This window comes from Barnesiella sp. An22, assembly GCF_963931395.1.
Taxonomy (GTDB): Bacteria; Bacteroidota; Bacteroidia; order Bacteroidales; family Barnesiellaceae; genus Barnesiella; species Barnesiella merdigallinarum.
Genome location: NZ_OZ007014.1, coordinates 2,191,008 through 2,306,350, shown reverse-complemented (window position 1 = coordinate 2,306,350; position 115,343 = coordinate 2,191,008). Strand labels below are relative to the sequence as shown.

General features: G+C 49.5%; 102 protein-coding genes, 1 tRNA gene, 2 pseudogenes and 1 CRISPR repeat array (2 of these 106 cut by a window edge). Of the genes and pseudogenes, 40 read left to right on the top strand and 65 right to left on the bottom strand.

Annotated features, from left to right (window positions below; translation table 11 throughout):
* From ABGT88_RS09515 to cas2, 7 genes are all read left to right on the top strand, one after another.
* Window positions 1–766: the 3' portion of a glycogen/starch synthase gene (locus ABGT88_RS09515; protein ID WP_087409614.1), read on the top strand. The gene continues 50 nt to the left of window position 1, outside the view; the window shows 766 of its 816 coding nt (coding positions 51–816); its start codon lies off the left edge, out of view; its stop codon occupies window positions 764–766.
* A gap of 19 nt (window positions 767–785) precedes the next feature.
* Window positions 786–2,216: a DUF4270 domain-containing protein gene (locus ABGT88_RS09510; RefSeq protein WP_258327750.1), complete on the top strand. Its 1,431-nt coding sequence runs from the start codon at window positions 786–788 to the stop codon at window positions 2,214–2,216.
* A 249-nt stretch (window positions 2,217–2,465) separates the two neighbouring features.
* A tRNA-Thr gene (locus ABGT88_RS09505) sits at window positions 2,466–2,538 on the top strand.
* A 303-nt stretch (window positions 2,539–2,841) separates the two neighbouring features.
* Window positions 2,842–3,870 (top strand): winged helix DNA-binding domain-containing protein, encoded by a 1,029-nt coding sequence (locus tag ABGT88_RS09500; protein WP_346701756.1) that lies wholly within the window; start codon window positions 2,842–2,844, stop codon window positions 3,868–3,870.
* A 220-nt stretch (window positions 3,871–4,090) separates the two neighbouring features.
* The gene (gene cas9, locus ABGT88_RS09495) at window positions 4,091–7,573 is read left to right on the top strand and encodes a type II CRISPR RNA-guided endonuclease Cas9 (protein WP_346701754.1); all 3,483 of its coding nucleotides are present in this window, start codon (window positions 4,091–4,093) and stop codon (window positions 7,571–7,573) included.
* Window positions 7,570–8,499: a type II CRISPR-associated endonuclease Cas1 gene (gene cas1 / locus ABGT88_RS09490; RefSeq protein ID WP_346701752.1), complete on the top strand. Its 930-nt coding sequence runs from the start codon at window positions 7,570–7,572 to the stop codon at window positions 8,497–8,499. The genes cas9 and cas1 overlap by 4 nt, the downstream gene beginning before the upstream one ends.
* Window positions 8,499–8,837, top strand: coding sequence for a CRISPR-associated endonuclease Cas2 (cas2, locus tag ABGT88_RS09485; RefSeq protein WP_346702859.1), 339 nt, complete (start codon window positions 8,499–8,501; stop codon window positions 8,835–8,837). Before cas1 ends, cas2 begins: the two co-directional genes overlap by 1 nt.
* Window positions 8,838–8,946: 109 nt before the next feature.
* Window positions 8,947–9,684: direct repeats of the CRISPR family, unit length 47 nt; unit sequence GCTGTATTTAATAAGTCAAAGATACAAATTTGAAAGCGAATCACAAC.
* Between the two features lie 464 nt (window positions 9,685–10,148).
* Here the strand turns inward: cas2 and ABGT88_RS09480 are convergent.
* The 5 genes from ABGT88_RS09480 to ABGT88_RS09460 all read right to left on the bottom strand — a co-directional run bounded on the left by ABGT88_RS09480 (window position 10,149) and on the right by ABGT88_RS09460 (window position 15,586).
* Window positions 10,149–10,583, bottom strand: a complete 435-nt coding sequence (locus tag ABGT88_RS09480; RefSeq protein ID WP_346701750.1) for a PH domain-containing protein — start codon at window positions 10,581–10,583, stop codon at window positions 10,149–10,151.
* Between the two features lie 15 nt (window positions 10,584–10,598).
* Entirely contained in the window at window positions 10,599–10,808 is a 210-nt protein-coding gene (locus ABGT88_RS09475) for a hypothetical protein (RefSeq protein ID WP_087409709.1), read from the bottom strand.
* Between the two features lie 61 nt (window positions 10,809–10,869).
* Window positions 10,870–12,003, bottom strand: coding sequence for a carboxynorspermidine decarboxylase (gene nspC, locus ABGT88_RS09470; protein ID WP_346702857.1), 1,134 nt, complete (start codon window positions 12,001–12,003; stop codon window positions 10,870–10,872).
* 42 nt (window positions 12,004–12,045) lie between these two features.
* Complete coding sequence (locus tag ABGT88_RS09465; protein WP_346701748.1) at window positions 12,046–14,400, bottom strand: UvrD-helicase domain-containing protein; 2,355 nt, start codon at window positions 14,398–14,400, stop codon at window positions 12,046–12,048.
* 244 nt (window positions 14,401–14,644) lie between these two features.
* Window positions 14,645–15,586, bottom strand: coding sequence for an IS982 family transposase (locus tag ABGT88_RS09460; RefSeq protein WP_258327747.1), 942 nt, complete (start codon window positions 15,584–15,586; stop codon window positions 14,645–14,647).
* A gap of 32 nt (window positions 15,587–15,618) precedes the next feature.
* Between ABGT88_RS09460 and ABGT88_RS09455 the strand changes: the two genes are divergently transcribed.
* On the top strand, window positions 15,619–16,035 hold the full coding sequence (locus tag ABGT88_RS09455; protein ID WP_087423062.1) for a hypothetical protein: 417 nt from the start codon (window positions 15,619–15,621) through the stop codon (window positions 16,033–16,035).
* Window positions 16,036–16,471: 436 nt separating this feature from the next.
* On the top strand, window positions 16,472–16,843 hold the full coding sequence (locus ABGT88_RS09450; RefSeq protein WP_346701745.1) for a hypothetical protein: 372 nt from the start codon (window positions 16,472–16,474) through the stop codon (window positions 16,841–16,843).
* A 244-nt stretch (window positions 16,844–17,087) separates the two neighbouring features.
* Here the strand turns inward: ABGT88_RS09450 and ABGT88_RS09445 are convergent, their stop codons facing one another.
* The 6 genes from ABGT88_RS09445 to purL all read right to left on the bottom strand — a co-directional run bounded on the left by ABGT88_RS09445 (window position 17,088) and on the right by purL (window position 27,800).
* Window positions 17,088–18,464: an aldehyde dehydrogenase gene (locus tag ABGT88_RS09445; RefSeq protein WP_346701743.1), complete on the bottom strand. Its 1,377-nt coding sequence runs from the start codon at window positions 18,462–18,464 to the stop codon at window positions 17,088–17,090.
* Between the two features lie 228 nt (window positions 18,465–18,692).
* On the bottom strand, window positions 18,693–20,396 hold the full coding sequence (locus tag ABGT88_RS09440) for an acyl-CoA dehydrogenase family protein (RefSeq protein ID WP_087409534.1): 1,704 nt from the start codon (window positions 20,394–20,396) through the stop codon (window positions 18,693–18,695).
* Window positions 20,397–20,499: 103 nt separating this feature from the next.
* Window positions 20,500–21,519, bottom strand: coding sequence for an electron transfer flavoprotein subunit alpha/FixB family protein (locus tag ABGT88_RS09435; RefSeq protein WP_087409535.1), 1,020 nt, complete (start codon window positions 21,517–21,519; stop codon window positions 20,500–20,502).
* Window positions 21,520–21,553: 34 nt separating this feature from the next.
* Window positions 21,554–22,426 carry an electron transfer flavoprotein subunit beta/FixA family protein gene (locus tag ABGT88_RS09430; protein WP_087409536.1) on the bottom strand — a complete coding sequence of 291 codons (873 nt, stop codon included), beginning with the start codon at window positions 22,424–22,426 and terminating at the stop codon, window positions 21,554–21,556.
* Window positions 22,427–22,618: 192 nt separating this feature from the next.
* Complete coding sequence (locus tag ABGT88_RS09425) at window positions 22,619–24,022, bottom strand: amidophosphoribosyltransferase (RefSeq protein WP_087409537.1); 1,404 nt, start codon at window positions 24,020–24,022, stop codon at window positions 22,619–22,621.
* Between the two features lie 85 nt (window positions 24,023–24,107).
* Entirely contained in the window at window positions 24,108–27,800 is a 3,693-nt protein-coding gene (gene purL, locus ABGT88_RS09420; RefSeq protein WP_087409538.1) for a phosphoribosylformylglycinamidine synthase, read from the bottom strand.
* A 358-nt stretch (window positions 27,801–28,158) separates the two neighbouring features.
* Here purL and ABGT88_RS09415 point away from each other — a divergent pair, with 358 nt between their 5' ends.
* Window positions 28,159–29,388 carry a tyrosine-type recombinase/integrase gene (locus tag ABGT88_RS09415; protein WP_346701739.1) on the top strand — a complete coding sequence of 410 codons (1,230 nt, stop codon included), beginning with the start codon at window positions 28,159–28,161 and terminating at the stop codon, window positions 29,386–29,388.
* Window positions 29,389–29,578: 190 nt separating this feature from the next.
* On the opposite strand, the gene ABGT88_RS09410 is transcribed toward ABGT88_RS09415, so the two are convergent.
* The 3 genes from ABGT88_RS09410 to ABGT88_RS09400 form a co-directional block, all read right to left on the bottom strand.
* Window positions 29,579–31,315: a DUF262 domain-containing protein gene (locus ABGT88_RS09410; protein WP_204395807.1), complete on the bottom strand. Its 1,737-nt coding sequence runs from the start codon at window positions 31,313–31,315 to the stop codon at window positions 29,579–29,581.
* Window positions 31,316–31,432: 117 nt separating this feature from the next.
* Window positions 31,433–32,338, bottom strand: coding sequence for a WYL domain-containing protein (locus ABGT88_RS09405; protein WP_346701737.1), 906 nt, complete (start codon window positions 32,336–32,338; stop codon window positions 31,433–31,435).
* Between the two features lie 195 nt (window positions 32,339–32,533).
* Window positions 32,534–33,148 (bottom strand): YqiA/YcfP family alpha/beta fold hydrolase, encoded by a 615-nt coding sequence (locus tag ABGT88_RS09400; protein ID WP_346701735.1) that lies wholly within the window; start codon window positions 33,146–33,148, stop codon window positions 32,534–32,536.
* Between the two features lie 141 nt (window positions 33,149–33,289).
* On the opposite strand from ABGT88_RS09400, the gene ABGT88_RS09395 reads away from it, so the two are divergent.
* Both ABGT88_RS09395 and ABGT88_RS09390 read left to right on the top strand, forming a co-directional pair.
* Entirely contained in the window at window positions 33,290–33,892 is a 603-nt protein-coding gene (locus ABGT88_RS09395) for a metallophosphatase domain-containing protein (protein ID WP_346701733.1), read from the top strand.
* An 81-nt stretch (window positions 33,893–33,973) separates the two neighbouring features.
* A complete protein-coding gene (locus ABGT88_RS09390) occupies window positions 33,974–35,722 on the top strand; it encodes a GNAT family N-acetyltransferase (protein WP_346701731.1) in 1,749 nt (582 codons plus the stop codon).
* 77 nt (window positions 35,723–35,799) lie between these two features.
* On the opposite strand, the gene ABGT88_RS09385 is transcribed toward ABGT88_RS09390, so the two are convergent.
* Entirely contained in the window at window positions 35,800–36,369 is a 570-nt protein-coding gene (locus tag ABGT88_RS09385) for a cyclic nucleotide-binding domain-containing protein (protein WP_346701729.1), read from the bottom strand.
* A gap of 157 nt (window positions 36,370–36,526) precedes the next feature.
* Here ABGT88_RS09385 and ABGT88_RS09380 point away from each other — a divergent pair, with 157 nt between their 5' ends.
* Both ABGT88_RS09380 and ABGT88_RS09375 read left to right on the top strand, forming a co-directional pair.
* Complete coding sequence (locus ABGT88_RS09380) at window positions 36,527–36,853, top strand: multidrug efflux SMR transporter (RefSeq protein ID WP_346701727.1); 327 nt, start codon at window positions 36,527–36,529, stop codon at window positions 36,851–36,853.
* A 15-nt stretch (window positions 36,854–36,868) separates the two neighbouring features.
* Entirely contained in the window at window positions 36,869–38,071 is a 1,203-nt protein-coding gene (locus ABGT88_RS09375; RefSeq protein ID WP_346702855.1) for an MFS transporter, read from the top strand.
* Window positions 38,072–38,304: 233 nt separating this feature from the next.
* On the opposite strand, the gene ABGT88_RS09370 is transcribed toward ABGT88_RS09375, so the two are convergent.
* The gene (locus tag ABGT88_RS09370; RefSeq protein ID WP_346701725.1) at window positions 38,305–38,511 is read right to left on the bottom strand and encodes a hypothetical protein; all 207 of its coding nucleotides are present in this window, start codon (window positions 38,509–38,511) and stop codon (window positions 38,305–38,307) included.
* 371 nt (window positions 38,512–38,882) lie between these two features.
* Here ABGT88_RS09370 and ABGT88_RS09365 point away from each other — a divergent pair, with 371 nt between their 5' ends.
* The 3 genes from ABGT88_RS09365 to ABGT88_RS09355 all read left to right on the top strand — a co-directional run bounded on the left by ABGT88_RS09365 (window position 38,883) and on the right by ABGT88_RS09355 (window position 41,296).
* On the top strand, window positions 38,883–39,848 hold the full coding sequence (locus ABGT88_RS09365; RefSeq protein WP_346699950.1) for an IS30 family transposase: 966 nt from the start codon (window positions 38,883–38,885) through the stop codon (window positions 39,846–39,848).
* 142 nt (window positions 39,849–39,990) lie between these two features.
* On the top strand, window positions 39,991–40,635 hold the full coding sequence (locus tag ABGT88_RS09360) for a LysE family translocator (RefSeq protein WP_258328032.1): 645 nt from the start codon (window positions 39,991–39,993) through the stop codon (window positions 40,633–40,635).
* A 10-nt stretch (window positions 40,636–40,645) separates the two neighbouring features.
* Complete coding sequence (locus tag ABGT88_RS09355) at window positions 40,646–41,296, top strand: carbohydrate-binding family 9-like protein (protein ID WP_087409544.1); 651 nt, start codon at window positions 40,646–40,648, stop codon at window positions 41,294–41,296.
* A gap of 923 nt (window positions 41,297–42,219) precedes the next feature.
* Here ABGT88_RS09355 and ABGT88_RS09350 read toward each other — a convergent pair.
* From ABGT88_RS09350 to ABGT88_RS09270, 17 genes are all read right to left on the bottom strand, one after another.
* The gene (locus ABGT88_RS09350; protein ID WP_346701722.1) at window positions 42,220–44,025 is read right to left on the bottom strand and encodes a fimbrillin family protein; all 1,806 of its coding nucleotides are present in this window, start codon (window positions 44,023–44,025) and stop codon (window positions 42,220–42,222) included.
* Between the two features lie 22 nt (window positions 44,026–44,047).
* The gene (locus ABGT88_RS09345; protein WP_346701720.1) at window positions 44,048–45,649 is read right to left on the bottom strand and encodes a fimbrillin family protein; all 1,602 of its coding nucleotides are present in this window, start codon (window positions 45,647–45,649) and stop codon (window positions 44,048–44,050) included.
* Between the two features lie 28 nt (window positions 45,650–45,677).
* On the bottom strand, window positions 45,678–46,568 hold the full coding sequence (locus ABGT88_RS09340; RefSeq protein ID WP_346701718.1) for a fimbrillin family protein: 891 nt from the start codon (window positions 46,566–46,568) through the stop codon (window positions 45,678–45,680).
* Window positions 46,569–46,666: 98 nt separating this feature from the next.
* A complete protein-coding gene (locus tag ABGT88_RS09335) occupies window positions 46,667–47,554 on the bottom strand; it encodes a FimB/Mfa2 family fimbrial subunit (RefSeq protein WP_346701716.1) in 888 nt (295 codons plus the stop codon).
* A 16-nt stretch (window positions 47,555–47,570) separates the two neighbouring features.
* A complete protein-coding gene (locus tag ABGT88_RS09330; RefSeq protein WP_346701714.1) occupies window positions 47,571–48,695 on the bottom strand; it encodes a DUF3575 domain-containing protein in 1,125 nt (374 codons plus the stop codon).
* Window positions 48,696–48,810: 115 nt separating this feature from the next.
* Window positions 48,811–49,155, bottom strand: a complete 345-nt coding sequence (locus tag ABGT88_RS09325) for a hypothetical protein (protein ID WP_346701712.1) — start codon at window positions 49,153–49,155, stop codon at window positions 48,811–48,813.
* A 627-nt stretch (window positions 49,156–49,782) separates the two neighbouring features.
* Complete coding sequence (locus tag ABGT88_RS09320) at window positions 49,783–52,623, bottom strand: insulinase family protein (protein ID WP_346701710.1); 2,841 nt, start codon at window positions 52,621–52,623, stop codon at window positions 49,783–49,785.
* A 36-nt stretch (window positions 52,624–52,659) separates the two neighbouring features.
* Entirely contained in the window at window positions 52,660–52,884 is a 225-nt protein-coding gene (locus tag ABGT88_RS09315) for a helix-turn-helix transcriptional regulator (protein ID WP_087407271.1), read from the bottom strand.
* Window positions 52,885–52,894: 10 nt separating this feature from the next.
* Window positions 52,895–53,524: a DUF2975 domain-containing protein gene (locus ABGT88_RS09310; protein ID WP_143240863.1), complete on the bottom strand. Its 630-nt coding sequence runs from the start codon at window positions 53,522–53,524 to the stop codon at window positions 52,895–52,897.
* A 122-nt stretch (window positions 53,525–53,646) separates the two neighbouring features.
* Window positions 53,647–54,201 carry a response regulator transcription factor gene (locus ABGT88_RS09305; RefSeq protein WP_298663303.1) on the bottom strand — a complete coding sequence of 185 codons (555 nt, stop codon included), beginning with the start codon at window positions 54,199–54,201 and terminating at the stop codon, window positions 53,647–53,649.
* A 15-nt stretch (window positions 54,202–54,216) separates the two neighbouring features.
* Window positions 54,217–54,921, bottom strand: a complete 705-nt coding sequence (locus ABGT88_RS09300; protein ID WP_298663302.1) for a helix-turn-helix transcriptional regulator — start codon at window positions 54,919–54,921, stop codon at window positions 54,217–54,219.
* Complete coding sequence (locus tag ABGT88_RS09295) at window positions 54,912–55,475, bottom strand: 5-formyltetrahydrofolate cyclo-ligase (protein ID WP_346701706.1); 564 nt, start codon at window positions 55,473–55,475, stop codon at window positions 54,912–54,914. The genes ABGT88_RS09300 and ABGT88_RS09295 overlap by 10 nt, the downstream gene beginning before the upstream one ends.
* A gap of 12 nt (window positions 55,476–55,487) precedes the next feature.
* On the bottom strand, window positions 55,488–57,137 hold the full coding sequence (locus tag ABGT88_RS09290) for a S41 family peptidase (RefSeq protein ID WP_087407276.1): 1,650 nt from the start codon (window positions 57,135–57,137) through the stop codon (window positions 55,488–55,490).
* A gap of 197 nt (window positions 57,138–57,334) precedes the next feature.
* Window positions 57,335–57,808, bottom strand: coding sequence for a dCMP deaminase family protein (locus tag ABGT88_RS09285; RefSeq protein ID WP_087407277.1), 474 nt, complete (start codon window positions 57,806–57,808; stop codon window positions 57,335–57,337).
* A gap of 155 nt (window positions 57,809–57,963) precedes the next feature.
* Window positions 57,964–58,854: a carbon-nitrogen hydrolase gene (locus tag ABGT88_RS09280; protein ID WP_258328216.1), complete on the bottom strand. Its 891-nt coding sequence runs from the start codon at window positions 58,852–58,854 to the stop codon at window positions 57,964–57,966.
* A 13-nt stretch (window positions 58,855–58,867) separates the two neighbouring features.
* Window positions 58,868–59,899, bottom strand: a complete 1,032-nt coding sequence (locus tag ABGT88_RS09275; RefSeq protein ID WP_346701703.1) for an agmatine deiminase family protein — start codon at window positions 59,897–59,899, stop codon at window positions 58,868–58,870.
* Window positions 59,896–60,435, bottom strand: coding sequence for a DUF2148 domain-containing protein (locus tag ABGT88_RS09270; protein ID WP_346701701.1), 540 nt, complete (start codon window positions 60,433–60,435; stop codon window positions 59,896–59,898). Before ABGT88_RS09270 ends, ABGT88_RS09275 begins: the two co-directional genes overlap by 4 nt.
* Window positions 60,436–60,804: 369 nt before the next feature.
* Here ABGT88_RS09270 and ABGT88_RS09265 point away from each other — a divergent pair, with 369 nt between their 5' ends.
* Together ABGT88_RS09265 and ABGT88_RS09260 are read left to right on the top strand one after the other, a co-directional pair.
* Window positions 60,805–61,044 (top strand): hypothetical protein, encoded by a 240-nt coding sequence (locus ABGT88_RS09265; RefSeq protein WP_087407280.1) that lies wholly within the window; start codon window positions 60,805–60,807, stop codon window positions 61,042–61,044.
* A 156-nt stretch (window positions 61,045–61,200) separates the two neighbouring features.
* Complete coding sequence (locus ABGT88_RS09260; RefSeq protein ID WP_346701699.1) at window positions 61,201–62,367, top strand: TlpA disulfide reductase family protein; 1,167 nt, start codon at window positions 61,201–61,203, stop codon at window positions 62,365–62,367.
* Between the two features lie 90 nt (window positions 62,368–62,457).
* On the opposite strand, the gene ABGT88_RS09255 is transcribed toward ABGT88_RS09260, so the two are convergent.
* Window positions 62,458–62,943: a hypothetical protein gene (locus ABGT88_RS09255; RefSeq protein WP_346701697.1), complete on the bottom strand. Its 486-nt coding sequence runs from the start codon at window positions 62,941–62,943 to the stop codon at window positions 62,458–62,460.
* A 72-nt stretch (window positions 62,944–63,015) separates the two neighbouring features.
* Entirely contained in the window at window positions 63,016–63,810 is a 795-nt protein-coding gene (locus ABGT88_RS09250; protein WP_346701695.1) for a hypothetical protein, read from the bottom strand.
* A gap of 281 nt (window positions 63,811–64,091) precedes the next feature.
* Between ABGT88_RS09250 and ABGT88_RS09245 the strand changes: the two genes are divergently transcribed.
* The 14 genes from ABGT88_RS09245 to ABGT88_RS09180 all read left to right on the top strand — a co-directional run bounded on the left by ABGT88_RS09245 (window position 64,092) and on the right by ABGT88_RS09180 (window position 76,261).
* Window positions 64,092–65,390: a site-specific integrase gene (locus ABGT88_RS09245; RefSeq protein ID WP_346701693.1), complete on the top strand. Its 1,299-nt coding sequence runs from the start codon at window positions 64,092–64,094 to the stop codon at window positions 65,388–65,390.
* A 20-nt stretch (window positions 65,391–65,410) separates the two neighbouring features.
* Window positions 65,411–66,742 carry a site-specific integrase gene (locus ABGT88_RS09240; RefSeq protein ID WP_333847489.1) on the top strand — a complete coding sequence of 444 codons (1,332 nt, stop codon included), beginning with the start codon at window positions 65,411–65,413 and terminating at the stop codon, window positions 66,740–66,742.
* A 56-nt stretch (window positions 66,743–66,798) separates the two neighbouring features.
* On the top strand, window positions 66,799–67,104 hold the full coding sequence (locus tag ABGT88_RS09235; RefSeq protein ID WP_346701691.1) for a DUF6043 family protein: 306 nt from the start codon (window positions 66,799–66,801) through the stop codon (window positions 67,102–67,104).
* A 207-nt stretch (window positions 67,105–67,311) separates the two neighbouring features.
* Window positions 67,312–68,445 (top strand): site-specific integrase, encoded by a 1,134-nt coding sequence (locus tag ABGT88_RS09230; protein ID WP_346701689.1) that lies wholly within the window; start codon window positions 67,312–67,314, stop codon window positions 68,443–68,445.
* 2 nt (window positions 68,446–68,447) lie between these two features.
* The gene (locus ABGT88_RS09225; protein WP_007850091.1) at window positions 68,448–69,614 is read left to right on the top strand and encodes a site-specific integrase; all 1,167 of its coding nucleotides are present in this window, start codon (window positions 68,448–68,450) and stop codon (window positions 69,612–69,614) included.
* Window positions 69,615–69,787: 173 nt separating this feature from the next.
* Complete coding sequence (locus ABGT88_RS09220) at window positions 69,788–71,119, top strand: AAA family ATPase (RefSeq protein WP_346701686.1); 1,332 nt, start codon at window positions 69,788–69,790, stop codon at window positions 71,117–71,119.
* Complete coding sequence (locus ABGT88_RS09215; RefSeq protein ID WP_008862562.1) at window positions 71,116–71,748, top strand: hypothetical protein; 633 nt, start codon at window positions 71,116–71,118, stop codon at window positions 71,746–71,748. Before ABGT88_RS09220 ends, ABGT88_RS09215 begins: the two co-directional genes overlap by 4 nt.
* Window positions 71,745–72,158: a hypothetical protein gene (locus ABGT88_RS09210; protein ID WP_008862563.1), complete on the top strand. Its 414-nt coding sequence runs from the start codon at window positions 71,745–71,747 to the stop codon at window positions 72,156–72,158. Before ABGT88_RS09215 ends, ABGT88_RS09210 begins: the two co-directional genes overlap by 4 nt.
* A gap of 234 nt (window positions 72,159–72,392) precedes the next feature.
* Window positions 72,393–72,635, top strand: coding sequence for a helix-turn-helix domain-containing protein (locus ABGT88_RS09205; RefSeq protein WP_007850099.1), 243 nt, complete (start codon window positions 72,393–72,395; stop codon window positions 72,633–72,635).
* Window positions 72,636–72,663: 28 nt separating this feature from the next.
* A complete protein-coding gene (locus ABGT88_RS09200) occupies window positions 72,664–73,137 on the top strand; it encodes a hypothetical protein (protein ID WP_007850104.1) in 474 nt (157 codons plus the stop codon).
* 122 nt (window positions 73,138–73,259) lie between these two features.
* The gene (locus tag ABGT88_RS09195) at window positions 73,260–73,721 is read left to right on the top strand and encodes a hypothetical protein (RefSeq protein ID WP_346701683.1); all 462 of its coding nucleotides are present in this window, start codon (window positions 73,260–73,262) and stop codon (window positions 73,719–73,721) included.
* 281 nt (window positions 73,722–74,002) lie between these two features.
* Complete coding sequence (locus ABGT88_RS09190) at window positions 74,003–74,452, top strand: plasmid mobilization protein (protein ID WP_007850111.1); 450 nt, start codon at window positions 74,003–74,005, stop codon at window positions 74,450–74,452.
* Window positions 74,449–75,705 carry a relaxase gene (locus tag ABGT88_RS09185; RefSeq protein WP_346701681.1) on the top strand — a complete coding sequence of 419 codons (1,257 nt, stop codon included), beginning with the start codon at window positions 74,449–74,451 and terminating at the stop codon, window positions 75,703–75,705. The genes ABGT88_RS09190 and ABGT88_RS09185 overlap by 4 nt, the downstream gene beginning before the upstream one ends.
* Before the next feature lie 22 nt (window positions 75,706–75,727).
* Complete coding sequence (locus ABGT88_RS09180) at window positions 75,728–76,261, top strand: hypothetical protein (RefSeq protein ID WP_300105097.1); 534 nt, start codon at window positions 75,728–75,730, stop codon at window positions 76,259–76,261.
* A 55-nt stretch (window positions 76,262–76,316) separates the two neighbouring features.
* On the opposite strand, the gene ABGT88_RS09175 is transcribed toward ABGT88_RS09180, so the two are convergent.
* The 6 genes from ABGT88_RS09175 to ABGT88_RS09150 are packed head-to-tail and all read right to left on the bottom strand — an operon-like array spanning window position 76,317 to window position 83,339.
* Window positions 76,317–77,054, bottom strand: coding sequence for a hypothetical protein (locus ABGT88_RS09175; protein WP_289091847.1), 738 nt, complete (start codon window positions 77,052–77,054; stop codon window positions 76,317–76,319).
* Between the two features lie 3 nt (window positions 77,055–77,057).
* Window positions 77,058–78,050, bottom strand: coding sequence for a PD-(D/E)XK motif protein (locus ABGT88_RS09170; protein WP_300105096.1), 993 nt, complete (start codon window positions 78,048–78,050; stop codon window positions 77,058–77,060).
* Window positions 78,051–80,246, bottom strand: a complete 2,196-nt coding sequence (locus ABGT88_RS09165) for a Z1 domain-containing protein (RefSeq protein ID WP_007850121.1) — start codon at window positions 80,244–80,246, stop codon at window positions 78,051–78,053. It lies immediately after the preceding gene.
* Window positions 80,246–81,787, bottom strand: a complete 1,542-nt coding sequence (locus ABGT88_RS09160; protein WP_007850123.1) for an ATP-binding protein — start codon at window positions 81,785–81,787, stop codon at window positions 80,246–80,248. Before ABGT88_RS09160 ends, ABGT88_RS09165 begins: the two co-directional genes overlap by 1 nt.
* Window positions 81,784–83,112, bottom strand: coding sequence for a DNA cytosine methyltransferase (gene dcm, locus ABGT88_RS09155; protein ID WP_195657685.1), 1,329 nt, complete (start codon window positions 83,110–83,112; stop codon window positions 81,784–81,786). The genes ABGT88_RS09160 and dcm overlap by 4 nt, the downstream gene beginning before the upstream one ends.
* Window positions 83,112–83,339 carry a helix-turn-helix transcriptional regulator gene (locus tag ABGT88_RS09150; protein WP_007850130.1) on the bottom strand — a complete coding sequence of 76 codons (228 nt, stop codon included), beginning with the start codon at window positions 83,337–83,339 and terminating at the stop codon, window positions 83,112–83,114. The genes dcm and ABGT88_RS09150 overlap by 1 nt, the downstream gene beginning before the upstream one ends.
* A gap of 248 nt (window positions 83,340–83,587) precedes the next feature.
* Here ABGT88_RS09150 and ABGT88_RS09145 point away from each other — a divergent pair, with 248 nt between their 5' ends.
* The 5 genes from ABGT88_RS09145 to ABGT88_RS09125 all read left to right on the top strand — a co-directional run bounded on the left by ABGT88_RS09145 (window position 83,588) and on the right by ABGT88_RS09125 (window position 89,392).
* Window positions 83,588–84,388 (top strand): DUF6043 family protein, encoded by an 801-nt coding sequence (locus ABGT88_RS09145; protein ID WP_346701674.1) that lies wholly within the window; start codon window positions 83,588–83,590, stop codon window positions 84,386–84,388.
* Window positions 84,389–84,604: 216 nt separating this feature from the next.
* Window positions 84,605–84,958 carry a helix-turn-helix domain-containing protein gene (locus ABGT88_RS09140; protein WP_346701672.1) on the top strand — a complete coding sequence of 118 codons (354 nt, stop codon included), beginning with the start codon at window positions 84,605–84,607 and terminating at the stop codon, window positions 84,956–84,958.
* Window positions 84,951–86,369 carry a DUF3987 domain-containing protein gene (locus ABGT88_RS09135; RefSeq protein WP_346701670.1) on the top strand — a complete coding sequence of 473 codons (1,419 nt, stop codon included), beginning with the start codon at window positions 84,951–84,953 and terminating at the stop codon, window positions 86,367–86,369. The genes ABGT88_RS09140 and ABGT88_RS09135 overlap by 8 nt, the downstream gene beginning before the upstream one ends.
* 135 nt (window positions 86,370–86,504) lie before the next feature.
* Window positions 86,505–87,572 carry a DUF6371 domain-containing protein gene (locus ABGT88_RS09130; RefSeq protein WP_346701668.1) on the top strand — a complete coding sequence of 356 codons (1,068 nt, stop codon included), beginning with the start codon at window positions 86,505–86,507 and terminating at the stop codon, window positions 87,570–87,572.
* Window positions 87,573–87,958: 386 nt separating this feature from the next.
* Window positions 87,959–89,392 carry an ATP-binding protein gene (locus tag ABGT88_RS09125; protein WP_346701666.1) on the top strand — a complete coding sequence of 478 codons (1,434 nt, stop codon included), beginning with the start codon at window positions 87,959–87,961 and terminating at the stop codon, window positions 89,390–89,392.
* A gap of 11 nt (window positions 89,393–89,403) precedes the next feature.
* Here ABGT88_RS09125 and ABGT88_RS09120 read toward each other — a convergent pair whose 3' ends face one another.
* The 18 genes and pseudogenes from ABGT88_RS09120 to istA form a co-directional block, all read right to left on the bottom strand.
* The gene (locus tag ABGT88_RS09120) at window positions 89,404–90,111 is read right to left on the bottom strand and encodes a hypothetical protein (RefSeq protein ID WP_206422472.1); all 708 of its coding nucleotides are present in this window, start codon (window positions 90,109–90,111) and stop codon (window positions 89,404–89,406) included.
* Between the two features lie 229 nt (window positions 90,112–90,340).
* Window positions 90,341–92,071 (bottom strand): ABC transporter ATP-binding protein, encoded by a 1,731-nt coding sequence (locus ABGT88_RS09115; protein WP_346701664.1) that lies wholly within the window; start codon window positions 92,069–92,071, stop codon window positions 90,341–90,343.
* A gap of 8 nt (window positions 92,072–92,079) precedes the next feature.
* Window positions 92,080–92,700: a class I SAM-dependent methyltransferase gene (locus ABGT88_RS09110; RefSeq protein ID WP_346701662.1), complete on the bottom strand. Its 621-nt coding sequence runs from the start codon at window positions 92,698–92,700 to the stop codon at window positions 92,080–92,082.
* A gap of 7 nt (window positions 92,701–92,707) precedes the next feature.
* Complete coding sequence (locus tag ABGT88_RS09105) at window positions 92,708–94,510, bottom strand: ABC transporter ATP-binding protein (protein WP_346701660.1); 1,803 nt, start codon at window positions 94,508–94,510, stop codon at window positions 92,708–92,710.
* 10 nt (window positions 94,511–94,520) lie between these two features.
* A complete protein-coding gene (locus tag ABGT88_RS09100; protein ID WP_346701658.1) occupies window positions 94,521–95,342 on the bottom strand; it encodes a class I SAM-dependent methyltransferase in 822 nt (273 codons plus the stop codon).
* 130 nt (window positions 95,343–95,472) lie between these two features.
* Entirely contained in the window at window positions 95,473–96,084 is a 612-nt protein-coding gene (locus tag ABGT88_RS09095) for a helix-turn-helix domain-containing protein (RefSeq protein WP_346701656.1), read from the bottom strand.
* A gap of 83 nt (window positions 96,085–96,167) precedes the next feature.
* Entirely contained in the window at window positions 96,168–97,667 is a 1,500-nt protein-coding gene (locus tag ABGT88_RS09090; protein ID WP_346701654.1) for a PepSY domain-containing protein, read from the bottom strand.
* Window positions 97,664–98,548: a hypothetical protein gene (locus tag ABGT88_RS09085; RefSeq protein WP_346701652.1), complete on the bottom strand. Its 885-nt coding sequence runs from the start codon at window positions 98,546–98,548 to the stop codon at window positions 97,664–97,666. Before ABGT88_RS09085 ends, ABGT88_RS09090 begins: the two co-directional genes overlap by 4 nt.
* On the bottom strand, window positions 98,545–99,462 hold the full coding sequence (locus ABGT88_RS09080; RefSeq protein WP_346701650.1) for a hypothetical protein: 918 nt from the start codon (window positions 99,460–99,462) through the stop codon (window positions 98,545–98,547). Before ABGT88_RS09080 ends, ABGT88_RS09085 begins: the two co-directional genes overlap by 4 nt.
* Window positions 99,446–99,706, bottom strand: a complete 261-nt coding sequence (locus ABGT88_RS09075; RefSeq protein ID WP_346701648.1) for a hypothetical protein — start codon at window positions 99,704–99,706, stop codon at window positions 99,446–99,448. Before ABGT88_RS09075 ends, ABGT88_RS09080 begins: the two co-directional genes overlap by 17 nt.
* A gap of 10 nt (window positions 99,707–99,716) precedes the next feature.
* Window positions 99,717–100,442: an HmuY family protein gene (locus ABGT88_RS09070; protein WP_346701646.1), complete on the bottom strand. Its 726-nt coding sequence runs from the start codon at window positions 100,440–100,442 to the stop codon at window positions 99,717–99,719.
* A 2-nt stretch (window positions 100,443–100,444) separates the two neighbouring features.
* Entirely contained in the window at window positions 100,445–102,811 is a 2,367-nt protein-coding gene (locus ABGT88_RS09065; RefSeq protein ID WP_346701644.1) for a TonB-dependent receptor, read from the bottom strand.
* A gap of 90 nt (window positions 102,812–102,901) precedes the next feature.
* The gene (locus tag ABGT88_RS09060; protein WP_346701642.1) at window positions 102,902–103,546 is read right to left on the bottom strand and encodes a DUF4903 family protein; all 645 of its coding nucleotides are present in this window, start codon (window positions 103,544–103,546) and stop codon (window positions 102,902–102,904) included.
* A gap of 45 nt (window positions 103,547–103,591) precedes the next feature.
* Window positions 103,592–104,986, bottom strand: coding sequence for a hypothetical protein (locus ABGT88_RS09055; RefSeq protein WP_346701640.1), 1,395 nt, complete (start codon window positions 104,984–104,986; stop codon window positions 103,592–103,594).
* Between the two features lie 157 nt (window positions 104,987–105,143).
* Window positions 105,144–106,607: an outer membrane beta-barrel protein gene (locus ABGT88_RS09050; protein ID WP_346701638.1), complete on the bottom strand. Its 1,464-nt coding sequence runs from the start codon at window positions 106,605–106,607 to the stop codon at window positions 105,144–105,146.
* Window positions 106,608–106,629: 22 nt separating this feature from the next.
* Window positions 106,630–107,229, bottom strand: a complete 600-nt coding sequence (locus tag ABGT88_RS09045) for a hypothetical protein (protein ID WP_346701636.1) — start codon at window positions 107,227–107,229, stop codon at window positions 106,630–106,632.
* A 103-nt stretch (window positions 107,230–107,332) separates the two neighbouring features.
* A complete protein-coding gene (istB, locus tag ABGT88_RS09040; protein WP_346701634.1) occupies window positions 107,333–108,121 on the bottom strand; it encodes an IS21-like element helper ATPase IstB in 789 nt (262 codons plus the stop codon).
* Between the two features lie 11 nt (window positions 108,122–108,132).
* Window positions 108,133–109,697 (bottom strand): annotated as a pseudogene (gene istA / locus ABGT88_RS09035) (IS21 family transposase).
* Window positions 109,698–109,880: 183 nt separating this feature from the next.
* Here istA and ABGT88_RS09030 point away from each other — a divergent pair.
* Both ABGT88_RS09030 and ABGT88_RS09025 read left to right on the top strand, forming a co-directional pair.
* A pseudogene (locus ABGT88_RS09030) lies at window positions 109,881–110,819 on the top strand (ATP-binding protein); the annotation flags it as partial.
* 121 nt (window positions 110,820–110,940) lie between these two features.
* Window positions 110,941–111,222: a helix-turn-helix domain-containing protein gene (locus tag ABGT88_RS09025; RefSeq protein WP_015532751.1), complete on the top strand. Its 282-nt coding sequence runs from the start codon at window positions 110,941–110,943 to the stop codon at window positions 111,220–111,222.
* Between the two features lie 381 nt (window positions 111,223–111,603).
* Here the strand turns inward: ABGT88_RS09025 and ABGT88_RS09020 are convergent, their stop codons facing one another.
* The 6 genes from ABGT88_RS09020 to ABGT88_RS08995 all read right to left on the bottom strand — a co-directional run.
* Window positions 111,604–112,548: a WYL domain-containing protein gene (locus ABGT88_RS09020; RefSeq protein ID WP_346701631.1), complete on the bottom strand. Its 945-nt coding sequence runs from the start codon at window positions 112,546–112,548 to the stop codon at window positions 111,604–111,606.
* Window positions 112,549–112,670: 122 nt separating this feature from the next.
* Complete coding sequence (gene rplI / locus ABGT88_RS09015; protein WP_087407283.1) at window positions 112,671–113,114, bottom strand: 50S ribosomal protein L9; 444 nt, start codon at window positions 113,112–113,114, stop codon at window positions 112,671–112,673.
* A 23-nt stretch (window positions 113,115–113,137) separates the two neighbouring features.
* A complete protein-coding gene (gene rpsR, locus ABGT88_RS09010; protein WP_087407284.1) occupies window positions 113,138–113,407 on the bottom strand; it encodes a 30S ribosomal protein S18 in 270 nt (89 codons plus the stop codon).
* A 3-nt stretch (window positions 113,408–113,410) separates the two neighbouring features.
* Window positions 113,411–113,770 carry a 30S ribosomal protein S6 gene (gene rpsF / locus ABGT88_RS09005; protein WP_087407285.1) on the bottom strand — a complete coding sequence of 120 codons (360 nt, stop codon included), beginning with the start codon at window positions 113,768–113,770 and terminating at the stop codon, window positions 113,411–113,413.
* 135 nt (window positions 113,771–113,905) lie between these two features.
* Window positions 113,906–115,057, bottom strand: a complete 1,152-nt coding sequence (gene araJ, locus ABGT88_RS09000) for an MFS transporter AraJ (RefSeq protein WP_346701628.1) — start codon at window positions 115,055–115,057, stop codon at window positions 113,906–113,908.
* 172 nt (window positions 115,058–115,229) lie between these two features.
* A protein-coding gene (locus tag ABGT88_RS08995; protein ID WP_346699950.1) for an IS30 family transposase crosses the window boundary here: on the bottom strand, window positions 115,230–115,343 show its final stretch. Its footprint extends 852 nt past the window's final position; the window shows 114 of its 966 coding nt (coding positions 853–966); its start codon lies beyond the right edge, outside the window; its stop codon occupies window positions 115,230–115,232.

Here is a 115,343-nt window from a genome sequence, read left to right as displayed (position 1 = left end):
GCCGGAATCGGAGATTGCCCATGTATGTCGCCATTTGCCGCAAGGTATTCAGGATAGAGGGCACGAGATTCGTACGTTTATGCCTAAGTACGGGTCTATTAACGAGCGTCGTAATCAGTTGCACGAGGTCATTCGGTTGTCGGGTATGAACTTGATCATCGACGACACCGATCACCCCCTTATCATCAAGGTAGCTTCTATTCAATCGGCTCGTATGCAGGTCTATTTTATCGACAACGACGACTATTTTCAGCGTAGTGCCGACGGGGTGGCCGAAGAGGCCATGCGCCCCGATAACGACGAGCGCAGCATCTTCTTTGTGCGTGGCGTGATGGAGACGGTGAAGAAGTTGCGGTGGACCCCCGACATTATCCACTGTCACGGTTGGATTACGGCCTTGGCTCCGTTGTACATCAAGAAGAGTTATGCCGAGGATCCCTCGTTCCGTGATGCCAAGGTGATTTACTCGTTGTACGACAATGATTTTAAAGTTCCGTTCGATCCTCGATTTGCCGAAAAATTGAAACTCGAGGGTATTCAGGATAGCGATCTCCCCTTCGCCGTAGGCGATTCGGTAGACCCGGTTATGCTCAACAAGCTGGCCGTGCAGTATTGCGATGGTGTCATTCAGGCCAGCCAGCACATCGACTCTCAAGTTACCGATTACGTTCAGCAACTGAATATCCCCTTCTTGGGATATCAGGACCCCGAAAATTATATTGATGCCTATAACGACTTTTACAGTAAAATTGTAGGGAACGAATAACGTCAGTTACTAAATAGAAATGAAAGTTTTTAAATTTTTGCCGGTTGCTCTTGTCTTTGCTTTAGGCATCGGCATCTCTTCCTGTGGCGACGAAAACAGCATGATAGGCTCGTCGATAGTCGATACGGATCTCGAAATCGTGGTGGATTCCTCTTTCCAAAAGATGGTAACAGCCGAGTCTATTCCCAACGATAGTGTGGTGGGGCGCACGATAACCCAGTTGATCGGGCGCATTTCGATACCCGGATACGGAAAGTTGGAGACCGATTTCCTCACGCAGTTTATGTCGGCCTCTACTTTCGATACGGTAGGTGTCGATCGTCTCGACTCGCTGGTTCTTTACTTGAGCTACAACACCGAGTCGTTTACAGGCGATTCGCTGGCGCCCATGCAGTTGAGTGTCTATCCGCTCGAGAAACAGCTCAAATCGCCGGTATACAGCAGTGTCGATCCGGCCGAATATTACAATGCACAGAGCGCTCCCATCGCTTTGAAGAGTTACAACGCTTCGTTCCTGGGCTTGCCCGATTCGCTGGTCGAGTTGGGTTACAAGACCATACGGGTGAAGTTGCCCGATGCCATGGCCGAGCAGCTCTTCGAGAAGTACAAAACCGATCCGCTCGTATTCTCTTCGCCCAGCCGGTTTACCCAATATTTCCCCGGTTTCTATGTGAAGACCTCGTACGGCAGCGGTTGCGTAGTGAATGTGCAAAACTCGGTGATGAACCTGCACTACACCAAAACCACGGTCATTAACGATAAAGACTCTACCTACGCTTCGACCCAGACCCTTATGGCTGTAACGCCCGAAATTAGCACAGGCAACCATATCCGGTTAGAGATAGACCCTACATTGCAGAGCAATATAGATGCCGGTCGGGTCTATTTGCAGGCTCCGGCGGGCTTGAACGTACTGTTGCATTTCCCCACACGCGAGATTGTCCGCTCGTTCGAAGAGTCGGTAGGGGCTGGCGGTTCTACCATACAGGGCCTCATCAACTCGCTCATCTTGGAAGTCCCGTTGAAAGAGTTGCCCAAGAGCAATTACAAACTCGAGCCGCCGCAATTCCTGCTCTTCGTGCGGAAGAGCGAGCTCCAGAGCTTCTTCGAGAAGAAAGAGCTGGCCGACAACGTACGCTCGTTCTATGCCGAATACAACAGCGATACCCGCAAGTATAGCTTTACCGGGCTGCGTACCTTCCTGAACGATGTCATCGAGAAGAAGCGCCAGGGTACCGAAATTACCGATGCCGACGAGGAGATTGTGCTCGTACCCGTATCGGTATACAGCGAGACCGTATCGTCGGGTAGCAGCTATTACTACTACTCGTACAACGAGCAAGAGGTGGTGACCGACATAGTTCCCTACATCTCGGCTCCGGCGTTGGCCGAAATCGACATGGACCATATCCGATTGCAGTTGACTTACAGCCGGCAGAAAACCAAATAGCCGGTCGATGATATACGCACAACAGGAGGCGGGGCGATGCAGTTCGTTCCGCCTCTTTGTTTTCAGCAAGGGGTATTGGCTGTGTAAGTAGCGTAGAGTAAGCCGATTAGCTCTCTTCGATGAGAGGGTGGACCAGCCGATTCGGAAACCGTCGGGCGAGTCGGGCGAAAAAAATATGTGGTTGCAGCGAAAAAAATAGGCCAAAGAGTTTGTCGGTATTCTCAAAAGTATTACCTTTGCACCGCAATCGCCACAATAGCTCAGTCGGTAGAGCATTTCATTCGTAACGAAAAGGTCCCGGGTTCGAGTCCCGGTCGTGGCTCAGCAAAGAGGTTCAAGAAACTTGAACCTCTTTTTTTATGCCTCTTACCCTTCAGGTCCGGCCGGGTCGATTGGCCGGGAATCGCCTGCGAGATTCGGGAAAAGGCTGTTCGCCGGGCTTGCTGCCCCTCTGTGACTTTATCGGCCAGGCCGCTTTACGGTTATCTACCGATACTCGGTCAAATCTCTTTTTACACATCCGGTACCTCTTTCTCTTCGCTTTTAGTTATAGGCCGAGTTTTTTTCAACAAAGATCAGTCGAGTCGCCTATATTTCATCTATCTTTACAGAACAATAGAGTGCTATGGATATTTCGCATATACGACTTCTTAATCAACAATTGGCGAGTTCGCGGTTTTCCTCCGTCCCCGATTTGGTTTCGTGGATGGGTATGGTGCAGGCTCAAGAGTGTAGGATGTTGCGCTGGGCAGTAGGTATGAGGCTGAAGAAGCCTTCGATGAAGGCCTTCCGGGAAGCGTATGATGCGGGCAGCATTGTACGTTCGCATCTGTTTCGGTGTACCTGGCAACTGGTAGCGGCCAAGGACTATCGGTGGATGCTCTCGTTGTGTGCCGATAAGAACCGGACTGCTATTCGGGGATATTTGTTGTATTGCGGACGAAGGATTGAAGAGTGGGAGTATGAACGTGCCAATGACCTTATTCGCCGGTCGCTCGAGGGGAAGGGGTCGGTGCCGAAGGATGCACTCTTGCAAAGCCTCGAGGAGCAGGGCCTGGTCGATAATGCCCACGTGATGTCAATCTATCTGCGTAGAGCCGAGGCCGACGGTATTATTTGCAACGGCTTGTTGGACGATAGGCAGAATACCTATGCGCTGGTCGATGACCGAATACCTCAAGCCCCGGACATGTTGCGGGAAGAGGCTCTCGCTTTGTTGGCCCGGAAGTATTTCCTGAGTCACGCCCCGGCCACTCTCGAGGATTTTGTGTGGTGGTCGAATTTGAACGTGGGCGAGTGTCGGGCAGCCATCGAGTCGATCCGCAGCGAGTTGATTACCGAGCCGTATGCCGGGGAGACTTATTTTATACATCGCGATTGCCGGGTGAGGGGATACCGCCGGCAGGTGATTCTGCTGCCCTCGTACGACGAATATCTCATTGGCTATAAAAGTCGGCACCATGCTTTTGAAGAGGAGTTCCGCCACCGGATACATAATCGTAACGGCTTGTTCTATCCGGTGATTCTTGATGACGGGCAGGTGGTGGGAAATTGGCATCCGGGCAAGGATGCTGCTTTTTTCGAGGAGGCGATACAGCCCGACCTGACCGACGCCTTTCTACGCTATCGGCAATTCTGGAATAGCGATAGATGAGAGTCTCTTTGGGTAAATAGAAAGGGGATTGGGTTATATAAAAAAAGACGAGGAGCAAGATGCTCCCCCTCTCAAATGTTTTCACAACGGAATAATCCTTATTGTGATTTGCTTTCAAATTTGTAGAGCAAATATAGGAATTCTTTTTTAATAATATTGTATATAGATAAAAATTTTTACATTTACAAAAAAATAGAGAATACCATAAACATACGATGATATGAAAAATATATTGGGGCTGGATTTAGGCTCTTCGAGTATAGGATGGGCTGTTGTTCGTGAAGATGAAGATAATCGTGAATTGGTGGCAATGGGAAGCCGTATTGTGCAGCTTTCGGCCGAGGAGTTGTCGTCGTTTACCCAGGGTAACGGGGAGTCGGTGAATGCTCAACGTACCCAGACGCGCGGACAGCGTAGGGGGTATGACCGTTACCAGTTGCGCCGGTCGGCGCTGATAGAGAAGTTGCGGGCTTTGGGTATGCTGCCCGATGCTTCGTTGCGAGGATTGCCCAAATTGCAGTTGTGGGGATTGCGTTCGCGTGCGGTGACCGAACAGATTGCCTTGCCCGAATTGGGGCGGGTGTTGCTGCATCTGAATCAAAAACGGGGATACAAGTCGACCAAGAGCGATTTTTCGGGCGATAAGAAGACGACCGATTATGTGAAGACGATTCTCAACCGATACGACCAGTTGACGGCCGAGGGGTTGACCATTGGCCAGCATCTGTTCAAGTCGTTGAGTGCCGATCCCTTTTATCGCTGTAAAGAGCAGGTCTATCCACGTAAGGCGTATGTCGAGGAGTTCGACCGCGTGATGGCCTGTCAGCGACAGTTCTATCCGCAGGTTCTGACCGATGAGAATATCCGCAGCATACGCGACGAAATCATATACTACCAACGGCCGCTGAAGTCGTGCAAGCATCTGGTTTCACTCTGCGAGTTTGAGAAGCGCGCCTATGTGAATGCGGCCGGCGAAAAGGTGTTTTCCGGTCCCCGGGTTGCACCCCGCACCTCTCCGCTGTTTCAGCTTTGCCGGTTGTGGGAGAGCATAAACCACATTGAAATTAGGGACCGCCGGAACGAGGTGTTAGTGATTTCGCTGGAGCAGAAGCATCGGATTCTGGAGTTTATGAATACGCATGAAAAGCTCAAGATAGGCGATTTGATGAAGCTGTTGGGGTTGCCCAAGTCGGGCGGCTTCCGGTTTGGCGACCAGTTCAAGGCCGGTATCCCGGGCAACAAGACCCGTATCGATATAGCCAGGGCATTGGGCGATTACCCCGACCAGGAGCGTTTGTTGCAGTTCAACGTCCGTGAGACGACCTCTACGCTGGTCGACGAGGAGACGGGCGAGATTCTGCCCATCATCGATACTTTGTTCGAGCAGGAGCCGTTGTACAGGCTTTGGCATGTACTCTATTCGATCGACGACCGCGAGCAGTTGCAGGCCGTGTTGCGCCGGCAGTTCGGTATCGACGACGAAGAGGTGCTTGCCCGCTTGAGCAAGCTCGATTTCGTGAAGGCCGGTTTCGGCAACAAGTCGAGCAAGGCGATGCGCCGCATCTTACCTTTCCTGCAACTGGGGCTGAACTATGCCGATGCGTGTGCCGCTGCCGGATACAATCACAGCCGCATCGAGACCAAGGCCGAGAGCGAGGCGCGCCAACTGCTCGACCGTTTGCCGGCTATTCGCAAAAACGAGTTGCGGCAGCCTGTGGTGGAGAAGATTCTCAACCAGATGGTCAATGTGGTGAATGCGTTGATGGCCCGCTATGGCCGTTTCGACGAGATACGGGTGGAGCTGGCTCGTGAGCTGAAGCAGAGCAAGGAGGAGCGGGAGAAGAGTTACAAGTCTATCCTGCGCACCCAGCGTGAGAACGAGCGGATTGCCGCCCGCATAGCCGAGTATGGCACCGCCACACGTTCGCGTATCCAGAAGTATAAGATGTGGGAGGAGACCGAGCACCGCTGCATCTATTGCGGACAGCCGGTCGACGTGAGCGACTTTTTGCGGGGCTTCGGCGTAGAGGTCGAGCACATCATACCCCGGTCGTTGTATTTCGACAACAGCTTTATGAACAAGGTTTGTTCGTGTCGCCGCTGCAACAGCGAGAAGGGAAACAGAACCGCCTACGATTATATGGCGTCGAAAGATGCGGAGAGTTTCCGGAACTATCTCGGTCGGGTAAACGACCTTCTGGACCGGGGCAAGATATTGAAACCCAAGTGGCGCAATCTGCTTACCCCCGGCAAAGATATTCCCAAGGATTTTATAGACAGACAGTTGCGCGAGAGCCAGTATATTGCCCGCAAGGCTCGCGAACTGCTCTCGATGGTGTGTCGCCAGATAACGGCAACCAGCGGTACGGTGACCGATTTTCTGAGGCATACGTGGGGATGGGATACTGTGTTGCACGACCTGAATCTGCCCCGTTACCAATTGGTAGGGCTTACCGAGATGAAAGAGGTGCAACACAACGGCAGTGTGATGAAACAAGAGCAGATAGTCGGGTGGACCAAGCGTCTCGACCATCGTCACCATGCTATCGATGCCCTCACGATAGCCTGCACCAAGCAGGGCTACATACAGCGGTTGAACAGCATGAACGCTCAAAGCAAGGTAGAAGGAGAAGAGGGAGAAGAAGATGTGCGCTCTCAAAATCTGGAACGGTATATCCAGTCGCAGCCCCATTTCACGGTAGCCCAGGTGCGTGAGGCTGCCGACAAGATATTGATTTCGTTCAAGGCCGGCAAGAAGTCGGTAACCCCCGGCAAGCGCTACACTCGCAAGAAGGGCAAGCGGGTGGTGGCTCAGCGTGGGTTGCTGGTGCCTCGCGGAGCCTTGAGCGAAGAGAGTGTATATGGCATTATTCGCCGATGGGAGAAAGACAAGCAGGGCAATCCCGTGCAAGTGCCGTATGCCGTGCTCAAATATCCCGTTGCTTCAATCGATCGCAAGTCTCTCGACAAAGTGGTAGACGAGGGTATCCGCCAGATACTCTCCGACCGTTTGGCCCAGTACGACGATGATCCCAAAAAGGCCTTTGCCACCCCTGTATATAGCGATGCCGAGGGGCGTGTCGCCATTCGCACCGTGCGGTGCCTGGCCCGGCCTGCGGTCGATACGCTGGTCCCGCTCAGGTACGATGCGGAGGGTAATCCCATAGCCTGGGCCAACCCGGGAAACAACCATCATGTGGCCATCTATCGCGACGAGTCGGGCAAATACCAGGAACAGGTGGTGACCTTCTGGAGTGCGGTTGACCGCCGGCGTGCGGGATTACCGGCCATCATCACACAGCCGCGAGCCGTGTGGGACAGTGTGTTGCAGCGAACCGACCTCTCAGAGGCCTTCCTGAAAACCCTCCCCGATGTGAAGTGGCAGTTTGTGCTATCGTTGCAGCAGAACGAGATGTTTATTCTGGGCATGAGCGAGGAGGATTATCGCTATGCCATGGACCATCGCGACTATGCCTTGCTGAACAAGTACCTCTATCGGGTGCAGAATATATCGTCCATGTATTATTGTTTCAGATACCACATTGAAACTACGGTAGACGATAAGTACAACGGGAAGCGGAATGATGCGTTGTCTATCCGTATGGGAAAATTGAAAAGGATTGTTAGCTTTACCTCATTCTTCTCTCAAAATCCCCATAAGGTGCATTTGTCGGTGTTGGGTGAAATAGACGAAGTATTATGATTAAGCGCACGCTATATTTCGGCAATCCTTCATACTTGAGCTTGCGCAACGGTCAGTTGGTTTTGCGCTTGCCCGAGGTATCGAAAAACGATGCGTTGCCCGATACCTTCAAGCGGGAAGCCGAGCGAACAATTCCTATCGAAGATATAGGTGTCGTGGTACTTGATCACTCGCAAATTACAGTTACCCATGGACTGCTTGAGGCTCTACTCGAGAATAATAGTGCTGTAATTACCTGTGATAAGAGCCGGATGCCCGTAGGGCTGATGCTCCCTTTGTGTGGAAATACAACGCAGAACGAACGATTTCGTTATCAACTTGCGGCATCGCAACCTTTGAAAAAACAGTTGTGGCAGCAGACAGTACAGCAGAAAATTGCCAATCAGGCGGCCGTTCTGGAGTCGAGAGGCATTGTAGCAAAAAATATGCGAGCCTGGGTAGGCGAGGTACGCAGTGGCGATGCCGACAATATGGAGGCTCGCGCAGCAGCCTACTATTGGTCGGTTCTCTTTCCCGAACTTGGGTATTTCCGTCGTGATCGCGAAGGCGATCCACCCAACAATCTGCTTAACTATGGCTATGCCATAGTGCGAGCGGTGGTGGCGCGTGCATTGGTTGTTAGTGGCTTGTTGCCAACATGGGGTATCCATCATCACAATCGTTACAATGCCTATTGCCTGGCCGATGATATAATGGAACCCTATCGTCCTTATGTCGACCGTGAGGTATGCAACATCCTGACGAGTGGCCTTGATTATACCATACTGACAACCGAGTTGAAGGCCAAACTCTTGTCTCTACCTACCGTAGAGGTAAGTGTACAAGGGCGTCGTAGCCCTTTGATGGTGGCCGTAGCCCAAACTACGGCATCGCTCTATAAATGTTTTAGTGGAGAGCTGCGTAAAATTGTTTATCCTGAGATGTGATGAATCTCGACCGTTTTAGCGAATATCGTATTATGTGGGTCTTGGTGTTTTTCGATTTGCCGACAGAGACGAAGCGTGAGCGCAAGTTTTATGCCGAATTTCGTAAAAAACTTTTACAAGATGGCTTCACAATGTTCCAATTTTCTATTTATGTGCGCCATTGTCCCAGTCGAGAGAATGCCGAGGTGCATATGCGTCGGGTAAAACTTTCGTTGCCTCCGTTAGGGAAAGTGGGAATTTTGTGCATCACCGATAAACAATTCGGGATGATGGAGATATTTTACCAGGCCAAGGAGACAAAGTCGCAAGTGCCTCCTCAACAACTTGAACTTTTTTAGAAAGCAAAAAGCCGGTAGCTAAGCCGGCTTTTTAACAAAATACAGCTTCAGTTTTTTAATTCTGATTGTTGTTTTAATTGTTTGACTTATAAGGTACTATGCAGATTGTGCTGTATTTAATAAGTCAAAGATACAAATTTGAAAGCGAATCACAACTCAGAAAACTCTGTTTCTCTGTTTTGCTCTGCTGTATTTAATAAGTCAAAGATACAAATTTGAAAGCGAATCACAACATGAGGATAAAACACGGCTGGCCGAGTTCGCTGTATTTAATAAGTCAAAGATACAAATTTGAAAGCGAATCACAACATTTGCATACGCCTCGGCTTTCGGTGATGGGCTGTATTTAATAAGTCAAAGATACAAATTTGAAAGCGAATCACAACCCAGGCAAGGCAACTACTTCACTTATGATTGCTGTATTTAATAAGTCAAAGATACAAATTTGAAAGCGAATCACAACCGGTAGCCGGTAGCGGTTCTACGCTGTTTGGCTGTATTTAATAAGTCAAAGATACAAATTTGAAAGCGAATCACAACTGCTCATATTATACAATCTTTATAATAGTTGCTGTATTTAATAAGTCAAAGATACAAATTTGAAAGCGAATCACAACTGAAAGTCTTTTATTTCTTGGAATATCAATGCTGTATTTAATAAGTCAAAGATACAAATTTGAAAGCGAATCACAACATTTGGATTAAGTTCCATCCGAACCTTTTGCTGTATTTAATAAGTCAAAGATACAAATTTGAAAGCGAATCACAACACCCGACCGCGTTAATTGACGTTAGACTATGCTGTATTTAATAAGTCAAAGATACAAATTTGAAAGCGAATCACAACATTTCATCGCTACGGGTAAGTATGCAGGATGCTGTATTTAATAAGTCAAAGATAGAGCAAGGAGAGCGCAAAACAAGCAAGTTTACTTGTGTTTTTTGCCGAGCCGCAGCCTATCTTCTTGAAAGATACAAATTTGAAAGCGAATCACAACGAATCGAATCACTCTTGAACAAGCACGGCTGCTGTATTTAATAAGTCAAAGATAGAGCAAGGAGAGCGCAAAACAAACAAGTTTACTTGTGTTTTTTGCCGAGCCGCAGCCTATCTTCTTGAAAGATACAAATTTGAAAGCGAATCACAACCTTCGACTGAGTATCCTGCTGGTTCGTATGCTGTATTTAATAAGTCAAAGATAGAGCAAGGAGAGCGCAAAACAAACAAGTTTATCTCTGTTTTTTGCTGAGCCGCATTCTTATCCTTTCCCTTTGCACTTTGGTGTGTTGGGAGTGGGGTAACCTTAGCCTCTATACTTGTTTGACCGATGTCGATAGCGGTGGCTTGACGACGATGCGGGGATTGATGCGCAGCAAGTGGTCGATAAAGGCCTGTTGTTGCCGGGGCGAGAGGATGAGCGTTTGGCGTTTGTCCAGACGCAGGCGGATGCGGTCCATCGAGGCGGCCGGGGCGCTCTCCAGACTGGTGGTGCGGGCGATTTCGGTGATGCGGTCGATGTCGAATTGTCGTTTATCGAAGAGTCCGCTTTGTACCCGCAGGGTTTTGTGGTCGATGGTGTACCGGGTATTGACCAGGGTATCGACGATAAGGGCGGTGAGGATGACCAGCAGGGCGAGCCCTATCCACACCGACAAGTATATCATGAGGGCATAGACGGGTAGCAGGACGAGGGCGATAACGGTGACCAGCCCCCGGCTGATGCCTGAGCGATAGATGGTTGCCATAGGAGACCTCGAGGGTTAGAGGATGCCGCCACCGAAGATGAGCCGTAGCAGGCCTACGATGATGGAGACGATGCAGAGGGTCTTGCCGGTGTCGGACTTGAGGATGGCACAGATAATGAGGAAGATAATGGATACGGGTATGGTGATCCAGTTGAGTATCCCCAGCAGGGGGATGAAGGCGACTAGGGTGATGAGCAGGGCTATGATGCCTAAGAATGTTCCCATTGTAAAAGTTGGTTTTTAAGGTGTAACAAATCGAGGGGCGCAAGGGTTGACCCGTGTGGGGTCAATCCATGCGGCTCTTGTAGTCGTTGTAGTCGTATTCGCGCCACATCTCTACGGTGCCGTCGCTCCTGAGGCAGGCGATAGAGGGGTGGGGTATGCCGTTGAACATGGTGGTTTTGACGGTGGTGTAGTGTATCATGTCTTCGAAGATGATGCGCTCGCCCACGGTGAGCTCGTGGTCGAAGTACCAGTCGCCCATGTAGTCGCCGCTCAGGCACGAGTTGCCGCCCATGCGGTAGGCGTGCAGGCCGGGGGCCGGAGTGGTGACGGCGCCGCGGATGGCGGGCTGGTAGGGCATCTCGAGACAGTCGGGCATGTGGCAGGCAAAGGATACGTCGAGTATGGCGGTGTGTATGCCGTGGTTCTCGACGATGTCGACCACGGTCGATACCAGCGGGCCCGTCTGCCAGCCGAATGCGCTGCCGGGCTCGAGTATGATCTCGAGGTTGGGGTGGCGTTGCTTGAAGTCGCGCAGGAGTCGTACCAGGTGGTCGGTGTCGTAGCCCTGGCGGGTCATCAGGTGGCCGCCGCCCATGTTGAGCCATTTGACTTGCGGCAGCAGGTGGCCGAATCGCTCTTCGACCCGCACGAGGGTCTTCTCGAGGTCGTAGGAGGTCGACTCGCACAGCGTGTGGAAGTGCAGCCCCTCGACGCCTTGCGGCAGGTGCGCCAGCTTGTCGGCCGTGATGCCCAGCCGCGAACCGGGGGCACAGGGGTTGTAGAGGTCGGTCTCGACCTCGGAGTATTCGGGGTTGATGCGCAGTCCGCACGACACGCGGTTGCCGTCGGCCACGACCTGGGGGTAGAAGTGCTCGAATTGGCTCAGCGAGTTGAAGGTGATGTGGCTGCTGTAGCGCAGGATGGCGGGGAAATCGCGCTCGGTATAGGCCGGCGAATAGGTGTGGGCGGGGCTGCCCATCTCTTCGAAGGCGAGCCGGGTCTCGTGTATGGAGCTGGCGGTGGAGCAGGGGATGTATTCCCGGATGATGGGGAACGACTTCCACAGGGCGTAGGCCTTGAATGCCAGTATGATGTTGACCCCGGCGGCCTCCTTGACCGAGCGGATGAGTTGCAGGTTGCGGCGCAGGCGTGCCTCCTCGAGCACGTAGCAGGGCGATGGTATTTGCGATAGCATGTCGTTGTGCATGGCGGGTATCGGTTTGAGTGGTTTATGGTTTTATAAAATGGTGAATTTGGCAAACTTGAGCAGCAGTTGCTTACGGCCTACGTTGTCAAACTCGACGGTAATCTTGCTGTTGTCGCCCGAGCCTTCGATGGCCGACACGGTGCCGTTGCCGAACCGGGCGTGGCAGATGCGGCTGCCTACAGCAACGGTGCCGGCTGCCGTCGTGGTAGAGGCTTGCGATGCCGACGGGGTTGTACCCAAGGGTCGTGACTCGATGCGGGTGAGCCGCTTGGCCGGGGCGGGTGCCGTGAAGGGGCGGGGTGCCGGGGTGCGGTTGTCGTCGCTCTCGTCGCGACGGAAGGGCTTGCGGCCCCATTCGCCACCGAACGAGCTGCGCCACGGGACTTTCTCCTCGCGAGGCTCTTCGAGTCGCTCCTGGGCAGGCAGGTCGACATATCGGGGGTCGAGCTCCTTGATGAACCGGCTGGGAGGCGACGATACCGTCTGGCCGTTGCGGTAGCGGGTGAGGGCGTAGGTGAGGGTGCAGTTCTCTTCGGCCCGGGTAATGGCCACGTAGAGCAACCGGCGCTCCTCCTCGATTTCGCGCTCGCTACCCTGACACATGGACGAGGGGAAGAGGTTTTCTTCGACCCCTACGATGAATACCTGCTTGAACTCCAGTCCCTTCGAGGCGTGTACGGTCATCAGCGTCACCTTGTCCTGCTCGGCTTCGTCGCCGTTGTCCTGGTCGGAAGCCAGCGATATTTCGGCCAGGAAGTCCGAGAGGGTGGTCTCCGTTTCGCCCGCCTCCTGCCGCAGGGTGCAGAACTCCATGACACCGTTGAGCAGCTCTTCGATATTCTCCTGCCGGCTGATGTTTTCGGGGGTACGTTCGGCGGTGATGTCGCGCAGAATGCCCGATTGCTGGACGATGGTCTCGGCCAGCTCGGCCGTGTTTTGGCGGGTAGCCGCCTGGCGGAAGCTCTCGATGAGATCCTTGAAGCCCTTCAGTTTGTTCAGCGTGCCGTTGTTGACCTCGAGGTGGTGGTTCAGCGGGTCGGAAATCACGCTCCACAGGCTGTCGCCGCTCTCGTGTGCCCGGTCTATGAGCTTGGCAAGCGTGGTGTTGCCGATGCCTCGGGCTGGGTAGTTGATGACCCGCTTGAGGGCCTCCTCGTCGTCGGGGTTGATGGTGAGGCGGAAGTAGGCGATGGCATCCTTGATCTCCTTGCGCTGGTAGAACGAGGTGCCCCCGTAGATACGGTAGGGGATGTTGCGCTTGCGCAGCGCCTCCTCCAGCGTACGCGACTGGGCGTTGGTGCGGTAGAGTATGGCAAAGTCGTTGTAGTGGCAGTGGGTGGTGAGGCGCAGCTCGGCAATGCGGTTCGAGACGATGAACCCCTCCTCGAAATCGGAGTAGGCACTGATTACCTTCACCTTGTTGCCCACCTCCTTTTGCGAGAATACTTGCTTGGGTATCTGCTCCTTGTTCTTGGCAATGAGGCTGTTGGCTGTATTCACGATGTTCTGGGTAGAGCGGTAGTTGCGTTCGAGCTTGAATATCTTCAGGCCCGGGTACTCTTTGCTCAGCCCCAGAATGTTGTGGATGTTGGCCCCTCGGAAGGAGTAGATGCTCTGGGCATCGTCGCCCACCACGCAGATGCGGTTGTGCTCTTTGCTCAACTGGCTCACGATGAGGTGCTGGGCAAAGTTGGTATCCTGATACTCGTCGACCAGGATGTAGGCGAAGAGGTCGCGGTAGTGCTGCAGCACGTCGGGGTGGTCGCGGAACAGGATATTGGTGTTGAGCAGCAGGTCGTCGAAGTCCATCGCCCCCGACACAAAGCAGCGGTGGCGGTAGATGCGGTAAATCTCGCAGATGAGCGGCCGCTTCGAGCGGGTGTCCATCTCGATGAGTTCGCGGTTCTTGGCATAGACTTGCGGCTCGATAAGGGCATTCTTGGCATTCGAGATAATCGATTGCACGGTCGACGGTTTATAGACCTTGTCGTCGAGCTGCATTTCGCGGATAATGCTCTTGATGAGCGAGAGCGAATCGGCGGCATCGTATACGGTGAAGTCGTGGCGATAGCCCAGCCGGTCGGCATTGGCCCGCAGGATGCGCGAGAAGATCGAGTGGAACGTGCCGGCCCACAACCGCGAGGCCGTGCCCATACCCACCACCGAAGCGATGCGCTCTTTCATCTCGTTGGCCGCCTTGTTGGTAAAGGTGAGCGCCAGCAGACGATAGGGGGGATACCCCATCTGCAGGAGGTGAGCTATTTTGTAGGTAAGCACCCGAGTCTTTCCCGACCCGGCACCGGCAATCACCAGTTCGGGTCCCTCGGTATAGAGTACGGCTTCGCGTTGCTGCTCGTTGAGTTCGTTCAAAAAATCTTCTTCCACTTGTCCCTTGTTATAAATGCAAATGCAAAGATACAAATTTGGGAGCGAATCGCAATCATTACGGAGCGGTCGTCGCAGTCTCTTTGTCAAGTTATAAAGATGTGCATGGCGGTGGATAGAAATATACTTTTCAAATGAAGATTGTGCCTGGTAGAAGTCATACCGCACTCCGATGCGGTATCCAGTTTTTTACAAGCTGAACTATCGTTCCAAAATATTATTCTGCTTTCACCCGTTGGCGGAATTAAATTAGCGCATATTTAACTCTACCAATGGGTCTCTCATTTTTATAGTTAATATATTGCAGGATTGTAAGTGCGCTAATCTTCCCGACAATCCGGGCAAACAATCCGTCTGTATCTTTCGCATAATTCCTTATAATCATAAACTGGTCACACAATTGCGAGAATAGAGTCTCGATTCTTTTTCTCGCTTTGGCAAAAGCTGGAAATGTAGGTTTCCATTCTTTCTGGTTAGTTCTGTATGGTACTTCCAGTCTGATATTGGCAGTTTCAAACAGATCCAATTGTACCTGAGCACTTATATATCCTCTGTCCCCTATGACAGTACAATTACTATAGTCCACTTTTACATCCTTCAGGTAATGAATGTCATGTACACTTGCCTTTGTGAGGTCAAAGGAATGGATGACTCCACTTAATCCACAGACTGCATGGAGTTTATATCCGTAATAATACACTCTTTGTGATGCACAGTATCCGATTGACGGTGCTTTCTCAAAATTCTTCTTTCCCATACAACAACGCCTGAAACGGGAAAAACGACATACTTCTATCGGTTTAGAGTCAATGCAGAAACAATCTTCTCCTCCATCAATTTCCGCTGCCATTCTTTCCCGGATTGTATTGCATAGGGAGGAAGTGATTTTACGTCTGTCATTGTATTGTCTGCGTGATATAAGATTGGGAATTTCAATCTTATATTCCTGTAGCTTTGCAAACAACAATGGCTTACTGTCAATACCAACAGTTTCTGATGTCATATTCAATGCCATTATTTCAAGGTCTGAGAATCCAGGGACTACTCCTTTTCTAGGCACATTCCCTGATTCATTGACAAAATTTCCAGCTACTTGCTTGCATATGTTCAGAAATTTTGCGAATATTGCATATAGTTTGTGTGTATGATATTTGCCCATTAAAAGTATACATAACTTTTTATACATAAATCTTTTATCAATTTAATTCCACTAACGGTATGAAAACAGGAAATTTATTCAAAATTCTTTTATTAATAATCTTTGCAACGACATTTGTCGCATGTGAAAGCGAGGAAAAAGATGGAGATTGGGAAGCGATGAAATGGGAAACCAATGTATCAAATATCAATAAAAACAAGATAGAAGTACCCAATGAGGGTGGCGTTTATGTCATTAAATGTACGAATTATAAAAGTTTTTGGATTAATGCGTTGTCTGAAAACGGTGAGTCTCTTCCAATAGATAATGAAGATGAAAAAATAGAAAGAGAGTGGTACTCTATAAAAATAAATGATGGAAACACCATGACTGTTTCGATTCTATCGAATAGTAGTGATGACAATAGAACTTTGAAAATAGGAATTCAAGCAGAAAATGCTTTTGATTCATTTTTGTTTGAGCAAAATAAGAACTAAGATAACTTTTGTATTCCTAGGAATAGCTATAATATTTTAACATGATAAAATTTAAGAGGGAGGACCACACGATTCTCCCTCTTAAATTTTACTATTCAAAGAATAGCAGATATTCCATCTTTCTTCTCAACTTAATGCGCGAAATACTCAATCTTTATGGTGCTGTAAAGAAATATTGAATAAATTAAGCAAAATACATTACCTTTGTTATCGTCTTAAACAATAAGCTAAAACTGAAGTGGAATATTGGAAACGAATTGCATAGAAAAATAGAAGATACCGCCTATATTGTTATCCTAATTGAGTTAATAATCAATAAAAGCGTTAAATCTTCACCCTTTAGAATGTACAATTAAAGACAACGACCATATTTCTGACTTATTACCTATAAAATATTGAGTAATAATCGGTTGTAAATACAACATATTGTAATGAATTGAAGGAAGTACATGTTCAAGCTAGTATACCCCCGATAATTGATGCTGAGACATTTAGCGACTATAATAAAACACTGTATGTGCCAATTAACTGCAGTGATGCTTATCGGGTTTCCGAGTATTGGAAGAACTTTGAATATATTGTAGAGTCTGCTGATGAAAGTGCCATTGAATCGATTGTTAATGAAAAACATCGCATCTATGTTGTTGGTCATACTCTGCATGTGGAGAATAGAGAAGATATTTATCGGGTGTATAATCTTATAGGGCAGATCGTTTATACGGGGAGTGATCGGGTTGTACGGTTGTCCGATTCTGGCGTCTATGTGATTTGTACAAAAGAGTCTTCGTTTAAAGTCGTTGTGAGATAAGTGTTTACTTATCCTTGTCATACACAAGAAAGACTGTCTTAAAATGAACTGCATCCCAAAAGTTAGATACGAAACTTTTGGGGTGCAGTTCAAAATGATTGTCTTTTGTCTATGAAATGTTGGGATGAGATATTAGAGAGAAAATAGGCCCCTTGGGCTCCGCATGGGACTGCGGGGTGACGAGGCGTATCATATCGCGCTGCAATGTGGTATCCAAATTCTTAGATAACAAGAGTAACATTTTTTATTTCAAAACCCGTTTAAGCCACTTCAGTTTGTTGCCGTAGGGCGGGAACCGGAATTCGGAGTAGAGCCGCTGGTTCGAGGTGACTACGCCGCGCTGGTGGCTGAAGGTCTCGAAACTGGTGCGGCCATGATAGGCCCCCATGCCGCTGTTGCCGATGCCACCGAAGGGAAGCTGGCTGTTGACAATCTGCATGATGGTTTCGTTGATGCAGGCGCCGCCCGACGAGGTGTGCTGTATCATGTAGCGGGCCCGTTTGCGGCTGCGGGTAAAGTAGTAGAGGGCCAGCGGTTTCTCGCGCAGGTTGATGTGCTCGACACAGTCGTCGATGTCGTCGAACGGAATTACGGGGAGTATGGGTCCGAAAATTTCGTCGGTGAGCAGGGGCGATTGCGGGTCGATGTCGGTAAGCAGCGTAGGGGCTATGTAGCGGTCGGTAGGGTCGCAGGTGCCGCCGCAGAGGGGAGTACCGTGCGAGAGCAGAGCCGCCAGTCGCTCGAAATGCCGCTCGTTGACGATACGCGGATAGTCGGGGTTGTGCTGCGGGTCCTGGCCAAATTGCCGCACGATTTCCCGGCGCATCAGCTCGATGAGATGCGACTCTACCCGGCTGTGTACCAGTAGATAATCGGGCGCTACGCAAGTCTGTCCGCAGTTCAGGAATTTGCCCCACACGATACGGCGGGCAGCCGTGGGCAAGTGAGCGTCGTCGTCGACAATACAGGGGCTCTTGCCACCCAGCTCGAGCGTGACCGGCGTGAGGTATCGGGCAGCCGCCTGCATGATGTGGCGGCCATACTCTACACCGCCGGTGTAGAAGATGTAGTCGAACCGTTCTTGCAGCAGCTCCTCGGTCGTTTCACGCCTACCGTCGGCCACGGCGATATACTCCTCTTCGAAACATTCGCCGATGAGCTCTTGCAGGGCCCGAGCCGTGTGGGGCGCTTCGCCCGAAGGCTTGATGATGGCACAGTTGCCGGCCGCGATGGCACCTACCAGAGGCGACAGCGCCAGTTGCAGCGGGTAGTTCCACGGGGCAACGATGAGCACACACCCGTAAGGCTCGTAATGAATGCGGCTGTGAGAGCCGAAGAGGAAGAGAGGCGTGGGGCGCCGGCGGTCGCGAGCCCAACTCTGCAGGTTGTTTTTGACGATGCGTATCTCGTGCAGCAGGATACCGATTTCGGTTACATAACTTTCGAAAGGCGACTTGCCCAAGTCGGCCCGCAAAGCCTCGGCCAGTTGTTTTTCCCGGTCGGCAATTCCTTCGGCCAGGCGGTCGAGGGCACACAAACGGTAGGGGATTTCGCGGGTAATATGTTCGTTGAAGAATGCTTTTTGCAAATTGACCAAGTGATGATAGTCGTGCGTTGTCATATCGTCGTCGTTTGTAATTGGGTGATAAAGATAACAATTCGCCGGCAGATACAGTTTAAAATTATTCTAAATTCTTTGAGTAGGGAAAATAGCCTTTCTTGGGTTGGTATTTCTGCCCGGTATTCCTGGATTCCTTGGCGTGGCGCGGAATGACGCGGAAGATAATAGAAAACGAGACCTCTCCCGTGTGGGGAGAAGCCTCGTTTTTATGGAGTGATAACACTCGTATTACTTGCGATAGTCGGCCATCATTTCGGGTTTGGAGTGGGCGATGAAGGCAGCGTGTTTGGTTACCTCGGCTTCACCGAAGTTGATGTATACCTCGGCTGAGTGGCGGAACGATTCGTTGCGTGTGGTATCGGCGAGCAGCAGGTGACCCATGATGATGTGTCCGGCCATTTCGACCATGCGGCGAGCCTGGAAGTCGATGTATTCGTTGTCTTTGGTTTCGGTAACCGACTCGACAGCTTTTACATAGGCCTCTTTCATGGCTTTGAGGCGGTCGCGCAGGGGCTCCAGTTCGGGAGCGATGGTGGCAGCCTCGTAGGCTTCGATCTGGTGGAGGTAGGTGCCGGTGGTCACGTGGCGGATTGCGGCTACTACTTGCAACTGGGTAGTACCTTCGTAGATCGAGGTGATGCGGGCATCGCGGTAGATACGCTCGCAGGCGTAGTCTTTCATGAAGCCCGAACCGCCGTGTACCTGCACGCAGTCGTAGGCGTTCTGGTTGCAGAATTCGCTCGACATGCCTTTGGCCAGCGGGGTGAAGGCGTCGGCCAGTTTCTGGTAGGCTTTCATCTCGGCACGTTCTTCGGGCTCGAGCGAGCGCTCTTTGGAAATATCATCGTAGGTTTTGTACATGTCGACGAAGCGGGTCGTTTCGTAGAGGAGCGAACGCGATGCGTCGAGTTTGGCTTTCATCAACGAAATCATTTCGTATACGGCGGGGAACTCGATGATGGGTTTGCCGAATTGTTTGCGGTCGCGGGCGTAGGCGATGGCTTCGCGATAGGCGGCTTCGGATACGCCTACCGATTGGGCGACGATACCCAGACGGGCTCCGTTCATCAGGGCCATTACGTATTTGATAAGACCCAGCTTGCGGCTACCGCAGAGTTCGGCTTTGGCGTTCTTGAACACGAGTTCGCAGGTAGGAGAGCCTTTGATACCCATCTTGTTTTCGATGCGGCGAACCGTTACGCCGCCATCGTTACGGTCGTAGATGAACATCGACAATCCGCGGCCGTCTTTGGTGCCTTCTTCCGAACGGGCCAACACGAGGGCAATGTGGCCGTCGCCGTTGGTGATGAATCGTTTCACTCCGTTCAGATACCAGCAGCCGTCGGCTTCGCTGTAAGTGGCTTTGAGCATCACGGCTTGGAGGTCCGAACCGGCATCGGGCTCGGTCAGGTCCATGGCCATGGTTTCACCGGCGCATACGCGGGGCAGGTATTTCTGTTTCTGCTCTTCGCTGGCAAATTCGTAGATGGTCTCGGCGCAGTCTTGCAACCCCCAGATGTTTACGAACCCGGCATCGGCGCGGCTCACCATATCGGCTGCCATGATGTAGGGCACGAGCGAGAAGTTGAGGCCGTTGTAGCGGCGGGGCATCGAGATACCCATCAGGCCGGCTTTTACCAGGGCGTCGAGGTTCTTCTGCGTACCTTTGGCATATACTACGTGGCCGTCGACTACGTGGGGACCCTCGTGGTCTACGTCTTCGGCGTTGGCAGCTACGATTTCACCGCTGATTTCACCGGCGATTTCGAGCACCTTTTCATAACTGTCCATGGCGTCTTCGAAGTTGAAGGGCGCATAGTCGTATTTTTCGGCATCGGAGTAGTTCCGTTCCCGTAAGGCCACCAGCTTCTCCATGAGCGGGTGGTGCAAGTGATGTTTCAGATCACTGTTGTCTAAAAAGAAATTAGCCATATTTTGTTTTTACTTTTTCATATATGAATGAAACCTCCTTTTCTCGCGGCTTTCTTCGGCCGGAGGTCTTCTCGCGGCACGGCTATGGTGGCAGCGTGTGCGATTATTTGGAGTTCTTCTTGTAGTATTTGATCAGTTTGGGAACTACCTCTTCGACCGTACCGGTGATTACATAGTCGGCAATCGTGTTGATAGGAGCGTTGGGGTCGCTGTTGATCGAGATAATGATCGAGCTGTCCTGCATACCGGCGATGTGCTGGATTTGTCCCGAGATACCGCAAGCGATATAGAGTTTGGGACGTACCGTTACACCCGTTTGGCCGATTTGACGGTCGTGTTCTACAAAGCCGGCATCGACGGCGGCACGCGAAGCACCTACCTCGGCACCCAGCGTAGCAGCCAGGTCGAAGAGCATGTCGAAGTTCTCTTTCGAGCCCATGCCGTAACCACCGGCTACGATAATCGAAGCGCCCTTGATGTTGGCTTTCGATTTCTCCATCTGGCGGTCGATAACCTCGACTACGAAGTCGGTATCGGATACATATTTTTTCGGGTCGAGTTTCACTACCTCACCTTTGTAGTTGGGGTCGTAGATCTCTTTCTTCATCACACCCTCGCGCACGGTTGCCATTTGCGGGCGGCACTCGGGGTTGACGATGGTGGCCACGATGTTACCACCGAAGGCGGGACGAATCTGGTACAACAGGTTTTCGTAGGTCTTGTTGTTTTTCTTGTCCTCGTGCGGGCCGATTTCGAGAGCCGTACAGTCGGCCGTCAGACCGCTATGGAGCGACGACGATACGCGCGGACCCAGGTCGCGGCCGATGCTGGTGGCACCCATCAGGCACACTTGGGGTTTCTGTTCCTTGAAGAGGTGAACCAGTACCGAAGTGTGGGGAATCGAGGTGTAGGGATAGAGGCGGGGATCGTCTACGGTATAAACCGTGTCGGCCCCGTAGGGGAATATCTGTTTCTCCACGCCGTCGAGGTTGCTGCCGATGACGAGCGCTTCGAGTTTACAGTTGAGTTGATTGGCCAACGAACGACCTTTGGTGAGCAGTTCGAGGCTCACATCGGCGATAATGCCGTCTTCTATTTCGCAATATACAATCAGATTGTTCATAATCGTTAGTTTTTTAGTTCATAGTACACGGGCATTAACCAATGGTGTGATTGGCGATCAACTCTTTTACGAGGTCTTCGATTTCGTTGTCGGCTGCCGTGAGCTGCTTGCTTTCTTTGGCTTGGAATACTACGTTTTGTACGGCTTTCACCTTGGTGGGCGAACCGGCGAGACCTACCTGCGTGAGGTCGGCATCGACATCGTTTACACTCCACTCATAGAGGTTTAGGGCCGGACGCTCCTCGTAGAGTTTGAGGCACTCTTCGCTGAGGCCCTGTTTTTCGCTGGGCGTCTTGGCATATTTGTAGCGTTGCACGAGTTTGGCGTTGCGGGGACGGCATTCGTCGGCCGAACCGTTTACGGTGATGACGGCGGGCAGGGGTACCGTTACGGTCTCGACACCACGCTCGAGACGACGTTTAACGGTTGCTTTGCCGTTCTCGATTTTGAGTATTTGCTCGGCATAAGTCACTTGGGGGATACCCAGCTTCTCGGCCACCTGAGGACCTACTTGAGCCGTATCGCCGTCGATGGCCTGACGACCGCCCAGAATGATGTCGTAGTCTTTGATTTTACGCACGGCACATGAGAGGGCGTATGAGGTAGCCAGCGTATCGGCACCGGCAAAAGCGCGGTCGGTAAGCACGATACCACCGTCGGCACCGCGGAAGAGACCTTCGCGGATAATCTCGGCCGCACGGGGAGGACCCATCGTGAGCAGGGTAATCGTTGAACCCGGATTCTGTTCTTTCAGTTGCAGAGCCTGTTCCAAGGCATTCAAATCTTCGGGGTTGAAGATAGCGGGCAGGGCGGCACGGTTGATGGTTCCGTCCTCTTTCATGGCATCTTTCCCCACATTTCTGGTATCGGGCACTTGTTTGGCCAATACTACGATTTTAAGACTCATAATTTAATGTGAGATTTATGATTTATAAATATTCTTATGTTTTGTGTCGTATTATTGCTGACTTGCAAAATTACAAAAATGATTGTTATTATCAATCTTTTAGCGGAAAAAACCTCCATACCTCCACGCGACAGGGCTGTATCGGGCGGTGGTATAGAGGTTTAGGCCTTTATCCCGTAGGGGGGACGGTGCCTATTCGTAGCTGCTGCCGTCGAAACAGTGTGTGCAGATGCACTCCTTGGGCAGACCTATCGATTCGACCAGGGTCTCCAGAGGGTTGAATTTGAGCGATGTAATCTTCAACTTCTTGCAGATGCAGTTGACCATGCAGTTGTATTGAGGCGAATGGGTGCGGGCGTATGCCTCGATGTTCTTGTCGGGGTCGCCTTCGAGCTCGGCGATGGTACGCCGGGTGATGAGCTCCATTTCGCTCTTCGAGGCGGTGAAGTTGAGGAACTTGCAGGGGTAGAGCAGGGGCGGGCAACTGATGCGCATGTGCACCTCCCGGGCGCCGTAGCGGTAGAGGTCCGATACGTTGTCGCGCAACTGGGTGCCCCGCACGATCGAGTCGTCGCAGAATACTACCTTTTTACCGTTGAGCATGGTCTTGTTGGGAATCAGTTTCATCTTGGCCACGAGTTCGCGCATGGCTTGGTTCGAGGGGGTGAAGCTGCGAGGCCAGGTGGGGGTGTACTTGACAATGCCCCGTTGGTAGGGAATCTGTTTGCCTACGGCATAGCCCAGGGCCATGCCTACACCCGAGTCGGGGATACCCGACACGAAGTCGGCTTCGATGTCGTCGCTTTTGCCCATCTCGAAACCGGTGTGGAAGCGCATCTCCTCGACGTTCTTCCCCTCGTATTCACAGGCCGGATAGCCGTAGTATACCCACAGGAACGAGCATATCTGCATCTTCTTGCCGGGCTGGGCCAGGGTTTCGTAACCGTCGGCCGTGAGGCGCACGATTTCGCCGGGGCCTATGTTGTAGCAGAGTTCATACCCCAGGTTGGGGAAACTGCAGGTCTCCGACGACACGGCGTATCCGTTCTCTCCGCGGCCTATCAGGATGGGGGTACGGCCGTACTTGTCGCGGGCGGCGATGATGCCCTGTTCGGTGAGCAGCAGCATGGAGCAGGAGCCTTTGATTTTCTCCTGTACCAGGCGGATGCCCTCGACGTAGTCTTTGCCCTGGCTGATAATCATCGACACCAGTTCCGACTGGTTGATGATGTTGTTGCTGTGTTCGCTGAAGTGGTTGCCGCTGGCCAACAGCTCTTTTTCGAGCTCTTCGACGTTGTTGATTTTGGCCACGGTGACGATGGCAAATTTGCCCAGGTGACAACTGATGATGATGGGTTGAGCGTCGGTGTCGCTGATGACGCCGATACCCGAGTTGCCTGAAAATTCGGGCAGCTCGGCCTCGAACTTCGAGCGGAAATACGAGTTCTCGATATTGTGTATCGCCCGTTTGAATACGCCGTTGCCGTAGGTCACGATACCGGCGCGTTTGGTGCCCAGGTGCGAATTGTAATCTACCCCGTAGAAGAGGTCGGTTACGCACGATTCTCTCTTTATAGTACCAAAAAATCCTCCCATAGTGTTGTGGTAATGGTTATTGTTGTGTTAAAATGAACAGAGCGAGAGGGCGACGATGCCCTCCCGCTCTGCGGAATATACGGTGTTATTTGGTGTGTTGTTCTACCCATTTGCGGGCGTTGACAAAGGCTTCGATCCACGGGGTTACCTCGTCGTTCCGGCGGTCGGCGGGATAGTAGCCGCACTGCCAGGGGAAGATAGCCCGTTCGAGGTGGGGCATCATGGCCAGGTGACGGCCGTCGGCCGAAGCGATACCGGCAATAGCGTAGGGCGAACCGTTGGGGTTGGCCGGGTAAGCGTCGTAGGTATACTGTGCCACGATGTGGTAGCGCTCTTTGTCGTACGGCAATTCGAATTTGCCTTCGCCGTGAGCTACCCAGATGCCCAGCTTCGAGCCCGAGAGCGAGCCGAACATCACCGAGTTGTTCTGCGGGATGGTGAGTCCGATGAACTCCGATTCGAACTTGTGCGAATCGTTGTGACGCATCTTGGGTTTCTCGGCGTGGTCGGGGGTGAGCAGACCCAGTTCGACCATGAGCTGGCAGCCGTTGCAGATACCCAGACTCAACGTGTCGGGGCGGCTGTAGAAGCGGTCGAGTGCAGCCTTGGCCTTCTCGTTCCAGAGGAAACCGCCGGCCCAACCTTTGGCCGAGCCCAGCACGTCGCTGTTCGAGAAACCGCCGCAGTATACAATCATGTTCACGTCGTCGAGGGTTTCGCGGCCGCTGATGAGGTCGGTCATGTGCACGTCTTTCACGTCGAAGCCGGCCAGGTAGAGCGAGTAGGCCATTTCGCGGTCGCCGTTCACACCCTTCTCGCGGATGATGGCGGCTTTCACGCCACTGCGGGTGCGGCGGTCGGCCGAGATGCCATACTGGGCCAGCGTGCCGGTGAACGACGGGGCGAAACTGTATTGCAGGGGTTGCTCCTTGTAGTTGAGGAAACGGGCCTTGGCAGCCTCTTCGCCGCTCTGTTTGCGGTCGAGCAGGTAAGACGATTCGAACCATACGTCGCGCAGGTGGTCGATGAAGAACTGGTAGTCGGCACCATCCTTATGGATGAGCAGGTGACGCTCTTCGCAGGGACGGGCCAGCTTGATGAAGGCGACACCGGCGTGTTTGAGAATCTTCTCTACCTCTTCGCACTTCTCTACCTGGATGAGGATGCCCGGGTTTTCGCTGAAGAGAATCTTCACCAGATCCTTTTCGGGTATTTCGTCGAGCGATACTTCCAGACCGCCCTCGGTATTGGCAAAATTCATTTCGAGCAGCGTGGTAATCATACCGCCGGCCGAGATGTCGTGACCGGCCAGAATCAGCTCTTTCTTCACCAGCTCCTGTACGGCGTTGAAGGCGGCGGCAAAATACTCACTGTCTTGTACCGTGGGAACCTCTTTACCTACCTTGTTGAGCGATTGGGCAAAGGCCGAACCGCCCAACTTCAGCCGGTCGAACGAGAAGTCGATATAGTAAACGGTGCTTTCGATGCCGGTACGCAGCACGGGCGAAACCACTTTGCGGATGTCCGACACTTCGGCTCCGGCCGAGATGATGACCGTACCCGGCGAATAGACCTTGTCGTTGCCATATTTCTGAGTCATCGAGAGGCTGTCCTTGCCGGTGGGGATGTTGATGCCCAGCGAGCAGGCAAAGTCGCTGCAAGCCTCGACGGCGCGGTAGAGGCGGGCATCCTCGCCCTCGTTTTTGCAGGGCCACATCCAGTTGGCGCTCAGCGATACGCTGTCGAGACCCTCGGCCAGCGGAGCCCACACGATGTTGGTGAGCGCTTCGGCAATCGAGAGTACCGAACCGGCGGCCGGGTCTACCAGGGCAGCTTGCGGGGCATGGCCTATCGAGGTGGCGATACCGGCGCGGCCGCGGTAGTCGAGTGCAACCACACCGCAGTCGCTCAACGGCAGCTGAATCTCGCCCTGGCATTGCTGGCGGGCAATCTTACCCGTTACCGAGCGGTCTACCTTGTTGGTGAGCCAGTCTTTGCAGGCTACGGCCTCGAGCTGGAGCACACGCTCTACATACTCGTCGAGCTGAGCCTGGTTGTAAGTTACATCTTCGTACGTCTCGGTAACCGTGTGGTCGGTCATCACCGTGCGGGGTGCCTTGCCGAACATGTCGTCCATGGCCAGGTCGATGGGTTTCACACCGTCGGCCTGACGGAATACGAAGCGGTGGTCGCCGGTCGTCTCGCCCACTACGTAGAAGGGGGCGCGCTCGCGGTCGGCTATCTGGCGGATACGGTCAATATCTTCTTCGTGAATGACGATACCCATGCGCTCCTGACTCTCGTTACCTACGATTTCCTTGGCCGAGAGGGTGGGGTCGCCCACCGGGAGCTTGTCCATGTCGATGACACCACCCGTCTCCTCCACAAGTTCCGAGAGGGCGTTGAGGTGACCGCCGGCACCGTGGTCGTGGATGGAGACGATGGGGTTCTCGTCGGCTTCCGACATGGCACGTATCACGTTCGATACACGTTTCTGCATTTCGGGGTTGGCCCGTTGTACGGCATTCAGCTCGATGGCATTGGCATACTGTCCCGTCTCGACCGACGAAACGGCGCCGCCACCCATACCGATGCGGTAGTTGTCGCCACCCATCACCACGACCTTCTCGCCGGGAACGGGGGTACCTTTCAGGGCGTCGCGCATGTTGGCGAAACCCACACCGCCGGCCAGCATGATTACCTTGTCGAAGGCGAACTTCTTGCCGTTCTCGGCATGCTCGAAGGTGAGCAGCGAGCCGCAGATGAGGGGCTGTCCGAATTTGTTACCGAAGTCCGAGGCACCGTTCGACGCCTTGATCAAAATCTGCTCGGGCGTCTGGTAGAGCCAAGGGCGGGGAGCCATGGCCCCCTCTTCCCACTCGCGACCCTCTTCGGTGCGGGGATAGGCCGTCATGTATACGGCAGTACCGGCAATAGGCAAGCTGGCACGGCCACCGCCCAGACGGTCGCGAATCTCACCACCCGTACCGGTAGCGGCACCGTTGAAGGGCTCGACCGTGGTGGGGAAGTTGTGCGTCTCGGCTTTGAGCGAGATGACGGTCTTTATATCTTTGATTTCAAAAAAGTCGGGTTGTTGCGGATTCACCGGGGCAAACTGCTCGACCACCGGGCCGGCATTGAAAGCCACATTGTCCTTGTAGGCCGATACCAGGCGGTTGGGGTTGTACTCCGATGTCTTCTTGATGAGCTTGAAGAGCGAGCTCTCTTTCTCCTCTCCGTCGATGATAAACACGCCGTTGAAGATTTTGTGGCGGCAGTGCTCCGAGTTTACCTGCGAGAAACCGAACACCTCGCTGTCGGTGAGCTTGCGGCCGATTTTACGGCTCAGCTCGTTGAGGTAGTTGATTTCGTCGGAGCTCAAGGCCAGCCCCTCCTGCTCGTTGTAGGCAGCCAGGTCGTCAATGTAGACGATGGGGTCGGGACGTTTGTCGATTTCGAAAATCTGGCCGTCGATGCCGTGGTAGAGTCGTTGCAGCATCTTGTCAAACTCGGCCTGGTCGTTCTCGACCGGGAAGAACTCCTCGATGCGGGTAATGCCGGTGAGTCCCATGTTTTGCGTAATCTCTACCGCATTGGTACTCCACGGGGTAATCATCTCTTTGCGCGGTCCTACGAACCAACCCGACAGCGTGGGCTGTGCGAGTTGCTCGGCCTCTCCGAAAAGCCAGGATAACTTTTGGGTCTCTTCGGCCGAAAAGGCATGGTCGGCCTCGACCGCGATAATGTTTTGAACGGGGGTTTTGAAAAGAATGACCATTATGTCTTGTTTTTTAGTGGTATGGTTGTATTCCCGCTCCTCTCTTGAAAGGAGGCAGGGAAAAAGATCTATGGGTTTCGGCAGCAAAATTATCAAAAATCTATGGAAAAACCTCCAAAATTCGGCAGATTAACGCAATGTAATCTGTGAATTAAGTAGTTAGGAGAAAATCGCGGAAGTTGGATAGAGGGCTGAATAGCGTTTCAAAGCGGATTGGAGAAAGAGAACGGTTTCCTAATCGTTACCCGTCAGAAATGCAGATTTAACAGTCACCGTTCCGTTTGCGCCGCTCTGCGTAGGTTTGCTTGTCAAGGTTTAACTCGTTGATTTATAGTTTTGCAACCAAAAAAGAACGAGTATGACAAGGAGCACATTTCGCGTGCTGTTCTATGCGAACGGCAGCAAGGAGAAGAATGGAACTGTCCCCATCATGGGACGGGTTACAATCAACGGAACGGTGGCGCAGTTCAGTTGCAAGCGGAGCATCTCAAAAGAACTTTGGGATGCAAAGGGCAACCGTGCCAAAGGCAAGAGTTTGGAGGCAAGGGAAACGAACCTTGCGCTTGACAACATCAAGGCGCAAATCATCAAGCACTACCAGCGCATATCCGACCGTGAGGCGTTTGTGACGGCAGAGATGGTACGCAACGCCTATCAAGGCATAGGCGGCGAGTATGAAACGCTGCTCAAAGCCTTCGACCGTGAGAACGAGGTGTTCAAGAAGCGTGTCGGAAAAGACAGGGTCAGGGCTACCTATATGGCAAGGGTACGGGCAAGAAACCATGTGGCGGCATTCATCAGGTCACATTACAAGCGGAACGACATCTCCATGCCTGAACTTACGCCCGACTTCATCAAGGAGTTCGCCGTGTTCCTTTCCAACGAAGCCGGACTGCACAACGGTTCGATATGGGAAAACTGCATGTGGCTGAAAGGTGTGGTGATGCGGGCGCATTTCAACGGACATATACCGAGAAATCCGTTTGCGCAGTTCCACATCAGCCCGAATGTCAAGGAGCGTGAGTTTCTGACGGAGGATGAGTTGAAGGCGGTAATGACGCACGAGTTCTCAGATCCGAAACTGGCATATATCCGTGACTTGTTCGTGTTTGCGAGTTTCGCCGCCCTTTCTTTCGTGGACATCAAGGAACTGACCAACGACCGCATCGTGGAAGTGAACGGCGAGAAGTGGATTATTTCCAAGCGGCACAAGACGGGCGTACCGTTCCAAGTGAAGCTGCTGGACATCCCCTTACAGATAATCGAGCGTTACCGTCCGTTTCAAGAAAACAACTTCGTATTTCCCAACCTGAACTATTGGTCAATCTGCAAGCCGTTGAAGAAAATGATACGGGAATGCGGTGTGAATAAGGACATCAGCTTCCATTGCTCACGTCATGGATTCGCAACCTTGGCCCTCTGCAAGGGTATGCCGATAGAGAGCGTAAGCCGCATTTTGGGTCATACGAACATCGAAACGACCCAAATCTATGCGAAGATAACCGTGGAGAAGCTGGATAACGACCTCACGATGCTGGGCGACAAGCTGAGCAAGTCATTCGGTAACATCAAAGTGGCAGGGATATGAAACGGACAACAATCACAATGGATGTGTGCGGCAGGATTGCCGTACCGTCCGATATAGCCAATGTGTGGATGAGCGAAATTTGTAAAAAAATAAGAAGACACTTACCAACAGTCTTGAGGCGCACTCCATAAGAGTGCCTCAAAACTGTTGCTATTTCCTTACACGGAAATATTGTTCAATGAGAATATTATCATGCCCCAATTATGGATTTTAGAGTCGATAATAATAACTTTTTTCTTTCAGTTATAAATGTTACAAAATCATTGAAATCCAAGCTGGTATTCTGTGGAATAAGATGTGATGCTAAATCTATATTATTATCCTTTACCCAATCTTTCAAATCCTCATCGTTTTTCGATTCGTTTGATGCACCGGAAAGTAATTGAAGGTTTAATATAGAATTCCAGTTTTCGGGATCCTTATAAAAACGATATTTTTCTGAATCAGAAAAATCACTCTCTTTTAGCTTATTGAATTTACTTGCAGGATGTAAATGATCTTTATGATATATAACTTTATCATATTGCAGGTGCGAATAAAGTAATGCTAAAATTGTATAACAATCGGGAGCATCCTTTTGTGTCTTTAATATATCGTCAATTACCTCATCGCTTAATGACAGACTCTTGGCATCGTCACTTGCAAACTCTGCTTTGATTTGCTCAAAAGGAAATCTGTTTTCTATAATATTATTTTTGAGGACTTTCCTAATACGGGACAATACACTATCAGATTGACCACCAAATACACCTTTGAGTAATGAAATGCATAGCCATTTTCGCATATCTGTCTTTTCTTCTTGATGTATATGGTCTTTTAATATCTCTTTCTCAAGATTTTTATGATAAATATAGTAAACAATAGGAATAATTGCATTTTTTGCTCTAAGACTTGAATCATTAAAGCCCCATTTCTTTAACAATTCAAATGTTACCTCAATACTTTCTTTTATTCGATCCCAGTTTTTATCAAACACACTAACACTATCTGAATTGAAATTTGCTACCTGAAATTTTATATTATCATTGAACAATACTAGACAACATTTTAGAATTAAGTCAGCGGATATAATAAAATTGTTATTATATACTGCATCTACCAATGACTTAAATTCTTTTCGTGCATCTTTCTCCCAATTAGCTGTTGTTATAGACATTAATAGGTTGGAAAAACTAAGAGGTTCTCCCCCACTGTTAGTTCTAATGAATATGTCGAGTACAGTATCAATATCCTGATTTTCTTCTTGATAATAATTAATAAGTTTGTTATCAAAAATCACCTTTCTCAATTTCCTCAAGGTTGATTTTGCATATTTCTTATCTTTCCAAGGTCTTGAGTCTATAAAATCATCAAGAGCATCGTCTTCTCTGTAATCGTAAATATCGCCAACCAAAAATAAATCCTCAGTTTCGTTTAGTTTGGCAAACTCGTTATCCGATAGGAATTTAAAATTGTAAATCATCTTTCTTTCATCATCTTTGGGAAGTTGTGATGACAAGTTAATATAAAGTCGTCTTGTAGGTAAGCAGTCTTCATTATCTTTCCACCACTTTCTTGGCATCTTATATGCATAAGTACCCTTTAACCCCAAATATAACGATGTCAATCTCTGCTGACCATCTATAACAGCCATAAAGTCCGAGTAGCCTTTTGTGGATATGTATGGATTTTCATCTTTAAAAAAAGCTCTATATTCTTTGAGAAACTCATAAAACTTGTAATTGTTTTTGGTTTGACTACTTGTAACGTTCCATATCATAAATGAATTAATAGGATAATCTCTCATAATACTATCGAACAACACTTCAATCTGTTCGCTTGACCATACAAATTTTCTTTGTATTGCAGGGAGTAAGAATTTTCTTTGTTCAATATACTCTATCGCATCGCTGATGCTAATTGGAGTTTTAAAACCGCTATTTATCATAATTTTGAAAGTTTACATTTATCAATCATCCATTGGCGAAATTAAATCAGCGCATATTTAACCTTGCCAATAGGTTTGTTATTTTTATAGTTGATGTATTGTAGGATTGTAAGTGCGCTAATCTTCCCTATACAAATTATACATATCCGACACCCATCCTTTCAATGTCTTTCTTAAAGATGCCGGAGAAATGACCTCTATCATGGCTCCTGCACTAAGTAATCTCATTGTAAAATCGAATGTAGGAGCAAGGAATAACTCAAAGTCAGCATATTCACCGTTATCTTCCAGCAACTTCTGGCTATGATGCAAGGGAAGCGAGTTCATATATGGAATATGATCACGGTAGGCTCTGATAACTATCCGTTCGGGCTTTATATTGCCGTCGGATATAATTCCGTAATAATTTGAGAAGTAATCTGAAGCGGAAAAATCTTTGGGAAGCTTAAATGTGTCCGTTGTTATTTCCAAATCTTCAATGCGGTCAAGCCCGTAAATCCGGTAATCATTATAGTGGATATTGTGAGCCAGAACATACCATCGGTTTTCAAACAGTTTTACACAGTAAGGCTCGATCGGAAACGTGTGACTATTTAACTTGTTGAACCCGCAATAAGTGATTGTCACGACATGGTTTTCCCTCATCGCTTCAAGTAATGTGTCCAAATGGTTGTAGGCAGACGGAATTTTGCTGACCAGAATCCGGTTTTTCAGTGAAAGGTTCTCGCTGATAAGGTTGCTTACGGCAAACGAGTCGAGCATCCATTTTTTCAGTTCATCTTCATCAATGTCCTCCGGATTCTCTATATAATAAAGATAACCGCCAGACCTTTGACAAGAAATGATAATTCCGAACTGGCTGAAAATAGCATCTTTCCATCGGTTGAACGTAGCACGGCTCAGGGGCTTGTAATCACTTAAATCCTTATTACGCTCCCAACGGTCGGAAATCTCCTCCAAAGAAATCTTTCCTGCCTTGCGGATAGTGTCTATCAGCCATGTGTATTTTTGAAGTTGTAACATATTGCATCTTGTTGGTTGCGGTAAAGTTAATAAAAACTTGTAGCATCCAATGCAACATCTCGGATAATACAACATAATTAACACAATTATTTGATTCTTAACTAAATTATACTGCTTTGAGATTGAAAATCAGGCGCATGACACAGTCAATACTGACGGTTTTACCGAAGTTATTTCCGATGCAGGCTTGCATTATTATTTGGATATTTCTCTGTGTAGCAATTTCAGAGCTGCTGCCCGGTGTCGGTGTCCTCCTTTGGAATCCAACAATAATCTGTAACCGGATTCGAAAACCATTGCCATATTGTCAAGCATATCGGCATCTCCTATAAGTTCGTCATGTACGGCGAACAAGGCATAGTTCTTTGTCCCGTTCACTACCTTATGACTACTCTCATATTCCGTAAAACGTCTGCAAACTGCTTCGTCAAGTGTATATTCAGTATTGCCGTCCTGCCTTTCTACAAAATAAGAATATGTCCCGAATCCTATCTTGTAACGAATAAGCTCCGCTATATTCATTGCCGGGTTGCAGATTACCTTTGTCGCACGTGGAGCATCTGCATAAAACACATAATATCCGCCCAATGAGGTTCCCATTAATAAGGATGGATTGAACTTGCTGACAGTGGCATTAATCTTTTTTACCGATTCAAATGGATTCTCATTTACTTCAATTGCTATCCACTCGTATTCAGAGAATATTTTACATACCATCCGTACTGTTGTTGATGCTGCACCGGAACCAAGTCCATGCACATAGATGGCAATAGGCTTTACATTGTTCTCATTAATTAATGTCGTACACATATTAATATAGATTATTTCAATAATATTGCAAAAGTATCCTCCTCATGTCTCACTTTTATATACAGCAATGGAATCGTTTCTGCTTGTATCGCAAATTGAGCCAGCAATCCTTTATCTTTGTCGGCAAAGAAAGCATTCGAGATGAAAATTTTGCATATTTCAGACACACATGGTTGCCACAGACGGTTGCACGATTTACCACAAGCTGACATAATCGTGCATTCAGGCGACTTTACCATGAACGGCAGTGAGCAGGAAGCCTTAGATTTTATGAACTGGTTCTGCGACCTTCCTTATCCGCAAACGATATTCATTTGCGGCAACCACGACGATTGCCTTTACGGTGCTACTATTGACGGACTTGACGGCAATGTCCATTACATATGCAATTCTGGAGTTGAGATTAACGAAGTGAAATTCTATGGCGTTCCGATGTTCATGGGCGACTGCATTACTGACCGCCAGACCAAGCATTATGCAAACATTCCCGATGATACGGATATTCTCATTACACATACACCGCCTTTTGGCATCCTCGACTCTGACGACAATATCCATTACGGTTCGGAAGAACTACTTAACCGTATTTCGGTTGTCCAACCTCGGCTGCATCTTTTCGGGCATATACACTCCCAGCATGGAACAACAACTCTTAACGGAACAACCTTTTCCAATGGAGCGATAATGAATGCTGATTATTCCGATTTAAGAAAGTCGAGTCTTATAGAATTTCATAAGAGATAGCAAAATATTATTTCAACCTGTACCGATAAATGATACATCCTCGCCATACTTTTGTGCTGTAATCATAAATGCAGCATAAAGATGGAAGAAGTAAAAACACAGAAAATTGGGCTGGTTACAGACAGGCTTGTCATCAGGACACCTGACGAAAATGATGCGCGCGATATTTTCACCCTGATGAGCGACTTGGAAATAGCGGCAATCACCGGATTCAGACCGATGAACACGCTTAGCGAGGCCGAAGGGAAAATCCGCAGGGATATGAATAGCGGGCTGATGTTCTGTATTTTGGAAAAGAACCGTCCGGAAAAGGTTCTCGGCGTTTTTGAAGTCACTCCGCACAAGACAAATACCGTTTCGGGTGAGAAATGCAATTACGAGATATGTTATTTCCTCCATAAAGAGGCCCGAGGGAAAGGCTATATGACGGAAGTTGTGAAAAGAATGAAACGCTATCTGTTCGATGAGCGGATGGCTGACTCGCTGACCATTGCCGTCCTGCCACGGAATGACGCCTCTCGCAGAGTCGCCCTGAAAAGCGGCTTCACATACGAAGGTTTGGAAAGAAAGTGCGGCATGAATTATCTTGATGAAGTTGTCGACCTTGAATATTATACCCTTTACAAAGAAGAATACCTCAATCCCGATGAAAAAGTACGCAAGGAAAAGCTGACTATCGCATCAAAGCAGAAATGGATTAATGACGGTGGCATTCTTTACCCGATTCCGGGCTATGCTTCGTTGCTCACTTCTCCCGGCAACGGGATATTCCGCATCTATGAGCAACCGCAGACAAAACGCTTGGGACTGGAGAAGATAGATGATACTTTCCGATTCGATTTCAAGATTTATGACCTTGACTGCGAGGATATTATGTCGAAAATTATAAAGACATGGACTTCAGACCTGTTCAGAGAAAGCAACAAGAATCTTGGAGTGATTTTCAACGGCATTAAAGGAACAGGTAAGACAATCGCTGCTAAACAGCTCTGTAACCGCATTGGACTACCGGTGATTGTCATCTCAAAGCCCGTTGACGGCATGTTGGAATTTATTCAGTCATTGCATTTCGAGAGCATTATCCTTATTGACGAAGCGGAAAAAACTTTCCGTGAAGAGCAAGAAGTTCTGCTAAAAATGATTGACGGAGTTTACAACGACATGCGGAAACTGTATATTCTGACCACCAATAAGCTGTCAATTGACGAGAATCTTCTGGGGCGTCCGGGTCGCATCCGTTATATCAAGGAATTCGCCAATTTATCTGTAAGGGCAGTTAATGATGTCATAGACGACAATCTGAAAGACGCATCTTTGAAGGAGGAAGTACTGAGAATTGTTGATAGTCTGGAGATCTCCACCATAGACATTCTGAAAGCCATTATTGACGAGTGCAATATAATGGAGGCTGTTCCGTCAGATTCTACTTTGAACATTCCGAAAGCTAAATACAGAATGCAGATTATCAGTTTCGACAATCTGGATGTGAAGGCGCATCAGGAGGTGAAAGACTATATTAAAGAGCATTTGGTTTACAATGAATCTGTTGCAGATTGGTTGCGGAAAGTCATTGGTACGGATGAAAGCAAGAAAAAAACTAAGAAGAACATGGACTTGATAAATGAAATGTTTGAATGCGATGTAGATATAGAATGGCAGGCCACTTCATCATTAGCTACATATATAGGCAAGCGAATCGGACATAGGACGGTCATTTCAGAACCTGACAGATACGGTTTCTTTACAGTCGAAGCCGACTGGGGCGATACGGAATTATGGTGTCTTTGCAATGAGATTGACATACCGTCACTTTATAGAGGAAACTTATAACAGAAAAAAATAATATGAACGACAGAATTTTAAACAAGGAAGATATTCTTTGTATGCAATACGCCGGGATGAAATCATCACGGATACTTTATTTGTGCCCTAATTCTGCTCAGACTTGCCTGCGTGATGCCTAAATAAGTGGCGATACTTCCCAACGGCAACCGCTGTAACAAATCAGGCTCTTTCTCCAACAACTCGTGATACCGTTCCGAGGCGACGGCTGACAACATGGAAATCAGCCGTTCCTCGGCAGCAAGCAGTTCCATTTCCGCATAACGCCGTCCCCAATTGGCTATGTGCAAATCCTTCAAGAATAACTCTTTCAGTTTTTTCCTTTCCAATACATATAAGACAGAATTTTCCATCAGCTCCATTGTTTCATACCCCGGTTCGTCATTCACATATCCTTTCATGGAAACAATAGTCGCCCCTTCCTTGCCGACCCAAAAGGTAATTTCTTTCCCCTCTACCGAAGTATAGGCGCGGACAATGCCTTTCTTGATGAAAAAGATGTCTTTTTCTATCTTGCCATATTCCAACACTTGGAATCCTTTGGGGTATGAGACTTCCGTCAGGCATTGCCGCAACTTGTCCAAAGACGCATCCGGCATGGCATATCTCAGGTTGATGATTTCCTTTATATCCATAAGTCATTTTGTTATGGTGCAAAATTATAAAATAGCGCACAGAAACAGCTGCTAACGGCTGTTTTTTTGTCAAATGCAAAATCCGTTTTTACCAAATGTAAAAAACGGTTAGAAATTACTTGCTTACTTTTGCACCCGAATTTAATAAATCATAGGTATGAATTGGATAATTTTATTTTTGGCAGGATTGTTTGAAGTGAGCCTCACATTCTGCTTGGGTAAAACGAAAGCGGCATCAGGACTTGAATTTTATTTGTGGGGGAGCGGTTTCTTGGCTTCCACGGTATTGAGTATGGCATTACTTGCCAAAGCGGTTCAGACTTTGCCTTTGGGCACGGCATACGCCATTTGGACGGGTATCGGAGCGGTCGGCACGGTCTTGATTGGGATATTCGTTTTCAAAGAGCCGGCCACTCCCATACGGCTTTTCTTCCTGTCCACGCTCATTGCCTCCTTGATTGGATTGAAAGTTGTGTCATACTGAAAGGAGGAATAAATGATGAAATATGAATTGAGAGAAAACCACGGCATTCCGGCACCTCTGCTGGCTCTGCTGGCAGTCGCTACCGGGCTTTCCGTTGCCAACTGCTACTACAACCAGCCTTTGTTGGGCAGCATGGCAAAGGATTTTGGGGTAAGCGACTTTTCTGCCAGCATGGTTGCGACATTGACCCAGATAGGTTATGTAGTCGGACTTGTGTTTGTCATTCCGCTTGGCGATTTGGTTTCACGAAAGCAGCTGATATTGACCAATTATATCATTTCATCGTGCGCATTGCTTGCCATAGCACTTGCCCCTAACATCTATTGGGTGTGGGGCGCATCCTTGCTTGCCGGAGCATCTTCGGTTATGCCGCAGTTCTTCATCCCGTTGGTGTCTTTCCATTCAGCACCAGCACACAAGGTACGCAACGTGGGGATTATACAGTCCTGTCTGCTCATAGGCATTCTTGGCTCACGGGTGTTAAGTGGTTTCCTGGCTGATATGTGGGGATGGCGTTCCGTCTATTTTGTGGCTTGTGTGTTTATGCTCGGATGCTTTCTTATGATTTACAAGATGCTTCCCGTTCTGCCTGTTCGTTCACGTGAAAATTATGCGGGTCTGATGAAATCCTTGTTGCGTCTGCTTGCCAAATACCCGTACTTGCGTATCGCTTCGTTGAGGGCGGCATTGGCTTATGGCTCGTTCTTTGCGTTGTGGAGTTGCCTTGCTTTCCGGATGAAGCAAGAGCCTTTCTTTGCGAGTGACGATATTATCGGCGCACTCGGTTTGTGCGGATTGGCAGGTGCATCCACGGTGGTTTTCATCAGCGGCTATATCCAAAAGTACGGTGCAAGGTTCTTTTCTATTGCCGGAGGATGTGTGGTATTGGCTGCATGGCTGCTGGCATTTTTAGGGAATGACAGCTACCTGTGGATGATAGTTGCCATCCTGTTGATTGATGCCGGTATGCAATGCATCCATTTGTCAAATCAGACCAGCGTAGTCGCCCTTGACGCATCCGCCATCAACCGTGTCAATACCGTTTATATGACCATCTACTTCCTGGGCGGTTCTGCTGGTACGTTCGTTTCAGGTCTGTTTTGGCAACATTACGGATGGGCAGGCGTGGTAGGAGTAGGAGTTGCCTTTACCGTGGCTTCCTTGTTCGTTAATTGCTTCCAACCAAGACTGCATAAGGATGAATGCTCAATATTCTGACTAAAATAATTTTTGGAATGATCCTTTCAGTCTGAATATTTTTCATACCTTTGTACCGTAAGAGTTTCCCAAACAAGCAAAGCGATGCAGACCACGGCAATTAGGAACGGTTACCAACTCATTACCCGAAAACGAGGTAATTCTTCTAACTCTCTTGATTTCAAAGAGGTATATTCCTTATACAGATTTACATAAAATCTCTGGAATATCCTCGCAAAAAGAGGGGAATGACTTTAATCGGTCAAGTTGTTATTTTTCCTTTTGTCCTCCTTCCCCTGGTCGGGCTTGGAGGAGAGTTGGTAAAACATCATGCCCAGGGCAAGACCTATGCCCATGCCGGCCGGGATATTCTTCATGACCGCCCCGAGGGAAAGGCCCAGCAGCATACCTATGGCGATGTAGCGGGCGAGGCGTGGACGTTTCTCTTTTTTGTCGTTCATAAGCTCTAATCGGTAAGCAGGTTTTCGAGTATCACAAGCAGGTTGTTCATGCTGCGAAGCCATTAAAAAAGTGATAATGTCGTTTTCGAAAGTCAAAGGTAGAGAAAATCCCGCACTTCTCAGATAAAAATCGATAAAACGAGTGCCTATTTTCTAACATAATCTTGTATATTTGCGAGAGATGCACCAATAGTTCGGTGAAGAATCCAAATCAAAACGCAACGTTTTTCGAGTAAGGAAGGAACAAGAACTATGAAAAACACTGCGGGGGAAGCCATAGCGGCGGGGGCGCAAAGCCCCTGAGAGCGTCCAACAGCAATACAAAAAAGGGAGACCGAAATCTCCCTACGATTAATTAATTTTGTATTGCCATGTCAAATCAACTAATCGAAGCCCAAAGATATGAAATATATCTTGGTCTGAAAAGGAAATGGAGCCGTTCTCGCATAGCAGAGGAAATAGGAGTATCAAAATCGACAGTCAGTCGGGAAATCAGGCGCAACTCAAAGCCGGAAGGAGAGTATATATGGAAATATGCTCAGAGGCAGTGTGATAGCCGCAAGCACGGATTTAAGGGCCATCACAGGAAACCGGAAGATCTATGGTGGCGAATTGAGCGCATGATCGAAGAGGAGGAATGGTCTCCGGCCCAGATAGCGGGAGTACTCAGGAAAGAAGGTATCCACATCGCCAAGCAGACCATCTACAACCATGTCCATGCCGATACGACCGGGAAACTGGCTCTGCATATGCCTCATGGGCTCAAATACAAAAAGCGAGGCAAAATCCTGTGTCCGACAAAAGCGACCAATATACCCAACCGCACAAGCATACACGAGCGCCCCAAGGAGGCAGACGGAACCCGATTCGGCGATTGGGAAATGGACACCATCATCGACTCCTGCGGTCATGCCATCGTCACCCTAACCGAACGTTCGACCAATTTCATACTCATGGAAAAGTTGCCTCAGGGACGGAAAGCCCTACCGACGGCCCGGGCGGTCATCCGACTGCTGTTCCCATATAGGCAAACGATACATACGATTACCACCGACAACGGTTGTGAATTTGCAGCACATCAGGAGATAACCAAACAACTCAGCCTCAAAGGTAGGCCGCCAGTTAAGGTTTATTTTACGGATGCTTATTCAGCCTGGCAGAAAGGAGCCATTGAGAATGCAAACAAGCTTATTCGGAAATATATCCCAAAAAAGGCCAACTTTCAGGATTTCTCCGACTGGAAAATCAAAGAGATACAAAAGAAATTGAATCGAAGACCTCGGGAAAAACTTAATTTTGATTCGCCCAAATACAGATTCTTCATAAACGTTTTGTAGTTTTGCATTTGCTGTTGGACTCTACCCACCAATAGTTCGGCCACAGAGGACACTAATAAATTTGGTTCTACACGCGGCTTGTACTATCTTTGCATTCCCTTGCCGGAATTTTCCCGGCGGGATAGGATAGTTTTTAGACTGTATGAATTTAGCGCTCTATACGATTATTCGAGGATTGGCCATCGGCATATTGGTATCGGCACCTATGGGGCCGATAGGGATATTGTGTATCCAGCGCACGCTCAACAAGGGGCGTTGGTCGGGATTCGTTACGGGGCTGGGAGCCGCGTTGTCCGACCTGATATATGCCCTGCTCACAGGGTTGGGTATGTCGATTGTTATCGATTTTATCGAAGCCAATCAGAATGTATTGCAGATTCTGGGCAGCCTGGTGCTGGTGGGCTTCGGCCTCTATCTCTACCGGCAGAACCCGGCGAAGAATATCCGCAAAGCCAACTCGTCGATCAATTCCTATACGCAAGATTTCATTACCGCCTTCCTGCTCACCTTCTCCAATCCGCTTATTCTGTTCCTCTATATAGGTCTGTTTGCCCGTTTCAACTTCTTCCTGCCCGAATCGCAGTTGTGGCACCATGTCGTGGGCTATCTCTCTATCCTCATCGGAGCGGTGGGCTGGTGGTTTTTCATTACCTATGTCATCAATAAAGTGCGTTCGCGGTTCAATGTGCGCAGCATCTGGTTTATCAACCGCGCTATCGGTATCATCATCATCGTCATGTCTGTTTTCGGATTTGTGTGGGGGATAAAAGATTATATATTGCATTAAGATAAACATCATGAAAAAAGTTATTGAAGTACCTTTTGTCGCCGGGTTGAGCGACAAACCGTTGGCACAAGTCTCCGAGGTGCTCGAGACTCAGGGTGTGCGACAGGCTATCGACTGTGTCGACTGGCCCAATGAATTTCCCTATAAACCTATTGTATCGTTTACGATTGCCCGCGACAAGGAGTATCTCTATATCGACTATTTCGTGCGGGGCAACTACCTGCTGGCTGTCAACAGCACCGACAACTCGCCGGTGTGGCAAGATAGCTGCGTAGAGTTTTTCGTGCAGATTCCCGGCGAAAAATACTATTACAACTTCGAATTCAACTGCATCGGCACGGCTCTGGCCGCCCGTCGCACCAGCCGCTCCGACGCCGAGCACTTCTCGCCCGAGAAGATGGCCCGTATCAAACGCTACGCGTCGGCAGGTAACAAGCCTTTCCGCGAGATGGAGGGGCTCTTCTCGTGGGAGCTGCTCGTGGCTATTCCTTTCGACCTCGTGGGTCTCGACGGCGAACATCTGCCCGAGGCCGTGGCTGCCAACTTCTACAAATGTGCCGACGGCTCGTCGCTGCCGCACTACCTCAGTTGGTCGCCCATTCCGGTCGAGAAACCCGATTTCCATCGCCCCGAATACTTCGGCGAACTGCGGTTCAAATAGAATAGAGTTTTTTCTAAGATAGATATAAGGTATTCTCTCTGTCGTGAGGGGATACCTTTTTTTATCGGTTGAATACCGCCGTCCCGTCATTCCGCACTCCCTCGTCATACTGCGGTGCTTCACGTCATTCCGCACTTGATGCGGAATCCAGGAATACCGGCAAATGAATGCCTCGCCTTTCCTCTCTGGACCCCGCATCGTGGTGCGGGGTGACCCGGTGTGACGCGGAATCCAGAAATACCCTCTCGGTCATACCGCGCTACGACGCGGTGCTTCACGTCATACCGCGCTACGACGCGGTATCCAGGAAATACCCGCCACTGGACCCCGCATCGCTGTGCGGGGTGACTCACTCCACTGGACCCCGCATCGCTGTGCGGGGTGACTCACACACTGGACCCCGCATCGTGGTGCGGGGTGACTCACGCCACTGGACCCCGCATCGTAGTGCGGGGTGACCCACGCCACTGGACCCCGCATCGTGGTGCGGGGTGACCCGGTGTGACGCGGAATCCAGAAATACGCTCCCGGTCATTCCGCACTTGATGCGGAATCCAGGAATACCCGGGCGGGAAATACGGGCAAAGGCAATACCCACAAGAGGCACTTTTCTGGACCCCGCATCGTGGTGCGGGGTGACTCTCACACTGGACCCCGCATCGTTGTGCGGGGTGACTCACGCCACTGGACCCCGCATCGTGGTGCGGGGTGACCCACACACTGGACCCTGCATCGAGTGCGGGGTGACCCGGTGCGACGCGGAATCCAGAAATACCCTCCCGGTCATTCCGCACTTGATGCGGAATCCAGGAATACCGGCAAATGAATGCCTCGCCTTTCCTCTCTGGACCCCGCATCGTAGTGCGGGGTGACCCACACACTGGACCCCGCATCGGGTGCGGGGTGACACGACGCCCGACGGTTTACTGTTCTTTCTTCAAGGTAGGCAGGCTGTTGCCGTCTTTGAGTTCGTACTGCCAGCCTTTACCGCTCAGGGCGGCGTTCATCTGTGTAACGGCATTCTGCCAGTTACCGTCCGTCACCATCGTGGTTCCGCCGGTGCCTACCTGGTCTTCACCGATGCCTTGTATCTGGCCGTTGCTTCCCCAGTAGCAGGCGGTGATGATACCGCCATACGACATGAGGCCCTTGTAGTTCCGTCCCGCCACGCCGCCTGTAGTTCCTCCTGGGCAGCTGATAGTCCCATTGGCATGGTAGCAGGCAGTCAGGGTGCCAAAATCGTTGGTTCCCGTTACGCCGCCTGCATAGATGGTGCCGCTTCCGCTACTGGTCACGCTGCCCGTGGCATAGCAGGCGGTTAGGGTGCTGCTTCCGTTAGATCCCACCACGCCGCCGGCCCAGGCAGCATTTGTTGTGTTATTTTCAACGCTTATGCTGCCCGTAGCATAGCAGCCGGTCAGGGAGCCACCACCATTCGTATATCCCGCTATGCCGCCGGCATAGGTCACGCCCTTCACTGTGGCCGAGGTGTTGCACCCGGTGATGGAACCGCTCAGTTGAGCGCCCACCACGCCACCTGCGGTGGAGTTGCTGCTGACGCTGCCCGACACCGAGCAGTTTTCAATGTTGCCATAGCTATATCCCACCACGCCGCCGACAGCGCTCATTTCGTTATCGCTTTCTATCTGTACGCCCTCCAACTTCACGTTCATCACCTTGCCGCCGGAGCCGATACGTCCGAACAGACCCGCATATTCGTTACTTCCCGTAACGGTCAGCCCCGTGATGGTATGGCCGCCACCGTTGAAGGTGCCTTTGTATGCGTTGCTGATGCTTGTGCCTATCGGTGTCCATTCCCCCGTCAGGGTGATGTCGGCGGTCAGGGTACAGTTTAGCGTGAGGTCGTTTTGCACGGCCTTATTCCATGCCAGCAGGCCATCGGCGGTATAGACTGTGTAGGTCTTGCCGTCCTCCGACACGGTGTATCCCGGGTCTTTTGCCGCGGCGAGGGAGACGGTGTAGGTATATTCCTCGCCCGCCTGCCAGTCGGTAGCCTCCTTCATCTTATAGACGAAGACCTTGCCGTTGGTGAAGGCGCAGGTGATGAAGGCCGTGCCCGCTGCCACACTTTGCGGGGCTACGAGGGCGGTGTAGGTGTCGCCGCCCTTGTCATACGGGGCAATTTCGGCCGGGTTGCCGTTCTCGGTGGAGAGGCCCGTCAGCCGCACGGACGCCAGCCCCTCGGTGTAGTTCGTCAGGACGACGGTTATCTGTGCCGTGCGGTGGGTGAAGCGGAGTGTGGGGTTGCCGTAGCTCACCGTCTGTTCCTCGGCCACGATGAGGTCGCTGCCCTCGAAGTCCTTCCGGGCACTTTGGTCGGCAGCTACCTTCACGGCAGGCGGGGTTGTCTCGCCAGCGGTGTAGGGCCACCAGGCGGTGACGAGGCGGTCGGTGTGGTTGGTCCAGTAGTGCGGGTCGGTGGAGGTCAGCGTGGCGCTGGTGTTGTCGGCGGTGGTGGGCGTCACGTCGTACGCTTTCACCGTGCCGTCCATCAGGACTGCCACGCTCTGCACGCCCTCCCAGTTCCCGTCCACGGGGGCACGGGTACCGGCGGTGGCTGTCGCCGCGGGGTTCAGTCCCGTGGCGGTGAAGACGATGGGTGTGCCTTCCGCCCCTTCCGGCAGGAAGCCCGCTTCGTCCTGCGTGCAGGCGGCAAGGCCGAGCAGCAGGGCGAGGGCTGCGGATATATGGATGGTTGTTCGTTTCATGATGCGTGTTGTTTAGGGTTCGTTATTGTTTCTTTTGCAGTACGGGCAGGTCGTCGGTACCGAGTACCCACTGGTAGTCGTTGTCGGTAAGGGCAGCGTTCATGCCACCAACAGCGTCCTGCCAAGTGGTCGTACCCTCCACCTTCGTGGCACCTACCGTTCCTCCTTGATTATTTGCTCCATGTCCGGCGTTTCCGCCATAGAAGCAGGCGGTGATGGTGCTATAGTTGTAAGCAGCGATGCCGCCATTAGCATAATTCGTTGTTAAATTTCCATCGAACCAACAGCCAATAATGCTACCGCGGTTGATAGACGCAATGCCACCGACATCACCGCTATTTGCAGTAATATCTCCATTTACGGAGCAGGCAGTAATGGTGCCGTAGTTGGCATTTGCTATGCCGCCGGCCGCACCGGTTTGTTTCACATCGTAGTCCACATCCACCAGTTGCAGGTTCTTCACCTCGCCGTTGCCGCCGATACCGCCGAACAACGCAGCACTCTCACCGCTCGGATTGTCCGTAGTGATGGCCAGCCCCGTGATGCGGTGTCCCTGTCCGTCGAAGGTGCCTTGGTAACCGTATTTAGACATGAGGCCACTACCTATCGGCGTCCACGTCTTGCCCGTTAGGTCGATGTCGGCAGTCAGGGTGCAGTTGAAGCTGAGATCACTCTTTGCGGCTTCCGCCCATGCCAGCAGGCCGTCTGCATTATAGACCGTGTAGGTCTTGGTGGTGGTGTCGTAGTTGTAGCCCAAATCCTCGGCTGCGCCGCTCTCGCCGCCGCCGTCGTCCCATTTGCCGATTTCACAGCCTGCCAGCGTCAGCCCCGTGGCATTGACGTTGACGGTATATTTATAGCGGTTGCCCGCCTCCAGCACGACGTCGTTCTGCGGGCGGAAGTAGAAGTTGCCGCCGCCAAGTTCCACGCGGATGAACGGCTCGCCTTTCGCAACGGTCTGCGGGGCGGTCAGTGCCTCGTAGCTGTTGCCGCTTGCGTGGTAGGTCTGGATGGCGGTCGGGTTGCCGTTATCGGTGGACAGGCTCACGAGGCTCACTGTGGCACCGTCCACGCTCGTGAATCCTGTGCCGGGCTTCAGTTCGATTGCCACGCGTGCCGTGCGGTGGGTAAAGGTGAGTTTCGGGTCGTCAAATTTTACCGTCTGGTTTTCAGCAGAGATAAAGTCGCTGTTCTGGAAGTCTGCCAACTTGCTTTGGTCAGCCGCCACCTTCACGGCAGGCATCCGTGTGATGTCAGCCTTGTCGAGGGGCCACCATGCCGATACGGTAATCGGGTCGCGGCTGGTCCAGTAGTGCGGGTCGTTCTCGCATGAGAGCGTGGCGCTCTTGTATCCGTCGGCATCCGTAGCCGTTATGGTGTATTCCTTTACCGCGTCGCCCATCTTGAGTGCCACGGTCTGTACGCCCTGCCAGTCGCCGTCCACGGTGGCACGGGTGGATGGGGCTGCCTGCGGCGTTGCCTCTACGGACAGTCCGGTGGCACGGATCACTACGGGATATTCACCTTCGGGCAGACGGTTGTCGTCAGCCAGTTCGTCCTGCGTGCAGGCGGTGAGGGCTATCAGCAGCGCGGTGGCTGCGGGGATAAATAATCTATGTCTCATAATTCTTCATTCTTAATTCTTCATTGTCTTACAGGTCAGCACCCACTTCTCCGCCGTCTACATCGTTCCACTTTGCAATGGTGGCTTCGCTGACTTCAAGGTTTTTGTTGCGTACCTTGACGGTATAGGTATAGTTGTTGCCCGCCTGCAGTGCGCCTTCGGGCACGGTGAGCGTGGCACGATAATTCTGACTTCTGTAATTCACAGTCAACGGCAGGGATGCAGCTGTCTGCGGGAAGAGGATGACCGATGACGTGAGGTTGCCGTCGGCCAGCTCCATGGTCAGTTCTCCGGTCTGTGCCCCGTCGTCTGCGGTGGCAATGCCGTCGGCCGTGTTGAACGTACCGGTGAGTTTCAATCCGTCCAGCGTGTAACGTTCAGGCTTGATCATACTGAAATCCACGCCGTCGCCCGCCTCGAAGGTAAGGGTTATCTGGCTCATGCGGTGGTGGAAGGAGTTGTCTGCACCGCCATCCTTCGTTTTGTCGGTGAAGCTCACTACCGGGCTGTTTTTGTCCCCCGTGGCTCCTGAAGCAAAGAGGAAGTCGATGGCAGGCTGGTTCTGCTGCGCCGTGGCATCGGTCGTGGCTGCGAGGGTGCCTCCCGCTGCGTTGTACGGATAGTAGGCGCGGAAAGTATGGGTCTTTACATCTTCGATATAGATGACCTTTTCTTCTGCCTCAAATGTTCCGTTCTTCAGGATGAAAGGCACGTTGCCGTACCGGGTATCGTTGCCGATGTCGGTGACGCCGATGCGGTCTCCGCCAGTCCATGTGGTTCCGCTGGCGCGGGTGGCGGGGGCGATGTCGGCGATAAACCGGGCGGCCACGGGACCGTCATTGTTCAGAATCTCGTTGTCGTTATTGCAGGCTGCCAGTGCGAGGGCGAGCGCCGCAAGTGCAAAAAATCTTGTCTTCATTATATCTGTCATTTTATTTGTTAAATTCCATTTCAATAATTACTGCACCTCAGCATAATCAAAGCCAGCTTTGCTTCTGCGTTCGGTTTGCTAATTATTTACAAATCGGCATTTACATCATCACCTTTCACTTCTTCCCAGCCGGTAATTCCGGCTCCGTCCACTTCCATGCCTTCGGGAGTCTCAACCAGCGTTCCGCCGAGGGTCAGCGATTCGCCCTTTCCGGTGTTGAACTCCTTGAGAGCTTCCGTAAGGTCGCTTTTCAACGTGGTGGGGGTCGGGTTGCCGTCAGCATAGCGGATTTCGCCCGTCAGCAGCTGTTCCGTGCCGGTCACACCCAGCAGCCGCACCGTGGCTTTCCACTTGCCGGCATCATCACCTTCGGTTATCTTGGTGAAGGGCAGTACGACGCTCGAAGCGGCTCCGTAGGTATCGGTTGCGAAGTCGAGTGTTCCGGCTGCACCCGTCAGATGGGCAACAATCTCCGTGATGCGTCCGGCGGCATCACCCGTCGGCTCGACGACAAGCGTCAGCTCGCGCACCTGCTGCTTCATCGCGGCGGTCAGCGGATAGTCCTTGTCTTTCTCGATGCTCAACTGTTCCGTATAGGTGAAGAACCATCCCGGAGTATTGTTCACAAAGGCATCCGTGCCTGCCCGGTTTCCCGTGGCTGCGGCAACGGTGGCGGTGGTACCGCTTACCGTGATTCCTTCAGCCGGATTCCACACCGCAAGGGTGTAGCTGCCCGGAGCAAACAGATGGTCGGGGGCATGGGTGGCGGAAGTCTCCGTACCCGTATAGTCGCCCATGTTGACCGTCCATGTGGCAGGTATATCGATGCCCTCACCACGGGCCGACCAGTCGGCTGTCACCGCAATCTTCCCGTAGTCGGGATGCGGCGTATCATAAAGCGTGTCCTTCACGCAGGAAGAGAGCAGCACAGCGGCTGCCATTCCCATCATATTTATATATTGTCTTGCTTTCATATTCGATTCCTCCGAGTTAGAATAACTTCCATACCAATGTCACACCGGCATTGATGGGGCCCCACCAGTCCTTTGTCTCGTTGCCGCGGCGTACTCGCACACCGTCAATGACTTCATATTTCTCATAGTCGGCATTCAGGTAGCCCAGACCGAGGTTGAAATCAAGGTTTAATGCCTTGTTCAGCCGCAGCTGATAGCCGCCGGTGATGCCGCCACCCATCAGGTCGCCCTGCTTGCCTGTTTCGGAGAGCTTGTAGTTGAACTGCCCTGCCTTGAACATCGCGCCCACATACCAGGCTTTCTTCTCACCCATATAGTAACGTACTTCCGGAGCCACTTCCCAAAGGGCGTAGCGGCGGTCCTTGTCGTTCCATGTCCAAGAAGTCCACGAGCCGTTGACCATCAGGCCCCACGACGGGCAGATGCGCCATTCAAGCCCTAAATCGGGTGTCAGGGTGGCCCAGCGCAGCAGGTTGGCCCGCAGGGCGAGGTGGTAGGAGTCGTGCTCCGGGTGCCCGGCCTCGGCCCGCTGCCGTTCGGCCTCCAGGCGTTGCTTCTCTGCCTCCAGGCGTTGCTTCTCTGCCTCCAGACGTTGTTTCTCGGCCTCCAGCCGGGCTCGTTGTGCTTCAGCTTCGGCCCGCTGTTGCTCGGCCTCCAGGCGTTGTTGTTCAGCTTTCAGGCGTTGCTGTTCAGCCTCCAGCCGTTCGGCCTCGGCCTGTTGCTCCGGCCCGCTCTCGGAGGGCTGGGCGGGGATGGCGATTCGCACCGTTACATAGTCGCCGCCGGAGGTGTGGTTGCGGGTGGTGAAGCAGGCTTCGGAGAGCCCCTCGCGAGTGATGAGTTCGCTCTTCACCCGGTTGGACCGGATGCGGGCGATGGCCCGGGCGGCCGCTTCGTCGTGGAGTGAGCTGCAGTAGCCGTCGACCAGGATGGGGATGGTGCCGGCGAGTATCGCCTCTTTGTTCTGTACTACGCACGAGAGCAGACGGGTCAGCTCGGTGCCGTTGTTTCGGTAAGCGGTATAGAGGCCGTCGTTCCCCGGCTCGAACCGAAAGTGGTAGATGGTGTCGCCCTGTGTCTGTGCCACGAGCGGGTATACAACAGCCCATAGCACGAGGGTCATCAACAATTTTTTGAACATGTCGTTATATAGGATTTGGTATTATCGGGAAGGATTGTATTTCAAAGATAATATTCGGAGGAGAAATATGCAAATGGTGATTGTTAAAGGATTTAACAACCAAGGCGTTGCACTGTTAAAATTTAACCAAAATTGTTGATAGAGCAAAAGAATTGTTGATAGAGCAAATTTTTCGGCCCTGATTTTTAACATTTGAAATGTTGAACATCGCTATTTTTTTGTTTCGAGCCCCTGTTTTTTGCTCTTTTTTGGAGGGAATATGTCCGTTTTTTTTATCGTCGAGAGGAACGAAGTCAGAGGTATCGCCGTTGTTGTCGAGCTCTTTTCCCGGACCTCGCCGTCCCGTCATTCCGCACTCCCTCGCTGGACCCCGCATCGCTGTGCGGGGTGACCCGGTATGTTCATTCTTCTCAGCAGCAAGAAGAACGAACCAAGAAGTGCCGCCGCTGTTATCGGGCATTCTCGCTCGGAGTCTGTCACCGCCCTCGGGGGCTGCGGAACTTGCTGTGCTCAAACAGTCCTCGCCCTTCTTCCTCAGTCGGCTAGTCTCCTCCCGGCCCGATAAAGGCGGTGTTTGCTTCGTGCTCGCAGCTCACTTGCGCCTTATGTGACTACGGTCATTTCGCACTTTCTTGGTCATACTGCGCTGCGACGCGGTGCTCCACGTCATACCGCGCTACGACGCGGTATCCAGAAATACCGGCAAATGGACCCCGCATCGTGGTGCGGGGTGACCCACACACTGGACCCCGCATCGGGTGCGGGGTGACTGCCACGTCATACCGCGCCTTGACGCGGTATCCAGGAAATACGGGCGGGGAATACCGGCAAAGGCAACACCCACAAGCGGCACTTTTCTGGCCCCCGCATCGTAGTACGGGGTGACTGCCACGTCATACCGCGCCTTGACGCGGTATCCAGGAATACCCGGTAAAGGCCCTTTCCCGTTTGCGGCCCCTCTCTGGACCCCGCATCGGGTGCGGGGTGACTCGCGCTACGGTTTAAAACAGAAGCGGGGGCATACATCGTGTATGCCCCCGCTATGGGTGTCGTCGGCAAGGATGTGCCTTACCGTACGGTAGAGTCTTTATTTAGCCTCCTCTTCTACGACGCCGGTCATAATTACCTCGATGAGGTTTTTGCCGGTGAAGAGCTTCTTGGCAAAGGCCTTCATGTCGTCGATGGTGATGCTGTTGAGGGTCTCTTCGTAGTTGCTCTCGTTGTCGCCGTAGCCCAACTCGAAGTCAGAAATCACATCTCTCCAATAGGAGTTCTCACGCAGGTTTTGAGCATGTTTCTTGAGCATATACTCTTTCACCTTGGTGAAATCTTTTTCGCGAGGACCCTCTTTCACAACCTTCATCAACTCGGCATGAGCGCGGTCGGTGAGACGTTTCTCGTCTTGCGGGTTGGTGTCGAAGCCGAAGAGGAACAACCACTCGTTGTCGATTGACGAGAAGTTGGCCATGGTACCTACGCCGTAGGTTCCACCCTCTTCTTCACGGATGGTCTCGGTATATACAATGTCCATTACCTGGTTGAGAATGCTGAGCATAAGGTTGTTGCGCAGGTTGTATTTCTCGTCGCCCGAGTAGATGGCATAGACGGTCGATTTGGCCGTTTCCATCGGTTGGTTGTAGTGGTTCGTGACGATACCCTTTTGAGTTCCGATCAGTTTGCCCACTTTGTCGCGGCTCTTGCTGGCCGGGAGCGAAGCGATGTATTTCTCTACATAGGGTTTGAGCGAGTCGGTGTCGAAGTTACCTACGAAGATGAAGGTATAGTCGGCGGCATTGGCCAGGCGCTCCTTGGCGATTTGGAGAATGCGGTCGTAGCTGATCTGGTCGATGTCTTCGGCTTTCAACTGACGGCGCAAGGGGTTGTGGTCGTAGAGGGTAGCCGAAAGCGAATCGCTGAAGATGTATTGCGGCGTGTTGGCATAGTTGACGAGAGCTGCTTTCGATTGCTCTTTCCAGGCGGCAAATGCCTCGTCGTCGCGGTGCAGGTCGGTGAAGGTGAGGTATACGAGTTGCATCATCGTCTCGAGGTCTTTCGTGGCACACGAAGCGAATACCGATTCCTGAGCCCCGCCCATCGAGAAGCTCGACGATACCTTCTTGCCGGCCAGGGCTTTCATCAGGTCGGTCTTGCCGAATTGGCCGAGGCCACCCAGTTCAACGATTTCGTTGAGCGATTTCAGGTCGCGGGCCAGAGCCGGATCGTTGGTGTTGTAGAGCGAATATCCACCTTTGCTGACAGCCAGCATGGTGATTTCGTCGCCCTTGAAGTCGGTGGGTTTGAGCACCACTTTGGCACCGTTGGAGAGGGTCCACTCGGTCGTGCCGAATTTCTTACCGGCAGCGCTCTTGGTCACTTTGCCGGCAGCGGGCTCTTTCGAGATGAGGGGTTCATTCGATACCTTGTCGACATAGGGGGCAACCTCTTCGGCCTCTACCTCTTTGATGGCAGCCAGTACCTGGTCTTTGTCGGGGTAGGTAATACCCTCTTTGTCGGGACCGGTAAGCGAGATGACCATGTTCTCTTCGCTGATGAGCGATTTTACATATTGGTTCACCATATCGACCGTGATAGCGGGCGACATCTGCTTGATGAGGTTATACTCCATTTCGATGCCGGGGATGTAGCCGCCGTCGATGAAGTGACGGATATACTCTTCGGCATAGTCGACATTCTTGCGGTTGTTACGTTCGTTGTAGAGGTTCTCGTAGTTCGAGAGCATCGTGGCGCGTGCCCGGTCGTACTCCGAAGCGGTGAACCCGAAGCGGTCTATACGCTCGGCCTCGCGGATGATACCCTTGATGGCGTCGATGGCACCGTTGTCTTTACCCACGGCAATGAGGGTGAAGGCGCTTTTGGTCTTCGATACGAAGAAGTCGCCGTCGAAGATGGCACCGGCAATGAAGGGAGCATCGGGTTTCTGGGTAATCTCGGTGATGCGGTCGTTGAACATGATGCCAATCACGCCGTTCATGTAGTCGGTGATGGCCCCGTTGATGGTACCGCGCATTTCACGGGGCATGGGATCGTGTTTCATGTAGATGTCTACACGAGTGTAGGCGGCCTCTTTGTCCTTGTGGAAGGCAAAGATGGGCTCTTTGTTGTCGGGTACGGGATAGTATACGCGCTCGGCAGCGTTCTCGGGCATTTTGATTTTGCCGAAGAGCTCTTTGATCTGAGCCTCCATCTTGTCGGCGTCGAAGTCACCGATTACGATGATACCCTGTTGGTCGGGGCGATACCATTTGTGGTAGTAGTCGCGCAGAGCCTGGTAGGGGAAGTTCATCACTACCTCCATGGTCCCGATAGGCATGCGGTTGGCATACTGGCTGCCCTCGAACATGACGGGTACCGTAGCCTCCCAGGTACGCCAGTTGGCATCGGCACGCGTACGCCACTCTTCGTGGATAACGCCGCGCTCTTCGTCGATATCCTTATCGTTGAGCGAGATGGCGCAAGCCCAGTCGTAGAGCACGAGCAGACACGAGTCTACCAGATTCTGATTCTGCGTGGGGACGTTGGAGATGCGGTATACCGTTTCGTCGAAACCGGTATAAGCATTGAGGTCGACACCGAATTTGATACCGTTGTTCTCGAGGTAGTTGAGCATCGTCTTCCCGGGGAAGTGCTCGGTACCGTTGAAGGCCATGTGCTCGAGGAAGTGGGCCAAACCGCGTTGGTCTTCGTTCTCGAGAATCGAGCCTACCTTTTGGGCAATGTGGAACTCGGCACGGTTCTTGGGGGTTTCGTTGTGACATACATAGTAGGTGAGACCGTTGTCAAGCACACCGTAGCGCACGTTGGGATCGATGGGCAATGCTTCCATCTGAGGAGCTTGCTGTGCCGATACCCATTGGGCAACGGCCAGGAAAGCAAGCACTAATCCCGATTTTACCATTCGTAAATTCATTGTGTTTTGATTTAATGATACATATTGGTGTTTGTGTTATTTTGTTGTCTCTTCGTTATCTCCCTGATATTCGAGTATGTCGCCGGGCTGGCAGTTCAACTCCTTGCAGATGGCCTCGAGGGTCGAGAAGCGTATGGCTTTGGCCTTCCCGGTCTTGAGTATAGAGAGGTTGGCGGGAGTAATCTCTATCTTGCCCGAAAGTTCGTTGAGCGAAATTTTCCGTTTCGCCATCATGACATCAAGGTTCACAATAATCGGCATAGGCAATGATTTAGATGGTGAGGTCCAACTCTTCGCGTTGTTTGTGGGCTATGTTCAGTATCTCGGCCAGCAACAGCAAGATAAAGGGGATGGTGACTGCCGGGCTCATCTCGGGGTAGCAAAGGGTGTAACCGCCCAGGTCGAGGTGCGAACGGTAGTATCCGGTGGCGATGAACAGGTCGATATAGCTGATGAAGTAGAAGGCAATCATGTAGTAGGAGAGGAGTCGCAGGCGCCGGATGTTCTTGTGGTTCATCAAACCGTCGGCCGCTACCGAACGGATGAGCTTGACCAGCATCACAATCATGGCTATGAACGAGGCCAGTGAGAGCAGAGTAAAGATTGCAGCACAGATTCTCAGCCCTTGCGGTACCATCGAGTCGGGTATGTAGAGGATCCCGCCGGTCGATAGCGTGAGGCCCGGTATCGAGCCGAATTCGCTCAGTTGCAGGTTGTCGGGCTTGATGGTGCTTATCTGTAACGACGATTTTCCCAGTCCGTTTTCAAATCCGATAAACGAAGAGTTGAACCCAATCGTGAATCCCTTGGAGAAGTCGAGTACGATGGGAATGAGTATAAGCAATGCAATTAACAGGTTGAGTAATTGTATTTTCCGTTTTGTCTGCTTGTCGTAAAACATATAAGCTGTGTTGTATTGATAAGACAAAGGAAAGAAATGTTTTTGAGAAAAACAAGAAAAACAGTATATTTTTATCGAAAAACGATAAAATTTGATTCGAAACAGGGGGGCGGGGAAGCCGGTTATTTGTTGTCGATGTCCGATATGTAGCCGTTCATCATGGCGTAGAAACTGAGCCCCGATACGGTTTTGATGCCCAGTTTGGCGGTGAGGTTCTTGCGGTGGCTGAGCACGGTGTTGATGCTGATGTTGAGTTGGTCGGCAATCTCTTTGTTCATAAATCCCTTGGCCACCAGTTTCAACACCTCGGTCTCGCGAGGCGAAAGCTCTTGGGGCAGGCTTTCGGCTTGTCGGCCGAGCTGTTCGACAAAGCGTTCGAGGCGTTCGAGCAGGCTCTCCTTCTCTTCGTCGATGGGGAGTGTGGGGGCAAACGATTCGGACGATTGGTCGCCGTGAGCCGTAAGCAGCATGATGCGGCTCTTGCGGGGCAGGAAAAAGTCGCTGTATTGCAATACGGCGTCGGCAAAGAGCAGGTAGGCATCGAACTGCTCGGGGGTGTCGTCGAAGAAATCTTCTGCTCGGTTGTAGAGTGCAGGGGTCACGTCGAAGTATCGTTGGAACAGATGCTTCAGACCTAAGTTCAGCAGGGTATGCGGGGTGACGACGGCGATACGCATGAGCAGTTTCTTGGGTTATTCTTTATCGTGGCAGGCTTTGAGCATGGCATCGGCAATGGGGCGCAGGATGCGGTTGCGTATGCGGTTGTGCTGCTTGATGTCTTTCTCGAGGCTGTACAGGGCGAAGATAACACCGTGGCACAGGTTGAGGTCGTACTCGCCCCGCAGATGAATGACGAAGAGGCTCTTGAGGTCGTCGAGTTTCTCTTCGAGCGAGTCGGGCTCGTCGTGGTCGTAGCGTATGTGCTCGCCATAATATTCGCCTTGCAGCTGCTCGGCCGCGGCCCTGATGGCGGGGAACCAGCTGGTGCGGTCGCGCTCGATGCGCGAGAGCAGCTCTTTCTTCAGCTCCTCGAAAAACTGCTTCATCAGCTCGAGGTTGTTGTTGTCGCTGTCGCTCTGCGAGATGAGCGAGTTGAAGTGCCGCTCGATATTGGGGATCTGAAACTGTTGGTAGTAAGCGTTGGTTTGTGTGAGGTAGTCGACAATCTGGGTGGCACAGAACGATTTGAGCCGGTTCTCGGGGAAGTAGTCTTCGTTGATGAAGGTGTTGAGAATCGTCACGAAAAACTCGCAGTCGAGTTTCTTCTCTTCGCATACGGTGCGTATGCTCTTGTCGCCGACACCTAAGATAATTCCGAATCGGTTGATGACCGGGATAATCGAGGGTTCGTTCAGGATGACGTCGCAAAGTTTACTTTCGGCGTTTATCAGTGCCATGGTTCGTTATTTTTATAGATGATGTCGTTTTCGGTAATAATCAGGTCCATCTGTATGTCGTGGGGCTCGGCTGGAATCTCGTCGACCATTTGCAGTCCGTAGCAGATGCCTATCTTTCGGGCCGGGGTCTGTTGCAGCAAACGGTCGTAGTAGCCTTTGCCGCGGCCCAACCGGTTCATGCGGCGGTCAAAAGCTACCCCCGGCACGACAATCCACTCGAGCAGCGAGGGGTCTACGGCCGTGTCGTCGGCCGGCTCCCAGATGCCGAAGGCTCCCTGCTTCACGGCCCCTTCGTCATAGGCGGCCACCACCAGGTCGTCGCCGGCGACAATGGGCAGATAGAGCTGTTTGGCCGTGCTCCATCTCGAGAGCAGCGGTCGAGTGTCTACCTCGTCGGGCAGAGCGTGATAGAGCATGAGGCGGCTCACCCGGTCGAAGCCGGGCAGCGACTCTATGGCCGCGCAGATGCGTCGCGAGAGCTCCTCCCGCTCGGCAGGAGTGAGGGCCCGCTTCAACTGCTTGATTGTTTGCCTGAGCTGGTGTTTGTCGTGCATGACGTGTCGCTCCTATTTCGTGCCCGTGCTTGCGGTCGAGGTCCCGCTCAACAGCCGGTTGTAGTTCTGCTCGTCGGCCAGTACCTCCTGGGCTTTGCGCAGCGTCTCGTCGTCGCGCAGCAGCAGTTTGTAGAAAGCCTCTTCACCCAGGATGTTGCGGGCAATGTAGGCCTGCAAGGTGTTGATGATGAGTCGGCGCGAGATGTTGATGTAGACGGGGCGCGGGCGTATGCCTTTTTGTGCCGCATATTGCACGAAGCTGTTCAGCAGACTGTTGCCCTCGATCATCGGCATCAGGTCGTCGAGGTCTTTGGCTTTCGACAGGCGGTCGCGGTTCTTGTCGGTGAAGTCGAAGGCATACTGGTAGAGGGTACCCTCGTTGATTACGTTGTTGAAGTACGAGGTGTATCCGGTCGTATCGCGCGGTACGAAGATGTCGGGCATGATGCCGCCTCCACCGTATACCTCGCGTCCGTTGACGGTGTGGTATACCAGTTCTTTGTTCTGTTTGATGCTGTCGGCGTTGAAGAACTCGCCGTGTTTATAGCGGTTGACAATATCCATGCTGTAATCGTCGGCCTTGCCCAGCTCGTACTGTTTCTGGATGCAGCGGCCCGAAGGGGTGTAGTAGCGGGCTACCGTAAGGCGTATGGCCGAGCCGTCGCGGAAGGGAATCTGCTGTTGTACCAACCCCTTGCCGAAGGTACGGCGGCCTACAATCAGACCTCGGTCGTTGTCTTGTATGGCCCCGGCAAAGATTTCGCTCGACGAGGCCGACCATTCGTCGGTGAGGACGATAAGCGGTGCATCCTGGAAGGTGCCGGTCCCGTTCGAGACGGCATCCTCACGCTCGAAGGCCCGGCCTTCGGCATAGACAATCAGCCGGTTGGCCGGGAGCAGTTCGTTGGCCATGTTGATGGGAATATCCATCAGACCACCGCTGTTGCCGCGCAGGTCGATGATAAAGCTCCGGGCTCCCTCGTTGTTCAGCTTGGAGAGGGCATTGATGAACTCGTCGTAGGTGGTGCGTCCGAATTTGCTTACCTTGATGTAGCCAGCCTGGTCGTCGAGCATGAAGGCGACGTCGATGCTGTTCACGGGAATGTCGCCCCGGGTTACCTCGTAGGTGAGGGGCTTCTTGGCCGTCTTGCGCACGATGGTGAGTTTGACTACCGAGTCTTTGGGACCTTTCAGATTTTTTATTACGCTCTCGTTGCTGATGCCTTCGCCCACGAAGGCCGAGTCGTTGATGGCGACGATGCGGTCGCCGGCCAGAATGCCCACCTTTTCGGAGGGACCGCCCGGGATTACACTCACTACGTTGATGGTGTCGTTGAGGATATTGAACTGAATGCCGATGCCGCTGAACGAGCCTTCCAACTCTTCATTGACACTCTCCAGGTCTTGGGCCGGAATATAGGCCGAGTGGGGGTCGAGCTCGCCCAGAATCTTGGGCATGACGTTTTCGATAAGGTCGTCTCGGTTTACGGTATCGACATACTGTTGTTCGATACATTGCAGCAGGCTTTCGATTTTGTCGTATTGCGCGCTGCCGCCGAAGGGATTTTGAATGGAGAAGAATCGTCCGATTAAGATGCCCCCCACGATAGCTACGGCTACGAGCAGGGGAATCCAGACGAAGCGGGCTTTGTTATTGTTCATAATCGATGCGGATAATTTAAACGCGTTCTGTTGTTATAGAAGAAAAACATATTATCGGCGAGATTGCTCACAGGGGCGACGGGCTTTTCCCAGTTTCTCTCTGGAGCCTCTCGTCTTGGTATCTGTCTTTTTCGATGGTTCGGGCGGTATTGACTCCCGATTGACAAATCGCTTGCGGCGCGATTGTCTCCGTGGGGTTACTGTCCCGACTCCTGCGGTTTGTGCTCGTCGGCTTGCGGGTCGATGAAGTCGACCTTGACATGAGCATTCCGCAAGAGGTCGATACCGTCTTGCAGCCGGTAATACTCCGAGAATACCACACGCTTGATGCCTGCCTGAATAATCAGTTTGGCACATTCGATACAAGGCGATGAGGTGACATACAGGGTGGCTCCGTCGCTGCTGTTGTTGCTGCGGGCCACTTTGGTAATAGCGTTGGCCTCGGCATGCAGCACGAAGGGGAAGGTGTGTCCGCTCTCGTCTTCGCAGCAGTTTTCAAATCCGGCCGGCGTACCGTTGTATCCGTCGGAGATAATCATCTTGTCTTTGACAATCAAGGCTCCGACCTTACGCCTTTGGCAATAGGAGTTTTCGGCCCAGATTTGCGCCATGCGTATGTAGCGCTTGTCCAGGTTCAGTTGTTTGTCGGTGCTATTTAATTTCGTATCCATATATCCTGCGATAATGATTTACAAAAATAGCTGTTTTGCGGTTATTTATCCTCTTTTTTTATCAAATAATAACGGTGCACCGGCAAGAAAAATGAGCCGGGCATCGGGCCGCATAGTAAAACGGGGTGTCGGATAGCCTCCGACACCCCGTGTAATCAGTCGATAAAGCGGCGTAATATGTTGTCGTAGGCATCGATGCGGCGGTCGCGCAGGAAGGGCCACCAGCGGCGCACATTCTCGCTGCGGCCGAGGTCGACCTCGACTACCTGGCACCATTCGTTGTCGCTGGGTGCTGCGGCCAATATCTCACCCTGAGGACCACACACGAAACTGTGGCCCCAGAACTGGATGCCCCGGGTCTGTTGCGAGGGGTCGGGCTCGTGTCCCACCCGGTTGACGGCGATGACCGGCAGACCGTTGGCTACGGCGTGTCCCCGTTGCGAGATAATCCAGGCATCCTGCTGGCGCTTTTGCTCCTCGGGGGTATCGGAGCTTTCCCAACCGATGGCGGTGGGGTAGATGAGCAGGTCGGCTCCCTGCAGGGCCATGAGGCGGGCAGCCTCGGGGTACCACTGGTCCCAGCACACCAGCACGCCCAGTGTACCTATCGAGGTCTGGATAGGCTTGAAGCCCAGGTCGCCGGGGGTAAAGTAGAACTTCTCGTAATAGGCGGGGTCGTCGGGGATGTGCATCTTGCGGTATTTCCCGGCCATGGAGCCGTCGGTGTCGAAGACGACGGCCGTGTTGTGATAGAGCCCGGGGGCGCGGCGTTCGAAGAGCGAGGTGACCAGCACGATGTGCAGGTCGCCGGCCAGGCGGCCGAAGAATTCGGTCGACGGGCCCGGTATGGGTTCGGCCAGGTCGAAGTTGTCGGTCGATTCGGTTTGGCAGAAGTAGAGGCTGTTGTGCAGCTCTTGCAGCACCACGAGTTGGGCCCCCTGGGCGGCACACTGTTCGATGCGCTGTTTCAGCCGGTTCATGTTGTCGGCCCTATCGCCGCTGTTATGTTGTTGGACGAGTCCGACTTTGATTTTCTTTTCGGTCATGTTATATAGCATTTTATCGTAATACATTCTCGGGGTATTGCATGGTAACGCAGTGCAGCGACCCGTGTTGCCGGATGAGCGGCGAGCAGTCGATACCCACCATCTCCCGGCCGGGGAAGGCGGCTTGCAGAACCTCGGCGGCAGCCCGGTCGTTGGCCGGTTGCCGGTAGGTGGGGTATAGCACGGCATCGTTCATGATGAGGAAGTTGGCGTAGGTGGCAGGCAGCCGCTCGCCATTCTCGTCATGTACCGCATCGGCCATGGGCAGGGGCAGCAGCCGGTAGGGCGAGCCATCGAGGGTGGTGAAGGTGCGCAGTTGTTCCTCCATGCGGCGCAGCGCCTCGTAGTGCTCGTCGGTGGTATCGGTACACCGTACGTAGACAATGGTATCGTCGGGGGCGAACCGGGCCAGGGTGTCGATGTGGCTGTCGGTGTCGTCGCCGGCCAGATAACCGTGGTCGAGCCACAAGACGCGTTGCAGTCCGAAGGTCTCTTTCAGATACTCTTCGATGCGTTCCTTCGACCACTCGCCGTTGCGGTTGGGCGAGAGCAGGCATTCGCTTGTGGTGAGCAGGGTGCCGGCGCCGTCGCTTTCGAGTGCGCCCCCCTCGACTACGAAGTTGAGCCGGTTTTCGTACCGGGCCTGGAATCGCTGCTGCCGATAGAGCGTCGAGGTGATGAGGTTGTCGTAGTTGGCGGCAAACTTGAGTCCCCACCCGTTGAACTTGAAGTCGTAGATGCAGGGCTCGCCGTTGCGCAGGAGGGTGATGCCGCCGTGGTCGCGGGCCCACGTGTCGTTGGTGGGGCACTCGGCGAAGGTCACCGCCTCGGGGTCGACCACCCCTTGCAACAGTTGTTTTACCTGCTCGGGATGCGGTGTGACAATCAACAGCCGCTCGCGTTTGCCAATCTCGCGGGCGAGGTCGATGTAACAGGCCGTCACCTCGTCGAGCATGTAGGCCCAGTCGGTCGCTTCGTGGGGCCAGGTGAGCTGGATACCCGATTGCGGGTACCACTCGGCCGGGAAGAGTGTCGTGGGGGTCATGCTTTCGGGGTTTGCGATTTACGGTCGAAGTAGGGACTCTTCGACGATACACTCAGTGCCAGCGCAATCACCTGTCGGCAGCCGGGCAACAGATTCATCTCTTGAGCTGCGGCTCCGGCCGAGAACATTACCCGCGTGTCGATGCGCATGTCGGCCGCCTTGGAGCAGGCCGAGCCGATGGCGATGCCCACGTCGATCGAGTTGATGGCGCAGGGATTTTCCTGCGGGTTCTCGGTGCAAGTCTTGTAGCCGCAATAGGCACAGTTGAGGCCCTGTACCTGGCGGCGGGTGCCGATGAGGATAACGGCGTCGGACTGTTCGATGTTGCCGGCATCGCGCAGGAAAAACTTCATGTCGCGTTTTTCGCTCTCCTCTCTCATTCGGTGGGCCAGCGCCAGCAGGTCGTCGCCGGTGACGGTGGCGATCTCGATAATATCTATTCCCTTCCCTTTGGGTGCGGTGCGGGCCGCCATCATAATCTGCTTGGCAGCTTCGCATACAGCCTCTTTACGAGTATCACGTTCGTTGTAAATCATGTTGTCTTCTTTATTTGATACAAAGATAGTGAAAGGTGAGGGCAGAGACAAATAGAAAACATGGTTTTCAATATTTGACTATGCCAAGCCGTCTCCTATCTTCTCCAAAGATAGCGAAAGGTGAGAGCAGAGGCAAATGGAAAACGCAGTTTTCAACTTTGCCTGGGCCGAGCCGCATCCTGTCTTCTTCAAAGATAGCGAAAGGTGAGAGCAGAGGCAAATGGGAAACACGGAATGTGAAAAGATGATGCGTAAAGGTCTAATTTGTTTTCGCTTTTTTACAAGTTTTCAATCACTTTTTATAAAAGATTTTCTATATTTGTAAACCAAGATATGCAATAATGTGTTCATTTGATAAATAGGAATGCCATGAGTAATGATATTACAATCATATTTGATGATATTATTAAGCAATATCGCACTTTGGATTTGGCGGAAGAGATGTTTCGGTCGATGATGGAGGACGATAAGCAGTTGGAAGCCGATTATCAAGAGTGGTGCGATACGATGGGAGTCTCGGGACGAAAGGGTTTTGCTTACTATTATGAAGAGTATCTCGAACAGCAAGATTCGGTATGGGATAGTCTCGATGATCACGATGAGAGATAGTCATCCGGGCAAATGAGTGCGTTTGCCCAACCATGAAGAGGGACTGTTGTACGATTTTCTACGGGCTTTGAACGTAGAAAAATAGAGGATCGTGGGGCAATCGAGAGGGAATGAACAAAAATCTTCTTTATCTTTGTTCTTCAGAAATCGAAGAATATGAACCGAGCCTATTATTGGATATTGCCGCTGTTGCTGTGCGCAGGTTGCCAGAGCGGTGTAGAGACTTCGTATGTGATCGACGGGCATGTAAACAATGCCGACGCCAATGGAAATATTATCTATCTCTCTCATAGCAATGGCGACGAGCTGGTCAATCTCGACAGTGCGATTGTCGACGACGGCCTCTTTTCGTTTCGCGGGGAGCAAGAGGTTCCTATCATGGCCTATTTGCGTTTCAACCGTTCGCTCGACTCGCTGGCCGTGCCGGTGCTGTTTGTGCTGGAGAACGGCTCGATGGAGGCCACGATGGATACCTTGTATTCGACCGTGACGGGTACCGAACAAAATGCGGCATTCGAGTTGTACAAGGCCGAAGTTCATCGGCTCGACTCGTTGCGCGGCCGGTTGCACGAGCGTTATCTCGAACTGGTGGCCGACAGCCAGATGACGGCCACGCTCGAGTCGTCGATGTATGGACAATATGGTCGTCTCGACGACGAGGCGACCGATCGTGCCTATCGGTTTATTCGTCAGAATCGCAATTCGCCGGCCTCGCTCTGGCTGCTCGAGTCGATGCAGAGTCGTTTCAGCGAAGCTCAGTTGGAGCAGCTTTTGTCGGAGCTGGGCAGCCGCAACAAGAGTGCGCAGGTGCTGACCGACATAGCCCAGCGGCTGCGCAATGCCGACAAGATAGAGCCGGGCAGCCCTTATGTCGATGTGTCTCTGGTCGATATGTGGGGGCGGAGCACCTCGCTGTCGGGCTATGTGGGTTATGCCCGCTATGTAGTCATCGGTTTCTGGTTGTCGGACAGCGACCCGGCCTGCCGGGCTATGGTGCGGCTGGGGCAATTATACAAGGAGTATGGCTATCGGGGCGCTACATTCCTGTCGGTGGCACTCGATACCGATGCGGCACAATGGCGCGAGCGGGTGCAGACTCTGGGTCTGCCAGCCCAACAGTGTATCGCTGCCGAGCCCGAGGTGGTGGAGTCGCGTTACGCTCTTGCCTCGGTTCCCGCCTTTGTAGTCATCAACCCCGACGGGTCGGTAAACTCGCGCAACCTCACCGTCGAGCAGCTGGAGAGCAAGTTGAAAGAGTTGTTGCCCTATCGGGTGCGGCGCGATTCGGTCAATCGGGTGGAGATCGATAGCATGAAAAAATAGATTTATGTTTGATTTGTAAGATTTGTTTAAAATGAAAATCAAGGCCACAATATGTTTTGGACCTTGATTCTCATAATGATTGGCGTGTTATTAGTCTCTGAGGTTGGCGAACGGTCGTCGCCCACCATATTGTTCCTTGAATTGGTTAATGAGTGATTTCTCAACTATGCCAGGCTCTTTATCAGGTGTAGGTTTCCAACAGAACAGTAATTGGTCTGATTCTTTTATTTGCCAAATGTAACGACCTCCCTTATGTCCTACTTTTTGACCACAGCCAAATTTCAAATAATCTTTCACTCGCTTGCGAATGGTTGTTTTAGTTTGACCGATATAGATTACACAAGTGTTTTCTATCCAGTTCGATTTCAATTCGGCTATTGGTACATTGGGGTCTTCCCCTTTAAAGAAACCGCCTGTGCCATGTGAGAGAAATTCGGGTATACCTTTACCCATATAGACAACCATGTATACCCCTGGCACTTGGGGCATTGCCGAGTTGTCGTTTTTCAGTTGTGCTACCGGAATGAATCCCTCGAATCCGGCTGCTTTCAAATTGTCGATAGTCTTGAATTTCATGTTATTATGTTCTTTTTGCTTTTTTAGTTACTTTACTGAGAAATAGTTTGTTCATGAACAGATACGCTCGTTTTAAAAGTCTTTATATCCTATTACATTTCCATTTTTGTCTAGGTAAAATATTTTATTTTCTATATTCATTCCTCCGAATCCATTTCTTGCTCTGTATTTATGTCGAACATAGTATTGTCCATCGGGTGTTGTTTGTACAGCAGACCACTCTAAGGGATCATAGCTACTAGGATCTTTTAAATTATCATTTAAAAAATGCTTCACTTGATATACCGATGCGTCTAATTTGCTATTTTGCACAGAGGAGCCAATGTCTGATGAATTGTCAGTAAGACTGGCCAACACTATGCTAAGCACAGCAATAGAAAAGAACAAGATTTTTTTATAAATTTTCTGGCCTCGTTGATCGTTTGTCGGTTCATTGGAAGTCCATAGCGGATTGATGTGACTTGTTTTACAAATAGGGCATACTAAATATTGGTCCGAGCGGAGTTGTTCGGGTATCATAGCGGCATATCCACAAATCGTACAATGGAAAACTTCTGATTTACAGTTTTGGTCTTTATCCTTCTTTTTTGTCGGTTTCGAGTTTTTTTTTGATTTCTTTTTATCTAATTGGACCTTTCTGTGTTTCCCATTTTCAGAAAGCGGTAATATCCATTGTTTTGGAGACGTATTTGTCTTGTAGGCATGAGGAATTTCCCCTTTTTCAAGTAATTGTTTTAACTCCTTGGAGTTTTCTATAATACCTAATGCTAATAAGAGTTTACTCGCTTGTTGTAGTATAAGATGGTCTTTCCCCATCTCGAGTAATTTGTTGTCAACAGCATTAATTATCTCTTCGATTTTTGCCATAATAGTCGTCCTCCTTTGCTACCCTGACTCCTATGATAGCATTTAAAAAAAGAAAGCGTGGAACTGCAATATATGATATTCGGGAAGTCGAATAAAGGCCAAAATGAAAAAAAGAGCTAAACAAGTGCAAATATAATCATTGATATACTGTATTTTATGTGGTATCAGATTCGGGAACGACTTTTTAATTTGTCTTAATCCGTTGCAGGTTTCTTCGGGATATATGGGAACATATACGGGAATTTGTTTACCTTTGCGGTGTGAATCAAAAAGCGATGCCGATGAAAGTTTCCGTCTATCTGAAAAAATGCTCCCCCGAGACATCGAACATCTGCTTCCGGGTCAGGGAGAAGAGCGTGGACATAAAGGTGGTCTCTCCCCTTGAGGTGCAGGACAAGTATTGGGACTCCGACTGTCTCAGTTACAGGCGCACGACGGCTGTCCCTGCCGCCGAACAGAAACGCCTGCCCGAACAGATCGCCGCCATCATCGAGCGGGCGGAGAAGACCTTTTCGGACAAGGCGGACAGCAGGTGGATGAAGCAGGTCATCGAGGATGTGCTGTACCCTGCCCGCGCCTTCGAGCGCAACCATCCGAACCTGCTTGCCCGCGTCCATGAGTATCTGGAGAAGTTTGACGGTGCGGAGAGGACCAAGGAGCATATCGTCCGCTTCGAGCGCAAGATGACCCGCTACCACGACTACCGCCGGGAGATACTGGGCGAGGCGGACTTCACCCTCTTCGTGGAGACCGTCACGCTGGAGCAAATGAACGATTTTAGGGATTATGTCGTGAACGAGTACAAGCTGCGGCAGGAGTACCCCGACTTCTATGCTCCCCGTATGCTCATCAACCACAGGCCGAGGCCGCTTTCCGGCACGACCGTCATCAACATCATGAACCTGTTCTGCACCTTCCTGCACTGGTGCAAGAAGATGAAGTATTCCGACAACGAGGTCTATGCCCTCTACGGCTGCAAGGAGCCCACCTATGGCGACCCTTTCTTTCTTACTTCGGAAGAGAGGAACATCCTCTACGATGCGGACCTGAGTGACTGCCCGAAGCTGGCCGTCATCCGGGACATCTTCGTGTTCCACTGCTATGTCGGCTGCCGAGTGGGTGACCTTTACAGGCTCACGAGAGCAAACATCAAGGACGGCTTCCTGGAATACATGCCGCAGAAGACGAAGAGGTGCCAGGCGAAAACCGTCAGAGTGCCGCTGCACGAGAAGGCGTTGAAGATACTGGAACGTTACGATGCCAATGCCGACAGACTGTTCCCGTTCAAGCAGATACACACTTACAACCTCGGCATACGGGAACTGTTGGAGCATTGCGGCATAGACAGGACGGTGACCATCCTCGACACGCACGGCTACAACACCGTGCAGAAGCCCCTGTACGAGGTGGCCACCAGCCATACGGCACGCAAGACCTTCGTGGGTAACCTGTACAAGCAGGTGCCCGACCCAAACCTGATAGCCTCCATGTCGGGACATGTGGAGGGCAGCAGGGCATTCAGTCGCTACCGCACGATAGACGATGACATGAAGCGCAGGCTTGTGGAGATGATAGACTAAACAGAAAGGAGGACATACATATGAAAGTGACCGCATTCATCCGAAAGACCGCCGCCAAGAACAACATCACCGACCAGGCACGTGTCTATTTCCGTGTCCGGGACATCGGCGGCGTGGACATCAAGGCCGCAAGCGAACTGTCCATCAACCCCAACCACTGGAGCCCGGAACGGCAGGGATACAAGCCCCGCGTGGCCCTGGTGTCGGAGGAAAAGAAGATGAACTTCGACAAGGACGTGCAGCAGATCACCCATCTCATCACGAAAGAGTACCACCGGGGCGTGGACGGCAGCTGGCTCAAGGGGTTGATAGAGGAATACCACCATCCCGGCATCAACGCGAGGGGCGGCAACAAGGCCGACGAGTACCTGCTCTCGTACCAGATACGGAAATACGTCGAGGAAACACCGCTTGCGGATGAAAGCCGCAAGCACCATCTCGACAATCTCAACAAGGTGCTGCGCTACGAGCGTTTCCGCCACGAAGTGCTACACCAGAGGGGTTTCCACCTGTGCATCGACACCGTCACGGCGGACGACATCAGGGACTTCAAGTTGTGGATGCAGGAGGAACACAAGTACGTGGACATGTACCCCGTATTCTACCGGAATGAGGTACGCCGCAACGTCGAACAGAAGCGTTCCGAGAACAGCATGTCGGGCTCCCTCTACCGCATCCGCACCGTCATCAAGTGGTGCGTCAAGCGCGGGCTGACAAGGAACAATCCCTTTGACCAGTACCAGATTGCCCGGCCGATGTACGGCGACCCGTTCTACCTGACGCTCGAAGAGCGGGACAAGGTGTACTACGCCGACCTGAGCGGCATGGGGGCAACCTATCCGGTCTATCGTGACATCTTCATGTTCCAGTGCCTGATAGGGTGTCGTGTCAGCGACCTGAACAGGCTGACCAAGGCAAACATCGTGGACGGCTTCGTGGAGTACATCCCGCAGAAGACGAAGATGGAACATGCCAATACAGTGCGCGTGCCGCTCAACCAAAAAGCACGGGACATACTGGAACGCTACAAGGATCTGGAGAACGCCCTGCTCCCCCGGTTCTCGCACTTCGGCTACAACAAGAAGATAAAGGAGATACTCAAGTACGTGGGCATCGACCGCAAGGTCATAGTCCTCGACCCCAAGACAAGGGAAGATGTGGCAAGACCCTTATACGAAGTGGCGACCACACACACCGCGCGCAAGACCTTCATCGGCAACCTGTACAGGCAGGTCAAGGACCCGAACCTGATAGCCTCCATGTCGGGACATTCAGAAGGGAGCCGGGCCTTCGCACGGTACCGCAAGATTGACGACGAGATGAAGAAGGAACTGGTGAACCTATTAGACTGACAGTTTCCCTTTTCCACTTATCTTTAGATATCAACCTGTAATAATACAATATGAATATGGACGGGCAGAAACAGACATACGAACAGTTCAAGGCGGACATCCTCCAGTGGAAGGACAGCCATAGGGAAGAATACCGCCGCTTCGCGAAAATGATGGCGGACGGGAACGAGATGCAGTACCTTGCCGTCTGCCGCGCCATCTTCAAACAACTGCCCGGAATCAGGCGGGAATGGCAACAGTCATGGTGTGACGATAGCACGGACAGCTTCAGGAACATAGGCCTCCATTTCAAGGAGAACGCAGTGCCGGGGCAGATCGTGGAACTTTACAGGAAACAGAGGGAAAAGAATAAATACATATAATCAAAGAGAAATGAAAGGATAATATTTCTACAAAATACGAATGTATTTAATTGTATATCTGCTTATTATATAAATCAGTTCATTTTCTTATACATTCCTGTAAAACTCCATTTATACCCTTATTTGAATTATTTTTGTTACTTGTTTTGATACTTATATCAAAGCTATTTTCTATCTTTGCATCAGGATATAAATAACTGAAGCATAATGGGTAGAAGAAAGCAGTCAAAAGTAGATAAAAGTCCGTTCAAGTTGCGTAGAAGAAAACTCTCGGACGGTCGTGAATCCATTTTTATAGACCGTACTGTTGACGGCAAGCACGAATACGAGTTCCTTAAACTGTATCTTGTGCCGGAAACATCCGTCAAGGCGAAACGTGAGAACGCGAAGACACTCCGTCAGGCGGAGGAGATTATTCTCGCCAAGACCGAAGACATGGTTGATGACAAGGCGCGGGAGGAAGCGGCCAAAGACAAATCCAAAATGCCGCTGTCCGATTTTATAGACTTGCTGATGGAGGAATACAAGCAACGGGGGCAGCCTTCATATCGGCATTTAAGGGCATCACGTACCAAGTTCGAGAAGTTCTATCCCGGTGCAAGGCTTTGTGACATGGACAAGAAATTCTGTACCGATTATGCCGAGTGGCTGAAATCCGAGCCTCTCACTCCGCAGGGAAAGCCGCTTGCCCAAGCCACAGCCTGTTCCTGTTTCTGGATTCTCGGCATCATCCTGTCTGCGGCATGGCAGAGAGGATATATAAAGAACAATCCCTGGAAGTTGTTGAGTTTCCAAGAAAAGATAGCGAGACCGGAGAGCAAACGTGAGTTTCTGACCCTTGATGAAGTCCGCAAGCTGGAGAATACCCCTTATGTAAAGGAGAATATACGCATGGCATTCCTGTTTGCCTGCTATTGCGGGTTGCGTGTAGATGACGTTACGAATTTGTGCTGGAAAGACATATCGGTCAACGGCGGACGGCACTTTGTATCGGTAGTAATGCAAAAAAACTCCAAACCCATATCGCTTCCGCTTCCTGCCAAAGCATTGTCGTGGCTTCCTGAGCGCAGAGAACCGGAGTCTTCCGTATTCTCGCTTCCGTCACATAGCGTCCTACGGAAGCATTTACAGAAATGGGCGGAACAGGCCGGACTGGGCAAACATCTTCATTTCCACCTGAGCCGCCATACCTATGGCACGATGCTGATAACCGCAGGGGTTGACCTTTATACCGCAAGCAAGATGATGGGACATGCCGATGTACGTCCCACACAAATCTACGCCAAAATCATAGACAAGAAAAAAGAGGAAGCGGTTTCATTGATAGATAAAGCATTTTAGATATGACAGCAAACAAGAAATCAAGCAAACTGAAAGAGCCTGTAAGAGTGCGCACCAAGAAACTTGCTGACGGCTCTGAATCGTACTACCTTGACATCTATGTCAACGGCAAACGGAGTTATGAGTTTCTGAAAATGTACCACTTGCCGGAAGTAAACGCAAGGGTCAGGGAGCAGAACCGCGCCACCCGTGAAGCAGTCGAGGCCATCAAGTCTCAACGTATCATCGAGATTACAAACTCCAAAGCCGGAATCAAGAGCAAATCAGCGTGGCAGAAACTCACGCTGGCGGACTGGCTGGAAAAATTCTATGCCATTCAGGAGCGCAAAGGAATCAAGCGTGTCGAGAAACTGGGAAGCATCATAAAAATCATCAACCAATATGGCAAAAGCACAAGGATGGGTGACATTGACAAGAAATGGGTACTCGGCTTCATTGACTGGATCCAGCACACTTATACAGGCAGGCATGGTAAACCGCTTGAACAGGGAACTGTCGTGTCTTACATTTCCCAACTCTCCATAGCCCTGAACGCCGCAGTCAGGGCAGAGTGGCTGGACGAGAATCCGTTCATGTTGTTGTCCGCTTCGGAGCGGGTCAAGAAGCCGGAGTCGAAACGCCAGTTCCTTACCATTGAGGAAGTGAAACTTCTTATCGCTACGGAATGCCGCAACAAGACTGTCAAGCAAGCCTACCTGTTCTCATGCTACTGCGGGCTGCGCCTGAGCGACATGGAAACTCTTTGCTGGAAAGATATTATTTGCAATGACGGCAGGTATATGATTGCCACCGTGCAGCAGAAGACATCTACGCCCATTTATACGCCGCTCTCGCAAAATGCCGTCAAGTGGCTGCCTGAACGAAAGCCTGATAATAATGATGAAACACTTGTGTTTGCAGAACTGCCATCACGACCCACAACCAACAAGATACTCAAACAATGGGTGGAAAAGGCGGGCATTGACAAGAAAATCACCTACCACACAAGCCGTCATACCTTCGGAACGATGATGATGACCGTTGGAGCCGACCTTTATACCACCTGCAAGCTGATGGGTCATGCCGATGTGCGCACAACGCAGATTTACGCCAAAATTGTCGACAGCAAGAAGATTGAAGCGGTGGATATGGTGGACAGGATGTTTGAGCGGGAAGAAGCCACAGATTAGAACAAGAGAATCTTGGATTCATCTAAAAATGAGATTGCTGTATTATTGTGTAATATAAATTTTGAGATTTATGCGTTGTGTCTAAACAAATTGAGATTAGTGTTATTTTTAACTGAATATATTTTGAGATTCGTGCAGCGCATATTATCTTTGCCATCAATAAAAGTCAATCTATGATATTCAAAAGGAAAATTTACGATGAACTTCTGCGATGGAAGCGGACAGATGAGGGCAGAACAGCCGTGCTGATACAGGGTGCAAGGCGTGTCGGGAAGTCCACCGTTGCTGAAGAATTTGCGACAAACGAATACGACACCCATATATTGGTGGATTTTGCCGCATGTTCCTCCGAAATCCGCGACTTGTTCAATGATGTATCTGACCTTAACCGTATTTTCATGCGGCTGCAACTGGAGTACGGTATAGAATTGAAAGAACGCAAGTCCGCCATAATCTTCGATGAAGTCCAACTTGCGCCTAAAGCAAGGCAGGCAATCAAATATCTTGTAAAAGACGGAAAATATGATTACATAGAAACAGGTTCGCTGATTTCAATCCGCAAGAACGTCAAGGATATTCTTATTCCAAGCGAGGAAGTCAAAGTCCATATGTTTCCGATGGACTATGAAGAGTTCAAGTGGGCGTTGGGAGATACCGCAACGATAAAGTTGCTCCAAAGTTGTTTCCACAACAGGACTTCTTTGGGTGATGCCACGAACCGTAAGTTGATGCGTGATTTCCGCTTGTATATGCTTATCGGCGGTATGCCGCAGGCTGTGGCCTCCTATCTTGACACCAACAATCTTGAAAAGGTAGACAGTGTGAAACGTTCCATCATAACATTGTATGAAGACGATTTCAATAAAATTGATCCGACCGGCAATGCTTCCAAGATGTTCCATCAGATTCCGGCACAGCTGACAAGCAACGCCAACAGGTATCTGGCATGGAGCGCGACAGATGGCAAACGTAATTCCGAACTGGCTGAAATCATTTCAGAAATCAAGGAATCAATGGTGGTCAACATGGCTTATCATGCCAATGATCCGGGTGCGGGGATGGCATTACATCAAGCTCCGGACAAATACAAGATGTTCGTTGGCGACACTGGCTTGTTCGTCACTCTTGCATTTTGGGATAAGAAGTTCACCGACAACACGATTTATCATAAGCTTCTCAGTGACAAACTGAGCGCGGATTTAGGGTATGTCTATGAGAATGTCATCGCCCAGATGTTGAAAGCCACCGGACATGAGTTGTACTATTACACATTTCCCACAGAAAGCGGAAAGCATAACTACGAAGTGGATTTTCTGATAGCCGAAGTCGACAAGGTAAGTCCCATCGAGGTGAAATCATCCGGCTATAAGGCACATGCTTCCTTGGATGCCTTTTGCAGAAAATTCTCGGCACGGATAAAAAACAAATATCTGGTTTATACGAAAGATATGCGTAAGGAAGAAGACATACTGTATCTTCCGGCATATATGACAATGTTTCTATGATTATGAGTGGTACGCTATCAAATATTTCACAACGGTTGCACGAAGTGAACATGCTTCTCTCCACTTGCGAGCAAGGTTCACTTTCTTTTGGCCAAGCCCTATTGTTATCCCTGTTTTACCGGGACTTCAGCGAGACGAACACGGTTGTAGAAGAAGCGGAATCATTGGCGGAAAAGGACGCGGATCAGCTTCTGAAATTTTCATCCTCCCTTTTTTCGGAGAGTGGAACATACCTGTCCCTTGACAGGAAGCCATTGCAGGCTGTGGACTTTGAAACCCTTTTTGAAGAATACCTGAAACCGTTTGAACTCCGCTATGAGGAAGCGAAAGCCGCCGCCACTGAACTCTGGCGCAAATATTCGGCACTGAGCAACCGTCTGGATTTCCTGCCGTTGGATTCGGAGGAATACATGAAGCTGTCCGATGAATGCGATGCCAAGAAAGCGGAGTACGACACGGCTCACGCACAAACCGACCATTTATATAACGAGTGGCAGCAGGAGCGCGACAGGTATTTCTGCGTATATTGTTTCAAGCCGATGTTTCTTGACGTGCTGGTGGAACGCCTGCATGGTATCGCCGGAAGCATCCTGTCTGACATCAACCGGATGAAGGAGGGCAAGCCATGAGCCGTGCAAGTCTGTTGCAGGAAACGGCCTTATGGATGGACACCGTTAACCTTGCCCTGTGCCTGTTCATCTACGAAGTATGCAATGACTGCCAATTTGAGTTTGCATCGGGAAGCGACTTCGTTAATTTCATGAACCTGAAGCCGACCTCACGCCCCGTTACCGTCCGTCCGAAAGAAAACCTGCGTGTCTGCTACATGGTGTTCTCCGTGTCACAGGCCATCAGGCCGCGTGAACGCGGCAGACTTTGGGCGGAAGGGTTCCTGAAGCATTGCGGCATATCCAAGTCCTACTATGACAAACACCGCAGCGATGTCTGCGGCAAAGGGGCGACAGAAGAGAACCGGAATTTCCGTAAAGCCATCGACAAGGCCATCGAAAATGCAAGACGGCTGAATAACACCCCATAGCTGCCCGCCGTTTCCCCATTCGACAAAATATATTTTCATTATACCCATGCGCTATACCGCTCACACACAACGGTATGGCGCATTTCCTTTTTGTACACTTTCCCCATTTGTTCCCCATTGGGCCACTTCGGGTCAAACTTAACTTTGCATCGGAAACAGAAGAAAACTATAGACTGACAAACAGCAGGTTCCGGTTTCCCAATGGTACAAGTAACAATTATAAAACGAATGAATATGGAAAGTGAACGCAATTTAATGACCACCACCGAAGCAGCCCGGTACCTCGGACTGAAACCCAGTTATCTCTACAAGATGATGATGCGCCGTGCAATCCCTTACTATAAGCCGGGAGGAAAACTTTGCTTCTTCGCCAAGGAAGACCTTGACGCTTGGATGAAACGGGTACGGGTGAAGTCGCAGGAGGAAATCGACAGCGAGGCTGCACGCTATCTGGCTGCTCATGAGAAAAACAAATGATTTACCAATCTTTTATAAAACAACCGTTATGGACAATTTTAAAAACATGGAGCCGGGTATCAAGGATACTGCGGCTTTTGATTCCGCGAACAAGGAATCAAAGAAGAAGGAAAGCAGACCCGTTATCAGCGCAAAGGCACAGACCATCTTGGAGTTCTTGCGCAACTGCACCCCTTATGAAGCCGATTCCATCCGTGGAATGGTTGGCTACGGCACGGGAAAAGGTGACATCGGCACGATTGAAGCAACCGATATGCTGGCAGTCAACCGTTTCCTCAATCACGGGCTTACCAAAGAAAATGGTACGAGCAGCGAGGCTGTCATGAAACACCGTCAAGAACGTGCCCAAAAGTTGATGGAGGCGGTCAAGGGATTTGTGGATATAAGCCAGCTTTGCCGCATCAGTGTCGCGCTGATGAAAATCTCTTCCGACTTCAAGGCTGTGGAGGATGCGCGAGGGCACCTGCAATCGCAATCCGTCGCTAATGGAAACCGAAACTGATGTCAAACTGGAACGGGATATCGGATAACACAGGAACGGACAAGTTAAACTTTCACGCATGGGATGTCTGGAAACGGCCATAGGACTTTCCGATATTCCGTTCCCATAACTTTTATCAAACGATGCAAGAAAATACAAAGGACAAGGAAAAATACAATTTCTTGCGCCCGACAGGGATTGAAACATTTGCGTTCATATTCTCCGCAGGTGCATTGCAATGGCTGCACGGAACAACAACCGATGATGACGGCAGGGAAATCGGCAACTTCACTTTGTTTGGCGACCTCTTGGCAAGGATTGCTCTTGCGGACGGCACGTCCAAAGGTTTCCACCGACCGCTTATGCTTTCAGTCGGTCAGGCGCAGTATTCCGAAGAACAGCTTTCAACCCATTGGAACATGGGCAGGAAGCGCATACGCCGCCTGTTGGACGGACTTGAAAGGCTGGAACTCATAGACACCTGCCGTTCAAGGGTAGCGTCAGTTATGACATTTCCATGCCTGTTGCAATGGATGGCAAAGGATGGCAGCGTGGTTTCCAACCCATTCATCCACAAACAAAGGGAAAGGATAGAACCGTTCTGAATGGCTGTAAACGGGCAGACTGGCTGATTTCTCGCTTTCCTGTTGTTCCCTAATCTGGCAAGCCATCCGGTACAAACAAGGCTTACCAATGGCAAACGTGAGGGAGGTATGGCGTGAAGCGTCAGCGTTCAGTTTCGAGATATGCCGAGGTATTACCGCCTTCGGACAGTAAAACCCCGACACTCTCGCAACGGTCTGAAAGCCCGTTGTTCTTGCCGCTCGCAGGCTCGCACCATCCCTTTTGTAAATACCGTTTTACGACTATTTTAGCGACATTAGTTATGGCACATGAAGAAGATACTCCCAAGCAGCAATCCGGGCAGGAGAAGCCTGTTGTAAGGCGTGACAAGGTGGTTGTCACCAAAGTAACCTCCCAAGAACTTTCTATAATAAAAAGTAATGCGGAGCAATGCGGCATGACACGCAGCGACTTCATCCGTGCAAGGTCACTCGGCTACAAGCCAAGACAGCGGCTCTCAGACACGGAACTGGACGGATTGAGGCAGCTTGCAACTTGTAGGACGGACATGGTGAACTTCGCCAACGCCCTGCACGGATTGACCGACAACGAGAAGATAAAACTTTTCCGGCACCAGCCGACCATGCTTGACTGGTACGAGAAAGTGGCGTATGTCACGAACAGTGTCACCGACTTTTTGCAGTCCGCGCAGACGGTCAACAGTTATCCGGCAGGAACAACAAACGAAGAAGCGAAGGAGGAGGGCGCATGATAGCCAAGGCAAAGGCCGTAGCCCACGGCATAAGGGCGATGCTGTATGTGTCGGGAGAATCGAGGAACAAGAAACATCCAGAAAAGATTACCCGTGTATGCGACAACTTCATGCCGCAGGGAATGGACGCGACAGGCATTTTTACGGAAATGAAGTTTGCCACGATGAACCATCCGAATATCAAGAACAACGTCATCCGCATGGAGATAAGCCCGGCGATGGAGCATACCGAGAACTTCACTTTGGACGATTGGCGGCAACTGTGGCAGGACTTCGCCGCCGCTTTCGACATTCAAGAAATCCGCGACAAGGACGGCAAGGTGGTTTCCATGCAGACGAACATATCGGGCAGCAAGTCCTCCATATGGCTGCATGAGGAATCCAACAGCGGAATACCGCATCTTCATGCCATCGTCAGCCGCGTGGACGAGAAAGGGAACATCAACAACGACCACGCCATACACCTACGCGCACAACGGGCGGCGGAAATGATAGCCCGGCAAAGGGGATGGACTACGGCGCAGCACATCCATGAAACCAACATCCCGAAAGTCAGTGCTGACTGCATGGAAGCCTTGCGTGAGCTTGACAAGTGGTCATGGGACGGCTACCAAGAAAGGCTTACCGCCAAAGGCTATGAGCTATATTTGCGCAAGGACAAGGATGTAATACGTGGCTATGTACTTCTCAAAGGTAACACGAAGTTCAAAGCATCGGAACTTGGAAAGGGGCGCAACCTGACCGCATCCCGTATCAAACAGACATGGGAAAAGTTACATTCCGACAAGACGCAACAAGTCCGTCCGGCTACCAAACAACCGGTTGTATCTACACCGAAGCCGTCCGTTCCCAATGGTACGCGACAAAAGCCACAGCCTGTTATACGGCAGAACAATCCGATATTCGAGAACTACACGACCTATAAGCCGAACAGTCAGCCTACGGAGTTTGAGCATGACGGCAAGACCTACAATCGTTATCTCCCGGACAAGGTACTTGACTTCTTCAATGATGAGTTCGACTACCGGGAACTGGCCAACTGGCAAGACTTGCAGAACTTGGCGATGGCTTACTTCACCTTGATAACATCACCCTATGAGGTGACATCGGGCGGCGGTGGCGGCGGTTCACAGTCAGACTTGAAATGGGGACGCGATCCGAAAGAGGACGAGATTGAGTTTGCCCGAAGATGTGCACAAGCCGCTTCAAACAGAATCGGCAGGCATTCCAAAGGCGGAATAAAACGCAAATGACAACCTAAAAAACAGCAATGCAATGAAACAACCAGATACGGCGGCTCTCCGAGAGCGGCTTGCCAATTATACACCCGAAGATGAGTTGGAACAGGACAAACAGGAACTTGAAGGACTGCTTCAGGAAGTCAATTACCAGCTAATCGAGCTTCGCAATCTGCTGAAAGAAGTCAATGCGATCAAAGAAGAATTGCACGGCATACACGGCAGTTTGAAGCATACCGTCCAACGGGAGCGGACAGCTTTTAATGCCTTGGTTGCGGCAAAGGACAGTGCGGACAATATCGTAAACGGCATCAACCGTGCCATTGTCAAGGCGGAACAGCACACCGTCATCCGTGCAGAAATCGGCACCGATGAAATGGAGAAAGTGCATCAATGCACAGTCCAACACATCAAGGCCGAAAAAGAACTGTTGGAGAAGCACAGCGTTAAAATGGCCAAACACCTCCAAAGCAATGAAGGAATTTGGCTCTCTACATATTGGTTTACTTTTTTTGTAATTATACAGTTCATTTTCTGCTTAGCTGTAGGCATATGGGCTTGGTTAAAATGAAAGAACTTCAAAATATGGTAATATATGGAAAGCATAGAAATTGCCATTGTAGTTGCTATAAATTGGAGCATATAGAACTACCATCTGATTCATTTTCAAATTTTACCGTCTTAATAAGATTAGCCCAATCTCTAAACTTCATTTCTGGTAAATTTCCATAATATTGCTGCGTAATTTTTATCGCTTCTAAAGTATGCGGAGTTTCTGTATCAAGAAGTGGTCGTAACTTTTTTAAAAGACCATTATCCGTTATCTTCAGAATCTTGCCATTGCTTGGAATGCCATATCTTGATGTGGAATCGTTTGTTGGTTTCCCGAAAAAGGAATCAATATTACGAAAAAATGACACAATATCTTTCCTTTTAAAAAGAACAGGTGTGTCTCCATTTTTGAGATTCTTCTTTAGAAATTCCCCTGAAACGACCTCTTCTTGAAAGAAACTACGAGAATAAAAAGAAACACTTTTCCTCTCGTTCAAACGTTGTTTCGCAATATGATGATTCCAGCAAACAAGTACATCATTAATTCTATCATAACCTAAAAACACAAACGGGATGATAGAATGTTTTATCTCATCAAAATCTTCCTTTACAGGTAATTGTGCCCTTGTAGTATCTGGTCTTGTTTTGAAATAAGCCGATGATAAATTCTTTACATAAACATAGTAATCTTTTCCTCCAATTTCCATCAAGAAAGGTTGTATCCCTTTTTTGTAAATGAAATCAGGTGCTGTCTCAAGTACATTTAACATAAGTTGCAGCAATGTTTCAGGTAAGACTTTTTCCGTTCTCATATCTTATAGACTTTTTATCAGTTTGCTATTGGGAAAAATTTCAGATGGTACACCAAGTGGAGTGACTTTTGACAAATCACAGTCATAATGAATATCAGAAATTTCTGCTGGTATTGAACTATTGTCAAGAGACGGAATATCCTTGCAATTATATTTTTGATATGTGTCACATGCTAATGCGTAATCAAAACAATACTCGCAGGCTTTTTCGAAATCCGACCCTAGTGTTTTTGAAATCATATCAGCAAGTTGAAAACGAAGTTCTGCATTCTCTAAGTTTGGTTCAATAGCATCCATTAAATCCAAAACCGTTTTTCCAACTCCAGATTGTTGTACACATAATGACGCTATTACAACAATCGAACTTTCATTTGGTGTTAGTTGATTATGCGAGAATCTGTGTACCCTATTAATACGAGAAGTACTTTTCACTTCCAGTTTGTCTGTCCCATCATTAAAGTCAAAAATATCTGAGGTAGTCGTATGCCATGACTTTACAAGGTAGCTTGGGTTAGATGAGTGCTCTATAACGAATAACTCTGCCCATAATCCTTGTATAGTTTTTATCGGAGGTCTCGAAAAACGCCTAAAAAGTTCTACAAGTTTCTGAATTTCATTTAATAAATCCTGTTGGCTTGGGAAATCGCCAAGTTTTTCAAGGACAATACACACGACATCTAAAAAATACTCTATATAATCTATCTGTTTTGATTTTAGCGTGATAACTGTATAATGGTTTTCATTTACAAATTTTGATTCAGTATCTTTTTTAAGCCGACATAATTCATTGAACTGAACAGTGATAAGTTCGAGGTTAATATTGGGTGCATTATCTGTAATTGAACTTCTTATAAAGAACATAGGACGATCATCGATTCCAACACCAAGTTTATGTGTCTTAGAGAATGGCACATTTATCACTGTATAGCAGTTGGCAGATTGAGAATGGCTGCCCATCAGTTTTTTATATTGTTGATATATTGATTTTCTCATCATTTAACCTTCTGTTTCAACATAGTTAATAGCAAAATCTTCTGGATAATAAATCGCTAATGTATATGCTTCTCTGCCAGACCAAATAACAGAGTCACATTTGAGTTTTACTTTGTGAATCTGTATGGTTAATGAATCTTCAAATTTAATCGCAGCATCTCCTGGATATACGGAACTTGATGTCGTTGAACGCCCCGAATGCAAATTTACAAGGCGTTGCGTGTCCTCATTGAATGCACGTAAACGAGCTTCTCTACTTGCATATGCCATATGTATTATATATCCATGTGTCAAAGGTGTATTAGTTTTGGTACTCAAATATTTGACATATCTTAGTGTTGCTTGTTTTCGTGCAGCATCTGGCATATTCTGAAATTTAAACTCTGTCAAGAATTCAATAAATTCCTGAATAGGTACTTTTATGTATGCATGGTTTCTATCTTCTGTTCCGTAATCTTTAAAAAGTTTCCATTCTTGATGGGAAGTAAGAAAACTTTCAACGAACGAAATATTTTCAGGGATAGCCTGAAAAGCATTCATTTTACGCCAACCTGACAACTTCGTAGTTACGGTATCTTTTGAAAGAATATTCTTTCTTGTTGCGTTCAGCCTATTAGATATTAAAAGTAGTCTTTCTACATCTTCAAGACTCTTGTTCTCAAGCAACCAATTACGCATTTCCTCCTCATGTTCAACATATTCTCTATACTCAATGATAACTTCATAAGGCAAGAAAACACGACACGACCAAAGATAATTCTTTTTGTAACCAAAGAAACGGCATCTTTGCTGAATCGTATCTGCAGTAGATTTTCCTACACTATAGCGAGGCATATATGTAACAGCAAGGTGTTCAACCGTAAAGCCACGGTTCAACATATCTGCGCCAACCAATATGTGAGAACAACTCCCAGACCAATCTATTTCCTTGTTTTCTCCTTGTCTTTTATTTCTACTAATTACAAGCTCAATGTTCGTATCAAGAATGATATCATAAACATAATGCCATATTTCTTCAAAAGATGGATATGGTTCATTGTATTTTTCATACAAACGAATAGCTTCTACATAATTTTCATGAAATGAACTTCGGAGTTCCTGATAAGCCGGATCTGATTCTCCATATGCCAACATATTTGCCCAAGCATCTATCAAGTTTTTTATCCATCCATAAAATTTTTGACTTGCATCTTGTTCTCTGTCTGCATGTACCATCATAGACAAGAATGATTCTTTCTGTTTGATATATACAATGATTGCCACGCCCATAATATGAAGTTGCAATGCATTTATCAAAGAGTCCGGACAGTTTGTCAAGTCATTGTGTTTTGAATGGTATACTTGATCCTGCTTTATGGTTATTATCAAGCCTGGCTCATCTACAAAAAAGGTTTTACCACCTGTATATCCTTTCCCTGGTGTTAATACTGTGTGATTTTTAGGTGAAAGCAAATCCATGATACTTATTAGTAGTGGACCTTGAGGTGTTGCCGTGTATTGCACATAGGAGTGATTTTCCAATGCGCTACGGAGTTTCAGAATACTACTGTAAGTCGTTGTATATTCATCATCTTCCCACTCCTCTGATTTGCTGTTTTTATAGGCGTAGCCATTTAAACTGGCTTGGTCTGCTTCATCATCAATGATAAGAACCCCAGATTTAGCAATTGTGTTCTTTAATTGAATATTATTGAACATTGTCGCCAGTTCAGTAATGTACTTGTGATGTTTTAGAACAGTTATCAAAATCGTAGGCTTAGTGCTCATGGAAAGAGCATTGCGAATACGTTGCGAGTCATCTTTTGTAGGATTCTCAAACAACTTATAGTGTTTGGCATTTACACTGCCATTGATTAAATCAGTTCTTAATCGTTTTGTTGTTTGAGAAAGAAGATTATTCTTTGTCCCTGCAAAATATATAATAATCCTATAGCCGTTGTCATGTGCAAGTGCAGACAGTGTCGTAAATGACATCGTTTTACCACTTTGAACATATCCGACCACTAGATTTGTTATAGATTGACTTTCTCGTTTATTAGGATTTGTACACTTGGATAATATATCTATTGTTTCTTTTTGAAGCACGTCAATCCCTTCACTATCTACTTTAGCTTTTAATCTCGATAGCAAGTCAATGGTCATTTCTCCAATAATTGGAGTAAAACCTTCTTTTTTATTTTGTAAAATTTCTATTTCCATTACATCTGTAATATACCTTGGTTAAATAAGATTCTGACATTGGAAGCATATTTCGTTCCTCTGTCTGGTGCCATAATCTCAGCCAGTGTTAATGCCTTAAAAATAGTGACTATTGGCGTATAGTCTTGCCCCTTTTTGAACTGATCAAAGCGAGTAAAGAAAGGATGGGCGAGATTTATTTTACATACTATAGGCGCAGCTTCGGATTCTGTGTTTTCTTCATCGGGATTCATAACAACAGAATATAAAGAATCGGCCTCGGTTTCTGTCACAAGTTCTATTTTTAGGATATAGTTTTTCCCATTATATTGGAATGTTTCACTACAACTATCAAGAGCTTCTGCCTTTATGATCTTTTCTTCATTTTTTTGGATATACTGAGTATTGTTTACATTGCTTTCTACAGCACTAACTTGTCTCGAAAGTTGTTTCGGCTTTGACTTTTTTTCCAAATCTTTTTTTATGGTCTTGGATATCTTTTCATAATGCTCTTTCCCTCTCTGTCTATAGTTGTCAGTTTGACTAAGGAGGCTTGGTTCATCTGCTTTTAGTTCATCTCTAATGCCTTCCATGAGCATATATAAGTCTTCTTCCTCTCTGAAACCATTTTTATTGAAAGAAACTTCAAAACCTTCTAGCTCTAACTCTCCAAAGAGCCTCCTATATCTAAAACTACCAGATTGTCCAAAAAGTACTGAAGGAAAATATCGTTCATCTCCACCTCCAACAATTACTCTACCACGCCGCATTAGTACTAATCCATTTGCTCCATTTTGAATCTTATCTAAAATAGCAATGAATCCTTTTGCTTTATAACCATCTATTTCAAAATCGATTTCTTTTTTCCAGAGGATATTTTCTCCATCTGGTGTCTTGTAAAAAGGTGCTTTTAGTATATTATAATTAGGTGCTTCCAACAGAGTCTCGTTGACAAATATCTCCACTTCGCCACTGCGTAAAAAATTACGGTAAATGCTTGACAGATGCCTCTTGATTTTATCCATCTGCATTGGTTTTGGCGCATTCTCGGATAAGTCTGTTAAAATTATTTCAGTATAATGAGAATCTTTCATTTTGGGCTGCTCTATTACAACAAGTTCCTCTCTTTCTTCTGCAGTGACTTTTCCCAAATCAAATTCTGTGAATCTTTCAACCATCTCTCCAAGAGCTTTTGTACGAACGCTCCACTTGTTCGAAAGCCATACAGAAGCTGTTTTCATTCCCATTCCAAACTCATTTAGCCCTGTGTCATCCAGAGGTATATGTGCAGGTTCAAAGGCCCTCTCATAATTTTGGGCGTCTATTCCTGCAGCATTGTCACAAATAGAAATGCTTCTATTTGTCCAATCTATAGTTATATGTACCTTTAATTTATAGTTACTGCCATCAGTTTCTAATAACTCTTTTTTGTGGTCGATAAAACTTTGGACGGCATTGTCTACATATTCTCCTAGCGTATTTGAGACTGTGTTGTTAAGATTCCTAAATGTATTGTATACATTCGGTTTCAACGCGATGGAAACTCTTTCTATTTGTTTCATGATAAGCGAATCAAGTTTTCTGCAATACGTTTCACGACTTCCACATTTACAGCATTCCCGAAAGCTTTAAAAGCACTGGCAATCGTATCAGGATATTCTTTTAAATCACCCATACACTGGAGTCGTGCACCTTCTTTTCTTGTCATATATCGACCTTGTTCTCCATTGGGAGTGACAATCCAAGGGATAATTGGAATTTGGGTCGTAGTAAGTACAAGTGCTGGAGAATATGTAGGCCGTTTTACTCTTATCCCGGATGGCCGGAATTGCACAATCTTTGTGTATAGATTAGGGTGTTCCTCGGCTCCACAATTCCATTCAAACTTTTGATGACTATTCTCAAAACCTGGCTTTCGAATATCTGCTATCCATTCATCAATCCAAGATTTATTCTCTTGATAAAATTTACGATTCAACCTAATAAACATTTTCTTCCAATCAGGGAACTGTCTTGCTTTTCCTTTGGGTTTACCTTGTGCATAAACAGGTAATTTTAGCAAATAATCATCCTTTGAGTTTCCGGTAATTTCTTCTCCAAATTTACCTTTCTTTCCTCTTAGTTGTTGGTTTTGTTGATAATAAGGTGCCGCACCCTCATAGTTGTATGTGGCACCAAATTCCATTGCCCATATAGGAAATGTTGGAAGTTGACATTTATTCTCATTGAGTAAATCTAAGAACTTCTGCCATGCAGCCATATGATCTTTAGTTATTTGGCGCAAAGACATATAGTCTGAATCGTCAGGAACAAGGATATCATTGATATTGCATTCCGGCCTCTCCGTATGTTCTGGGAAATTAAATCCTACTAATCCTCCTTTTGATTTAAGCCTGCCAACTATGTATATTCTTGTCCTATGCTGTGGAATACCAAAATAATGCGGAGAAATAATGTCATCTTGAATATCATAAAGTTGTGACAACGTACTATAAATCACTTTATATGTATTTTTGTTGTCGTGAGACTTCAAATTTGGTACATTTTCAAGAAACACAAATTCTGGTTTTTTGCATTCCAATATTTCCCATATTTTATAGAAAAGGTTTCCTCTTCTTTTTTGGTCATCAAATCCTTGTTGCTTCCCTGCTTGCGAGAAAGGTTGACAGGGAAAACCAGCGCAAAGGATATCGTGGTCTGGGATATCTTTTGTTATATCTATTTCATTGATGTCGCCACTGCATTTCATGCCAAAATTTCGTTCGTATAAAGACTGAAGTTCTGGTTGAATCTCGCTAGCAAAAACACATTCGCAACCCAATTTCTCTAAGGCTAAATGAAATCCGCCTAATCCGGCGAACAAGTCTATGAATTTTAGTTTTGCCATTATAATTTCCTTTTTACTCCTTGCGTTTGCACTGTATCTCGCAATAAATCTTGAATTGTTACTCCCAAATGTTGTGCTATTTGGATAAGCGTTTCCAAAGGTGGTTGAGATGTATTAGTACACCACTTTGAAACAGTTGAAGGGTTAACACCCAGTTGTTCTGCCAACCATTTGCTTGTGCGTTTTTGCTCTACAAGAACCAACTTTAAACGATTTATATCTCCCATCTTTATAATTTTTGCTCCAAAGATAATGAATATTTATCACTTAAATTCCTGTTGGTAACTTTTTAACATGTTGTAATCGTCATAAAAACGAAATGGATTTGCGAGTGAGTATATAATATTAGTTTGTTATTGTATTGTTACCCAAGATAATACTTATTAGACTATATATTTAATTATAAGATAGTTAAGTTGTATATTTATCTTGGAGGGAAGAGAATGCGGCTCCTCCGTCCTCCTTATGGGGCAGGATGAAATACATTTTCAGACAGAGTCTGAGAAAACGCTTCGTAACCCTGTCCGCCCCTCTCGTGCTGAGCTGGCTGTACTACGGCAAAAGTTTCGAGGCGATGGTTGACATGGTCAGCAGGCAGGCGGGGCACCCCAAGGCTGGGAACGCCGAAAGGATGGGCTGCTCCATTGTCGTCAGGCAGATTATCGAGGTGTCCATAAAGAACGGCTTCCGCACGCAGGAGGACTGGGACGAGCACTTCGCCATGAAAGGTGCCATTGAGAAAGGCAGCATCGGCGAATGGGCTTTGCAGTCCTTAAAGGACGAGATGGGTGGCGGTGATACCGGAGGCAACCCGGCAGCAACGGACTCCGGCAGCGGTACGGTGCCGCAGGCGCAGCGGACGGCCGGAAAGAAGAAAATACAGGAGCGGCCACTTGCGGATTATCTCAAGTGCGGAAACAGGGAGGAAGTCCTGCAATGCATCCGCCGTTTCGTCTCCATAAACACGAGTGCCGTACATCAGGCACTCCCGTTCTATGTGCTGAAAGACCTGCAGCTGGTGGCCGGGATGCACGCCGCGAAGGAATACAGCGTGGGAATGGCATTGCAGTTCACTGACCTTCCCTCCCTGAAAAGCGAGAGCGCCATACGGCAGGCGGTCGGCTTCCTGAAGACGGCAAAGCATATCATCAAGGACGGGAAAGACCAGATGGCTCCTCTTATCGAGAGTGACGAGAACAGGGAACTGTTCCGGTCACTGGTACAGGAAATCAAGGAAATCATCTCCGAAGATGTAACGGACACTGCCGCCGGATAAGACAAAATAAGCCGTATTATATGGTCACACAGACTTAAATTGTCATGACAATTTAAGACAAGACATTATATATCAATTCGTTTCAATTCCCATGTACTTTTGCACCGTCAATCCTCTTCCCGGGGATAGGCGGTGCTTCTCTTTTACAAGCCATCGGAAGGGAGGCGTCAGGGAACTAATGCAGATGGTCATCACAAAATTCAAAACTTGATATTTATGATCACCATAGAAAGTCTGGTCGAACAGGGTGCGAACGTGAAACTGGAAGTCACGCCCGCCGACCTGAAGATGTTTGCCGAGTCCATCGTGCAGCGCACCATCATGGCACAGCAGGAGGAAAGGGACGCCGCCATGAAGCGTGAGGCGGAAGAGACTTGGCTCAATACGAAACAAGTCCGCGAGTTGTTGAACGTGTGCGATGGCACACTCAACCTGTGGGCGAAGCGCGGCTACCTCGTCCCCGTCAAGGTGGGCAACAAGAACATGTATGCCAGGTCGGATGTCCGGCGTGTGCAGACGGGAGGGAAATCCGAGAGTGTGACATCCTATTGCAAGAAGAGAAATGGCTGACATGACACACACCCGACTTGAACTGTGCAACATGATCCGCATGGAGGCGGAACATACCGAAGACACCGGCTTTCCTCTGGAAGTGTTCCCGCAGACGGTTCAATCCGTCATCCTTGATATGGCCCGGTACGAGAACTACAAGACAGAGTTCATAGCGACTGCCATGATTTCGGCTGTATCTGCGGCATTGGGCGGCACCTACCGTATCCGCATCAAAGGCGAATGGCAGAGCAATGCCGCCCTCTACATCATCCTCGTGGGCAGGCCGGGACTGGGCAAGACACCGCCGCTGGAGGCGGCATACCGTCCCATACGGAAACACGACTATGCCCTGTTCAAGGCGTATGAGGCGGGACTGGAGGCATGGAAAGCAGCCGGGGAAATCGGGAAGAAGCCCGTGCTGCGGCGTACCGTCGTGTCCGACTTCACCCCCGAATCGCTCCTGCTGACGCACAACAACAATCCCCGTAGCGTGGTCATCCTCGTGGACGAGATCATGGGGATGTTCAACTCCGCCAACCGCTATACCAACGGACAGCTCATAGAGCAGTTGCTCACGGCATGGAGCGGCGGGGCTTTGGACGTGACAAGGGTGAGCAGTACGATACCTATCCACATAGAACAGCCGTGCATCAATATCATCGGAACCACGCAGACCAAGCGTGTACACGAACTGCTCACGAAAGGCTTCGAGGAGAACGGACTGCTCGACCGTATCCTGTTCGTGCTGCCCAAGTCCCGTGAAGTGTCAAAATGGATTGATTGGGATGATGGCGGGGAGGACAGGGCATCTCTGGCAGCGGCACGCTGGGAGCAGATACTTGGCAAGGTACTCGCTCTGGACTATGACACGGGAGAGGAAGAAAGGATATCCCATGTGCTGTCCATGGACAGGGAGGCAAAAGAGTATTTCTTCTCATGGTGGAACAGGAAAGTGGAACGCATCAACCGGATAGAGGACGATGCCGAGGTGGACAGCCGTGAGATGAAGCATCCGGCGCAGGTGGCACGGCTGGCCCTGCTCATGCAGGTGCTGCGGTATGCTTCCGGCGAGAGTCATCTGCAGTCTGTGGATATGGTATCGGTAAAAGCCGCCATCCGGCTGAACGGCTATTTCGAGGACTCGTACCGCCGCATCCGTTCATTCGTGGCAGAGGACATGTGCGAGGAACCGCCCAAGGTACTGCTGTTATTGCTGCCGGACACGTTCGACACGAAAACGGCCATCGCTACAGGCAGGGAACAGCAGAATGTCAGCGAGCGCACGGTGATGAACTACCTCAGGGAACTGTGCAGGAGCGGGCTACTGCGGAAATCCAAGGCCGGGCATTACGAAAAAGTCATATATGATAAATCTGGAAAATCTAATGAAAACGATAATGAACCGCCAACCCGAAACTGCAACGGATGACCCCTTGTTGCAGCCTGCAGTCTTTGCTGTTTTGCAGTCTCGGAGTACCGGAAAGGTAAAATTCCTGCAAGACTGCAAGAACTGCAGACTGCAAATGGCCGTTTTCATTTGCAGGAATCCACAAAAGAGAGCATCATGAACGGATACAGATTCCATCTTCAGAAATACAGGCCGGGCAGCAAGACCGCCTGTCCGGAGTGCGGCAGGAAGTCCTGCTTTACCCGTTATATCGACGAGGAGGGAGAGATTTCCTTCCCTGACAACGTGGGTATCTGTGACCATATCAACAGTTGCGGCTACCACTATACCCCGAAGGAATATTTCCGGGACAATCCGGCCGTCAAGGAGAGGTTGAGTGAGCAGGAGAGAAGCAGCCACACACCGACGGCTGCAAGACTGGCAGCGAAACCGGTGCCCGAACAGGAGCCACAGATTTCATTTCTTCCCTCTGATTGGGTGGAGCAGTCCATGCACAGGTACGACATCAACCCCTTGCACCGCTATTTTATCAGAGTAATGAGCAAGAAGGATGCGGACAGGCTGTTCCGTCTTTATCGGGTAGGCACGTCAAGGATGTGGGGCGGAGCGACCGTATTCTGGCAGATAGACCGTAACGGCAATGTGCGTGCGGGCAAGATCATGGGTTATGACGCTGAAACAGGACACCGGATCAAGGAACCCTTCAACCAGGTAAGCTGGGTACATTCGGTAAGGAAAGTACCGGATTTCAGGATGAAGCAGTGCCTGTTCGGCGAGCACCTGCTGTCGGACACCTCCGCCGCCGTGTCCGCCCAACCTGTAGCCATTGTCGAGAGCGAAAAGACGGCACTTGTCGCCGCCCATTTCATCCCCGACTTCGTTTGGCTTGCCACCGGAGGGATGCACGGGTGTTTCAACAGCGAGACCATGCAGGTATTGGGCGGTCGGGAGGTGATTCTCTTCCCGGACCTCAAGGCGACGGAAGAATGGAGGCGACGGCTGCCGATGCTGGAATCCTTTTGCAGGCGTGCCACATGTTCAGACATGCTGGAGAAGATCGCGACCGATGCGCAGCGTGAAACCGGACTGGACATCGCCGACTTCCTGCTGATGGAGGACACGCCGCAGATGATTCTCGCAAAGATGATAGAACGCAACCCCATGTTGCAGACCTTCATCGACACCTTCGGGCTCGAACTGGTGGATACCGGGAGGGTGGAATGACATTTGGCATCAGATACCTTTCCGCCATCCGCCCCTGCCAGTCCGATTCATCTCCGGGCTTGCCCGTGTGCCAGTAATAGACCCTATGGGGTAGCCTAATACCCCAACCGCCTTTCGGCGGCGGGATGCGTACCACTTGAAACAGCAAGCTGGGCACATAACTTATCCGAGAAAAACAGAAAAGCATCCGGCTAATATGGAACGCTACTATATACTGAACCGTTACTTTATCTCATAAAAAATCATAGATAAAGTAGTAACTCGGTATTATTGTGTTGGTGAGTTTGTACTTTTACTCAAATATTTTATGAGATAAAGTACGAACTCACTCTTTGAAATTTGGCAGATACATATGGATTGAGTACCTTTGCGGAAACGGAAATATTATGCAGGACAAACTGGTTTCACGAGACAGGGAATGTGACGAACTGCAGCGGTGTCTGGAATCAGACCGCTCCGAATTTGTCATCATCAGCGGACGGAGGCGTATCGGCAAGACATATCTCATAGACAAGTTCTTCAACTATAAATATGATTTCACCTTTGTAGGCGAACACAACACTCCGGCTTCGGTGCAGATACAGAATTTCATGAGGGCAATCAAGCGTCATTCGAAAAAAAGACAGCCGAAAGCCGAGACATGGTATGATGCCTTCAATGCGCTTGAAGATTATCTGGAGACATTGCCTTCAGACCGGAAAAAAGTCATATTCATTGATGAAATGCCTTGGATGGATACGCAGAGGTCGAATTTTGTCAATGCCCTGGAAACATTCTGGAACGGCTGGGGCAACAGGCGTACAGACATCATGCTCATCGCCACAGGATCGGCGACATCATGGATGGCGGACAAGATAGAAGCCAATCAGGGAGGATTGCACGCAAGAGTGACCTGCAACCTGCATCTTTCCCCGTTCAATCTGCATGAGACGGAAGAATATCTGAGGCAGCGCAACTGCAGATGGGACAGATACCAGATTCTGCAATGTTATATGATATTCGGCGGCGTTCCCTTTTACCTGAGCCTCCTGAATACCTCTGACAGTCTTGCACAGAACATTGACCGGCTCTTTTTTGCAGATGGTGCCCATCTCAAAGGGGAATTCGACGAACTGTACAATGCCCTGTTCAGCAATGCCGACACATATATATCAATAGTCAAGTTATTGTCGGAGAACAAGTCCGGACTGACAAGGGAGGACATAGCAAAAGCCACAGGTCTGGAAGGCTCTTTCTTGAGCAAGATACTGAAGAATCTTGAACGCTGCGATTTCGTAACCCGTCTGTCACATTTCGGGAGTAAGACCCGAGGAAGCATTTTCAGGCTTACGGACTTCTTTACATTGTTTTATTACAAGTTCATAGAATCCAACAATGCCAAGGATGAAAGGTGGTGGAGCAACAATATGGATTCCCGCAGCGTCTCTGCGTGGATGGGACTCAGTTTCGAACTTGTGTGTCTGGCACATCACCGGCAGATAAAGGCGGCACTCGGAATAGCCGGTGTCGGAACGGCCATATCCTCATGGAGAAGCAAGGCAGATCCTGACAAAAAAATGCCTGGCTTCCAGATTGATATGATTATCGAGCGAGCAGACCGCATCATCCATTTGTGCGAAATGAAGTTCAGCACTGACCGTTATGCCATCACTGATAATTACGAGATGAAACTCCGTGAACGGATGGGATTGTTCCGTATGGCGACAAAGACCAGAAAGGCATTGGTAATCACATTTGTCACTACATACGGAGTGGTGGACGGAAAACATAAAAGTATCGTCCACAGTGAGGTCACCATGGACGACCTTTTCAAATCATAGGATTATTACTGTTACGGAAGTCGGCCTATCATTGTCCTGATAGCATAAACGACAGATGTGGGACGGATTCTTGCCGCAGACAGGGCAGTTGACAGGCTTGAAGCTGTCACGATGCGTTTGCCGTCCTTGGAAACCAGGAATTTTCCTCTTTCAAGAACGGACTGCCAGTACGCCTGTATGTATGACCTTTCAAGTAGCGCGTCGAAAAGCACGGCCACATGGCGGATGTTATTCACACGGATTCGGAAGCCCTCCTTGCAGGCAAAAAGAGCTTCCATATCCTCCATACGAACCGTAGGAACACAGAACAGATGGCAAGTATTGGCACAAGACACAATACCTGCCATCTGTTCTTTTGAAAAATTACACTCGAATGAAAGTGAAGCTGCGGTCGCCATTGGATCCGCATCATACGCAAATGCCGGGCTATTTATTTCAGATGTGTCATACATCCTTTTCAGTTCCATGCAATCATCCAATGAGAATGATTCGGTAGCGAACTTTTCTCGCACACAATCCTGATAATCATGCAGAATACCTCGGACTATATGGATAATCATCTCATGGCAATTCCGGCAGACCACATTGTCACAGTCTATATACCGGTGACTGTTGATGAAGTCGTCCACGAAGCGGCGATAAAGTTTGCCGCTGTCAACGACATCCCGGAGATAGGCTTCTCTCGCTGAAGCGAGCAATGCAAAAAGTCCATTCCACACATCCTGCTCGGCAGTAATGTGCCGATGATGCAAATCTCTTCCAAAAAGAGAGAATACAGTTTTCTGATCTGTTCATTTTGAAATTGATTAAATGTTTATACTATTGTGATTGTTTCCTTTTCAGATTTTCTGACAATTATAATGCTGATTTCATACAGTAAGCCAATGCCACCGCACATTCAAATACAGAAGTGATGGTAACGAAGTTTGCAATTTAACACATCTTTATCTACAGTTTCCACCCCGAAATACTTTCCTGTATATTCCACAAATGGGCATAAAGCCCTTCCTTTCGGATAAGCTCATCGTGCGTGCCCTCTTCCTTTATCCGGCCGTCCTCCAGGACGATGATGCGGTCGGCATCTTTTATGGTCTTGAGCCTGTGAGCTATGGCAATGACGGTGCGTCCTTTAATCAAAGAGTCGATGGCTTTCTGCACCTCCACTTCATTTTCTGGGTCGAGCGAAGCGGTAGCTTCGTCCAGCAGGATGACTTGTGCGTCTTTCAGCATGGCACGGGCAATGGATATGCGCTGCTTCTCGCCTCCAGATAAAGTACAGCCACCTTCGCCAACCATCGTGTCGTAGCCTTGCGGCAACCGCATGATGAAATCATGGCAACAGGCTTTTTTAGCTGCGGCTATAATTTCTTCTTCCGTCGCGTCAGTTTTACCAAAGCGGATATTATTGCGTATGGTGTCCTGAAACAGATAGACATCCTGAAATACCATAGAGATGTGGCTCATCAGACTTTCTGGATTTATCTCATTCATCGGAACACCATTGAAAAAGATACATCCTTTCTGTGGGTCGTAGAAACGGGCGCAAAGCTTCATCACCGTACTTTTCCCGCTTCCCGAAGGTCCGACAAGAGCCGTCAAGGAGTTTTTCGGGAGCGTAATGTTTATATCATGCAACACTTCCTTGTCCTGATAGGCAAACGATACGTGTTCAAACCGGATGTCGCCCGCTGCCGGGGATTGCCGTTCTCCTTTCATCTCCGGCTCGTTCATCAAGGAAAGGATGCGTCCACCGGCAATGGAAAAATAGCGGAACTCGGTAAAGTTTGTCAGTGCGGAAGTCAGCGGGTCGAACACACGAGAACCGACTACAAGGAATAGCACGAATACAAGGATTGAAAGTTGCCCTCCCAACAGAAGGTAAGTTCCACATAGCACCATCATTGTCAGCCCGGCACGTACTAAAGTGATGCTCAACAAGACGAATGGGCCTAACAAGGCCTCCTGACGGATGCAAGCACGGCGAAGTTCCGCAAAAGCATCGCGCAACCTAACAAAGCGGTCACCTATCAGATTGTACGCTTTCATTACCCGAATACCCTGTAAGTATTCTTCCAACCGATTTCCAGCATTTATTTTTGCTTGAATTTGCCTGCCGCTTAACTTCCGCTGTGCCTTTGTGCTTGCCCACAGGACGAGCAAGGCAAGCGGCAAGGCGGCAAACATGCTGACCGCCATCCTCCAATCTATCCATACAAGCGAAGCAAAAGCCAGTACGGGCATGACTATGGCACCCATAAGTTGGGGCAGGTGGTGCGAAATTCCGGTTTCTGCCATCATGAAGTCCGTAACAAGCATAGACGACAAATCACCCGGATCACGTTTCGACAAAAAGCCCAACGATAGTTTCCGCAAGTGCTCCGCCAGCGACAAACGCCCGGAAGCACTCATTTCGTATGCTCCTCTAAAATTGGCTCGGTAGGATGCCCGTTCTGCCAAAGCCATGACCAGCATATAAACAGCCATAATGCCGAATATCCACCACAGGCGGGTCGTGTCAAGCGGCTGTCCGCTCCCGTCAAATGCACTGAAAATGATACGTATCGCTTCTATAGAAAGACAAAACGGTACTATATTCACTAAGTTGGCAAGCATGGTGTAACCCACCGGCTTGTAAAGTCTTTCCGTGTGACCTATTGTAATATTCTTTATTGCATTCATATCTTATTTTATTTATATGCTATAATATGTATTTCTTCCTTTTTACGGATTGTTCTGATGGATGAAAATCCGACTTCATGCAACCGTTCTTCCAATTCTGCCGGAGTATAGACAACCATACCATCTATCCGTTCCGTCCACATTTTTCCAAGTTCGGGGTCGCTCGCTTCCAGACTAATAAGGAAACAACCTCCTTCTCGGAGAACACGCGCCACTTCAGACAACGCTATGTTTACAGGCGACCAGAAATAGACCGTTTCAAAAGCCGTGATAGCATTAAAGAATCCATTCTCATAAGGTAATGAACAAACATTCCCTTGTTGTATGAAACATCTTTTATTCAAGTCTTTTTCGTTGTACTTTTGGGCGAATGAAACACTTTCTTCTGACAGGTCTATGCCGTAGATATTTCCTTTCGGACATAAATTCAATAAACGTTTCAAATTCGCACCACCGCCACAGCCTATATCAAGTACATTCCAATTCGGCTGCCATTCCACTTGCTTCATGCCACGATTAGCTAAGGATGCATGAAAACAATTCATTCCTCGCAAAATCATCCGTCCCCAAAATCCTTGCGGACAACTTGTGTTTTGCAAGACCTTGTTTAAGAAATTCTTCTTTCTCATATTGCTTTTAGTTTTTGTTCAACGTCCAATGGTATGCGCTCGTATAGGCATCCCACATATTTTTATATACACCCTCCGTCACGGACAGCTGTTCATGCTTTCCGCATTGCACAATGCGTCCTTCTTTCATGACGACAATCTGATGCGCAGAAATAATGGAAGAAAGGCGATGGGCAATCACAATGACCGTTTTATCCTTTATCAGCGACTGCAAAGCCATCTGCATTTTATGCTCGTTTTCAGGGTCAGCGAAAGCAGTGGCTTCGTCCAACACCAGTATCGGAGCATTCTTCAATATGGCACGAGCCACACATATCCGTTGGGCTTCACCGCCGGACAGGAATACACCTTTATCGCCTATCCTTGTTTCGTAGCCTTGCGGCAAACGCTCTATGAAATCGTGGCATTGGGCAGCTTTCGCAGCGGCTATTACCTTTTCTTTTGTAGCATCTGGAGAACCTACGGCAATGTTCTCATATAATGTGTCGTAAAAAAGGAAATTGTCTTGAAATACAAATGAAACCATGTCCATCAGTTTTGCCGTATCTATCTGACGAATGTCAATACCTCCTATACAAATTTCCCCTTGCTCCACATCCCAGAACCGGGGTATTAGGTTGGCAACCGTTGATTTTCCGCTTCCTGAAGGACCGACAAGGGCGGTTATCTTTCCTTGTGGAGCTTTGAAGCTGACATCACGCAAGGCTTCCGTTCGTGTTCCCTGTTCCGTGTTTTCGTAGAAGAATGATACATGACGGAACTCTACATCGTAAGCAGCAGGCACTTGCGGATGTCCCGGCTCCGGCACAGGTTTCTTTTCCAGTATGCGGTCAATGCGGTTTACTCCTTCGTTGATGTCGCGCGTATTCCCTCCTAAAAAAGTCAGTTTGTAAACGGGCGAAGCCATACCCGGTCCCATGATGATAAAAAACAGCCACACCACAGCCAATGAGAGTGATTGCGGACTGGCTTGCAACAGCAGAATACCCATCGGAAGAATAAACGTCACCATTGAATTTAATAATACGGTAAAAGCCACCATCCCGTTCTGATAGGTGTCGCAACACTTCAAGGCGAATGTCTTGTAGGCCTGAATCTCGGCATTGAACTGACGGAACGAGCGGACGCTCTGCCCGAATATCTTGACTACGGGCATGCCCCGTACATATTGTACGGCAGACGCGCTCATCTTTTCCTGCGCATCGTAATAGATGCCCATGAACTCCCTTGCCTTTTTCCCCATGAAATTGGAGAATTGCAGAAAGATACTCAACACCACAACCGCCAGACAGGCCACCGTCAGCCACACATCCAACGAGAAGAAAATGACCAGCATGACCGCCACCGTGGCTACTACGTTCACCAAGTCTGGAATGGTGTGGGCAATGAAGCCTTCTATCTTCTCGATGTTCTGGTCCATGGTTTTCTTGATGGCTCCCGTAGAGGTGTTGTTCAGATACCCCAACGGAAGCCTGCCGATATGCTCGGACAGGCGGACACGCAACCCGTACAAGATGCGGAACGCAGCCACATGCGAAGACATCAGGGAGGCATACAGCAGTACCAATCCGCCGATAAGTCCTCCAAACGCTATCCATCCCCAGCGCATCATCTCCGCCCCGTCCGAAGCGGCAGGATTTACGCCGTGCGACAACAGCTCTTTCAAAATTTCATAAACCGCCCAATAAGGCACCAGCATACATGCCGCACTGCCGGCAGACAGAACCCCTGCCAATACAAGCAGCCCCTTCTTCTGCCCGGCTATCTCGAACAGGCGGGACAAACCTTCTTTCTTTTTTGATTTTTCCATTGTTATTACGCTATTTTGATGTGATTTTATATCCGAGCAATGAACTGAATTTGTAGCAGAGCCAAGGGATGCGCCCCAATATCTGCCCGAAGAAGAATCCCCAGCGTGAACGGAAGAACTTCATGTAGTTGGCTTGCTCGATGAGTTGCAAGGCCGGTTCCCATTGTTCCACCACGTGCCCGTCGCTCAGCCCGGAACGGATTTGAGCCTCGTGCTTGCGCAGCGAATCGGGCTTCACGCCGTGCCGGCTCATCATCGTGCCGCACACGTCGAACCACAGTTCCCCGCCTCCGAAGCGGCTCGCCACGTGATGCAGGAAGGATTTTACTTGCTTCTCGTAGAAGTACATCAGTACCCCCTCCACGATGAAGATAAATTCTGCTTCGGGGTGTTTCCGGCGCAGGTCATCCATCCAGTCGGTCTCCAACAAAGACGCTTCAATATAGACATTGTCCGGCTGTTCGGGTATCAATTCCCGGCGTAGAGCAATGACCTCAGGCAAATCCAAATCATAAAAGACTGCTTTCTGACTTCCGATACGCTGGAAACGGGTATCCAGTCCACATCCCACATTGACCACGACCGGATGCGAATGTGCTTTAATAAATCGGCGCACAGCGCAGTCAAAATACCATCCACGCACCACGCATCCCACTTCGCTCAACTTTGCCCCGTCGAACAGGGAATAATCGTATTCCAAACTGTCCGCCAGCCATTCCGCAGCCTTGTCATATAGAATGGGATTATTCCGGCGACTTTCTTTGGCTCTCATGTATAGCGGAATAAGCAATGTTTCCGCTACAATACTCTTAAACTCGTATTTCTGTCTCATATTTTTGGAGTGTTTAATAGTGAACGATATTCAGAATTGTTCATAAAAAAAGGAGGAAACCTCCGTGAAGATTTCCTCCTTACCAACCGTTCTGATGCGGTTGAATGTTCGTATGTACGTTGTCTGTATCTCATATCTTGATAATAGCCCTCCAACCTTGGATTTCAAACAGGATATAATCGTGCAAAATAGCCTCCATCTCTTGCCGGGGTACGGAATGCATCAATAGCTCCTCGAACATCGTGAACATCCATACCGTATGCAAATGAATGATAAAATCGGACACAGCCGTATTGATTTCGGGATGTTTCCGCTGCATGGACGCGAACCACGCCTTAACCAATTCCGTGGAACGGTCGGTATAATTCTCACGGAAGCGTTCCAATGAAGAACCTTGCGCACGGAACAACAGTATTTCCATTAGCGAACGGTGTTTGTCTATAAGCGAAACATATTCGTCAATGCAGGATTTCAGGTATTTTTCCGACCGCATCATCATAATATCTTCGCCCCGTATGCCGTGGTGTTCTTGCAGCATGGCTTCCAAAGCGCACAAAACAGGACGGACCACTTCATGGAATAATTCATCTTTGCTTGTGAAGTAGTTATAGATATTCCCGACACCAACACTCGACAATTCCGCTATTTCGCGCATGGAAGTCTTGGAATAGCCTTTCTTCTCGAATTGCTGTCTGGCAATCGTCAATATCCGACCCCTTATGTCCTCTTTCAGCACTTGCATTTATAACGAACAATGTCTGTTTTTAATTTTTTGCAAAGGTATAAGGCTTGAAATTGTCGTGCAATACCTATTTTTAGGGATTTTCAGTTATGAACCTGTTTATTTCTGTTCTTTTTCCGCAACTTCCATCCGCTCCACAGACACCACACAATGGCAATGCCGGCGATGAACACGAACACATACGTGGCGGCAATGCCGATGTAGATGCGTCCGCTGTGGACTTCCAGAGCGAAGTTCCAAAGCGACATGGGGAGCGCGGCGAGGCTTTCCGGCTGGGGAAGCGCGTTCGTCCCGTTGTAGTATTCCACGGCAAACGGCTCTTTACCCAAGTCCGCGCTGAAACCCGATATGGCTTTCTTGCCAAACGGAGGACCGGACTTATCCTCGGCCTGTTCGCCCGTGAACCAGTCGGTCGCCGTGCCTTGCACTCTGTTCCATACAAACAGTCCGCTGAACGAGCCGCAGAGCCAATGACCTTGCACTTCGCGCTGCCATACGTTCAACCCCATCACGCTGACGGGTGGCGTATGTGTCAGCCTTTCGGGGATGGCTTCGAACGATTTCAGGGAATAAAAGCCTTCGGAAGTGGAGAGCAACCAGTCGCCGCAGGCGGTGTCGTAGCGCACCATTCGCAGTTTGTCGTTCCACGGGTTCGGGCTGTCAAGGGTGCTTCCGGGCAGGGCCGGCGTATCGGTCAGTGCAAGAGCTATCAGTACGGGCGGACGGAGACACCAGCCTGTCACGGCAATAAGTAGGGTCAATACAAGGGTGGTGCGGCCTAACTTGTCATGCCACAGCAACGAGAGGCGCGTCCAGCGTGCCGCCTTGTCCGCACTCTTTCCTTGTTTGTGTCTGCGCCGCATGTATTTAGGCAGTAGCCAGTAGAGGATACCCGTCAGGCTGAGCAACACCAATACCACGGCCACCGCATCCATGACGAGCTTGCCCGGCATACCGAACAGTTCGCCCGTATGCAGCATCCACACCGTGCGGAACAGGGAGACTTTGCCGTCATAGTCCGACGGGGCTTGCAACTGTATCTTACGGAATTGGGTATGGGGAGACATGGAGATATAGAGATAAGAACGGCCCAGCACCGCCAGCGTGTCGCCCTTGCAGGTCATGTCCGTCAGCATTTCATCTCCGTCCGTAGGGAGCGGTATCTGCTGCCAACCTGTGTGGATGCCGTAACGGTACAGCCCGAAAGGACTGAGCGCATACAGGCTGCCGTCCGCCGTTTGCGCCACGGCACGTATCTGCCGATAGTCTGCTCCATCGGACAGTCCGTCGTTGAAGTCGGCGAATGCGGAAGCGGAAGTGTCCGTCCGCCAGATGCCACCCGTGCCATAGACCAGCACACGGCGCACGCTGTCCTCGTCCGTATAGGGCAATGTGCCCCGCAGCAGGCCACCGTTCCATTTCGTGTATTCGTAACGGACAGGCAGCCACTTCCTGCTGATGTCGACATCACGCACAAGCCACCGGTGGTTCAGCACGATGCCCGACAGACAGAACATCAGCAGAAAAAGGCTGAGCGCGATGCCCAGCCACTTATGATGTTTTTTCCATGTAATCCGTTTCATGCCGTTGCCGTCTGTTTCTTGTGCAACTTATTATATATGAGGTAAGCGGCAGTCGCCAGTAGCGACAGTCCGATGACCGCCAGTTGGTCGGTATGTTCCGACGGTGCCGCCCACAGGCCTTCCAACACGTGGATACGGTCGAACACCTCCACACCTATCCAGAAGATGATGACCGTGGCATAGCCGTAGCGCAGGCTCATGCCCCATGCCGGATAGCGCAGCAGCCGGGCGAACATGAACAGCGAACCGATGAACCCGACCATGCCCACAAGCAGGGTCACAGGGCTGTGGTCGCCGATGAACCGTCCGTCATAGCAGAACATCAGCAGCAGGTAGCACGTCCAGAGCATCGTCACCACCTCCATGAAGACCACGATGCTGGTGTGGCGCGTCATGGGTCGGGCGGCAATCTCCTTCTTGTGCTTGCCGAAGAACAGCCGCTGCCACCAGTTGAGGAAGTTGCAGCCGTTGCGTGTGCAAAACAGGTAGAGCATCATCGTCATCGCCCAGAAACCGAAGGTGGCGGGCAGCAGCAGGTACTCCGGGCGGCTGACAACCTCGCCCGTCACGGGGTCGAGCTGTGCCTGCGTGCCGAAGCGGTTGGCATAGTACATGAAGAGGAAGTCCACCGCCCCCATCCAGTAGAACATACCGCCGAACAGTCCGAGCAGGGTCTGCTTCGCGTCTCCTTTCACGAACACGCCGCCGATGACCATCAGCAGCCCCACGGCGCCCATGCCCATGCTGGCATAGAACTGCTCCACGCCCGAAGTGCCGTCCTTCAGCGCACGGGCAAGGATGTGGGTCAACGGCATGGCCACAAGGGTGACGGCTATCGAGACGACCGCCTTCCCCCAGTGCAGTTGCTTCGTCCCGCTCATTGCGCAGCCATTTTACGTTTCGCGCTCTTGTACCACAGGTAGACCGCCAATGCCACAAATGCCAGGAGGATGATGATCATCTCCGTCTTGTGCTCCATCGGGGCAACCCATATCTCGCTGAACAGGTTCATGCGCCCCAATATTTCCACAGGGGTCCAGAACACGATGACCGTGGCGATGGCCATGCGGATGTTCGCGCCCCACGAGGCAATGCGCAGCTGCTTGGCGAAGATGAAGAACGACCCTATCAGGCAGCCCAGCCCCACGAGCAGGGTTACGGGATGGTGGTCGCCGAGGAACACGTCATCGTAGCAGAACATCAGCAGCAGGTACGAGCCCCACAGAATCATCATCAGTTCCATGAAGGTCACGATGCTGGCGTGGCGTGTCATGGGGCGTGCGGCAATGTCGTTCTTCCGCCCCCGGAACAGCAGCCGCTGCCACCAGTTGATGAAGTTGCAGCCGTTCTTCGTGCTGAACAGGTACATGATCATTATCATCATCCAGAACCCGAACGAGGCGGGCATGATGAGGTATTCGGGCCGCGTCACCACCTCGCCCGTCACGGGGTCGAGCTGCGGCTGCGTGCCGAAGCGGTTGGCGAAGTACATGAAAAGGAACTCCACCCAGCCCGTCCAGAACAGCAGGCCGCCGAACAGCCCCCAAAGGGTCTGCCGCGTGTCGCCCTTGGCAAACACGCCGATGATGACCATCGCCATGCCCACCGCGCCCATCGCAAAGGCGGAATAGTGGAGCACGGTCTCGCTCATCAGGTGTTCCATCATAATCATCAGCGCATGTCCCAAAGGCATGGTGAACAGTACCAAAAGGAAGGAGGCGGAGGCTTTCCACCAGTAAAGTTTCTTGCCCGGCGGCGTACCCGCCGTCTTTGTCGTTTCAGTCTTTTGTTCCATAATGTTCCAACAGTTTTCGTTTGATATACTTTTTATAAATAACTATTACGATAATTGCCATAACCAATAATGCGGAATGCAGCATCGCTGTGAACCCCCATGAAGGAGCCTTCTCAGTATCTCCATATTTGGCGGACATCACGAAATGAACGGCAGTTATTGCAATTACTGCAACCGTAATAAAAGGCCATTTCACCCATTTGCGGTTGCAGAATTTCCAAAAACGAAAGAGTGTCTTTTCCATATCTTATAGATTAATTCAATTCATCCACATAATAACTTAACTGTCCTCCCGTTTCGTCAATCTCCACATTTTCATTATACCAACTTACAATTTGGAGCTTAAAGAAACGTTCTCCATCAGCCGAGCGTATCAGATATGTATGATAGGAAGGAGTATAAGTCATGGGAGGACCTGCTACTTCTATCACCTTGTCAAGTAAAGGATTTCCGCTCGTAAGTGTTCGCTGTGGTCCGGTGTTTGGGTCAAACCACGGATGTTCGTTTATATCCAGCCCATTCTCATTCAGATACCTGTACCAGTCCTTTTGTGAATAGGTCACATACACGTCCTTATCGGTATCGGTCACCCATTCCACACCTTGCGGTATTTGTGATACTGAAGTCCATTTATCATAATTCCCGAAGCCAAGGTCTGTTGCCCCTCCTTTGCCACATCCGCTTGTGCCGCTGTTGGTACGCATGTGGTAACCGCAAAAAGCAATATCCCAATCTGTCCTGTTATATTGTTCTCCCTCCTTTATATCTTCTCCTGCATGATGACGGTTGAATATTTCCCCGGTACGCAGATTGAAGTACATCCAGTCATTTGTTTCCTGCGATATACCATTGTAACCGGTAATGCGAGGCATGACCTTTCCTTCAAATGGCAGTGCATCATATTCTGTATCAAGAATACAAGATGTAGGGAAGAACATCATTGGAACACATACCATCCATGTCACTATCTTTTTCAGCATTGTCAATTCCTTTTTATAAGTTTGAGAAATTCGTCTATTTTGAACTCCACTTGTACAAAGCCCCTTGTTCCCGCCGTAGCAGGTACATTGAAGGCCGTAAGTCCCGAACCAAGCGTTTCCGGCTTGTAGTTGAACAGGTTATCCACTCCCAAAGTCAACTTCACTTTATTATAGAAAGTCTGCGTTACACTCAAGTTACATAAGGCATAAGTAGGCAGGATGCAACGGAAGTAGGCATCGTGGCTCACACCATCCACTGTCAGACGGTCCTGCACATCATATTGCTTCTTTCCCATAATGGATGCAGTAAAGCCGGCCAGCAGAGAATAATTCTTTTTGTTCAGTGTATATTCCAATCCGGCTGTAGCGGCATGAGGTGAGGTGGTACTGATGCGTAAACCGTCTATCTTGCTTACATACACATACGAATAGGATGTATTCAGTGCAAGGCAATCAAGCATTTTCCACCTTGCCAGCAATTCCGCACCCACCAGTTCCTGCGAGGCAAGATTCTCATACTCGAAGTTGTACTGCATGTCATAGATTCTCCATACTCCCTCTATCTTGTTCTTGTAGAGATTTCCGTAAGCAGTGGCGTTTACGAACAGGCGTTCACCGGCATACTCGGCACCCAGCGAAAAATAATTGTTCTTTTCAGGTTTCAAGTATTCGTTTCCTTTTATCATGAACATTCCCAAATGATCCCAGTTAAAGAACAGCTCCTTGATGCTTGGAGAGCGGTATCCCTTGGAATAAGTGGCACGCAGACTCCAGTGCTCGGAAGGTGAATACTTTCCGGCCACGGTAGGCATCCACATAAAACCGAACTGTTTGGAGAAATTGGTACGTATGCCCGCCGTGAGCATCCACTGTTCGTTTGCCGTCCACTCGTCCTGAAGGAAATATTCAGTCTCATGCAGGGCACGGCTCAACATCTTATGGCTTCCTTTTCCGGCAAAACGGTCACTGGTGAGTTCGTCCGTATAATGCTCAACTCCAAACGTCAGATGATGGCCGTCAAAATAGTCGCTTGTTATCTTCAGACGGGGTTGCATGATGCGGCTCTTATAAACCTTGCGTTGTTCGTCGCGACGCTCATGGCGTTTATAGCGGTCATAGAAGTCCGTGTGCAGGCTTGCAGTCACAGTGAACCAGTCTTTCAACGAGTATGATGCCCTTGCGCCCAGTGTATAATCCTTAGACTGACTGAAAACAAGGTCCTGCACCATATCGAACTGGTTCATCCAAAAAGCAGTTCCATATACTTCCGCCTTGAAGTTTTTGCCCGGTTCAAAAAAGAGTTTCTGCGAGACAGACAGGTGTTCCGTACCCTCTACCCCCATAGGAGGACGGGGCATATCGCTCTGTATAATCACATCCTCGTCAAGGAAAGGATTCGCTTCGGCAGTGTACACTTTCCGGTCGCCTTCTGCCTGATAGAGATAGAAGGCATCGCTCTCGCTGTACCATACGTCTGTCTGTGTGCCGAACCATTTGTGTTTCCAACCCGCCGAGGCCCAGCTTTGGAGATTGGGACGGTCGGAATTCTTCTCGAACATATAAAGGAAATCCTTTTTCGACGGGTTTTTGTAGTTGCGTTCGTTCATCTGGCCGTAACGCACTCCTGCGTCAAACCGAAGTCCGTCCGTTGGCTTCTTGGTTATCAGATTGATAACCGCACCCGATGCCCGCGAGCCGTATAACGTGCTCGTGGCACCTTTTACAATCTCAATACGATCCAACGCATGGAGGTTGAATCGTTCATAGTCAAGGTTTCCCGCCATGTCGCCCGTCATGCGCTCTCCGTCCATTAAGAACATGACATGACGTGCATCAAGTCCCTGCATGGAAATCTCGTTGCCGAAACCTACTTTCTGGATGTTCAGTCCCGGTGTCTGCTGTTGAAGCACTTTCTGTATGTCGCTATACCCGGCTTCTACCATGGATGCCGCACTGATGACCTGCGTCAGTATGGGAGCCAGCTTTACAGGGCGTTCCTTATACGAGCCGATTACGGTTACTTCACCTATCATCTCGTTGTCCGACTCCATGTATAGTTTTTTGGGGAAGTCCTTTACCGGAAAGCTGCCCTCCAACGGTTTAAAGCCGATATAGGTCACTTGATAATAACACACTCCACCGCCTGCCACCTCCAGCGTTACGCGGCCGTCTTCATCAGCCACCGCATGAAAAGGTTTGGCAGCGTCCTTGACATTGGAATAGGCCACAACTGCGCCTGCCAATGGTATGTCTGTACCTCTCTCCACAATGGTTATGCCTATCTTGACGGCTTCGGTGGCGGCTGACGCATGGCATACCATCATGATAAGTGACAAGAAGGTGAATGTCAGTTTATAGATAGTCTTCATTCTTTCTTCATTTTTACAAATTACAAAAAAAGAGGGAAGATAACGGTGAGGCTATCTTTCCTCTTTTCCCTATACGCTTACAAGAGAAGTTCACTCGATACCGTGTTCTTTCTTGTATTCTTCAAGGTCTTTCTCATACTGTGCAAATTCTTCTTCAAACCGGTCAATGCGGGTAGGGTCAATCTTTTGCAAGTAAACGTCTGAACTAAAGTTCATCACATTAAAGTTAGTAACGAATTCAATCTCATTAGTGTTTACATTTAAGAAACCTGTTACACTACCAGCACCTCCATTGCCGTTGTCATATTCCTCATCAATGGCGGTATAGACCGTATTACCACCATCGCCTTGAAATTTAATCCAGCCCTCCCCTTGGTATTCTTCTTTTTCCCAAGAGTTGAGTTGCATAAACTTCACATCAATAGTGAACCAGATGGTAAGAGGCATTTTTCCTACGCAGAACTCCCTTATCTGGAGGTTAAGTATGTCATCATCTTTCCAATTCAGATAATATTTCAAAGGGCATCCCTCGTCTAATAATGTCTTGTTCACTGTCCCCTGCATTGCTGTTGCGTTTAAAACAACACTGTCTTGCAAGATTTCTTTTGCCGCACTGATATAGCTTTCGGAAACCGGAGTCTTGGTAATTTCCTCATCAGCAGTGCAGGAAAAGAACATCACGCAAGACAGTGTCATTAACACAACAGCAATGAGCATCATTAAAAATTTCTTCATGATGATAAAAAAATTAATGTTTCTAATTATAAGACTCCAATTGCTTTATTTATTGTAATTTGTTGTCCAATCATATGCTTTAACTCCATATCCGGACGGAAGACTATTCCATTGAATTAGGTCGTTTTCTATATAATACTTTTGGATAAAATCTTTTGTTTCCTGCCTATTATAAATGTCTTCATCTATTCCAAATCGACATTTTTTAGAACTAGTTCCATAGACTCTTTTAAGTTCGGGGTGAACAATTTCGTTCACAGAGGGGAGGAGTGCTAAGCGTAATTCGGAAGCAGCTTCAAATTGTCGCAATTCTAACGCCTTCAATTTTGGACAATCTATCAATGTAATGCTTGTTGCAGTCGTAGCATTATTAGGAAAATGCACCTCTTCCAAACTATCACAGCAGTACAATAGAAAATAGTCACCAAATTCAGCATTGTCCCCTCCGCCATCACCACGCTGTCCGAAAGTCGTTGATTTTGAAATATCAAAGTCTTTCAGTCCTTCATTATATTTCATATCCACATAACATAAATTTTCAATGTTACGTGTATCAAAACCATTAGGAGTACTAATATTCTTCAATTGCAATGAAAAAGCAGAACTTGGAATAGGGAAATAGCTGATTTCACATTTTTCATCGGTCAGCATATACAACATTGCCCCATTATATCCTTTATTATTGGCGATATACTGAAAACCTTCAATGTTACCTACTGTCATAGTTTTATTTTCGATATCAAGGGTAGTAAGATTTTGAGAACGCTCATTCGGCTTAACAAGGCGTTTAGCTATATCAATATATTCACCATCAAACATAGACGGATATAATTTTTGCAACAAGGTGCGCCACTTTTCGTCAGGCACTTCTCGCAATGTCGTATATTTAGCCAAATTTCCTGATGCATCTTCCATCTGTATATCTGCACTTGAAGCATTCTGATAGAAAGCTACAATTTCATTACAATTATATTTTGCTATTTCAGGTAGGCATAGTTTCGTCAGGTTATGAAGCACGGTTACTGTTTCATCGCCATTCTCTTGTGTTTCAATATTTACCAAACCAGGAAAATCGCAAATCTCATTTCCTGTCAAGTCCACTCCCGTAATCTGCTCCGGCAACTTGGCAAAGTCGAACGCCGGGCCATAACCATTGTCCGACAAATCCACCTCGGTCAGATTAGGCAGTATGCTCAGTTCAGAGAGTGCGTCGGTGGAGATGTTCGTTCCCGAAAGGTCGAGGGTGGTGGTATTGTTGGCCAGTTCGTCCAGCAGCAGGTTGCCGTCGGCATTGAACTGGTAGCCCTTCTGGGCAAGGATGGTTTTCAGTTCCGTATTCTGCACGGTGGCATTGCTATACACAAGCCCTTCTTCTTCGCTGCAGGCGGTAAAGCCGAGGCACAAGGATAGCGCGGCCACACCCATGTAAAGTTTGTTCATTATTTCAATCTTAATTTGAGTTATACTTCTTTTTATCGATGCAAAAGTACAACCATCGCACAACCCCTACAATACCTTAAAATTGGTATTTTAGTGTTCACCATTTGTGGGTAGGAAATCCAGACTGAAAACATAACCCGCTGAATTTCAAAAGAAATCAGAGTTGCCTGTTAAAGCGGTATTTGAATATCACGATGAAGTAACTACCTATTTGTTGCGTATGCCTTTCCGACAGCCCGGCAGATGAAACGCTGCGGGTGAAGTTCTTTTTCTGGCTGAGGATGTCCGACCAGTAGAACGACAGCTCCGCTTTTTTCTGTTTGAGGAAACGCCACGCCAGGCGCACGTTCCACACCTCCTGGTCGTCCGCGCCTTTGCGGATATTCGTCCCGTTGCGGAAGGAATAGGCGGCATCGCTCCGCAACTGGATGCCACCGGGCAGGTCGGCGTAGGCGTTCAGCCCGAAGCGGTAATCGCGGGTGTAATCGCCGGTTCCACGCAAGCGGTTGGTGGAATGGCGGAAACGCCAGTCGCCCGTCAGGTCAAAGCCTCCCCATTGGGGCTGGTAGCCTACGCGCAGGTTGGCATTCAGCGAACGGTTGCGGGTAATGCTGCGGTCGGGCTGCTCCCTTTGCCCCTCATTTACAAGGCTCACGCTTTGGGCAAGCAAGGCACTTGTACGCGCCGCTATGTTGAAACGCCGCTTGATGCGTTTCTGGTAGCGCAGGTTGGCGCGGCTGCTCCAGTTGCCGTTAATGTTTACCGGATAACTTTCCCTGCCTCCCGTCATGGTGTTGTAAGTCACCGCCCGTATCACGCTGTTCTGTGTGTTTGTCCAGTTCAAATCGCCGCTCAGACCTATTTTCGTGTCCCGCGCTTCCAGCCTTATGTTCTGGTTGAAGGAAGGCTTCAGGCCGGGATTTCCACGGGTGATGTTCAGCGGGTCGCTGTTGTCGGTCAGGGTAAGCAGGTCGCCCAACGCAGGCTGCCGGGTGTTCCCCTGATAGGTCAGTTGCACCCGCGTCTGTTTCCTGCGCCATGCCACTGTAAGATTGGGGCTGTAATTGCAGGATTGCCGGACGGTGTCTGCCTGCAGCATCCCCGTCTTCTGGTCAAGGCTTTGCCGTTCGGGGGAAACGAATATCCCGGCACGGATGTCCCACTCCTTGTCGGCATAGTTCAATGTAAGACCCATCGTATGGGAAATGCTGCGGCTTGCGCTTCGGTTGCTCAGGCTGTCCGTATAGCCGGTTTCGTAATTGTCGGGAAGATACCCTGCCGGACGGTCACCGTCGTCTTCCCCAAAGAACGGGGACAGGTCATACGTGTCGCGGTTGCTGTATTGGCGGTCGGACTGGAACTTGTAGGACAACTGCATCTTCAGCCGCTTGCCCAGCGGCTGCGTGAAAGACAATCCTGCCGCAAGGCTGCGGTTGCGCATCGGGCTGTGTTGGTACTGGTTGCGGTAGAGTACGGAGTCGCCGCACATGTAGCCGTCCAACTGGTAATAGGTGGTGGATGACACGGAGAAATTGTCGTTGTCGTTCCGCCCGTCGGAGTATTGCACGGTCAGGCTGACGTTGCTTCCTTTGCCGTTCAGCTTGCGGGTGACTTCTGCCATGAGCATGTACTGTCTGTTACGGCTATTTGAGACGGAACTCATGTCGATGGAGTTTATCCGAATATCGTCCGCAACGCTTTCTTCCGCGCCTTCCCCCGAATGGGTTGGACACATCCAGTCCGGGGTCGGCACTGTATGTGTCCTGCCGGTTGCCGTTCTCGCCGGAACCTTTCGAGGTACTGAAATTTCCGGTAAAACTTAAAAGCGTCTTGTCATTCACATACCATTGCGCCCCCAGCGCGGCACTTGCCATGCGGTTTTCCATGCGGTTGGTGTTGGAGGAATAGCGGTAAGTATTTCCGGTATTCAGATATTGTTCGTAATAGGATGTGCCTTCACTTCCATTTATAAAGTTGTTGTACATCACATTCCCGTTCACGGATAAGTCCGGACCGAATTTCTTTACGAAGTTCAAGGCGATATTATCCGTCCGGTTGTCTTCATAAGAGGTTGTCATATTCCGGTTGCCGGACTTGGCGATAAGTGAAAGGTTCTCGCCGCTTTTCTTAAAATAGTTGCCCGTCAGTTCCGCTTCTTTTTTCTTGTTGTTACCCTTGCCTGCGGCTATGGAAGTCATCAGTGTACCGTTGAACTCCTTCTTGGTTTGCAGTGGAAAAGCCACGCGACTTTGACCCTTTTGGCCAAACAGGATTTGCCCACCTTTGGCTACAATATGATTGACCCTTTAAAGTCCTGGTGTTTGGGGTCAATTTTATTTTACCCTTTTAAAATTTCCCGTTTTTCTTAGACCTTAACTTTCGCATACTTTCACCATATAACTCTATGGTATGAGCCGTATGTATGATGCGGTCAAGGATTGCATCAGCTATTGTCGGGTCACCTACCATGTCGTACCAGTTGGAGGAGGGGTACTGCGATGTGATGATGATGGATTTCCGTTCATGCCTGTCCTCGATGATGTCAAGCAGTATGGGACGCTCCTTGGCGTCGAGAGGCACGATGAACAGGTCGCCAAGGATGAGTAACTGGCATCGCTCAATCTTCTTGAGTTCCGTTTCAAGTGTACCTTTGACTTTGGCGACTTTCAGCGCTCCGAGCAGTTTCGGGGCATTGGCATATAAGGTACGGAATCCCCTTTTGCATGCTTCGTGGCCGAGGGCGCAGGCCAGATAGCTTTTCCCCGTTCCTGAAGAACCGGTAATGAAAAGGTTCTGTGCCTTATGCACAAAATCAAGGGTGGCGAGACGTTCCATCTGGTTGCGATCCAGCCCCCGGTTCGTGGCATAGTCGATCTGTTCAATATAGGCCTTGTAACGGAATGCCGCATTCTTGGTAAGCCGTGCAATGGCAGCCTGCGCACGATAGTCCCATTCGCGTGCAAGGAGCATGGAAAGGAACGTGTCCGCAGTCATGGATTGCGGAGTGGTGCCGGCAAGACTTTCCCTGAAAGCCTCTGCCATGCCATGCAATTTCATACGGTTCATTAAATCCAGCGATATGGTATTCTGGTTCTGTTGTCCCGTAACGGGAGCTGTTTTATTGTTTACTTCCATACATATGAGTTTTATTGTTTGTCCTTTCTGTAATATTCACGTCCACGTATGTTTTTGTGGGTCAATGGAGCCGGGGAAGTCATGTCGGGCTGTACTTTCCCGTCCTCATCGGGAAGGAAATCCGCGTCTTCTCCCAGTTCAAGCACCTCGCGCAAGGCCTGATACCCGTATTGCAACTTCTGGTCCGCACATGCGCAAGCCGCCACCAGACGGTCGCGACCGTATTTTTTCTCCAACGTCAAGATACCCCGACAGGACCTGAACGCTTTTGGCGGATATTGCATGGCACGCTCCACTTCCCGTAGATAGTTCAATACGATATTGTCTATTTCCGAGGCACGCCGGAAGAGTTCCTCCAAGTCCTTGTCATAGGGGCCATAGTGTCCCGGCAGGTTGTGCTCCTTTTTCAAGGAATAAGCGCAGGGAATGTCACAGCGGTCATGGGTGGCGACAAGGTTCATGCCACAGTAGATTTCCACCGTATCGGCATCATAGAGAATCGTCACACGCTTTCCTATACATTCCTTGGGAACACTGTAATGGTGCTTGAACAACGAGACGTAAGAGTTCTTCCCGACAGTCATCAGCTTCCTCTCTTTCATTACGTAACGTTTCACGGGAAGCGGCCGAAGATAATCCTTCTCTCCCTGAAGGAACATTTCCTTGCGTGACACCTCCCGTCCGGCCATCACCTTTTCATTGAAATCAAGCAGGGAGACACGGACGGCGGTATTGAGTTCCTCCAGGCCGGAAAATGTCATTCCCTCTATGTCAAGGTAAATGGAACGGTAGAGGAGCTTTACGGCATTCTCTACCAAAGCCTTGTCTTTGGGATGACGCACACGGGCGGGATAGACCGCACAGCCGTAATATTCGGCAAAAGCGGCGAAATCATCATTGATGACAGGCTCGTTGCGGTCGCTTCGTGTGACGCAGCCTTCAGATTGTCGGGGACGATAGCCGCAGGAACGCCTTCAAAATATTGAATGGCATTCTCACATGCCTTTATCAGGTCTTCCTTGCGTTGAGACCACACGGCTTCGCAGTAGGTATAATGGCTGAACGGAAGGATGGCGACAAACACCTCGGCTTTCTTCGTCTCGCCCGTCATTTCATCAACGACTTCAAGCCTGTCACCGGCAAAGTCAATATACATCTGGTCGGCGGCATAGTGCTCGACATGACCGACGACCTTGACGTGAAACTTGTACTGACGGACAGCCCGTTTGAAGGAAGACAACTGATAGCCATCAGGATATTCGGCATGGTATTCCTTGAACAGTTTTCGGACACTCATGCCTTTGCGTGACAGGCGGGATACATATCCGGGAAGCAAGGCCTCCAGTTCAATCCTCCTGGAAGAAGGCTCCCGATGCCGGGATGCCGTACAGCCGAACAACTCATCCAACTGCCCGTCGGACAGGGAAAGAAGCTGTTCAATACTCTTGCCGCTTGAAAGGAACAGGCGGACATACTTGCGGACAGTATTACGGGAAATATGAAACGTGGAAGCCGTTTCCTTGATTCCCATGCCGGCCGCATAACATCTTAAAATGTTTTTGATTCGTTTATCCATTTGTATAGATTTTATTATCACCCCCGTTACACCAGGACTCGGGCACTCAAATCTACACAAAAAAATCTATAACAATAGGTGAGCTAAGTGGTCAATACTATTTTGGCCAAAAGGGTCAATCATATTGTAGCCAAAGGGGACAATCCTGCTTGGCCAAAAGGGTCAAAGTCGCGTGGCTTTTCCACAAGACGGGATGAAAAGCAGGATGTTGTGGATTACGAACACTTCACCGTGCCATTTATATTAACCGTAGATGAGATTTTATCAAAGATTGAAAATCTGACAATGCGTGAAATGCTGGGAGGCACGCTCTTCCCTGACACTATGAAGCAATATGACGACTATACCATCCGTGAAGCTCTTCATAACTGTATTGCACATCAAGATTACACGATGCAGCAGCGAATCAATTTCGTGGAAAATCCAACATACCTCTATTACTCCAATGCAGGGAGTTTTATTCCTGGTACTTTGGAGAATGCTTTAACGAATGAAGAACCTCAAGCATATTTTCGCAATGAGTGTCTTTGTAGGGCAATGGTTGATTTCAACATGATAGATACAGTAAGTAGGGGTATAAAGAAGATGTTCAATGAGCAGTGGCGTCGTCACTTCCCAATGCCTGATTATGAAATTGACGCCAAAAACAAGAAAGTATCGGTACGCATTTATGGCAATGAGATAAATGAACAGTATACTAACTTGCTCAAAACAAACAACTCATTGACCTTGTGGAATTGCATATCATTAGATACCATCCAAAAGGGCAGAACCATTCACGAGGACATTGCACAGGATTTATTGAACAGAGGGCTCATTGAGGGCGAAGCCCCCAATTATACAATCTCTTTAGGGATTGCAAAAGCTACTCGTCAACTGCAAGGTTACACTAAGCAAAAAGGACTTGATAAGGAAAAAATCAAACAGATGATTTTGCAGTATCTTAAGAATGCTGGTACAGATGGAGCCAAGCGTGATAGCATTTATGAGTACGTCAAAGACGTAATGCCGCAAGTCAAGACACATGAACAGCAATTGAGACTATTAGGAGATATACTTAGTACGTTAAGTACCGATAAACTTATTTATCCGAAAGGACGAACATGGTTTTTGAAAGAATAGTTATAACGGAAGATTATGACGGTTTATCCCCAATTATAGCGGAAATTATAACGGATTCCGTCATATTATAGCGGATAATGAAATCCGATTAAGTCATGCCAAATTCGTAAATTGAAGAAGTATGTTATTAGGAGAAAGAATAAAAGAGTTAAGAGAACAGCACGGAGTGCTGCAAAGACAATTGGCTGCTCTGCTTGAGATAGATACACCGATGTTCAGCAAAATAGAGCGCGGAGACAGGCGAGCTAAACGAACACAAGTAATACAATTGGCTGAATATTTTAAGGTGGATAAGAATGAACTTCTCACTCTGTGGTTAGCAGACAAAGTATTAGATGCGGTAGAGGATGAAGACGAATTAAAACACGATGCGATAGAGGTTGCACAAAAAAGAATAGGCTAATACTTACAATTATCGGGAACTATATGGTATCATAACTATATAATCCCTGACATTAATATTTGATAATCAATGAATTGGTCTACAATATTCGGTTCAAGTGTGGAGTCATTAGTTTATTGAATGGAGGCTCTGGTAAGCCCTGTACCGATAAACAATACCCCACACCGTTATAGTAACAATGATGATACTACATACGGTGATGAATGTTATTGCTTATTCTCGGTACAAGTGAAATTTAACAGATTTCCATTCGAGAATAAAAGCTAACACTTTCATCTATCTACCATGTCACGTGGAGAACCACGCATGACAAAGGTATGAAATGTTTTTTGCAATAACAAGTCTTGGGGTATTGTGTTTTTGTATTGTTTATCATGTCGTTTAGTCGATTCTCTCTTCACTTTTGGGTTTGCTTGGCTTATTTCGATTGGCTGCCTGTTGCAAGGTGGCATATATGCGAGTCCGTAGTGAGAGGGGGGCAATTACTTCGACCGAGCGGCTGCGGGAGAGCAACTCCATCACAAAATCGTTGGTGATACGAAGTCGCAGTTTGATGGTGACTCCGCATGAGGTTTCGCTAAGAATCTGTTGTGAGTGGTGCAGGGGGAGCGTTTTAACAAAAGCTCCATCGACCGAGTCGTATTTGAGTATAATGTCTTCGATTGGGTCTTCGGGGTTGTTCCATATTCCGTAACTCTCTCGAAAGAGCGCAGGAATATCTATGAGTTCATTGCGGTGGAATTGAGTTCCCTCGAGGACGTTTATTGTCGAGATGCGATCCACTCCGAACGTTTTCAGTTTGCCGTCGGTATCATAGCCGATGAGATACCAGCGGTGTTGCGACTCTTTCAAAAAGTGAGGCAGGAGCTGTTTGTGTATGATTTCCCCGTTATGGCGTACCAAGGTGTAGTCAAATTCAATGGGATTTCTTTTTCGTATTGCCTTCAATAACGGAGCAATGAGTTCGTGGCGTATGGTATTCTGCCGATGTTCGGCAAGGACATACTTTTGAAGTACACTGTCGGCATTGATAGAACTGAGCAGCTCGAAGTTGAGCAGCAGGTCTTTGTAATTATCGGTCATTTCGTCGAGTGCGGCAATATAGTATCCTCGTGATTTATCGTTACGAATGACTATGCCGAACATTTCGTCGATGAGGGCGAAATCGCGTTGCATGGTTCGTTGCGAATAATTTGCATCTTGATTGTCGTACAGAGCCAGTGTGTTCTCTACATGCGAGATGAGCTCGTCTGTTGGCACATATTGAACTACCGACAGTTTGTTGATGAGGATTGCCAAGCGTCGTATTTGACTAATTTTTGCCATATCGGTCTGCTTTTTGTGGCAAAGATAATAGCATAGGACGACAAAAGGTGTCGCTGATTAAGCAAAGACACAAAAAAAAGCGCCCGATTGCTCGAGCGCTTTTTCTATGTAGATAGAGTCGATTATTCAGCAACGACTTCGAAGGGGATTTCTACGCTAACCTCTTTGTGGAGTTTGATAGTAGCTTTGTAGTGGCCCACTTCTTTTACAGGGTCTTTGATAATGATTTGTTTGCGGTCTACGTTGTGGCCCAGTTTCTCGAGAGCCTCGGCGATTTGGATGTTGTTAACCGAACCGAAGATGGTACCCGTCGAGCTGGTTTTTGCACCGATGGTGAGCGATACACCTTCGAGGGCAGCAGCCAGAGCTTGAGCGTCGGCTTTGATTTTCTCGAGTTTGTGAGCGCGTTGTTTCAGGTCCTCTTCACGCATTTTCAGAGCCATGGGCGAAGCGATAACAGCTTTTCCTTGGGGGATGAGGTAGTTACGACCGTATCCGCTTTTTACCGTAACGACATCGTCTTTGTAACCGAGGTTGGCGATGTCTTCTTTCAATATTACTTGCATGCTAAAATTCCTCCTTCGTTTAATTATTTCATCAAATCAGTTACATAAGGGAGCAGCGCCAGGTGACGGGCTCTTTTCACAGCTTGTGCAATACGACGTTGAAATTTCAACGAAGTTCCTGTGATACGACGGGGCAGGATTTTGCCTTGTTCGTTCAAGAATTTTTTCAGGAATTCAGGATCTTTGTAGTCGATATACTTGATACCGTTTTTCTTGAAACGGCAGTATTTTTTCTTTTTGATGTCAACCGACGGAGGGGTCAAATATCTGATTTCGGATTGTGCTTGTGCCATTTTTTAGTTCTCCTTTACTTCTTCTACTTTGTTAGACGATTTAACACTTCTTCTCTTTGCAGCGTATTCGGCAGCAAATTTGTCCATTCTGAACGTCAAGAAACGGATTACACGTTCGTCACGACGGAATTGAATTTCCAGTTTGGCGATGACAGAAGGGTCGGCGTCAAATTCCAGCAGGTTGTAAAAACCGGTGGTTTTCTTTTGAATAGGATAGGCGAGCTTGCGCAATCCCCAGTTTTCCTCATTCACGATTACGGCACCTTGCTCGGTGAGAATCGTTTTGAATTTGTCTACCGCTTCCTTCATCTGTACATCAGACAAAACGGGAGTTAAAATGAAAACGGTTTCGTAATGATTCATACTCGTTTAGTTTAACGTATTTGGTTAATAGTTTTTATTAGCGGGGCAAAGGTAGAGATTATCTTGCAATTATACAACCCTTTGCGACGGTTTTTTCTCTTTTTTCTGTCGGTGCCTGGTCGATTGGGGTTAATCTCAGGCTTTGGTCGACTCGTATTTTTTGTAAAAGAGGGTGAGCAGTACAAAGCCGACCAGGGCGAGCGGTGCCCCGATGAGGGCGGGATAGTGGTAGTCGAGACCAGCCTCGAGCGGCAGGCCTCCCAGGAAGGCTCCGATGGCATTCCCCAGGTTGAAGGCTACCTGCACGCAGGCGGCACCCAGCAGCTCGCCACCCTTGGCAAAGTGAATGATCGAGATTTGCTGAGGGCTCGACACGGCAAAGAGTCCGGCGGTGCACAGGCACATGAGCAGTACGGTGAGCCATCCGACAGGAGCCGCGAAAAAGATGGCGAGCAGGGCCATGAAGAGCAGCAGTTGGGTGTAGGCAGCCACGCGGCCGGGGGTGTAGATGTCCGACAGGCGTCCGCCCAACAGATTGCCTACCACCATGCCGAATCCGGCCAGCACCATCAGCAGGGTGACACTTTCGGTCGGGAAGCCCGAGACTTGGGTGAGCAGCGGGTTGATGTAGCTGTACCAGCAGAACACGCCGCCGTTGCCCAGCATGGTGGCTCCCAGGATGAGCCAGGGGGCTTTGGTCTTCAAGAAACGGAACTGTCCTTTGAATCCCGTGTCGGGCAATCCCTCGACCTGAGGTACCCACTTCCAGATGTAGTAGAGCACGATGAGGCCCCACACACCCACCAGCAGGAAGGTGAGCCGCCACGAGAGCAGCGTGCTGAGCGAGGTGCCCAGCGGTACCCCGAAGAGGTTGGCGATGGTCATGCCGGCAATCATAATCGAGACCGCCTCCGAGCCCTTCCCTTTATCGGCCAGCTTCTCGGCCACAATCGACGCTACCCCGAAGTAGGCTCCGTGGGGGAGCCCCGAGATGAACCGGGCCATCATCATGGTCCAGTAGTTGGGGGCCAGCGAGGCAAACAGGTTGCCGGCCATCATCACGGCTACCAGACCGAGCAGGATATTTTTCAACGGCAGTTTGCGGGCCATGGTCAGAAGGGGAGCTCCGGCACATACGCCCAGAGCGTAGGCCGAAATCAAATGGCCGGCCGTAGGAATAGTGATGTGTAGATCGGCGGCTATGTAGGGGAGGATAGCCATCATGACAAACTCGGCGATTCCAAGCCCCAATGTGCCGAACGCCAATGCAATAAGACTCTTTTTCATACGATACCTTAATAACCTATTGAACGCAGGGAGCAACCTGCCCGGGCAGACCCTCCCTGAAAATCGGGTGCAAAGGACGCAAAATCTTGCGGGTTGTACAAACTTTGTGTCTCTTTTTTTTGCCAGGGGAACAGGCATAAAAAAACGGTAGAGTCCAACAGCAAATGCAAAACTACAAAACGTTTATGAAGAATCTGTATTTGGGCGAATCAAAATTAAGTTTTTCCCGAGGTCTTCGATTCAATTTCTTTTGTATCTCTTTGATTTTCCAGTCGGAGAAATCCTG

What these genes read in the sequence shown, in the direction of transcription:
- ABGT88_RS09510 (WP_258327750.1), top strand. Translation starts at nt 786, where the DNA reads ATGAAAGTTTTTAAATTTTTGCCGGTTGCTCTTGTCTTTGCTTTAGGC.
- ABGT88_RS09500 (WP_346701756.1), top strand. Translation starts at nt 2,842, where the DNA reads ATGGATATTTCGCATATACGACTTCTTAATCAACAATTGGCGAGTTCG.
- cas9 (WP_346701754.1), top strand. Translation starts at nt 4,091, where the DNA reads ATGAAAAATATATTGGGGCTGGATTTAGGCTCTTCGAGTATAGGATGG.
- cas1 (WP_346701752.1), top strand. Translation starts at nt 7,570, where the DNA reads ATGATTAAGCGCACGCTATATTTCGGCAATCCTTCATACTTGAGCTTG.
- cas2 (WP_346702859.1), top strand. Translation starts at nt 8,499, where the DNA reads ATGAATCTCGACCGTTTTAGCGAATATCGTATTATGTGGGTCTTGGTG.
- ABGT88_RS09480 (WP_346701750.1), bottom strand. Translation starts at nt 10,583, where the DNA reads ATGGCAACCATCTATCGCTCAGGCATCAGCCGGGGGCTGGTCACCGTT.
- ABGT88_RS09475 (WP_087409709.1), bottom strand. Translation starts at nt 10,808, where the DNA reads ATGGGAACATTCTTAGGCATCATAGCCCTGCTCATCACCCTAGTCGCC.
- nspC (WP_346702857.1), bottom strand. Translation starts at nt 12,003, where the DNA reads ATGCTATCGCAAATACCATCGCCCTGCTACGTGCTCGAGGAGGCACGC.
- ABGT88_RS09460 (WP_258327747.1), bottom strand. Translation starts at nt 15,586, where the DNA reads ATGTATAAAAAGTTATGTATACTTTTAATGGGCAAATATCATACACAC.
- ABGT88_RS09455 (WP_087423062.1), top strand. Translation starts at nt 15,619, where the DNA reads ATGAAAACAGGAAATTTATTCAAAATTCTTTTATTAATAATCTTTGCA.
- ABGT88_RS09445 (WP_346701743.1), bottom strand. Translation starts at nt 18,464, where the DNA reads ATGACAACGCACGACTATCATCACTTGGTCAATTTGCAAAAAGCATTC.
- ABGT88_RS09440 (WP_087409534.1), bottom strand. Translation starts at nt 20,396, where the DNA reads ATGGCTAATTTCTTTTTAGACAACAGTGATCTGAAACATCACTTGCAC.
- ABGT88_RS09435 (WP_087409535.1), bottom strand. Translation starts at nt 21,519, where the DNA reads ATGAACAATCTGATTGTATATTGCGAAATAGAAGACGGCATTATCGCC.
- ABGT88_RS09430 (WP_087409536.1), bottom strand. Translation starts at nt 22,426, where the DNA reads ATGAGTCTTAAAATCGTAGTATTGGCCAAACAAGTGCCCGATACCAGA.
- ABGT88_RS09425 (WP_087409537.1), bottom strand. Translation starts at nt 24,022, where the DNA reads ATGGGAGGATTTTTTGGTACTATAAAGAGAGAATCGTGCGTAACCGAC.
- purL (WP_087409538.1), bottom strand. Translation starts at nt 27,800, where the DNA reads ATGGTCATTCTTTTCAAAACCCCCGTTCAAAACATTATCGCGGTCGAG.
- ABGT88_RS09415 (WP_346701739.1), top strand. Translation starts at nt 28,159, where the DNA reads ATGACAAGGAGCACATTTCGCGTGCTGTTCTATGCGAACGGCAGCAAG.
- ABGT88_RS09410 (WP_204395807.1), bottom strand. Translation starts at nt 31,315, where the DNA reads ATGATAAATAGCGGTTTTAAAACTCCAATTAGCATCAGCGATGCGATA.
- ABGT88_RS09405 (WP_346701737.1), bottom strand. Translation starts at nt 32,338, where the DNA reads ATGTTACAACTTCAAAAATACACATGGCTGATAGACACTATCCGCAAG.
- ABGT88_RS09400 (WP_346701735.1), bottom strand. Translation starts at nt 33,148, where the DNA reads ATGTGTACGACATTAATTAATGAGAACAATGTAAAGCCTATTGCCATC.
- ABGT88_RS09395 (WP_346701733.1), top strand. Translation starts at nt 33,290, where the DNA reads ATGAAAATTTTGCATATTTCAGACACACATGGTTGCCACAGACGGTTG.
- ABGT88_RS09390 (WP_346701731.1), top strand. Translation starts at nt 33,974, where the DNA reads ATGGAAGAAGTAAAAACACAGAAAATTGGGCTGGTTACAGACAGGCTT.
- ABGT88_RS09385 (WP_346701729.1), bottom strand. Translation starts at nt 36,369, where the DNA reads ATGGATATAAAGGAAATCATCAACCTGAGATATGCCATGCCGGATGCG.
- ABGT88_RS09380 (WP_346701727.1), top strand. Translation starts at nt 36,527, where the DNA reads ATGAATTGGATAATTTTATTTTTGGCAGGATTGTTTGAAGTGAGCCTC.
- ABGT88_RS09375 (WP_346702855.1), top strand. Translation starts at nt 36,869, where the DNA reads ATGAAATATGAATTGAGAGAAAACCACGGCATTCCGGCACCTCTGCTG.
- ABGT88_RS09370 (WP_346701725.1), bottom strand. Translation starts at nt 38,511, where the DNA reads ATGAACGACAAAAAAGAGAAACGTCCACGCCTCGCCCGCTACATCGCC.
- ABGT88_RS09365 (WP_346699950.1), top strand. Translation starts at nt 38,883, where the DNA reads ATGTCAAATCAACTAATCGAAGCCCAAAGATATGAAATATATCTTGGT.
- ABGT88_RS09360 (WP_258328032.1), top strand. Translation starts at nt 39,991, where the DNA reads ATGAATTTAGCGCTCTATACGATTATTCGAGGATTGGCCATCGGCATA.
- ABGT88_RS09355 (WP_087409544.1), top strand. Translation starts at nt 40,646, where the DNA reads ATGAAAAAAGTTATTGAAGTACCTTTTGTCGCCGGGTTGAGCGACAAA.
- ABGT88_RS09350 (WP_346701722.1), bottom strand. Translation starts at nt 44,025, where the DNA reads ATGAAACGAACAACCATCCATATATCCGCAGCCCTCGCCCTGCTGCTC.
- ABGT88_RS09345 (WP_346701720.1), bottom strand. Translation starts at nt 45,649, where the DNA reads ATGAGACATAGATTATTTATCCCCGCAGCCACCGCGCTGCTGATAGCC.
- ABGT88_RS09340 (WP_346701718.1), bottom strand. Translation starts at nt 46,568, where the DNA reads ATGAAGACAAGATTTTTTGCACTTGCGGCGCTCGCCCTCGCACTGGCA.
- ABGT88_RS09335 (WP_346701716.1), bottom strand. Translation starts at nt 47,554, where the DNA reads ATGAAAGCAAGACAATATATAAATATGATGGGAATGGCAGCCGCTGTG.
- ABGT88_RS09330 (WP_346701714.1), bottom strand. Translation starts at nt 48,695, where the DNA reads ATGTTCAAAAAATTGTTGATGACCCTCGTGCTATGGGCTGTTGTATAC.
- ABGT88_RS09325 (WP_346701712.1), bottom strand. Translation starts at nt 49,155, where the DNA reads ATGCCCGATAACAGCGGCGGCACTTCTTGGTTCGTTCTTCTTGCTGCT.
- ABGT88_RS09320 (WP_346701710.1), bottom strand. Translation starts at nt 52,623, where the DNA reads ATGAATTTACGAATGGTAAAATCGGGATTAGTGCTTGCTTTCCTGGCC.
- ABGT88_RS09315 (WP_087407271.1), bottom strand. Translation starts at nt 52,884, where the DNA reads ATGCCGATTATTGTGAACCTTGATGTCATGATGGCGAAACGGAAAATT.
- ABGT88_RS09310 (WP_143240863.1), bottom strand. Translation starts at nt 53,524, where the DNA reads ATGTTTTACGACAAGCAGACAAAACGGAAAATACAATTACTCAACCTG.
- ABGT88_RS09305 (WP_298663303.1), bottom strand. Translation starts at nt 54,201, where the DNA reads ATGCGTATCGCCGTCGTCACCCCGCATACCCTGCTGAACTTAGGTCTG.
- ABGT88_RS09300 (WP_298663302.1), bottom strand. Translation starts at nt 54,921, where the DNA reads ATGGCACTGATAAACGCCGAAAGTAAACTTTGCGACGTCATCCTGAAC.
- ABGT88_RS09295 (WP_346701706.1), bottom strand. Translation starts at nt 55,475, where the DNA reads ATGCACGACAAACACCAGCTCAGGCAAACAATCAAGCAGTTGAAGCGG.
- ABGT88_RS09290 (WP_087407276.1), bottom strand. Translation starts at nt 57,137, where the DNA reads ATGAACAATAACAAAGCCCGCTTCGTCTGGATTCCCCTGCTCGTAGCC.
- ABGT88_RS09285 (WP_087407277.1), bottom strand. Translation starts at nt 57,808, where the DNA reads ATGGATACGAAATTAAATAGCACCGACAAACAACTGAACCTGGACAAG.
- ABGT88_RS09280 (WP_258328216.1), bottom strand. Translation starts at nt 58,854, where the DNA reads ATGACCGAAAAGAAAATCAAAGTCGGACTCGTCCAACAACATAACAGC.
- ABGT88_RS09275 (WP_346701703.1), bottom strand. Translation starts at nt 59,899, where the DNA reads ATGACCCCCACGACACTCTTCCCGGCCGAGTGGTACCCGCAATCGGGT.
- ABGT88_RS09270 (WP_346701701.1), bottom strand. Translation starts at nt 60,435, where the DNA reads ATGATTTACAACGAACGTGATACTCGTAAAGAGGCTGTATGCGAAGCT.
- ABGT88_RS09265 (WP_087407280.1), top strand. Translation starts at nt 60,805, where the DNA reads ATGAGTAATGATATTACAATCATATTTGATGATATTATTAAGCAATAT.
- ABGT88_RS09260 (WP_346701699.1), top strand. Translation starts at nt 61,201, where the DNA reads ATGAACCGAGCCTATTATTGGATATTGCCGCTGTTGCTGTGCGCAGGT.
- ABGT88_RS09255 (WP_346701697.1), bottom strand. Translation starts at nt 62,943, where the DNA reads ATGAAATTCAAGACTATCGACAATTTGAAAGCAGCCGGATTCGAGGGA.
- ABGT88_RS09250 (WP_346701695.1), bottom strand. Translation starts at nt 63,810, where the DNA reads ATGGCAAAAATCGAAGAGATAATTAATGCTGTTGACAACAAATTACTC.
- ABGT88_RS09245 (WP_346701693.1), top strand. Translation starts at nt 64,092, where the DNA reads ATGAAAGTTTCCGTCTATCTGAAAAAATGCTCCCCCGAGACATCGAAC.
- ABGT88_RS09240 (WP_333847489.1), top strand. Translation starts at nt 65,411, where the DNA reads ATGAAAGTGACCGCATTCATCCGAAAGACCGCCGCCAAGAACAACATC.
- ABGT88_RS09235 (WP_346701691.1), top strand. Translation starts at nt 66,799, where the DNA reads ATGGACGGGCAGAAACAGACATACGAACAGTTCAAGGCGGACATCCTC.
- ABGT88_RS09230 (WP_346701689.1), top strand. Translation starts at nt 67,312, where the DNA reads ATGGGTAGAAGAAAGCAGTCAAAAGTAGATAAAAGTCCGTTCAAGTTG.
- ABGT88_RS09225 (WP_007850091.1), top strand. Translation starts at nt 68,448, where the DNA reads ATGACAGCAAACAAGAAATCAAGCAAACTGAAAGAGCCTGTAAGAGTG.
- ABGT88_RS09220 (WP_346701686.1), top strand. Translation starts at nt 69,788, where the DNA reads ATGATATTCAAAAGGAAAATTTACGATGAACTTCTGCGATGGAAGCGG.
- ABGT88_RS09215 (WP_008862562.1), top strand. Translation starts at nt 71,116, where the DNA reads ATGATTATGAGTGGTACGCTATCAAATATTTCACAACGGTTGCACGAA.
- ABGT88_RS09210 (WP_008862563.1), top strand. Translation starts at nt 71,745, where the DNA reads ATGAGCCGTGCAAGTCTGTTGCAGGAAACGGCCTTATGGATGGACACC.
- ABGT88_RS09205 (WP_007850099.1), top strand. Translation starts at nt 72,393, where the DNA reads ATGGAAAGTGAACGCAATTTAATGACCACCACCGAAGCAGCCCGGTAC.
- ABGT88_RS09200 (WP_007850104.1), top strand. Translation starts at nt 72,664, where the DNA reads ATGGACAATTTTAAAAACATGGAGCCGGGTATCAAGGATACTGCGGCT.
- ABGT88_RS09195 (WP_346701683.1), top strand. Translation starts at nt 73,260, where the DNA reads ATGCAAGAAAATACAAAGGACAAGGAAAAATACAATTTCTTGCGCCCG.
- ABGT88_RS09190 (WP_007850111.1), top strand. Translation starts at nt 74,003, where the DNA reads ATGGCACATGAAGAAGATACTCCCAAGCAGCAATCCGGGCAGGAGAAG.
- ABGT88_RS09185 (WP_346701681.1), top strand. Translation starts at nt 74,449, where the DNA reads ATGATAGCCAAGGCAAAGGCCGTAGCCCACGGCATAAGGGCGATGCTG.
- ABGT88_RS09180 (WP_300105097.1), top strand. Translation starts at nt 75,728, where the DNA reads ATGAAACAACCAGATACGGCGGCTCTCCGAGAGCGGCTTGCCAATTAT.
- ABGT88_RS09175 (WP_289091847.1), bottom strand. Translation starts at nt 77,054, where the DNA reads ATGAGAACGGAAAAAGTCTTACCTGAAACATTGCTGCAACTTATGTTA.
- ABGT88_RS09170 (WP_300105096.1), bottom strand. Translation starts at nt 78,050, where the DNA reads ATGATGAGAAAATCAATATATCAACAATATAAAAAACTGATGGGCAGC.
- ABGT88_RS09165 (WP_007850121.1), bottom strand. Translation starts at nt 80,246, where the DNA reads ATGGAAATAGAAATTTTACAAAATAAAAAAGAAGGTTTTACTCCAATT.
- ABGT88_RS09160 (WP_007850123.1), bottom strand. Translation starts at nt 81,787, where the DNA reads ATGAAACAAATAGAAAGAGTTTCCATCGCGTTGAAACCGAATGTATAC.
- dcm (WP_195657685.1), bottom strand. Translation starts at nt 83,112, where the DNA reads ATGGCAAAACTAAAATTCATAGACTTGTTCGCCGGATTAGGCGGATTT.
- ABGT88_RS09150 (WP_007850130.1), bottom strand. Translation starts at nt 83,339, where the DNA reads ATGGGAGATATAAATCGTTTAAAGTTGGTTCTTGTAGAGCAAAAACGC.
- ABGT88_RS09145 (WP_346701674.1), top strand. Translation starts at nt 83,588, where the DNA reads ATGAAATACATTTTCAGACAGAGTCTGAGAAAACGCTTCGTAACCCTG.
- ABGT88_RS09140 (WP_346701672.1), top strand. Translation starts at nt 84,605, where the DNA reads ATGATCACCATAGAAAGTCTGGTCGAACAGGGTGCGAACGTGAAACTG.
- ABGT88_RS09135 (WP_346701670.1), top strand. Translation starts at nt 84,951, where the DNA reads ATGGCTGACATGACACACACCCGACTTGAACTGTGCAACATGATCCGC.
- ABGT88_RS09130 (WP_346701668.1), top strand. Translation starts at nt 86,505, where the DNA reads ATGAACGGATACAGATTCCATCTTCAGAAATACAGGCCGGGCAGCAAG.
- ABGT88_RS09125 (WP_346701666.1), top strand. Translation starts at nt 87,959, where the DNA reads ATGCAGGACAAACTGGTTTCACGAGACAGGGAATGTGACGAACTGCAG.
- ABGT88_RS09115 (WP_346701664.1), bottom strand. Translation starts at nt 92,071, where the DNA reads ATGAATGCAATAAAGAATATTACAATAGGTCACACGGAAAGACTTTAC.
- ABGT88_RS09110 (WP_346701662.1), bottom strand. Translation starts at nt 92,700, where the DNA reads ATGAGAAAGAAGAATTTCTTAAACAAGGTCTTGCAAAACACAAGTTGT.
- ABGT88_RS09105 (WP_346701660.1), bottom strand. Translation starts at nt 94,510, where the DNA reads ATGGAAAAATCAAAAAAGAAAGAAGGTTTGTCCCGCCTGTTCGAGATA.
- ABGT88_RS09100 (WP_346701658.1), bottom strand. Translation starts at nt 95,342, where the DNA reads ATGAGACAGAAATACGAGTTTAAGAGTATTGTAGCGGAAACATTGCTT.
- ABGT88_RS09095 (WP_346701656.1), bottom strand. Translation starts at nt 96,084, where the DNA reads ATGCAAGTGCTGAAAGAGGACATAAGGGGTCGGATATTGACGATTGCC.
- ABGT88_RS09090 (WP_346701654.1), bottom strand. Translation starts at nt 97,667, where the DNA reads ATGAAACGGATTACATGGAAAAAACATCATAAGTGGCTGGGCATCGCG.
- ABGT88_RS09085 (WP_346701652.1), bottom strand. Translation starts at nt 98,548, where the DNA reads ATGAGCGGGACGAAGCAACTGCACTGGGGGAAGGCGGTCGTCTCGATA.
- ABGT88_RS09080 (WP_346701650.1), bottom strand. Translation starts at nt 99,462, where the DNA reads ATGGAACAAAAGACTGAAACGACAAAGACGGCGGGTACGCCGCCGGGC.
- ABGT88_RS09075 (WP_346701648.1), bottom strand. Translation starts at nt 99,706, where the DNA reads ATGGAAAAGACACTCTTTCGTTTTTGGAAATTCTGCAACCGCAAATGG.
- ABGT88_RS09070 (WP_346701646.1), bottom strand. Translation starts at nt 100,442, where the DNA reads ATGCTGAAAAAGATAGTGACATGGATGGTATGTGTTCCAATGATGTTC.
- ABGT88_RS09065 (WP_346701644.1), bottom strand. Translation starts at nt 102,811, where the DNA reads ATGAAGACTATCTATAAACTGACATTCACCTTCTTGTCACTTATCATG.
- ABGT88_RS09060 (WP_346701642.1), bottom strand. Translation starts at nt 103,546, where the DNA reads ATGAAGAAATTTTTAATGATGCTCATTGCTGTTGTGTTAATGACACTG.
- ABGT88_RS09055 (WP_346701640.1), bottom strand. Translation starts at nt 104,986, where the DNA reads ATGAACAAACTTTACATGGGTGTGGCCGCGCTATCCTTGTGCCTCGGC.
- ABGT88_RS09050 (WP_346701638.1), bottom strand. Translation starts at nt 106,607, where the DNA reads ATGGCAGAAGTCACCCGCAAGCTGAACGGCAAAGGAAGCAACGTCAGC.
- istB (WP_346701634.1), bottom strand. Translation starts at nt 108,121, where the DNA reads ATGGAAGTAAACAATAAAACAGCTCCCGTTACGGGACAACAGAACCAG.
- ABGT88_RS09025 (WP_015532751.1), top strand. Translation starts at nt 110,941, where the DNA reads ATGTTATTAGGAGAAAGAATAAAAGAGTTAAGAGAACAGCACGGAGTG.
- ABGT88_RS09020 (WP_346701631.1), bottom strand. Translation starts at nt 112,548, where the DNA reads ATGGCAAAAATTAGTCAAATACGACGCTTGGCAATCCTCATCAACAAA.
- rplI (WP_087407283.1), bottom strand. Translation starts at nt 113,114, where the DNA reads ATGCAAGTAATATTGAAAGAAGACATCGCCAACCTCGGTTACAAAGAC.
- rpsR (WP_087407284.1), bottom strand. Translation starts at nt 113,407, where the DNA reads ATGGCACAAGCACAATCCGAAATCAGATATTTGACCCCTCCGTCGGTT.
- rpsF (WP_087407285.1), bottom strand. Translation starts at nt 113,770, where the DNA reads ATGAATCATTACGAAACCGTTTTCATTTTAACTCCCGTTTTGTCTGAT.
- araJ (WP_346701628.1), bottom strand. Translation starts at nt 115,057, where the DNA reads ATGAAAAAGAGTCTTATTGCATTGGCGTTCGGCACATTGGGGCTTGGA.